This window comes from Citrobacter amalonaticus Y19 (assembly GCF_000981805.1).
Lineage (GTDB): Bacteria > Pseudomonadota > Gammaproteobacteria > Enterobacterales > Enterobacteriaceae > Citrobacter_A > Citrobacter_A amalonaticus_C.
Window position 1 is genome coordinate 2,703,372 of the sequence record NZ_CP011132.1, and the last position, 115,343, is coordinate 2,818,714.

The 115,343-nt window shown below is 52.0% G+C and carries 87 protein-coding genes, 1 tRNA gene and 21 pseudogenes (2 of these 109 cut by a window edge); 56 read left to right on the top strand and 53 right to left on the bottom strand.

Annotated elements, in window-relative coordinates:
* The 3 genes from fadJ to F384_RS12495 form a co-directional block, all read right to left on the bottom strand.
* Positions 1–2,043: the 5' portion of a fatty acid oxidation complex subunit alpha FadJ gene (fadJ, locus tag F384_RS12485; protein ID WP_046483135.1), read on the bottom strand. It extends 102 nt beyond the left edge of the window; the window shows 2,043 of its 2,145 coding nt (coding positions 1–2,043); the start codon lies at positions 2,041–2,043; its stop codon lies beyond the left edge, outside the window.
* Positions 2,043–3,353: an acetyl-CoA C-acyltransferase FadI gene (gene fadI, locus F384_RS12490; protein WP_046483137.1), complete on the bottom strand. Its 1,311-nt coding sequence runs from the start codon at positions 3,351–3,353 to the stop codon at positions 2,043–2,045. The genes fadJ and fadI overlap by 1 nt, the downstream gene beginning before the upstream one ends.
* Positions 3,354–3,533: 180 nt before the next feature.
* Complete coding sequence (locus tag F384_RS12495; RefSeq protein ID WP_046483140.1) at positions 3,534–3,818, bottom strand: YfcZ/YiiS family protein; 285 nt, start codon at positions 3,816–3,818, stop codon at positions 3,534–3,536.
* 373 nt (positions 3,819–4,191) lie between these two features.
* On the opposite strand from F384_RS12495, the gene fadL reads away from it, so the two are divergent.
* Complete coding sequence (gene fadL / locus F384_RS12500) at positions 4,192–5,532, top strand: long-chain fatty acid transporter FadL (RefSeq protein WP_046483143.1); 1,341 nt, start codon at positions 4,192–4,194, stop codon at positions 5,530–5,532.
* A gap of 61 nt (positions 5,533–5,593) precedes the next feature.
* Here fadL and mlaA read toward each other — a convergent pair whose 3' ends face one another.
* A complete protein-coding gene (gene mlaA / locus F384_RS12505) occupies positions 5,594–6,349 on the bottom strand; it encodes a phospholipid-binding lipoprotein MlaA (protein WP_046483145.1) in 756 nt (251 codons plus the stop codon).
* Positions 6,350–6,640: 291 nt separating this feature from the next.
* Between mlaA and F384_RS12510 the strand changes: the two genes are divergently transcribed.
* From F384_RS12510 to F384_RS12520, 3 genes are all read left to right on the top strand, one after another.
* Positions 6,641–7,582: a formate/nitrite transporter family protein gene (locus F384_RS12510; protein WP_046483149.1), complete on the top strand. Its 942-nt coding sequence runs from the start codon at positions 6,641–6,643 to the stop codon at positions 7,580–7,582.
* A gap of 76 nt (positions 7,583–7,658) precedes the next feature.
* A tRNA-Arg gene (locus F384_RS12515) sits at positions 7,659–7,733 on the top strand.
* A 174-nt stretch (positions 7,734–7,907) separates the two neighbouring features.
* On the top strand, positions 7,908–9,098 hold the full coding sequence (locus F384_RS12520; protein ID WP_046483152.1) for a tyrosine-type recombinase/integrase: 1,191 nt from the start codon (positions 7,908–7,910) through the stop codon (positions 9,096–9,098).
* Here F384_RS12520 and F384_RS28865 read toward each other — a convergent pair.
* Entirely contained in the window at positions 9,061–9,306 is a 246-nt protein-coding gene (locus F384_RS28865) for a YdaS family helix-turn-helix protein (protein WP_080949935.1), read from the bottom strand. The genes F384_RS12520 and F384_RS28865 overlap by 38 nt on opposite strands.
* Positions 9,307–9,407: 101 nt before the next feature.
* On the opposite strand from F384_RS28865, the gene F384_RS12525 reads away from it, so the two are divergent.
* The 5 genes from F384_RS12525 to F384_RS12545 all read left to right on the top strand — a co-directional run bounded on the left by F384_RS12525 (position 9,408) and on the right by F384_RS12545 (position 15,134).
* Positions 9,408–9,884, top strand: coding sequence for a hypothetical protein (locus tag F384_RS12525; protein WP_046483155.1), 477 nt, complete (start codon positions 9,408–9,410; stop codon positions 9,882–9,884).
* Positions 9,885–10,050: 166 nt separating this feature from the next.
* Positions 10,051–11,205 (top strand): type I restriction endonuclease, encoded by a 1,155-nt coding sequence (locus tag F384_RS12530; RefSeq protein ID WP_046483158.1) that lies wholly within the window; start codon positions 10,051–10,053, stop codon positions 11,203–11,205.
* Positions 11,206–12,169: 964 nt separating this feature from the next.
* Positions 12,170–13,729: a recombinase family protein gene (locus F384_RS12535; protein WP_226991649.1), complete on the top strand. Its 1,560-nt coding sequence runs from the start codon at positions 12,170–12,172 to the stop codon at positions 13,727–13,729.
* A 7-nt stretch (positions 13,730–13,736) separates the two neighbouring features.
* Complete coding sequence (locus F384_RS12540) at positions 13,737–14,108, top strand: ParB/RepB/Spo0J family partition protein (protein WP_080950068.1); 372 nt, start codon at positions 13,737–13,739, stop codon at positions 14,106–14,108.
* 45 nt (positions 14,109–14,153) lie between these two features.
* On the top strand, positions 14,154–15,134 hold the full coding sequence (locus tag F384_RS12545; protein WP_044723340.1) for an IS5 family transposase: 981 nt from the start codon (positions 14,154–14,156) through the stop codon (positions 15,132–15,134).
* A gap of 1,001 nt (positions 15,135–16,135) precedes the next feature.
* Here F384_RS12545 and F384_RS12550 read toward each other — a convergent pair.
* Together F384_RS12550 and F384_RS12555 are read right to left on the bottom strand one after the other, a co-directional pair.
* Complete coding sequence (locus tag F384_RS12550; RefSeq protein ID WP_046483164.1) at positions 16,136–17,167, bottom strand: IS110 family transposase; 1,032 nt, start codon at positions 17,165–17,167, stop codon at positions 16,136–16,138.
* Positions 17,168–17,257: 90 nt separating this feature from the next.
* Positions 17,258–17,497 carry a transcriptional regulator gene (locus F384_RS12555; RefSeq protein ID WP_046498102.1) on the bottom strand — a complete coding sequence of 80 codons (240 nt, stop codon included), beginning with the start codon at positions 17,495–17,497 and terminating at the stop codon, positions 17,258–17,260.
* A 989-nt stretch (positions 17,498–18,486) separates the two neighbouring features.
* On the opposite strand from F384_RS12555, the gene F384_RS12565 reads away from it, so the two are divergent.
* Both F384_RS12565 and F384_RS28875 read left to right on the top strand, forming a co-directional pair.
* Positions 18,487–19,524 carry an IS630 family transposase gene (locus tag F384_RS12565; RefSeq protein WP_046483168.1) on the top strand — a complete coding sequence of 346 codons (1,038 nt, stop codon included), beginning with the start codon at positions 18,487–18,489 and terminating at the stop codon, positions 19,522–19,524.
* Between the two features lie 442 nt (positions 19,525–19,966).
* Positions 19,967–20,190, top strand: a pseudogene (locus tag F384_RS28875) (4Fe-4S dicluster domain-containing protein); the annotation flags it as partial.
* Here F384_RS28875 and F384_RS29885 read toward each other — a convergent pair.
* From F384_RS29885 to F384_RS12635, 14 genes and pseudogenes are all read right to left on the bottom strand, one after another.
* Positions 20,190–20,381 (bottom strand): annotated as a pseudogene (locus tag F384_RS29885) (DUF1281 domain-containing protein); the annotation flags it as partial. The pseudogenes F384_RS28875 and F384_RS29885 sit on opposite strands and share 1 nt — an antisense overlap.
* Positions 20,382–20,527: 146 nt before the next feature.
* Entirely contained in the window at positions 20,528–20,836 is a 309-nt protein-coding gene (locus tag F384_RS30230; protein WP_193388316.1) for a hypothetical protein, read from the bottom strand.
* A gap of 201 nt (positions 20,837–21,037) precedes the next feature.
* The gene (locus F384_RS12580) at positions 21,038–21,466 is read right to left on the bottom strand and encodes a CopD family protein (protein ID WP_046483175.1); all 429 of its coding nucleotides are present in this window, start codon (positions 21,464–21,466) and stop codon (positions 21,038–21,040) included.
* A gap of 224 nt (positions 21,467–21,690) precedes the next feature.
* Positions 21,691–22,701, bottom strand: a complete 1,011-nt coding sequence (hypE, locus tag F384_RS12585; RefSeq protein ID WP_046483178.1) for a hydrogenase expression/formation protein HypE — start codon at positions 22,699–22,701, stop codon at positions 21,691–21,693.
* Entirely contained in the window at positions 22,698–23,819 is a 1,122-nt protein-coding gene (gene hypD / locus F384_RS12590) for a hydrogenase formation protein HypD (RefSeq protein WP_046483180.1), read from the bottom strand. The genes hypE and hypD overlap by 4 nt, the downstream gene beginning before the upstream one ends.
* 132 nt (positions 23,820–23,951) lie before the next feature.
* Positions 23,952–24,542, bottom strand: coding sequence for a HupE/UreJ family protein (locus F384_RS12595; protein ID WP_046483183.1), 591 nt, complete (start codon positions 24,540–24,542; stop codon positions 23,952–23,954).
* A gap of 307 nt (positions 24,543–24,849) precedes the next feature.
* Positions 24,850–25,614: a hydrogenase nickel incorporation protein HypB gene (hypB, locus tag F384_RS12600; protein WP_046483186.1), complete on the bottom strand. Its 765-nt coding sequence runs from the start codon at positions 25,612–25,614 to the stop codon at positions 24,850–24,852.
* Positions 25,604–25,852, bottom strand: coding sequence for a hypothetical protein (locus F384_RS12605; protein WP_155403995.1), 249 nt, complete (start codon positions 25,850–25,852; stop codon positions 25,604–25,606). The genes hypB and F384_RS12605 overlap by 11 nt, the downstream gene beginning before the upstream one ends.
* Positions 25,853–25,869: 17 nt before the next feature.
* Positions 25,870–26,070, bottom strand: a complete 201-nt coding sequence (locus F384_RS12610) for a CooT family nickel-binding protein (RefSeq protein ID WP_046483191.1) — start codon at positions 26,068–26,070, stop codon at positions 25,870–25,872.
* Positions 26,071–26,085: 15 nt separating this feature from the next.
* Complete coding sequence (locus tag F384_RS12615) at positions 26,086–26,856, bottom strand: AAA family ATPase (RefSeq protein ID WP_046483193.1); 771 nt, start codon at positions 26,854–26,856, stop codon at positions 26,086–26,088.
* A gap of 60 nt (positions 26,857–26,916) precedes the next feature.
* Positions 26,917–28,827, bottom strand: a complete 1,911-nt coding sequence (gene cooS, locus F384_RS12620) for an anaerobic carbon-monoxide dehydrogenase catalytic subunit (protein ID WP_046483195.1) — start codon at positions 28,825–28,827, stop codon at positions 26,917–26,919.
* Positions 28,827–29,405: a 4Fe-4S dicluster domain-containing protein gene (locus F384_RS12625; protein WP_046498107.1), complete on the bottom strand. Its 579-nt coding sequence runs from the start codon at positions 29,403–29,405 to the stop codon at positions 28,827–28,829. Before F384_RS12625 ends, cooS begins: the two co-directional genes overlap by 1 nt.
* Before the next feature lie 16 nt (positions 29,406–29,421).
* The gene (gene hypA, locus F384_RS12630) at positions 29,422–29,760 is read right to left on the bottom strand and encodes a hydrogenase maturation nickel metallochaperone HypA (RefSeq protein WP_046483198.1); all 339 of its coding nucleotides are present in this window, start codon (positions 29,758–29,760) and stop codon (positions 29,422–29,424) included.
* 24 nt (positions 29,761–29,784) lie between these two features.
* On the bottom strand, positions 29,785–30,030 hold the full coding sequence (locus F384_RS12635; RefSeq protein ID WP_046498111.1) for a HypC/HybG/HupF family hydrogenase formation chaperone: 246 nt from the start codon (positions 30,028–30,030) through the stop codon (positions 29,785–29,787).
* Between the two features lie 385 nt (positions 30,031–30,415).
* Between F384_RS12635 and F384_RS12640 the strand changes: the two genes are divergently transcribed.
* Genes F384_RS12640 through F384_RS12665 form a run of 6 tightly spaced genes read left to right on the top strand, consistent with a single transcriptional unit; the run spans position 30,416 to position 37,790 of the window.
* Entirely contained in the window at positions 30,416–34,204 is a 3,789-nt protein-coding gene (locus F384_RS12640; protein ID WP_046483200.1) for a proton-conducting transporter membrane subunit, read from the top strand.
* A gap of 4 nt (positions 34,205–34,208) precedes the next feature.
* Positions 34,209–35,162, top strand: coding sequence for a respiratory chain complex I subunit 1 family protein (locus F384_RS12645; RefSeq protein ID WP_046483202.1), 954 nt, complete (start codon positions 34,209–34,211; stop codon positions 35,160–35,162).
* A 10-nt stretch (positions 35,163–35,172) separates the two neighbouring features.
* The gene (locus F384_RS12650; RefSeq protein ID WP_000173649.1) at positions 35,173–35,601 is read left to right on the top strand and encodes an NADH-quinone oxidoreductase subunit B family protein; all 429 of its coding nucleotides are present in this window, start codon (positions 35,173–35,175) and stop codon (positions 35,599–35,601) included.
* Positions 35,602–35,609: 8 nt separating this feature from the next.
* Complete coding sequence (locus F384_RS12655) at positions 35,610–36,188, top strand: 4Fe-4S ferredoxin (RefSeq protein WP_046483205.1); 579 nt, start codon at positions 35,610–35,612, stop codon at positions 36,186–36,188.
* On the top strand, positions 36,181–36,711 hold the full coding sequence (locus F384_RS12660) for an NADH-quinone oxidoreductase subunit C (RefSeq protein WP_052746923.1): 531 nt from the start codon (positions 36,181–36,183) through the stop codon (positions 36,709–36,711). Before F384_RS12655 ends, F384_RS12660 begins: the two co-directional genes overlap by 8 nt.
* Positions 36,708–37,790 (top strand): nickel-dependent hydrogenase large subunit, encoded by a 1,083-nt coding sequence (locus F384_RS12665; RefSeq protein ID WP_046483209.1) that lies wholly within the window; start codon positions 36,708–36,710, stop codon positions 37,788–37,790. The genes F384_RS12660 and F384_RS12665 overlap by 4 nt, the downstream gene beginning before the upstream one ends.
* A 15-nt stretch (positions 37,791–37,805) precedes the next feature.
* Here the strand turns inward: F384_RS12665 and F384_RS12670 are convergent, their stop codons facing one another.
* Together F384_RS12670 and F384_RS12675 are read right to left on the bottom strand one after the other, a co-directional pair.
* Entirely contained in the window at positions 37,806–38,477 is a 672-nt protein-coding gene (locus tag F384_RS12670) for a Crp/Fnr family transcriptional regulator (protein WP_046483214.1), read from the bottom strand.
* A gap of 66 nt (positions 38,478–38,543) precedes the next feature.
* Positions 38,544–39,083: pseudogene (locus F384_RS12675) on the bottom strand (carbamoyltransferase HypF); the annotation flags it as partial.
* A 173-nt stretch (positions 39,084–39,256) separates the two neighbouring features.
* On the opposite strand from F384_RS12675, the pseudogene F384_RS12680 reads away from it, so the two are divergent.
* From F384_RS12680 to F384_RS12690, 4 genes and pseudogenes are all read left to right on the top strand, one after another.
* Positions 39,257–39,595: pseudogene (locus F384_RS12680) on the top strand (IS630 family transposase); the annotation flags it as partial.
* Between the two features lie 67 nt (positions 39,596–39,662).
* Positions 39,663–39,866: pseudogene (locus F384_RS30690) on the top strand (ATP-binding protein); the annotation flags it as partial.
* Between the two features lie 45 nt (positions 39,867–39,911).
* A pseudogene (locus F384_RS12685) lies at positions 39,912–40,526 on the top strand (zinc-binding dehydrogenase); the annotation flags it as partial.
* 183 nt (positions 40,527–40,709) lie between these two features.
* Positions 40,710–41,801 (top strand): glutathione S-transferase N-terminal domain-containing protein, encoded by a 1,092-nt coding sequence (locus F384_RS12690; RefSeq protein WP_226991650.1) that lies wholly within the window; start codon positions 40,710–40,712, stop codon positions 41,799–41,801.
* 294 nt (positions 41,802–42,095) lie between these two features.
* On the opposite strand, the pseudogene F384_RS30235 reads toward F384_RS12690, so the two are convergent.
* Positions 42,096–42,212 (bottom strand): annotated as a pseudogene (locus tag F384_RS30235) (reverse transcriptase); the annotation flags it as partial.
* Positions 42,213–42,318: 106 nt separating this feature from the next.
* On the opposite strand from F384_RS30235, the pseudogene F384_RS12695 reads away from it, so the two are divergent.
* Together F384_RS12695 and F384_RS12700 are read left to right on the top strand one after the other, a co-directional pair.
* Positions 42,319–42,462 (top strand): annotated as a pseudogene (locus tag F384_RS12695) (IS3 family transposase); the annotation flags it as partial.
* Positions 42,461–42,982, top strand: a pseudogene (locus F384_RS12700) (glycogen/starch/alpha-glucan phosphorylase); the annotation flags it as partial. The pseudogenes F384_RS12695 and F384_RS12700, both read left to right, overlap by 2 nt.
* A gap of 146 nt (positions 42,983–43,128) precedes the next feature.
* Here F384_RS12700 and F384_RS12705 read toward each other — a convergent pair.
* From F384_RS12705 to F384_RS28890, 3 genes and pseudogenes are all read right to left on the bottom strand, one after another.
* Positions 43,129–44,583 carry a DASS family sodium-coupled anion symporter gene (locus F384_RS12705; protein ID WP_046483224.1) on the bottom strand — a complete coding sequence of 485 codons (1,455 nt, stop codon included), beginning with the start codon at positions 44,581–44,583 and terminating at the stop codon, positions 43,129–43,131.
* Between the two features lie 108 nt (positions 44,584–44,691).
* Positions 44,692–44,977 (bottom strand): annotated as a pseudogene (locus F384_RS12710) (IS1 family transposase); the annotation flags it as partial.
* Positions 44,978–45,104: 127 nt separating this feature from the next.
* Positions 45,105–45,416 (bottom strand): annotated as a pseudogene (locus tag F384_RS28890) (transposase); the annotation flags it as partial.
* On the opposite strand from F384_RS28890, the pseudogene F384_RS28895 reads away from it, so the two are divergent.
* Positions 45,410–46,641 (top strand): annotated as a pseudogene (locus tag F384_RS28895) (ISNCY family transposase); the annotation flags it as partial. The pseudogenes F384_RS28890 and F384_RS28895 overlap by 7 nt on opposite strands.
* 163 nt (positions 46,642–46,804) lie before the next feature.
* On the opposite strand, the gene F384_RS12730 reads toward F384_RS28895, so the two are convergent.
* The 3 genes from F384_RS12730 to F384_RS30780 all read right to left on the bottom strand — a co-directional run bounded on the left by F384_RS12730 (position 46,805) and on the right by F384_RS30780 (position 49,535).
* A complete protein-coding gene (locus F384_RS12730; protein WP_046483228.1) occupies positions 46,805–47,143 on the bottom strand; it encodes a hypothetical protein in 339 nt (112 codons plus the stop codon).
* Positions 47,144–47,822: 679 nt separating this feature from the next.
* Positions 47,823–49,052, bottom strand: coding sequence for an alanine racemase (gene alr, locus F384_RS12735; RefSeq protein ID WP_046483230.1), 1,230 nt, complete (start codon positions 49,050–49,052; stop codon positions 47,823–47,825).
* A gap of 306 nt (positions 49,053–49,358) precedes the next feature.
* Positions 49,359–49,535, bottom strand: coding sequence for a helix-turn-helix domain-containing protein (locus tag F384_RS30780; RefSeq protein WP_413541466.1), 177 nt, complete (start codon positions 49,533–49,535; stop codon positions 49,359–49,361).
* A gap of 83 nt (positions 49,536–49,618) precedes the next feature.
* On the opposite strand from F384_RS30780, the gene F384_RS12745 reads away from it, so the two are divergent.
* Positions 49,619–49,876, top strand: a complete 258-nt coding sequence (locus tag F384_RS12745) for a hypothetical protein (RefSeq protein ID WP_046483235.1) — start codon at positions 49,619–49,621, stop codon at positions 49,874–49,876.
* Here the strand turns inward: F384_RS12745 and F384_RS28900 are convergent.
* A complete protein-coding gene (locus F384_RS28900) occupies positions 49,794–50,240 on the bottom strand; it encodes a hypothetical protein (protein WP_080949939.1) in 447 nt (148 codons plus the stop codon). The genes F384_RS12745 and F384_RS28900 overlap by 83 nt on opposite strands.
* Before the next feature lie 315 nt (positions 50,241–50,555).
* Here F384_RS28900 and F384_RS12750 point away from each other — a divergent pair.
* A pseudogene (locus tag F384_RS12750) lies at positions 50,556–51,173 on the top strand (iron-containing alcohol dehydrogenase); the annotation flags it as partial.
* A gap of 261 nt (positions 51,174–51,434) precedes the next feature.
* Here F384_RS12750 and F384_RS12755 read toward each other — a convergent pair.
* The 3 genes from F384_RS12755 to F384_RS12765 form a co-directional block, all read right to left on the bottom strand.
* Entirely contained in the window at positions 51,435–51,680 is a 246-nt protein-coding gene (locus F384_RS12755) for a hypothetical protein (RefSeq protein WP_046483237.1), read from the bottom strand.
* A 195-nt stretch (positions 51,681–51,875) separates the two neighbouring features.
* Positions 51,876–52,478 (bottom strand): DUF2913 family protein, encoded by a 603-nt coding sequence (locus tag F384_RS12760; RefSeq protein WP_046483240.1) that lies wholly within the window; start codon positions 52,476–52,478, stop codon positions 51,876–51,878.
* Between the two features lie 57 nt (positions 52,479–52,535).
* Positions 52,536–52,844, bottom strand: coding sequence for a hypothetical protein (locus F384_RS12765; protein ID WP_052746926.1), 309 nt, complete (start codon positions 52,842–52,844; stop codon positions 52,536–52,538).
* 142 nt (positions 52,845–52,986) lie between these two features.
* On the opposite strand from F384_RS12765, the pseudogene F384_RS12770 reads away from it, so the two are divergent.
* A pseudogene (locus F384_RS12770) lies at positions 52,987–53,280 on the top strand (IS3 family transposase); the annotation flags it as partial.
* A 200-nt stretch (positions 53,281–53,480) separates the two neighbouring features.
* Here the strand turns inward: F384_RS12770 and F384_RS12775 are convergent.
* Both F384_RS12775 and F384_RS28905 read right to left on the bottom strand, forming a co-directional pair.
* Positions 53,481–62,780, bottom strand: coding sequence for an autotransporter outer membrane beta-barrel domain-containing protein (locus tag F384_RS12775; RefSeq protein WP_046483245.1), 9,300 nt, complete (start codon positions 62,778–62,780; stop codon positions 53,481–53,483).
* Between the two features lie 225 nt (positions 62,781–63,005).
* Positions 63,006–63,596, bottom strand: coding sequence for a helix-turn-helix transcriptional regulator (locus F384_RS28905; RefSeq protein ID WP_080949940.1), 591 nt, complete (start codon positions 63,594–63,596; stop codon positions 63,006–63,008).
* A 632-nt stretch (positions 63,597–64,228) separates the two neighbouring features.
* On the opposite strand from F384_RS28905, the pseudogene F384_RS28910 reads away from it, so the two are divergent.
* The 4 genes and pseudogenes from F384_RS28910 to xdhC all read left to right on the top strand — a co-directional run.
* Positions 64,229–65,389: pseudogene (locus F384_RS28910) on the top strand (transposase); the annotation flags it as partial.
* Between the two features lie 318 nt (positions 65,390–65,707).
* Positions 65,708–68,005, top strand: coding sequence for a xanthine dehydrogenase molybdenum-binding subunit XdhA (gene xdhA, locus F384_RS12785; RefSeq protein WP_046483252.1), 2,298 nt, complete (start codon positions 65,708–65,710; stop codon positions 68,003–68,005).
* 10 nt (positions 68,006–68,015) lie between these two features.
* Entirely contained in the window at positions 68,016–68,894 is an 879-nt protein-coding gene (xdhB, locus tag F384_RS12790) for a xanthine dehydrogenase FAD-binding subunit XdhB (protein ID WP_046483254.1), read from the top strand.
* Complete coding sequence (gene xdhC, locus F384_RS12795; protein ID WP_046483257.1) at positions 68,891–69,370, top strand: xanthine dehydrogenase iron sulfur-binding subunit XdhC; 480 nt, start codon at positions 68,891–68,893, stop codon at positions 69,368–69,370. The genes xdhB and xdhC overlap by 4 nt, the downstream gene beginning before the upstream one ends.
* Positions 69,371–69,458: 88 nt before the next feature.
* On the opposite strand, the gene F384_RS12800 is transcribed toward xdhC, so the two are convergent.
* Positions 69,459–71,237: a sigma-54 interaction domain-containing protein gene (locus tag F384_RS12800; RefSeq protein ID WP_046483260.1), complete on the bottom strand. Its 1,779-nt coding sequence runs from the start codon at positions 71,235–71,237 to the stop codon at positions 69,459–69,461.
* Between the two features lie 467 nt (positions 71,238–71,704).
* On the opposite strand from F384_RS12800, the gene ygeW reads away from it, so the two are divergent.
* From ygeW to arcC, 5 genes are read left to right on the top strand one after another with little or no spacing between them, the layout of a single operon-like run.
* Positions 71,705–72,892, top strand: a complete 1,188-nt coding sequence (ygeW, locus tag F384_RS12805) for a knotted carbamoyltransferase YgeW (RefSeq protein ID WP_042999387.1) — start codon at positions 71,705–71,707, stop codon at positions 72,890–72,892.
* Positions 72,893–72,948: 56 nt separating this feature from the next.
* Positions 72,949–74,145, top strand: coding sequence for a diaminopropionate ammonia-lyase (gene dpaL, locus F384_RS12810; protein WP_046483266.1), 1,197 nt, complete (start codon positions 72,949–72,951; stop codon positions 74,143–74,145).
* 55 nt (positions 74,146–74,200) lie between these two features.
* Positions 74,201–75,412, top strand: coding sequence for a YgeY family selenium metabolism-linked hydrolase (locus F384_RS12815; RefSeq protein WP_046483268.1), 1,212 nt, complete (start codon positions 74,201–74,203; stop codon positions 75,410–75,412).
* Between the two features lie 48 nt (positions 75,413–75,460).
* Positions 75,461–76,867 (top strand): dihydropyrimidinase, encoded by a 1,407-nt coding sequence (gene hydA, locus F384_RS12820; protein WP_046483271.1) that lies wholly within the window; start codon positions 75,461–75,463, stop codon positions 76,865–76,867.
* A gap of 13 nt (positions 76,868–76,880) precedes the next feature.
* Positions 76,881–77,813: a carbamate kinase gene (gene arcC, locus F384_RS12825; protein WP_046483274.1), complete on the top strand. Its 933-nt coding sequence runs from the start codon at positions 76,881–76,883 to the stop codon at positions 77,811–77,813.
* 91 nt (positions 77,814–77,904) lie between these two features.
* On the opposite strand, the gene yqeB is transcribed toward arcC, so the two are convergent.
* Together yqeB and yqeC are read right to left on the bottom strand one after the other, a co-directional pair.
* On the bottom strand, positions 77,905–79,530 hold the full coding sequence (gene yqeB, locus F384_RS12830; RefSeq protein ID WP_046483277.1) for a selenium-dependent molybdenum cofactor biosynthesis protein YqeB: 1,626 nt from the start codon (positions 79,528–79,530) through the stop codon (positions 77,905–77,907).
* A gap of 48 nt (positions 79,531–79,578) precedes the next feature.
* A complete protein-coding gene (gene yqeC / locus F384_RS12835; protein WP_046483280.1) occupies positions 79,579–80,346 on the bottom strand; it encodes a selenium cofactor biosynthesis protein YqeC in 768 nt (255 codons plus the stop codon).
* Positions 80,347–80,394: 48 nt separating this feature from the next.
* Between yqeC and mocA the strand changes: the two genes are divergently transcribed.
* The 10 genes from mocA to F384_RS30405 all read left to right on the top strand — a co-directional run bounded on the left by mocA (position 80,395) and on the right by F384_RS30405 (position 95,408).
* Positions 80,395–80,967, top strand: coding sequence for a molybdenum cofactor cytidylyltransferase (mocA, locus tag F384_RS12840; protein ID WP_046483281.1), 573 nt, complete (start codon positions 80,395–80,397; stop codon positions 80,965–80,967).
* Between the two features lie 377 nt (positions 80,968–81,344).
* On the top strand, positions 81,345–84,449 hold the full coding sequence (ygfK, locus tag F384_RS12845) for a putative selenate reductase subunit YgfK (RefSeq protein ID WP_046483284.1): 3,105 nt from the start codon (positions 81,345–81,347) through the stop codon (positions 84,447–84,449).
* Between the two features lie 2 nt (positions 84,450–84,451).
* Positions 84,452–85,780 carry a putative aminohydrolase SsnA gene (gene ssnA, locus F384_RS12850; protein ID WP_046483287.1) on the top strand — a complete coding sequence of 443 codons (1,329 nt, stop codon included), beginning with the start codon at positions 84,452–84,454 and terminating at the stop codon, positions 85,778–85,780.
* Between the two features lie 45 nt (positions 85,781–85,825).
* Positions 85,826–86,605 carry a molybdopterin-dependent oxidoreductase FAD-binding subunit gene (gene ygfM / locus F384_RS12855; RefSeq protein WP_046483290.1) on the top strand — a complete coding sequence of 260 codons (780 nt, stop codon included), beginning with the start codon at positions 85,826–85,828 and terminating at the stop codon, positions 86,603–86,605.
* Positions 86,602–89,472: a molybdopterin-dependent oxidoreductase Mo/Fe-S-binding subunit gene (locus F384_RS12860; protein ID WP_046483293.1), complete on the top strand. Its 2,871-nt coding sequence runs from the start codon at positions 86,602–86,604 to the stop codon at positions 89,470–89,472. The genes ygfM and F384_RS12860 overlap by 4 nt, the downstream gene beginning before the upstream one ends.
* A gap of 162 nt (positions 89,473–89,634) precedes the next feature.
* Positions 89,635–91,035, top strand: a complete 1,401-nt coding sequence (locus tag F384_RS12865) for a nucleobase:cation symporter-2 family protein (RefSeq protein ID WP_046483296.1) — start codon at positions 89,635–89,637, stop codon at positions 91,033–91,035.
* A 17-nt stretch (positions 91,036–91,052) separates the two neighbouring features.
* The gene (gene guaD, locus F384_RS12870; RefSeq protein WP_046483298.1) at positions 91,053–92,369 is read left to right on the top strand and encodes a guanine deaminase; all 1,317 of its coding nucleotides are present in this window, start codon (positions 91,053–91,055) and stop codon (positions 92,367–92,369) included.
* Between the two features lie 32 nt (positions 92,370–92,401).
* Positions 92,402–93,769, top strand: coding sequence for a guanine/hypoxanthine transporter GhxQ (gene ghxQ, locus F384_RS12875; protein ID WP_046483301.1), 1,368 nt, complete (start codon positions 92,402–92,404; stop codon positions 93,767–93,769).
* Positions 93,770–93,832: 63 nt separating this feature from the next.
* Positions 93,833–95,281: a nucleobase:cation symporter-2 family protein gene (locus F384_RS12880; protein WP_046483303.1), complete on the top strand. Its 1,449-nt coding sequence runs from the start codon at positions 93,833–93,835 to the stop codon at positions 95,279–95,281.
* Between the two features lies 1 nt (position 95,282).
* Positions 95,283–95,408, top strand: a complete 126-nt coding sequence (locus tag F384_RS30405) for a hypothetical protein (RefSeq protein WP_226991592.1) — start codon at positions 95,283–95,285, stop codon at positions 95,406–95,408.
* Positions 95,409–95,637: 229 nt separating this feature from the next.
* On the opposite strand, the gene F384_RS12885 is transcribed toward F384_RS30405, so the two are convergent.
* From F384_RS12885 to ehuB, 9 genes are all read right to left on the bottom strand, one after another.
* Positions 95,638–96,219, bottom strand: a complete 582-nt coding sequence (locus F384_RS12885; protein ID WP_046483305.1) for an inovirus-type Gp2 protein — start codon at positions 96,217–96,219, stop codon at positions 95,638–95,640.
* 324 nt (positions 96,220–96,543) lie between these two features.
* Positions 96,544–96,963 (bottom strand): SUMF1/EgtB/PvdO family nonheme iron enzyme, encoded by a 420-nt coding sequence (locus F384_RS12890; RefSeq protein WP_046483308.1) that lies wholly within the window; start codon positions 96,961–96,963, stop codon positions 96,544–96,546.
* Between the two features lie 184 nt (positions 96,964–97,147).
* Positions 97,148–98,092, bottom strand: a complete 945-nt coding sequence (locus F384_RS12895; RefSeq protein WP_046483311.1) for an ectoine utilization protein EutC — start codon at positions 98,090–98,092, stop codon at positions 97,148–97,150.
* Positions 98,089–99,108, bottom strand: coding sequence for a pyridoxal-phosphate dependent enzyme (locus F384_RS12900; RefSeq protein ID WP_046483314.1), 1,020 nt, complete (start codon positions 99,106–99,108; stop codon positions 98,089–98,091). Before F384_RS12900 ends, F384_RS12895 begins: the two co-directional genes overlap by 4 nt.
* Positions 99,109–99,138: 30 nt before the next feature.
* The gene (locus tag F384_RS12905; protein ID WP_155403996.1) at positions 99,139–99,897 is read right to left on the bottom strand and encodes an amino acid ABC transporter ATP-binding protein; all 759 of its coding nucleotides are present in this window, start codon (positions 99,895–99,897) and stop codon (positions 99,139–99,141) included.
* 71 nt (positions 99,898–99,968) lie between these two features.
* On the bottom strand, positions 99,969–100,751 hold the full coding sequence (gene ehuA, locus F384_RS12910) for an ectoine/hydroxyectoine ABC transporter ATP-binding protein EhuA (RefSeq protein ID WP_046483320.1): 783 nt from the start codon (positions 100,749–100,751) through the stop codon (positions 99,969–99,971).
* Between the two features lie 16 nt (positions 100,752–100,767).
* A complete protein-coding gene (gene ehuD / locus F384_RS12915; RefSeq protein WP_046483322.1) occupies positions 100,768–101,424 on the bottom strand; it encodes an ectoine/hydroxyectoine ABC transporter permease subunit EhuD in 657 nt (218 codons plus the stop codon).
* A complete protein-coding gene (gene ehuC / locus F384_RS12920) occupies positions 101,421–102,080 on the bottom strand; it encodes an ectoine/hydroxyectoine ABC transporter permease subunit EhuC (RefSeq protein WP_046483324.1) in 660 nt (219 codons plus the stop codon). Before ehuC ends, ehuD begins: the two co-directional genes overlap by 4 nt.
* A 137-nt stretch (positions 102,081–102,217) precedes the next feature.
* Complete coding sequence (gene ehuB, locus F384_RS12925; RefSeq protein WP_046483326.1) at positions 102,218–103,072, bottom strand: ectoine/hydroxyectoine ABC transporter substrate-binding protein EhuB; 855 nt, start codon at positions 103,070–103,072, stop codon at positions 102,218–102,220.
* Positions 103,073–103,262: 190 nt separating this feature from the next.
* On the opposite strand from ehuB, the gene F384_RS12930 reads away from it, so the two are divergent.
* The 4 genes from F384_RS12930 (at position 103,263) to F384_RS12945 (ending at position 108,698) form a co-directional block, all read left to right on the top strand.
* Entirely contained in the window at positions 103,263–104,672 is a 1,410-nt protein-coding gene (locus F384_RS12930; protein ID WP_046483328.1) for a PLP-dependent aminotransferase family protein, read from the top strand.
* Between the two features lie 594 nt (positions 104,673–105,266).
* On the top strand, positions 105,267–106,454 hold the full coding sequence (gene doeA / locus F384_RS12935) for an ectoine hydrolase DoeA (protein WP_046483330.1): 1,188 nt from the start codon (positions 105,267–105,269) through the stop codon (positions 106,452–106,454).
* A gap of 15 nt (positions 106,455–106,469) precedes the next feature.
* Positions 106,470–107,468 carry a N(2)-acetyl-L-2,4-diaminobutanoate deacetylase DoeB gene (gene doeB, locus F384_RS12940; protein WP_046483333.1) on the top strand — a complete coding sequence of 333 codons (999 nt, stop codon included), beginning with the start codon at positions 106,470–106,472 and terminating at the stop codon, positions 107,466–107,468.
* Positions 107,469–107,519: 51 nt separating this feature from the next.
* Positions 107,520–108,698, top strand: coding sequence for a cystathionine gamma-synthase family protein (locus F384_RS12945; protein WP_046483336.1), 1,179 nt, complete (start codon positions 107,520–107,522; stop codon positions 108,696–108,698).
* 185 nt (positions 108,699–108,883) lie between these two features.
* Here F384_RS12945 and F384_RS12950 read toward each other — a convergent pair.
* Positions 108,884–109,852 (bottom strand): annotated as a pseudogene (locus F384_RS12950) (IS3 family transposase); the annotation flags it as partial.
* Between the two features lie 70 nt (positions 109,853–109,922).
* Here F384_RS12950 and F384_RS29890 point away from each other — a divergent pair.
* The 6 genes and pseudogenes from F384_RS29890 to ydhT all read left to right on the top strand — a co-directional run.
* Positions 109,923–110,465, top strand: a pseudogene (locus F384_RS29890) (IS110 family transposase); the annotation flags it as partial.
* Positions 110,463–111,043: pseudogene (locus F384_RS28915) on the top strand (aldehyde ferredoxin oxidoreductase C-terminal domain-containing protein); the annotation flags it as partial. The pseudogenes F384_RS29890 and F384_RS28915, both read left to right, overlap by 3 nt.
* A 10-nt stretch (positions 111,044–111,053) precedes the next feature.
* Positions 111,054–111,704: a YdhW family putative oxidoreductase system protein gene (locus tag F384_RS12965; protein ID WP_046483341.1), complete on the top strand. Its 651-nt coding sequence runs from the start codon at positions 111,054–111,056 to the stop codon at positions 111,702–111,704.
* Between the two features lie 50 nt (positions 111,705–111,754).
* Positions 111,755–112,424: pseudogene (locus F384_RS12970) on the top strand (4Fe-4S dicluster domain-containing protein).
* Positions 112,421–113,206 (top strand): thiosulfate reductase cytochrome B subunit, encoded by a 786-nt coding sequence (gene phsC / locus F384_RS12975; protein ID WP_046483344.1) that lies wholly within the window; start codon positions 112,421–112,423, stop codon positions 113,204–113,206. Before F384_RS12970 ends, phsC begins: the two are co-directional and overlap by 4 nt.
* Positions 113,207–113,209: 3 nt before the next feature.
* Positions 113,210–114,022: a protein YdhT gene (ydhT, locus tag F384_RS12980; protein WP_046483346.1), complete on the top strand. Its 813-nt coding sequence runs from the start codon at positions 113,210–113,212 to the stop codon at positions 114,020–114,022.
* Positions 114,023–114,255: 233 nt separating this feature from the next.
* Here ydhT and hha read toward each other — a convergent pair whose 3' ends face one another.
* From hha to F384_RS12995, 4 genes and pseudogenes are all read right to left on the bottom strand, one after another.
* Complete coding sequence (hha, locus tag F384_RS12985) at positions 114,256–114,459, bottom strand: hemolysin expression modulator Hha (RefSeq protein WP_046483349.1); 204 nt, start codon at positions 114,457–114,459, stop codon at positions 114,256–114,258.
* 334 nt (positions 114,460–114,793) lie between these two features.
* Positions 114,794–114,874, bottom strand: a pseudogene (locus F384_RS30410) (hypothetical protein); the annotation flags it as partial.
* A gap of 62 nt (positions 114,875–114,936) precedes the next feature.
* A pseudogene (locus F384_RS12990) lies at positions 114,937–115,233 on the bottom strand (IS3 family transposase); the annotation flags it as partial.
* Positions 115,234–115,249: 16 nt separating this feature from the next.
* Positions 115,250–115,343: the 3' portion of an IS110 family transposase gene (locus F384_RS12995; RefSeq protein WP_046483355.1), read on the bottom strand. It continues 989 nt past the right edge of the window; only the last 94 of its 1,083 coding nucleotides appear in the window; the start codon falls outside the window, past its right edge; the stop codon is at positions 115,250–115,252.

A 115,343-nucleotide genomic window follows, 5' to 3' on the forward strand; every position in this document is an offset into this window, starting at 1 on the left:
CAGACGTTGCAATACCGCAACCACTTCACCCGCCCCGAGAGAATCCATATAACGGAACGGGCCACCGAGAAACGGAGGAAAACCAATACCAAACACCGCGCCGATGTCACCATCGCGCGCGCTACGGATCACCTGCTCATCGAAACAGCGCGCCGCCTCATTGAGCATTAACATGACACAGCGCTCCGTAATCTGCTGGGTAGAGAGCCGACTTTGCCACTGTGCGCCAATAAGCGTATAAATTGCAGGGTCGACCTGTTTTTTGCTTTTACGCCCTTTCGCCCCATAAAGATAGAAACCCCGACCATTTTTTCTACCTTTGCGATCGTCATTCAATATTGATGAAACAACATTTGCAGGGGCGCTAAAACGCTCGCCATAAGCGGCTTCCAGTATCGGTATAATTTTAGTGCCTGTGTCGATTCCGACCTCATCCAAAAGTTGGATTGGCCCGACCGGAAAACCAAACTTTACCAGCGCGCTGTCGATCTGTTCGACCCGCTCGCCTTCGGTTAACAGGCGAATCGCTTCATTGATATACGGCGCAAGAATACGGTTTACGTAGAATCCAGCCTTATCACGCACCACAATCGGTGTTTTGCCCTGTTTTTTCGCCAACTTAACCGTGGTGGCGATGGTTTGCTCCGACGTCGTGGCATGCGGAATCACCTCCACCAGCGGCATTTTTTCAACCGGACTAAAGAAGTGCAAACCTATCACCTGCTCGGGTCTGGCCGCTTTTGCCGCAATATCGCCAATAGGTAAAGATGAGGTATTGGATGCAAAAATGGTGTGAGATGCGCAATTTTGCTCAACTTCCGCCACCATCTGTTGTTTTAACGACAGATCTTCAAACACCGCTTCAATGATCAGGTCGCGATGGGAAAAGCCGCGATAGTCCACCGAACCAGAAATTAGCGCCAACTGTTTGTCACGCTCACTGGCTTTGATATGCCGGCGACGCACCTTCGTTTCAAGCTGATCCCAGCTGTATTTCAGTGCGTGATTGATTCCTTTGGGATTAATATCTTTGATGCGTACTGGCAAGCCACCTTTACAGGCCGTGACGTAGGCAATCCCTCCGCCCATCAGCCCACCGCCTAATACGCCGACGCTGCGTAACGGCCCTGGCGGAACCTCGCTGCCCGGGTCCTTTTTCACGTCCGTACTGGCAAAAAAGATATTGCGTAACGCCTGGGATTGCGGCGTCATCGCCAGTTCGCCAAACGCGCGCGCTTCCGCGTCATAACCGCTGCTGCTGCCCTGTGCCAGTCCGGTTTCCATCACCTGCAAAATGCGTTCTGTCGCCGGGTAGTTACCCTGCGTTTTCTGTTCCGTTTTCTTGCTGACCATGCGAAACAACAGCGCTCGCCCGAGAGGGCCCGCCAGAATACGTTCACGAGCCGGAAGGGATCGATGACCGGGGCGCTCTTTTTTCGCCCATTCCACGGCGGCGTCCAGCAGAATCGTCTGCGGAACCACCTCGTCCACCAGTCCCGCTTTCAGCGCCTGCTTCGCGCGAAGTTGCTTACCGGTGAGGATCATATCCAGTGCCGTACTGACGCCCACCAGGCGCGGAAGCCGTTGGGTGCCGCCCGATCCCGGTAACAGCCCCAGTTGAACTTCCGGTAAACCGAGTACCGTTTTCGCATCATCCGTACAGACTCGCGCATGACAGGCCAGCGCCAGCTCAAGCCCGCCGCCCAGACAGGCACCGTGAATGGCGGCCACCACCGGGACGGGTAGCGCGTTGATCTCAGCCATCAGTTGCTGCCCCTGTCGCGCCAGCGTTTCCGCTTCTTGCGCGCTTTTGCAGCGACTAATCATGTTGATATCCGCCCCGGCAATGAAATTGTCCGCTTTCGCGGAAACGATCACGACGCCGCGAATCGCCTTGTTTTCACGGATCTGCTTAAGTATGACCCGAACCTCGGAGGCAAATTCCGCCTTGAGGGTGTTCATCTTTTCTCCTGGGACATCAACGGAGATGACGGCGACGTTATCCAGACGAACGTTAAGCGTAAAAGCCGATGTCGTTTCCATTATTCCGCCTCCAGAACCATTGCCGCACCCAGTCCACCCGCCGCGCAGGCGGTGACCAGGCCAAAGCCGCCACCGCGTCGGCGTAATTCGTGCAGGGTTTGCGTAATCATCCTCGCGCCCGTCGCGGCAAACGGATGTCCAAAGGCAATCGAGCCGCCGAGTACGTTAAATTTGCTGTCATCAACTTCACCGGTGGCATGGGACCGACCAAGCACCTCACGAGCAAAGCGCTCACTACCAAGTAGCTGGAGATTCGCCAGCGTCTGCGCGGCAAACGCTTCGTGCATATCGAAAAGCGTCAGATCGGCCATCGTGATCCCCGCGCGTTCCAGCGCCAGCGGCGTGGACCAGGCCGGTCCCAGCAACATATCCTGCCAGACATCGATCGCGGTAAACGCGTAGCTGCGCAGATAGCCGAGCGGAATCAGCCCCAACTCTTTGGCGCGGGATTCCGTCATCAGGATGACCGCCGCCGCACCATCCGTCAGCGGCGTACTGTTTGCCGCCGTTACGCTGCCATGTTTCCGGTCAAATGCCGGGCGCAGTCTGGCGTAGTCCGCCAGCGTCGAGTTGCCGCGAATGTTGTTATCTTCAGACAGGGGATCTTTAAAAGGCGGCGTGTAGGTGGTCATCACCTCATCGGCCAGCTTTCCTTCTGCCCACGCCTGGGCGGCGCGCTGGTGAGAACGATGCGCCAGCGCATCCTGTTGTTCACGAGTAATGCCGTAGGTTTTCGCCATCTGTTCGGCGGTATCGCCCATTCGCAGGCCGGTAGAGTATTCCGCCACGGCAGGCGGGACGGGCATCAGATCGCGCAGGCGCAGACGTGAAAAGAGTTTCAGACGCTGCCCCATCGTGCGGGCTTTATTGACATCAACCAGTACCCGCGCCAGTTTTTTGCTGACGCCAATGGGCAGCACCGACGAAGAGTCCGCACCACCGGCGATACCCGCGCGAATGGTACCGGCCATCAGGCTTTCCGCGACGTTGGCAACGGCCTGAAAACTGGTCGCACAGGCGCGACTGACGCTGTAGGCATCGGTATGCACATTCATCCCGGTCCCGAGCACGATTTCACGCGCAATGTTCGGCGCTTCCGGCATCTGGACGACCTGCCCAAAAACCAATTGCTCAATGACATCGGCAGGGATTTCACTGCGCGCAAGCAGTTCGCCAACCACCATTTTGCCGAGATCGACGGCGGGGATGCCATGATAGGCGGTCGCCTGACGGGCAAAAGGCGTACGTAATCCGCTCACAATGGCGATGCGATCGCCCTGGCGGGTGACCAGCGGTAAAGCCTGACTCATAACACTCCCCTGTAAAAATAAAATAAGTGGTCTGACCTGATCATAGTCTTAACCAATTTTTTACATTTAGCCAAGCGGAGCGCGAAGAAAGTGAGAGCTATGGCACAGTGAATAATCACTGCCAGAAATGAAAATGCCCCGGGAAAAACTCACCGGGGCATCAAAAACAACAAGGTGGGATTAACGCAGACCCAACTGGAAGATCAGGGTTTCAGCTTCGCAGGCGAAGACAAAATCGATATCCAGGCGCACGCCGTCAGACTCTTCGGTGAAAGTTGAGGTGATTTTGCACGGTTCAGATTCCACGCTACGCGCTTTTTCGGTCAGCGCCGCCAGCGTCTCTTCAGCGTCTGCGCGGTTAGCGAACACGCGGCTGTATGATGCGGTGCAATCGGAGTTGTCCATGATGGTGCCAACATCCATACAGCAGCAAACCGGGGTTTCATCAGCACTGCATTTACTCATTGTAGATTTCCTCTGTATTTTGCACTCAGGGTGCCAGATAAACGATGGGGATATTTTACGCTCCCCACATTCGCCTCTCCAGTTGTTAATTGTGCGAAATGCGATAAGTGACCGAAATCACACTTAAAAATGATCCAGAACAAATTTCACCCAAAAGAATGAGTGTGCAAACCGTCAATTTTGCCAGCTGGATCGCGTTTTTAAGATCACAATTGAAAAAAGTTATAAACATACTTGCAACATTTTATCTGGTCAGACCTATACTCACGCCACTGGTCTGATTTCTAAGTCGTACCACAGACCCTACACTTCGCGCTCCTGTTACACCATGTAACATAGTTTGTATAAAAATAAATCAATTGAGGTTATGGTCATGAGCCAGAAAACCCTGTTAACAAAGTCTGCTCTCGCAGTCGCAGTGGCAATTATCTCCACCCAGGCCTGGTCTGCAGGCTTTCAGTTAAACGAATTTTCTTCCTCTGGCCTCGGCCGGGCCTATTCGGGTGAAGGCGCTATCGCAGACGACGCAGGTAACGTCAGCCGTAACCCAGCGCTGATCACGATGTTCGATCGCCCGACGTTCTCCGCGGGTGCGGTCTATATCGATCCGGACGTCAACATCAGCGGACGCTCGCCGTCTGGCCGTAGCCTTGATGCCGATAACATCGCGCCAACGGCATGGGTGCCAAACGCGCACTTTGTTGCGCCAATTAACGATCAGTTCGGTTGGGGAGCATCCATTACCTCTAACTACGGTCTGGCGACAGAGTTCAACGATACCTACGCGGGCGGTTCTGTCGGCGGTACCACCGACCTTGAAACCATGAACCTCAACTTAAGCGGTGCCTATCGCTTAGACGACGCCTGGAGCTTTGGTCTCGGTCTGAACGCCGTTTATGCCCGTGCGAAAATCGAACGCTTTGCCGGTGACCTGGGTCAACTGGTCGCCGGTCAGGTGATGCAATCTCCAGCCGGACAAACGCCGCAGGGTCAGCAACTGGCTGCCACCGCCAACGGCATCCCAAGTGATACCAAAATTGCCCACCTGAACGGTAACCAATGGGGCTTCGGCTGGAACGCCGGGATCCTGTATGAACTGGATAAAAACAACCGCTACGCATTGACCTACCGTTCTGAAGTCAAAATTGACTTTAAAGGTAACTACAGCAGCGATCTGCCGACGGCGATTAACAACTACAACCTGGGTATTCCGACCGCTACCGGCGGCGCGACCCAGTCAGGTTATCTGACGCTGAACCTGCCAGAAATGTGGGAAGTATCCGGTTATAACCGCGTGGCGCCGCAGTGGGCTATTCATTACAGCCTGGCCTATACCAGCTGGAGTCAGTTCCAGGAGCTGAAAGCGAAATCCACCGGTGGCGAGACGCTGTTCCAGAAAGATGAAGGCTTTAAAGACGCCTACCGCATCGCACTGGGTACCACCTACTACTACGATGATAACTGGACGTTCCGTACCGGTATCGCCTTCGATGATAGCCCGGTTCCGGCACAAAACCGCTCTATCTCGATTCCGGATCAGGACCGCTTCTGGCTGAGCGCCGGTACCACCTACGCCTTCAATAAAGATGCGTCTGTGGACGTTGGCGTCTCTTACATGCACGGCCAGAGCGTTAAAATTAATGAAGGCCCGTACCAGTTTGAGTCTGAAGGTAAAGCCTGGCTGTTCGGTACCAACTTCAACTACGCATTCTGATTTATTGCAGATGTAAAAAAGGTGAGCTTTTTAGCTCACCTTTTTATTTGCCCAATCTGGCTTACTCGGAATCGATCTCTTTCAGTTCGTCCTGAATCGCCTGCGCGTTCGGGTTTTCCTGCGGCTTGAGCTTCCCGCCATCCGCGATAAAGTCATGACGCTGGAAGTAAGCTTCGCGAACCAAAATGTAAGGATCGGAGGACTGGCGCAGCAAACCATCGGAATCCAGCAACTGAGCGCGGGTTTCAATCCCTTCAATCGTCCACTTACCGATAGACATCGGCCAGGTCAGCCAGGAGAGAACCGGATAGAACGTATCCGCCATATCGCCGCCATCATCACGAATAGTCCAGCTACCATAGAACGGTAACTGCACATAAGGACCGTAACCGACGCCATAGTGGCCCAGGGTACTGCCGAAGCGATGTGGCTCAACGCGCTGTAGTTTCGGGTTCGCCATACCGGCGACGTCAATAAAGCCGCCCATCCCCAGAATCGTGTTGAGGAAGAAACGGGTGAAATGCACCATCCCCTGATACGGATCGCCCTGCAGGAAATAGTTCACCATTACCGCCGGTTCTTCCAGGTTTCCGGTAAAGTTGCTCAGACCATTACGGGCAGGCTGCGGGACATAATCACGCCAGGCGACAGCCACCGGTCGAACGATATACGGATCCAACACATTAAAGTTGAAGTTGTACATGGTGCGGTTGAACCCTTCAAACGGGTCTGAACGCCCCTGCTGTTCTGTGCCAGAACTTGCACACCCCACCAGCAGTGTGGTTCCCAGCGCAAGCGCCGACAGGCGAAGCTTCATAAATGTCTCCCTGTTAATTATGGCTATCGCTGATTGCCATCCATGACGGAACGCTATCGTATCCGCCTGTAAAGGTGTGAGCGATTGTAACAGTACGTCAAACGATGTCTATATCACCAAACTCGTTGATGTGATCATAGCCTGGTCGCACCAGAATCGTCGTGCTTCTATTCTAGCGAGATGAAGAAAAACAAACGTTACCATTTTTGCGTTTTCAGAGTATGCCCCGACGGGGTTCAGGCTAAAAACCGCTACGCTTTATTTTGTCTGTGCTCATACCGGGGACGAATGATGGCTGATCATGAAAACGACAAGATAGATAAACATAGCGACGAGCTAGCCGTTGAAAGTGAAGAGAAACAGAGCGGGAGGAAGATAGAAGTGGATGAGGACCGCCTCCCCTCGCGGGCGATGGCGATTCACGAGCATATCCGTCAGGACGGGGAGAAAGAGCTGGAGCGGGACGCGATGGCGCTGTTGTGGTCAGCCATTGCCGCCGGGCTTTCGATGGGAGCCTCACTGCTGGCAAAAGGCATCTTCCACGTCGAACTGGAGGGCGTACCGGGCCGTTTCTTGCTGGAGAATCTCGGTTATACCTTTGGCTTTATCATCGTCATTATGGCTCGTCAGCAGTTATTCACCGAAAACACCGTCACCGCTGTGCTGCCTGTGATGCAAAATCCGACGTTCGGCAACGCGGGCCTGCTGATGCGACTGTGGGGCATCGTACTGCTGGGGAATGTACTGGGCACCGCGATTGCGGCGTGGGCCTTTGAATACATGCCTGTCTTCACCGAAGAGACCCGCGATGCGTTTGTTAAGATAGGCATGGCGGTGATGAAAAACAGCCCCACGGAAATGTTTGCCAACGCCATTATCTCCGGCTGGCTGATTGCCACTATGGTCTGGATGTTCCCGGCGGCTGGCGCAGCGAAGATTGTGGTGATTATCCTGATGACGTGGTTGATTGCGCTGGGCGATACCACTCACATCGTGGTTGGGTCGGTTGAAATTCTCTATCTGGTATTTAACGGTACGCTGCACTGGAGCAACTTCTTCTGGCCGTTTGCCTTACCGACGCTTGCCGGAAACATTTGCGGCGGTACCTTTATCTTTGCCCTGATAAGCCACGCGCAGATCCGCAACGATATGAGCAACAAGCGTAAAGAAGAAGCCAGGATAGCGGCGCAAAAAAGCGACAACGCGCAGAAAAAGGAACAAAAACAGTCCTGAATGGCGACGGTTTGAACAGTCAGGCGGCCCCTCACTTACCGAGACAAACAAAAACCGGTATACTCGGTGCCGCTTCGTCCCCTTAGTTAAATGGATATAACGAGCCCCTCCTAAGGGCTAGTTGCAGGTTCGATTCCTGCAGGGGACACCATATACACATATCCTGAAGTCTACCGAAATCAATAAAACTCCCTTATAATCAGCATTAGACCCCCGATATTGACAGTTCCATGTCAACCGGCATCTACCCATTTCAGCGTAAATCAATACGTATGTGGGGGCCTTATAGGGGGCTTATCCTGTTCAATAAAAAATGAGGCCCCCAATGTCCCTTAATGCACGTCAGGTAGATACATCCAAACCCAGAGAAAAAATCTATAAGCTAGCGGATGGCGGTGGATTGTATCTCCAAGTCAATCCTAACGGTTCAAAGTACTGGCGTATGAAATATCGATTCTCCGGGAAAGAGAAAAAGTTGTCATTTGGGATCTATCCAGACATATCACTTGCAGAAGCTCGCACTAAACGAGATGAAGCTAGAAAGGTATTGGCAAGTGATAAGGATCCCGGTGAGGTCAAAAAAGCCGAGCTGTTAGCTAAAAAGCTCTCGATTACTAACACCTTTGAAGCAATAGCTCTCGAGTGGTACGACGCAAAAGTATCTGGCTGGTCAAAAAATTATGCAGACTACGTTAAGCGAGCTTTTAATAATAATGTCTTCCCCTATCTAGGCCCCCAGCCAGTGAATGAAATTAAGCCGCTGGAGCTTTTGTCTGTATTGCAACGAATGGAAAAGCGAGGAGCAGCAGAGCTTGCTAGCAAAGTGCGCCAGCGTTGTAGTGAGGTTTTTCGCTACGCGATTGTTACTGGTCGTGCCGAATACAACCCAGCGGCTGATCTTGGTAGCGCTTTGCAAAGCCATGAGAAACAGCACTATCCATTTCTTAACGCCGCAGAACTGCCTGATTTTTTGCACAAGCTATCAAATTACTCTGGAAGTCTTATTACACTTCTCGCTACCCGGCTGCTCATGCTGACAGGGTTAAGAACAGTAGAGTTACGTCTGGCTGAATGGAAAGAAATCGACTTCGATAATCGAATCTGGGAAATACCCAAAACCAGAATGAAAATGAAACGTCCTCATGTTGTCCCATTATCAACTCAATCCTTGAGAGCCCTTCGTCAATTGGGAGAACTAACAGGGAACTATCAGCTTATTTTTGCAGGACGAAACGATGTTAACAAAGCGATGAGTGAAGCCAGCATCAATATGGTTATAAAAAGGATTGGTTACGATAAGAGAGCAACCGGGCATGGTTTTCGCCACACCATGAGTACCATTTTGCATGAACAGGGCTTTAATACTGCGTGGATCGAAACTCAACTTGCCCACGTGGATAAGAACAGTATTCGCGGGACTTACAACCATGCGCAATACCTTGATGGCAGGCGTGAAATGATGCAGTGGTATGGAGATTTTATTGATAGCCTAAAAAGTGCAAATACAACAGCATAAAACTTGTATCTTTCCTGGTGCGGTGATTAACGGAACCACCTGTTGTTTTTTCTATCTCTGGGCACCGTTCAGTTGGTATCTGCCGAATACCTGTTGTCCATTGATTAACCGTTGGCGAAGAGACGCCTAAGTTCCGGGACATTGCCGCTTGTCCACCAACCATCCTGTATGCCTCCCGGATTGCATCAAGGCTACTTTTTTGTTTCACGAGTAAAGTTCCTATATTTCTACACAAGCATGAATTAGGCGAAACCTAATGAAAGATAAATAGGAATTGCCTAATTGAATTATTATGAGGATTATTAGGCAATGCTTAGCGGTAAAGATTTGGGCCGAGCCATCGAGCAGGCCATCGATAAGAAGATTGCAATGGGGTCTGCCAAAAGTAAGGCGGAAGTTGCACGTCATTTTAAAATCAAGCCCCCATCAATCCATGACTGGATCAATAAGGGATCGATATCAAAGGAAAAATTGCCAGAGCTATGGAATTACTTTTCTGATGTTGTAGGCTCTGAACATTGGGGATTGAAAGGATATCCTATCAGTTGCGATCACCATCAGATAACAGAGGTATCTGATGAAATTGGCTCCCTTGACAAACTTTACAGTAAAGCTTCTTCGGAAAAGCAGGCTATTGTTGATTTCATCTTACTTGAAGAAGGGAAAGAAGCCCCCGGCTGGGCTGATAGCGACGCACGTGCATATGTTGACTCACTAGAACTGAAGGTAAGGAGATGGTCAGAACAAAGTGATAACGGGAAAAAGCCGAAGAAAGCCAGAGCTTAGACTTGTATGGTCAGATGGGAAACTCTTGTAAGCCATCCCTATGCTGAAGACTAAGCCCCAATTAACTTGCATATCTATACGCGTGGGAATGCGGGTCTCCTTACCTCCGCAACGTTTGGATTTGCTTTGATTTAACAGCAGGTTTTCATTTTTGCATGGAGGATGCATGGAAAACTTTAAAACACGCCTTAAAAACCATATTGAGCATGTTAAAAAGGTTAGAGAGCATTGCACTACTGAAGAGACAACAAAGCAGGCTTTAATTTTACCTTTTTTAGATATATTGGGGTTTAATGCTTACGACCCACAAAAAGTAAAAGCTGAATATGGTGCAGACTTTCCTGGCGTAAAATCTGGAGAGCGTGTTGATTATGCCTTGTTTTGCCAAGGCGTTCCGGTCATGTTCATTGAAGCAAAAAGTTGTAAAGAAAAAATTGACAACCATTGCCCGCAATTATCCCGATATTTTAATTCCACCCCCGAAGTTACAATTTCGGCTATAACCAATGGTGTTGAATGGCGTTTTTTCACGGACCTTAATGAAAAAAACATAATGGATTCAACACCATTCTTGCGGATAATGATGGATGACATTAAAGATTCCGATGCAGAGCAGCTATTTAGATTTCGGCACGATAAGTTTAAGCCTGAAGCTCTAAGAACGCTTGCGGAAGAGAGTGTCTACATATCTGCTTTTGTGAAAGTCGTTAGCACCAGTCTCAGGGAAGTTGACCATGAGTTTGTAAGGTATGTTGCCGGACGTGCAAACATTGGACGTCAATTAAACCAGAGATTTATCGAAACTATTACACCATTAGTCAGGCAGGCCGTTGAACGGTCAGTAAGTGAAATGGTCGTGTCTGGGCTGTCATCAAGAACCCCTTACCCTAGCGTAGCTCCATCTAATAATGATGTTGAAAGCATCACCGTTGATGAACATGCGGACATCGTTGATTCAGAAAACCCCAATATAGTAACAACTTACAATGAACGGATTTTATTAGAGAAAATAACCTCAATCACTGGGCCTGAGTACGATCTGCAAGCTAAGGATACAGAGTCATACTATTCTATTCTTTTCCAAGGTAAAACTAACCGTTGGTTGATTCGTTATTACGATAAGAAGAATCGTTCTTCAATTCAATTACCTATTGATATAAGCGAAATAGCGGGTAATGAAATAAAGAGGGCGGGACTAGAATATGATAACAACAGGATTTTTATAGATAATCCAGAAGATGTGTTAAGAATTTCAGGCTTAATTCTTGATTCCTTGCTGTATGTACAAAACGACGAAAACTTTAGAAAACGACGCACCTAACCTGCATCATTCCCTCTCTTCATCCAAAATATATCCCGCTTAGGCGGGATTTTTTATTTCCCCTTACTGGCAGCCAAAAACAAAATAATAGGCTTTGCCTATTATCGAAAAGTTAGACATAACCTAACATCAATTTGTCACCAGCGAACAGACCGAAACAAATCACCATCCAGACGACCATTCGTTGAACGGCAGAAGTCATGCCGTAGCGCTCTTTAACAATCAGGACTAGGCTATCACATAACTACAATTCGGGGTGCCGTCGAATGCTTCGCAAACCCGTTAGAACCGGAATGCAAGGTCGGGATGTGAAAAATGATTTATTCCAGCCTCTTCACGTGAGGGGGTTGGGCTGAAGCAGGTGCATCTTTGTTATGGTGTACTACATACGCGGCAACCTTACGATGGAAAATATAAAGTAAAAATAATTAACTTCAGCTCTTGACGGTTAAGACGGTTACTCAGTCCATCATGGGCTGAGCTTTACCACTTGCGTTCTTTTTTGTAGATGGTGCCGGTCGTTTGTATACCAGAGTCATTTTATTAATTAATATCTGAAAAACGACCCAAGTGAATGATGCCATAAAGCGATATTGTTTTCTTAATATTCCCCAGATCACAACTCGGCGGAAGAAAACCACACTGTATGCCCCCCAAGGCATCCTCACCCTATCCCCCAGATAATTTGACAGACCAATAACTTGGGCCCCAACTCTCTCGGCTTTACTTGAATTTTGAAACCAATACTCAAATTTCAATACAAACTATAAGAGGCTTCATCTTTACTATAAAAAATGTGAGAACAGCGGCAATATAGACAATTAATATCAGTAAAGGTTTTTATAATGTGGTTATTGATTGATAGCAAACAAACTTTTGACAAAATAATTTAATTAACTATTGCATGAAAAAACAAAACCATGAATGATGCGAAAAATTGTTCATTCGATTACTAACGGAGTTAATGTTGTCTGCTTCAGAAGATAAAGTCATATACGCAGCCGAATATGTCAGGATGTCTACAGAACATCAAAAATATTCTCAGGACAATCAGTCAGCCTACATTCATGAATACGCTGCACGGCATAATATAGTCATTAAACACAGCTATAACGACGCAGGTAAGAGCGGATTAAATTTGTCTGGTAGAGTCGGGCTTCAGTCATTACTGGATGATGTTATCAACCACAGAATCAATATATCTGTTGTTCTTGTTTATGATGTCAGCAGGTTTGGACGATTTCAGGATACAGACGAAGCCGGCCACTACAGCCATTTGATTCAACAAAATGGTGTACGAATCATTTATTGTGCAGAGCCTTTTTCTGATGATAACCAGGAAATGAAAATGCTCGGACTTGCATTTTCAAGATACGGTGCGGCAAGCTACAGCCGTAACTTATCAGAGAAAGTTTTCTTAGGGCAGGCTAATTTAATCAGGAAAGGTTTTCATCAGGGAGGCATGCCAGGTTATGGGTTGCGGCGTATGCTTATTGATGAAAACCGGGTTGAGAAGGGCAAACTCGAGTTTGGTCAGCGTAAGAGTATCCAGACGGATCGTGTTATTCTTGTTCCCGGCCCTGAGAATGAAGTAAATATTGTAAACAAGATATTTGACATGTTTAACCTGGAGGCAAAACCAGAGCGAGTTATTGCATCTGAGCTCAATCGAAATAAAATCATTGCTGATAACGACACTGAATGGACAAGAGGGAAAATCCATCAGATACTCACAAACGAAAAATACATTGGAAATAACGTTTATAATAAAAAATCTTTTAAGCTCAAGAAGAAACACGTCATCAATCCTGAAGATAAATGGATCCGATATGACGGGGCGTATGAGCCTATAGTTAGCGTGGAGAAATTTAATCTTGCCAGAGAAATCATCAAAAACCGCTCGATCGTTTTATCTGAAGACGAATTACTTGAAAAACTTCACTCGCTACTAATAAAAAAAGGCAGACTTTCAGGATTACTGATAGATGAAGAAGAATTATTGCCCTCCAGCAGTGTATACCGTGCCCGCTTTGGCAGTCTGCTGAGAGTCTATCAGTTGGTAGGATACAACCCAAAAGAGGATTACTCATGGCTGGAAACAAAAAAATATTTACAGGGCATCAATAGAAAAATATCTGATAGTTTAATCGAAAATATATATCTCTCTGATGGCTGGGTAAGTGATACCTGCGATAACGGCTTGTTGAATATCAATGACGAATTTACGTTATTTATTCAGGCGATCCGGTGCCAGAAGAAGCAAACTGGGGGTCTAAGATGGAAGATAAACTTTCACCATACACTCACCCCTGATATCAGCATTGCTGCTCGCATGGATAGTTTGAACACTTCGATTATAGATTATTATATATTTCCATCAATAGACTTATTGCTAAATGATAAAGAGTTAAAAGAGCAAAACCATTTCAGTTTTGACATGTACCGTTTTGATGATTTGCACCCACTCTACCGTCTGGTTAAACGAACAAAGCTAAAGGAAATCATTGATGAACCTAAAAGATGAAATAAAAATGATAGAAGTTGACAGTATATACATAGCAAATCCGAGAAAACGTGACAAATTCACTCATGAAGAAATAAAAAAGAACATACACCTGATCGGACTTAAACGGCCTATCTCTGTTAGAAAGATCGCACATGAACACTATCAGTATGCACTGATATGTGGACAAGGCCGCCTGGAAGCATACCAACAATACGGGGAGAAACTCATTCCGGCCATTATTAAAAATGTGGATGAAGAAACAGGCCATTTAATGAGTCTGACAGAAAATATAGCCCGAAGAAATCCGAGATCTGCAGAATCACTGGAAAACATTAAGCAATTAAAAAAAGATGGATTAACCGACAGAGAGATAGGGAAGGTGCGAACAAGTCCCTGATATGAGATCATGTTTGTCATCTGGAGCCATGGAACAGGGTTCATCATGAGTCATCAACTTACCTTCGCCGACAGTGAATTCAGCAGTAAGCGCCGTCAGACCAGAAAAGAGATTTTCTTGTCCCGCATGGAGCAGATTCTGCCATGGCAAAACATGGTGGAAGTCATCGAGCCGTTTTACCCCAAGGCTGGTAATGGCCGGCGACCTTATCCGCTGGAAACCATGCTACGCATTCACTGCATGCAGCATTGGTACAACCTGAGCGATGGCGCGATGGAAGATGCTCTGTACGAAATCGCCTCCATGCGTCTGTTTGCCCGGTTATCCCTGGATAGCGCCTTGCCGGACCGCACCACCATCATGAATTTCCGCCACCTGCTGGAGCAGCATCAACTGGCCCGCCAATTGTTCAAGACCATCAATCGCTGGCTGGCCGAAGCAGGCGTCATGATGACTCAAGGCACCTTGGTCGATGCCACCATCATTGAGGCACCCAGCTCGACCAAGAACAAAGAGCAGCAACGCGATCCGGAGATGCATCAGACCAAGAAAGGCAATCAGTGGCACTTTGGCATGAAGGCCCACATTGGTGTCGATGCCAAGAGTGGCCTGACCCACAGCCTAGTCACCACCGCGGCCAACGAGCATGACCTCAATCAGCTGGGTAATCTGCTGCATGGAGAGGAGCAATTTGTCTCAGCCGATGCCGGCTACCAAGGGGCGCCACAGCGCGAGGAGCTGGCCGAGGTGGATGTGGACTGGCTGATCGCCGAGCGCCCCGGCAAGGTAAGAACCTTGAAACAGCATCCACGCAAGAACAAAACGGCCATCAACATCGAATACATGAAAGCCAGCATCCGGGCCAAGGTGGAGCACCCATTTCGCATCATCAAGCGACAGTTCGGCTTCGTGAAAGCCAGATACAAGGGGTTGCTGAAAAACGATAACCAACTGGCGATGTTATTCACGCTGGCCAACCTGTTTCGGGTGGACCAAATGATACGTCAGTGGGAGAGATCTCACTAAAAACTGGGGATAACGCCTTAAATGGCGAAGAAACGGTCTAAATAGGCTGATTCAAGGCATTTACGGGAGAAAAAATCGGCTCAAACATGAAGAAATGAAATGACTGAGTCAGCCGAGAAGAATTTCCCCGCTTATTCGCACCTTCCCTTGGTTAATAATAGATAAAAGCCAGGGTAACGTAGGGCCGAAAATCAGCTCAGATACTATCCGGCTTGGGCCCCCTCATCAGTTTGTGTGTAGATACAAGAACTGCCGTCGCCATCAATAACATTCAGCACTCTTCGGAAACTCTTCAATTTTTTTTCAAAAAACTGGCTTCAAGTTATACAGTAAGTTCTTTGCCTTACTGGCTCCGCAATCACTGATTTGATACCTTACTGTCTTTTTCACCACTCACATGATGCAGTGCATTCAGGTAAAAAGCATCCATCAGCAACAGTGATCCTTGGCAGATATTTCAATCTTAGTGCATGAAATATTCCGGTATTTATTGTTATCCTTTTTAAGGAATAATTACTCGCATTTTTATTCCGCAGGTATGCAATACGAAGTCAGAACAGGCCGGGTCGGAGCTCTTCGTTCCTTCCCGGCTTTTTCTTGCCTGTTTCGCTCTGTCGGGATTACCGGCATGGACTGATCCCACAACCGTAGATATTTACAGTCCTCACGGCGGGACCTGTTCGGAGCCCTCCGGATTGAAGTCGCCAAGAGGACTATGGTGCCGGGTCCGGTCGTAAGCGATGAGATGGTCTTCCCCCATATTGCAAGACGGCAGTCATAATGACAGTGACAGGTTTGCTTTCGTATATCCGGCCTGTTTTGAAGTGAATAGCTTCTGGCCTCGATGAATCATCCGCACATACCGTCCTTTACGCTTACACGGTTTTGATAGCCTCGTACAGTCGACAGGTTTTCGATATGCAGGTTTGACCTGTTTTTCATCATTTCTGCATTCTTCGCAATTTCAAGTTAGCTTTCATTGCACTAGCACAGACAGTAACTTAATGATTTTTCATTACTACGGGTAAATATAATTCATTGCGGGCGATAATTACCCAGGAGATCCGCAGTAGCTTATTTGCGAGGGCAATCACTGCTCGATTAAATCCACGTTTTTCCCTGAGGCGATTAACCCACACGCTTAGTGGATCAGTTTTCTCAGCAGCCCTGAACAGGACCGCCCTCGCTCCATGTACCAGCATGGATCTGACATACTGTTTGCCGCACTTTGATATGCTCAGCAAAACCTGCTTGCCGCCGGTACTGAACTGCCGGGGGACTAACCCTAAGGCAGCAGAGGCGTCTCTTCCGCGTTTAAACTGTTTGCCATCCCCCATCCAGCTTTTTATTGCCTGGCTGACCAGAGGGCCGAATCCTGGAATGGCTAACAACCGTTTGCATACAGGATCCTGTCGAACGTATTTTTTCTGTTCAGCATTATACCATTCCAGCTCATCATCCAGCGTAATCAGCCGGTTATACTGCCGATACAGCAATGTCCTCATGGTGTCAGTGAGTCCATTTTCAGCATCCTCAAGCAGTGCTGGAAGCACTCGACGCAGTTCTGTTGCACCTTTATTCAGCACAATGCCATATTCGGCGAGAAGTCCACGTACATGATTTATCAGCTGTGTCCTTTCCATCGAAACCAGCTGGCGCATTTTTAAAAAAGTCTGAATATCCTGCTGGTCAAGCGTTTTTATGGGTACAGGCCGGATGGTTCCATGCTGGCAAGCTTCAGCAATTGCCTGTGCATCGTTATAATCATTTTTCTGGCGCCGCTGATAAGCTCTGACATGTTGCGCCGGAAGCAAAATCGCTTTATGACCAAGCTTTTGTATCTCCCGTGCCCAGTGATGCGATGCCCCACATGCTTCCATAGCAAGGGTCATCGGTGGTTGCTGGACCAGCCAGTTGAGCAAGTTGCTGCGAGAAAGTTTTATCTTTCCTGCTGGTCTTCCATAAGCATTGATACTGAAAAGATAAAAGTTCGTTTTAGCCAGATCGATGCCGGTGATTTTCATTTCAGACATGGTATCCCTCTAACTTTTCACTGATTAAAGTACATCCATCATGGCGTAAATGGGTGCTGCCGTGAAGGAGGGGGAAGACCATCTCATCGCTTACGTAAGAACATCCCCTCCGCCAAGGTAGTAGAGCGTAAATTCACGTCCACCATATGAGAGAAAAACACGTAGCCGATCTGAAGAAACGATCAGAACATCATTGCTGCTGGTATCAGGGCTACTGACCATGCTCTTTTTGCAGTGTTTGGTGTAAAATTGCTGCATAACCTCCTGATATTGTGACTTATTCAACAGTTCAATCAGGTTCAGGGCAGATACCTTCATATTTTCTCGCATCGCTTGCTCCACTAGTTATCCAAGCCCTGACTTTCGCTGGTTGTTAATATCAATACTTTTGTAAGTACTTTATCATTATTGCAAAAATAGTTTTAGCATCTAATTAAAATATACATATAGAGCTATATTTTCAATTATAAAATGAGGCAGAGTGGATAAACTGATGAGTAAGTCTCAGTATTTACTTGTGCTATGTTCTTTCTTCCCCCCTCCCCACACACACATTTTATCATCTGCTATCAGTAAAAAATAAAATGTGTCTGATAGGTTAGTATATATTTTCTGGTAAAGGGAGGTATGGATAACATCCATAATCTTCCATTTCATAAGCAGTGGCGGTTTGACACATTCTGATGTATCACCATAGCTTATGGCACCAACCCTGACTAAATAAATACTGCTGTGAAAATAAAAGGTTAGTTGCTATATAGGTCACATATGAAAAATGCCCTGATATGAATATCATCGCTCCCACCACCAAGTGGACTTGACCCTGTGAATAAGTATCCCCCCTGAGTATCTTCTACTGTTAGGTTCATATGAAAGCTAATCTGCGGTCGGGTAACTTGCCCCATATTTTCCTGGTACTGATCAATATGCAGCAATATTTTATGTTCAGAAACCCTTCCACGATATGTAAAGTCAGAGTCTGCCCCATTTATCATATTTTCGCAGGCTATGATTGTGCCTCTGCCAAAGTCATTAGCGCCCATATTGAAAGAAATCTGATATATACCGTCCTTCATAACCCCCCCGATGTGCTTTGCCATAAGCATAAGTCTAAGTGCATCAAAGCATCATATTTTGTCCTGAATCATAAAATGTTCATGTCTTATATGACCTCATAGGCATAATGGGTTATGAACCAAAAGTAAGTTTCAAAAAACTAAATAACTTCGCAAAATAGTAGATCACGTGAAAGGAACTCAGCCCGGATTGTGCGATCTGATCAATCGCCAAATATCCCAAACCACCAACCGGACTGAGCGATGCCAATCATAGCAGCAATTCCTGATGAAGAACGACGACTGATGTGTAAAGAAGCCCAACTGACTCGTGATAAAAACCATGCCAGACGACTCATTGCCATACTGATGCTGCATCAGGGAATGACCGTTACCGACGTCGCCAGACTACTTTGTGCTGCTCGCTCATCCGTCGGAAGATGGATAAATTGGTTTACTTTACATGGTGTTGACGGACTAAAAAGCCTCAAACCCGGACGCGCGCCTCGCTGGCCGGTCGCAGATATCCTGCACATCCTGCCGTTTCTGGTGCAACGTTCTCCACAGGATTTTGGCTGGCTTCGCTCCCGCTGGAGCACCGAGCTGCTGGCGCTCATCGTCAACCGACTTTTTAATGTGACGCTTCATCCCGCCACCTTGCACAGATACCTGAAACAGGCAGATATAGTCTGGCGCAGAGCCGCGCCAACGCTGAAAATCAAAGACCCGAACTATGATGAAAAGCGCCTTGCTATTGAGCAGGCGCTGACTCAGGAGCAGACGGAACATCCTGTGTTTTATCAGGATGAAGTCGACATCGACCTGAACCCGAAAATCGGCGCGGACTGGATGCCCAAAGGGCAACAGAAACGTATCGCCACGCCGGGACAGAACCAGAAGCATTATCTGGCTGGCGCACTGCACTCAGGTACGGGGCGGGTTCACTACGTCAGTGGCAGCAGCAAGAGTTCTGGTTTATTTATCAGTCTGTTAGAGGAATTACGGCGTACATATCGGCGGGCGAAAACCATCACACTGGTGGCGGATAACTACATCATTCATAAAAGCCGTAAAGTGGAGCGATGGCTGGAAGAAAACTCAAAGTTCCGGTTGCTGTTCCTGCCAACGTATTCACCGTGGCTGAATCCGATAGAGCGACTGTGGTTATCGTTACACGAAACCATAACGCGAAATCATCAGTGCCGGTATATGTGGCAGTTACTGAAACAGGTAACGCAGTTTATGAACGCTGTTTCACCGTTTCCGGGTAATCAACACGGTCTGGCGAAAGTGGAGCGGTAATATGCGAAGCTATTTAGCTATACCCCATGATGCTGCAAGTCTCCTGAAGCGAAACCGGCACCCACAGATACTTACTATATACGATTTGAAGCCACTAAGCAGGCCTCAACAGCAACTGGATAGCCAGCTGCAGCCGAGAGAATGTAAATACGTTTTGCGACATCAATTAGCTGGTTACTCGTATGCAATAAGCCTACAGATTTTATGAGTACAATATGATTGGTTCCTCCCACTGTTCCTTTTTTAGATATGACCTTAATCACAAATCGAAATCTTGCTCCGACACTAATGCCAAAAGTGATTCACATGAACAAATGACCATCACTTTTATCTCCCTTTCGCCATAAAATAAATATTATTGATTGATTTTATTGAGTTTAAATAGTGGCACTCTTTATGCTTAGCAAAGCTGGACGTTTTGTTTCTTTCTCAAGGAGTTGACATAAACCGCTTTGTGGTTGCCGATCCTCAGTGGTGCATAGAATGTAATACTTGTCTGGCAGTATGCTCAGACGTGCATAAAGTGCATTAACTCTCCATCCTTTCTTGCGTTGGGAAGCGGGTGTAGGTGTGCAGGCCATCGCCGTAAAATGCGATCTCTGCTATTTCCTGCCAGAATGCTCGGCCTGTGTACACGCTTGCGTCACGCAGGCTCTGCAGTTGGTCTGATGCCCTGCTGGGAACTCCATACCAAAAAGCTGCATGTACAGTTCCGACGTCGTGTTGAGTGCACGAAATAGCCCGCTGTTGCCGTTCAGCTCTGTTGCAAGGCGTGGCGGCATCACCACCAGCATATCGCAAGAGCACGTCGTCTCCGGCATTATACTGAGCCAGTCCCAGCGCTCCTCCGGATCAAACGTGCTATCAGTGCGCGTTCAAGCGCTTCACCAATAACTTCAGCGATTGATACAACCTAATTACCTCGTCCGTGCTCAATATCCTTTCATCTGGCTGGAAGCTTACGTGCTGCTTTTATGGTACAAAGCAACCGACCCGGCGAGGATTAACAGGAACAATCTGCTGCTGCGCCAATAATTCCCCAGGTCGCCCGGCTGATGCCATAGCAGGCCGTATTATTGAGAGCAAGCAGAACGGTCGGGCCGGGAGTGACGACCATAAACGGAAAAGAGGCGATAACACCGCTGGCCCCCGCCCCCAGATAAGGCGCAGCCATGGTCACCCCCATAGCCAGCAGGACGATTAACAATATCCTGGGAGGAATATCCCAGCGCGGATGCGCCAGGGAAGATTTAAGTACCAGTGCCAGACACAAAATAGTTGCAACCGAAGCCCATCCTACGAAGAGAACCAATTATCCTGCAAAGCAGCTCACAGCACAAAGCACAGAAAGAAAAGTGAACTCACCATTGTTATAATGAATCAGAATGATTCCCCATATTTGGCCTCAATGTTTGATTTGTACTACTCCTCAATCCCTCTACCTGGATGGAAACGACCAATCAGGTCGCGTTACGGTCAGAAAACTGATAAAAAACACGATTACACTTATTAATTACGGCCTGAGTTCGGCAAGGAAAATAATGATTACCGTCAGGATAATAACCACTTTGTAGCCAGCCATACCCAGTTTGTGACTTGGTTGTTCTCCATTCACCATCTTACGTATGCCGCTTGACAGTATGCCATGCAGAGCTGACATCGCCAATACCGCAATAATTTTGAGCAGCAGCCATGCATGCGGTAACGCACCATGTGACACAAGCATGACCACTCCGCAGCCCCATAGAATGATCATCGCGGGCGTAGTTACCTTACGATTCCAGCGATGGATAAATCCAGCTAACGTCTGTTGCATGTTGCCAGCATAATTACCTGATGAGCTGGAAACACAAGCAGATAAGACAGCCATCGCCAGAACACCACCAGTCCATATAACACCGGCGGCGATATGAAATGCATTAATCCATGGATGAAAATTCATAACGCCCTCCAGCAAAAAAACGATATTTAATTTGCATATGTATCTCCAAGACTCAATTGATGAAAATATTATAATGAAAGTCAGCCAAAGGTAATCCTTTGATAGAATAGGCCATCTGTGGCAGCGGCTCCGGTAATAGCAGGCTATGTCCTTATGAGGTAAACTAATTGAAGGATAAAAACATCCTGGTAGGATGCTTCAGATCTGCGGCAGAAAAGCAGTTATCAGCATATAAGAGGGAATGGTTCGGTATATGGCAAATCCAGGATTCTCTTTACACCGTATGCCCCTTCAAGGCGTACGCCCTTACGTTCAACTACTTCCCCAATCATCGCGGCATCGGTGCCCAGTGGGTGGGTGTGTAAACGGGACAGCGCCTGCTCTGCGGCTTCGCGCTGTACCGCAATCACCAGTTTGCCCTCGTTGGCAAAGTTCAGTACTTCCAGCCCCAGCAGTTCGCACACGCCGCGCACCGCCGGTTTTACTGGCAAACTGGATTCGTTCAGGTCGATGCCATAACCGCAGGCAGCGACAAATTCGTGTACCACAGCATTGACGCCACCGCGGGTTGCATCACGCAGCGCTTTGACACCGGGAAGATCCCGTAGCGTGGCAATCAGCGGTGTCAGCACTGCGCAGTCACTGGACAGCTCGCCGTCCAGCCCCAGCCCTTCACGCAAATTCATAATGGTCGCACCGTGTTCCCCCAGCGTGCCGCTTGCCAGCAGTACATCACCCGGTTGCAGCGACTGCGCCGCCCAGCGAATCGAACACGGAATCGCGCCAATCCCGGCGGTATTGATAAACAGTTTGTCTGCTGCGCCACGCTGCACCACTTTGGTGTCGCCGGTCACAATGGAGATATCAGCCGCGCGGGCAGTCGCAGCCATGCTTTCCACCACGGCTTGCAGCGTCGCCATTGGAAGACCCTCCTCAAGGATAAAGCCACAGGAGAGATAGCGCGGCGTAGCGCCGCTAACGGCGATGTCGTTAGCAGTTCCGCACACCGCCAGCTTGCCGATATTGCCGCCGGGAAAGAACAGCGGATCAACCACATAGCTGTCGGTGGAGAACGCCAGCCGGTCGCCGCCAGCGGCCAGCGCTGCCAGATCCAGCCGCGCCTGATCTTCCTGCTCCGCCAGCCACGGGTTGGCGAAAGCTTCCATAAACAACTGACTGATCAGTTGCTGCATCGCCTGGCCGCCGCTGCCGTGAGCGAGTTGGACTTCATTCATACTTCATACTCCTGAGCGCGATACTGATACCAGGCCGCGCAGGCCCCTTCTGAAGAGACCATCAGCGCGCCAAAGGCGCTTTGTGGATTACAGGTGTTGCCAAACAGCGGGCACTGGTGCGGTTTGCAGCGGCCGGTCAATACATCGCCGCAACGGGCGCGCGGATCGTCATACACCTGCTGTACTGCCGGGCGAAAATACGCTTCGGCATCGAACTGTTGGTAATCCGGGGTTAAATGCACGCCGGATTCACCGATCATGCCCAGCCCGCGCCATTCGCTGTTGCCGCTGACGGCAAACACATCGGCCATCGCCGCCTGCGCCAGCCGGTTGCCTTCATCCGGCACCACGCGGCGATACTGGTTTTCCACCTTGCTGTGGGCGGCGATTTTCTGCTCGACCAGCATCAGCACGCCCTGCAGCAAATCCAGCGGTTCGAATCCGGCGACCACCAGCGGGCGCTGGAACTCGTCGGCAATAAACGTGTAAGCATCGGTGCCGATCACCATACTGACATGACCGGGTGCAAGAAAGGCGTTAATGCCGTTATCCGGCTGCTCCAGCAGGCTGCGCAACGTCGGGAGCAGAGTGATGTGCTGGCATAAGAACCAGAAGTTGTCGATATTGCGGGTTTTCACCAGTTGCAACGTGATGGCCGTTGCGGGCATGGTGGTTTCGAAACCGATACCGAAGAACACGACTTTGCGCTGCGGATTTTTCTCTGCCAACGCCAGCACATCCATCGGTGAGTAGACAATACGTACGTCCGCGCCGCGTGCTTTCGCCTGGAGCAGTGAACCATTTTTCCCCGGTACGCGGATGGCGTCGCCAAAGGTACAGAAGATCACGTCCGGGTGACTGGCTATCTCCACACAGGTGTCGATGCGCCCCATCGGCAGCACGCACACCGGGCAGCCAGGACCGTGGATAAACTCAATGTTCTCCGGCAGCAACTGATCAAGACCGAACTTAAAGATGGCGTGAGTATGACCGCCGCACACTTCCATAATACGCAGTGGGCGCGCAGAGGTATAAGTCAGGTGCACGGCCCGTTCGCGCAGATGGGCAATCAACTGCATCACCTGTTGTGGAGCCCGGTATTCATCAACAAAACGCATGACTTCACCTCATCATATAACAACACGCCCGAATCACGTCGGTCCTTAATCCGTACAGTATCAACGGACTAGCCGATAATCGCAGAATAAAATTTCCGGCTGGTTCAGCCGGGGAATTAACTGCTGGGTTTCTCAGATAACGCCAGCCAGCAAACCAATCCCCAGCAGTGACGAACTCCCACCAATCACACATGACCACTGGTAACGCGTGGACGAAAATGTCACCAGCGATCCAATCCCCAGGCCAATCAGATGGAGCCCGGCCGTGGCGATAACCATACCGGAGAGCGCCACTGCGGAATGAGACAGCTCAGCCCCGTGCGCCAGTCCGTGGAAAATAGCGAAAGCACCAATAATCAGCGCACCGGCCGCTTCGCGCAGCTTCAGTTGCAGAGCCACCATCGCGCCAATACCCAGCAGAGAACTCGCGACAATATACTCCGTACCGGCAATCGTCACGCCCGCCATACCGACTAACGCCCCTATCAATAACAGACCAGAGAACGCCAGCGGCGCCAACCACCACCGACGGATATTCATGGCGCTCCAGACGCCAACCAGCACCATAACTACCATATGATCCATACCGGTCAGAGGGTGAATAAAGCCCTCGGTAAAACTTAATACATGGTGCGTGCCGCCATCAGTGCCCACATGGGCAAAAGCCATGATCGGAAACAGTGCCAGTACGGAAACAGCCGCAGCTCTGATATTAATACACATAGTTATCACCTAATTAGGTTTATCTCCGGCAATCGACAACCGGCTACGCGGAGACATGTTGTTAACGTAAAACTTCATTTTCCCAGTTGATACAATGAGCTATGCTTTAAATCATATATCTGTAAGCGCCACCTTAAAAATCGGTTATTCCAGGCACGCGGCGGAGATCAGCACCAGCCCTCCGACGTCTGCCGGTAGTTACAACGCCACACTAAGATTCCCCACATCTAAAATTTTCAGGGTAGCCAGATATCAATATGTTAGTGTTAGCAGCGACCTGCCTGCTGTCCCTGCCGCCCCGGGTTCTTCAGAATCCCACTCTCTGCTGAGTTTTATCCAGAAGCCACTCCACCCAACGTATCATGCCCTCCTGGATTTTGGTTGAAAGCATCAGTATTTCGGCTCCCGGTGCCAACACCCCGATTTCCTCCCGTACTCGTTCTGCACTGAATTCTGTAAAGTACGGCAGCAGATCAACCTTGGTGACCAGTACGGCTTCCGCCAGGCGGAACATCACCGGGTATTTCTCCGGCTTGTCGTCCCCTTCCGGTACCGAGAGCAGCACCACGTTATGATGCTGACCCAGGTCGAAACTGGCCGGGCAGACCAGATTGCCGACGTTTTCGATAAACAAAATATCCACCGGGTCGGCGCTGAGCGTGTGCCAGGCGTTGTGAATCATCTGTGCGTCCAGATGGCAGGCCATGCCGGTGGTTATCTGCACCACCGGAACCCCTTTACGCCGCAGACGCACGGCGTCGTTTTCGGTCTCCAGATCCCCTTCAATCACTGCCACGCGTAAACCCCGCGCCAGCAGTTGCCCGATGGTGACTTCCAGCAGCGATGTCTTGCCGCTGCCGGGAGAGGACATCAGGTTGAAGACCCGGGTGCCATGGGCATCAAAATGCTGACGGTTGTACTGCGCCTGATGGTCGTTATCCTGCATCAGGTTTTTCAGCACCTGCACCGTATGGGAGGCTTCGCTTTTCACCGGTGAGATGGCATGAATAACCCCGTTGCCCAGGCTGATATGGCTCCGGTGCGGAATATTGCACCCACAGTTATCGCACATCGCGTTTCTCCCGCCCCGGCAGTTTCACCGACTTAAGCTGTTGCGCCATCAGCGCCAGTTTTTCACTCACCAGCGCCATCTGTACCAGCGTTTCCCGGCAGCGGTTCGCCAGCTCGTTCTGCCCTTCGGCCTCGAGCGCGTGCAGGTACTTTTCCATTTCGGCGATATGCTCGTCGTTGTGTTCGCGCCAGTGGGGCACCAGCACGTGCAGTTTCTTTAACAGTGGGACTTCAATCATCAGCATTCTCCCCTTTTTTAACCTGCCGCACGCGGGGTCACCAGCACCCGGCTATGCATGCAGTCAATCTCTTTAATCTCAAAACCGAACAGCTCGCGATCCGCTTCGAACAGGCGCGAAATCGTCACTTTGTCCGCATCACAGGCAATATGAGTGACTTCATCGAGCAGCTCTTCGCGGTTATCCGCCAGCAACACGCGCACACGCAGTTGACACATGTCCGTTCTCCTCGTTTAACACAGGGCCATCAGGCGTTGCCTGATAACCGCCAGTTCCGCCATAAACTCGCCGCCGAGATCGAAAGGCGCGCTTCCGCTTAAATCCGCGCCGCGAATGGTCTCGTTGAGCGACAGGTAGCCCAGAATCTGTTCTTCATTCAACGCCGATTGCAGGAAGGTTTTATCGGAAGGACGGGCAATTTTGCTGCCGACATACGCCAGCTTGCGGATACCGATATCCGCCGCCAGTTGGCCAATTTGCTGGGCAGTCTGGATGCTGCGCTGGCCGGGTTCGACCACCACCACCAGCACATCCACCGCTTCGGCGGTCGAGCGCCCGAGGTGCTCAATTCCCGCTTCCATGTCCATCACCACCACGTCATCGCGCTCGAGCAACAGGTGGCTCATCAGGCGACGCACCAGAGTATGTTCCGGGCAGACGCAACCGGTGCCGCCATGCTCGACGGTCCCCATTTGCAGCAGGCGCACGCCTTCATGCTGTACGCAGAACATCTCCGGCAGATCGTCGACTTTCGGGTTGAGGATAAACAGGCTGCCATAGCCTGCCCCCGCCCCGGTGCGCTCCATTGCCAGCTCTTTCATGCGCGAAAAGGGCTGTAGCCCGGCACAGCGCTCAGCGGGAATGCCCAGCGCCGAGGCCAGATTCGTATCCGGATCGGCGTCTATCGCCAGTACCTGTTTCCCCTCTGCCGCCCATGAACGGGCCAACAGCCCTGCCAGCGTGGTTTTGCCCACGCCGCCTTTGCCTGCAATGGCTATTTTCATTTCAACCTCGTCAACCAAATAGAGTCAGCCCGCATCGCGGTGATGCGGGCTGATAAGGGGTTAAATCCCCAGGGCGCGTCGTTTCTCTTTCATCACCGCCACCAGTTTTTCCGCCGCCAGTGTCGGGTCGGTTTCCACCAGGAAATAGCCGTCGAGCAACTCTTTGGATTGTTCGGTGATGAGATCGGTCACCACTTTCGAACCGGTGACATGCGGCACGATACCCAAATGGGTCGGCAGGCCCAGCGCCACGCTCCAGGAGGCGATGGCGATCGCTTTTTCGGACATCGCTTCCGGGGCGGATGCCACCAGCGGCAGATCGCTGAGATCGACATTCAGCTTGTCCGCCAGCGCGGTGGCCAGCAGCACGGCACGGCTGTTGTCGACGCACGAGCCCATATGCAGTACCAGCGGCAGCGGCCCTTCCAGCCCGGCAGCGGTGCCGATAGCGGTCAGTACCGCTTTAAGTGAATCCCCGGCCCAGGCTTCGGTCGCCTGCTGGTTCATCAGCCCGTTTTTGGCAAACGCCCCTGCGCCACAGCCGGTTGCCAGCATCAGCACGTTATTGCGCGCGAGGACTTTGGCCATCTGCTGGAAGCTGTCATCCTGCTTCACGCGGGTGGTGTTACAGCCGGCAAAAAGCGCCACGCCGAGGATATTGCCGTTGGCAATGTTCTCCACCAGCGGGGCCAGCGGATCGTCCGGGTTCAGTAATGCCAGCGCATCCATCACCGCTTCGGTACTGAAACCGACGATGGCAGTCTGTTTGATATCCGGGATTTTCACGCGGGTGTTGTCACGGCGACCGTACGCGTCGATAGCGTACTGGACGATTTTGCGCGCCGTTTCGCGGGCATGGTCTTCGTGGAAGCTGACGTGGCGCGAGCCCTGGATTTTGTTTTCATCGGCTGTGGTGATGAATTCGGTGTGGTAACACTCGCTGATGGCCGACAATGACGGCATGATGCACTGCACGTCCACCACCATCGCGTCGAGCGCGCCGGTGAAAATCGCCATCTCCTGCGACAGATAGTTGGTCGCCAGCGGAATGCCGTGGCGCATCATCACTTCGTTACCGGTACAGCAGATGCCGACGATGTTAATCCCGTCGACCGCTCCGGCATCACGCGCGATGCTCTGCATTTCGCCTGCCACGTCGCAAATCACTTCGCTGAGCAGCGGGTTATGGCCGTTCACCGCGATGTTAACGGCGGTCTTCTTGATCACGCCGATGTTGGCCTGGGTGACCACCGGTTTTGGCGTGCCGAACATGGCATCCGACAGTTCGGTTGCCAGCACCATGCCGTCAAAATCCGACAGCGCGCCACGCAAACCGCCAAGCACTAGGTTGGTCGGATCCGCGTCGCAGCCGATATGGGTACGCGACATGATCTGCGCCACGGTGGCATCAATGTTGTGCGGCAGCACGCCGAGTTTGCCCAGCAGCGACAGGCGGCGCGGTGGCAGAGAAGCACTCAGCCAGTGGCACGGTTTTTTGCTGTCCTGGTTCTGGTAATCTTCCAGCGTTTTAGTCGCCACGTCGTACGCGATGTCCCGCGTGGAGCGCCCTTCCACTTCGATGGACAGACGTTTCGCCACGCCGCGCAGTTTTTCCGGGTCGCGAATCTGGTAATCCGGCAGTTCGCCTTTGCCCACGCGCTGCATGGCGAGCGCAATATGGCGACCGTGCTCGGAGTGGCCCGCTGCCCCTGCCGCCATCATACGGATCAGGTTACGTGCCACGATGGTGTCTTTGTTGGCACCGCAAATACCGTACTGCGGCCCCTCGCCAAACGGGTCGACGCGGCATGGCCCCTTCCAGCAAATACGGCAGCACAGCCCAAGGCTACCAAAACCGCACTGGGGTTGTTGCATCTGATGACGATCGAATACGGTTGCAATGCCCTCTTGTTCCGCTACCGGGCACAAGGCGATGGTGGCGGGATCGCTCGTTCTGGTTTTGATATCCATTACATTCCCCTTAAGACCAAATCGATATTTTTCTGGGATTGGGCCAGCTCTTTGGCTCTGGCCTTAATGAGTGCCTGACGATAGGTCTGCATATCCACCAGGCTTATCGCTTTCGTCGGGCAGGCCTCGACGCACGCGGTATGTTCTTTGCCATTTTCTTTACGCCAGGAGACGCACAGGTCGCATTTTTGCGCCACGCCCTGGTTGGTCACGCTCCAGGCGCTTTGCTGCTCGGTGCGCCGTACGGTGATAGAGCCAAACGGACAGACCATCACGCACAGCTTGCAGCCGACGCAGTTGGCCTCATTGATAAACACCTGTCCGTCCGTTTGACGGCAGGCTCCGGTGGGGCAGACCATCGCGCAGGGGGCGTTATCACACTGGCGGCACTGCATCGGAATATTGGCCTCGCCCGTTGCCACCACCTTCATGCGTGGATGGAGCGGAAGCTGGTCCCGAACCGCATCAAACAACCCGTTATCCCCGCCGTGACTGACCGCGCAGGCCATTTCACAGCTATGGCAGCCAAGGCATTTCTGCGCATTGGCGTAAATCATGACATTTTCCTTTTTTTTCATGTCGTTACCCTCTACCTCACGCATCAAAACTTTCAATGTAGAGTTCGTCACCCTGGATAAGCTGGACATCCCGGCTGTGACAAAGGGCACATTGAAAATGGAATTTGATCACTTCAAAATCGTTACCACAGGCCTGACACCGCGCAACGGCGGGCAGCGCTTCGATAACCAGCTCCGCATCTTCCGCCAGGGTTCCGGCGGCAAACGCAGCAAAACAGAAGGTCATCGACTGCGGCTCTACCGCGCGCATTTTTCCGATTTTCAGCCGCACCCGGGTGATACGTTCCACCTGATGGCGCTCGGCCTCGGCAATCAGAATCTTCACCAGTCCCTGGGTTAATGCCGCTTCATGCATCTGTTGGATCTCCTGCTCAGGTCGTTACTCGAGCTCATCGAGTTCGCTCAACGCGATAAGCATCTCGGCCGCTTCCTGCTCATCAATTCGCGCCATGGCGAACCCCACATGCACCAGCACCCAAAAGCCCACGCAGTCCTCGGGCGTCTGCTGCGGGCCAACCAGACAGGCAATATTGACCTCCCGCTTGACCCCGGCCACCGACACCACAGCCAGCAGGTTGTCGACATCTTTTATTTCCAGAATTTGCCCTGGGATACCCAAACACATACGCGACACTCTCCGACTTCTGTCTGCGGGGACACCCCCGGACGTGATGAGATCATCACGTCCGGGGGTAAATAATTCCCTGGTAAAAAAGTGGTTTTTTCTTGATTAAGATCATCAATATTGCGATGAAATAATCCTGGAAAACCTCAACGGCATTAATTTATTCACTGCCCCTAAAGGCGTATTAATATTCATTCTCATTAATACAGTGATACCGCTCATACTTTATCCGGGTAGTTGTTAATATTTTATTAATAACTGCATGACTGGTAATCATATTCCCAGTTTTGCTGCGAAATATCTGTCAGCTGGCTGACAGACAAGAATGCCGTCATTTAATAAATTTACTCTCGCCTATCCGCTCTCTACGTATCGTGAGGAATAAATGGGAGTATCATTGTTCGGCATTCCATTACTCGCATGGTCAGGAACATTAATATTATTAGCCGGTGAAGTAATGGCGTTATTACATATCCGCAATCTGTCCAGGCTACTGCTTTTTTCCACGCTGGCAGAGCTGGGCTATGTATTGTTGGGTTTTGGTCTTGATAGCGCATCGGGTGAAACCGGCGCGTTGATGCATTTGGGGTTACAGGTGGTTATGCGCCTGTTGACCATCCTCAGTGCGGCGTATCTTATTAAGCGTAACTGCTCAAGTGAGCTGGATAAGCTGGCAGGCAGCGGTTCACGCTGGCCACTGGCGTCATTGCTGTTTGGCTTCGGTCTGTTTTCCGTAATGGGACTGTCCCCCTTTAAAGGCTCATTCAGCAAGTTTCTGATTTTATATGGCGCAATGGAACAAGGGGAATGGGCCATTGCCGCAATCGCGACGCTGGCGACTATTCTGGCGTCAATTTATTATATTATTGTTATTCAGCGCGTGTGCCTTGAGCCTGATAATAATGCCGCACCTGTGACGTCGTTCACAGCGGAATTATTATCAGCGCGCTGGATCCTGCTGTTTATATTAACCGGTGCTACGGTGTATCTCAGCCTGATGCCGGAACCGTTATTGCACCTTGCCGAACACTATGCGACTGCCTCGGTAAAAACTCCGGTACCGAATTTCGAAACCCCGTGGCATTACTGGGTAATATTGCCTTATGCTGGCGGCTTTGTGCTGTACGTGGTAGGCAAAATAAATGCGACATTGCGCGACTGTTGCGCAGTGATTATTGCCCTGGCCACGCTGGTGTTGGTCTGGCAGCATAATAACGGCGACAGCCTGTCCCATTTATTCTCGGTACTGTCTGCTGGTCTGATTACGGTGGCAGCCATCTATTCTCAGGCGTATATGCGCCATGATGAACACGCAAACCGCTATTATTTCTTCCTGTTCTTAATGGCCGGATCCTTGATTGGCGTTGCTTCCGCCGAGGACTTTGGCAATTTCTACCTGTTCTGGGAATTAATGACCTGGAGTTCGTATTTCCTTGTTGTTCACGAGCGCACGCCGGAGGCATTAAAAGCCGGGCGCAAATACTTCCTGATGTGCTGCACCGGCGCGTACATCATGCACTTCGGCATTCTGGTCTGCCATACCCGTTTCGGCAGCTTCGATATGTCGATTATCGCCGCGCAGGCTACCCAGTTGACCCCGACGTTTGCTGCCGTTATCGGTATTTGCTTCCTGATTGGCCTGGGCGTTAAAGCAGGCCTGTGGCCGATGCACGGCTGGCTGCCGGATGCCCACCCGGTTGCCCCGTCGTCTATCTCGGCGTTGATGTCCGGTATTTTGACCAAAGCCGGTGTGTTCGGGCTGGTAAAAATCTTTCTTATTGTCCTCGGCACCAGTCTCACCGGGCACCTGCTGGCGTTGGGCACCCATCCGGCGTTTGGCATGGTGGTCACCGGGCTTGGCTGCATGACGGTGATTTACGGGGAAGTGATGGCCCTGCGCGAGCAGAACCTTAAGCGCATTCTGGCTTATTCCACGCTGGCGCAGGTGGGTGAGATCCTCGCCATGCTGGGGCTGCTGACCAGCCTGAGCGTCGCCAGTGCGCTACTGCACGTGATGAACCACGCGATCTTCAAAAACCTGCTGTTCCTAGCCGCAGGCGGCCTGATTGCCCACGCCGCCGGGAAGAAGTTGCCGGATATCGCAGGCCTGGGTCGCGTGATGCCGTTCACCGCCCTATGTTTCGCCATTGGCGTGCTGGCGGTGATGGGCTTACCGCCCTTTAGCGGCTTCTTTAGCAAGTTCATGATGATCTATGCAGCGGTAAAAGCCGACGCGCTGGCCGTTGCCGCCTTGTTCCTGGCCGGCAGCGTATTAGGCGCGATTTACTACCTGCGCATTGTCCGCGTGCTGTTCTTCTCCCCGTGGAAAGGTGGCGTGGTGGAAGACGCGCCGCTGGCGATGCGGGTTGCCACCGGCATGCTCGCCGCGCTGGTGATTCTGGGCGGTCTGTTCCCGGATTACGGTTTGCAGCAGTGGGTTAGCCCGGTTATCGCGCAGATTGCCGAACATCAACAGTGGGCCATCCCTGCCCTGCCAACGCTCAATCTTGACTGGTCTCCGGCGGCGCTGATAGCGATTGTTGGCGCGATTGCGACCTTTATGCTTGGCAAGCGAGCGCCACGCCGCGCCGGAACGTTCGCCGTGGTGGTGATGGCGCTGACGCTGGCCACCGTGCTGACCGACGCCGGGCGCTACGACCTGCTTTCCTGGTGGTTTGCCGCGCTGATTGCAGGCGTTGGGGTGATCAACCTCTGCTATGCCATCGGCTATATGGATCACGCCCACAGCCAGCACCGCTTTTTCTTCTTCTTCGTCTTTATGATTGGCGGTCTGCTTGGCGTAACCGCCAGCAAAGACCTGTTCAACTTCTTCGCCTTCTGGGAAATCATGAGTAGCTGGACGCTCTACTTCGTGATCATCCACGACGAAAGCAAAGCGGCGCTGCGCGAAGGCTTTAAGTACTTCATCTTCAACTTTGTTGGTGCCACCTGCATGTTCCTCGGCGTGGCGATGCTCTGCGCCCGCAGTGACGGGTTCAGCTTCGATGCCATCGCACACGCCGCCAGCACCATGTCGCTGCCGTGGCTGGGTGCGGGATTAGTGCTCGTCCTCACCGGGATGTTGATGAAAGCGGCACAGCTGCCGTGGCGCATCGATTACCAGATGCACCCGCCAACAGCGCCGACGCCGGTCAGTGGATACATCTCTGCCGTGCTGCTGAAAAGTGGGATCTACGGGGTGCTTAAGCTGTTCGCTCTCGGCGGCGCGGGCATGCTGTTTGTTCGCTTCGGCGAGCTGGGCAGCACCAATACACTGATGTACGCCATTGCCATTATCGCCACCCTCACGCTGCTGTACGCCGGGGCGCTGGCGCTGATTCAGAACGGCATCAAACGTCTGCTGATTTACAGCACCGTGAGCCAGCTTGGCTACATCCTGCTGGGGCTGGCGCTGACCACGCCGGAAGGGATTGCCGGGGGGCTGATGCATCTGGTGAACCATATGCTGCTCAAAGACATTCTGTTCCTCGCCGCGGGTTGCATCCTGGCGCAGGTGCACGTGTCGAGTCTGGATGAGCTGGGCGGTCTGGGGCGCAAAATGCCGCTGACCTTCGGGATGTTCCTGTTTGCCGGGCTGTCGCTTTCGGGCATTCCTCCGTTAAACGGCTTCGCCTCGAAATGGTTGATTTACCAGGCAGCGTTCCAGAGTGGGCACTATCTGCTGGGGTTGGGCGCGATGATGTCGAGCCTGTTCACCCTGGCGGCGGTGTTGAAATTCGCCCATGCGGCCTTTATGGGCACGCCTGAGCCACAGCTGGAAAAAGTCAAAGAGGCACCGCTGAGCATGCTGCTGCCGATGGGGCTACTTAGCCTGGTCGCACTGGTTGTCAGCCTGCTGCCTGGAGTGCTGCTGGTGCCGATTAGCCATCTGATGGCGGTCAGCGGTCTTGGGCAGATCAGCGTCACCTGGACCGGGCCGCTGCCGGGCACCAACGGCTGGCACCCGCTGACCATGTGGATGCTGGTAGCGGTGGTTTGCGTTGTGGGCTGGCTGTTTTATCGCCTCAGCAACCGTCAGTCGCAGTCGATTCATTTACACCAGGGCGGCGTTTGTGACCTGACCCCGGTGCAGGCGCATGTTCCGGCTTCAGCGTTGTATCAGACGCCTGAACGGTTAATCCGCCAGGTGCTGCATCCCCGGGAGAAGGAATAACACCATGATGACGTCACTTTTCGCGCCGCTGATAATTTTTCCGCTGGGCGCGGCGGCCCTGATTTTTGGCCTGTTGCTCAAAGGGGTGGATCGTATCGTTGTGGCGCGTCTGCAGCGCCGCATCGGCCCCCCGCTACTGCAACCGTTTTTCGACATTATCAAACTGATGCGCAAGCAGACGTTAGTACCGGATGGCGCACCGCGCCGTCTGTTCCTGGCGCTGCCAGCCATTGGCGTGGGCAGCATGTTGATCGCCATCGCCCTGCTCCCTGTCGCCAATGTGTATCAGCCGGCGGCAGAACTCGGCGATCTGATCGTGCTGTTGTACCTGATCACGGTCCCGGCCGTGGTGCTGATACTGGCGGGTTCCTGCTCGGGTTCGGTTTACGGCGCAGTGGGCTTCTCCCGCGAAATGGTGCTGATCCTCGCCTATGAGGGGCCGTTATTGCTGGCACTGGCAAGCGTGGCGATGAAAGTCGGGCTGGCACAGGGCGGCTGGGTCACCTTCTCCCTGGGCGAGATCGTGGCTTACCAGCAAGAACACGGCGCATTCCTGTTCGACCCGTGGATGTGGCCTGCGCTGGCGGCCTATGTGCTGTTTATGCCTGCCAATCTTGGGATCGCCCCGTTCGATATTCCCGAGGCGGAATCCGAAGTGCTGGAAGGGCCGATTCTGGAATACACCGGGCCAGGGCTGGCGCTGTTTCATCTGATGTCGGCGCTGAAAACGCTGGTGGTGGTGGGACTGGGCATCACGCTCTTTTTCCCCAACGGACCTGCGGGCATCGCGGGCGTGCTGGTGCTGCTGGTGAAATGCCTTGTTGTGGCCTGTGTGTGTAAAACGCTGCTGCGCGCCATGGTGGGCAGGATGCGTATCGATCAGGCCTTTTGGTTCTATCTGAAGTGGCCTGAACTGCTGGGCATTATTGGTCTTATCAGCGTGCTGGCTCAGGCATAGGGAAAACATTATGACGTTATTGAACTCCATCGCCACCCGCTCCCCCTGGCTGTACCGCATCAATGCGGGCTCCTGCAACGGCTGTGATGTGGAACTGGCGACCACCGCCTGTATTCCGCGCTATGACGTGGAGCGTCTTGGCTGTCAGTACTGCGGCAGCCCGAAACATGCGGATATCGTGCTGATTACCGGCCCGCTGACCATGAAGGTCAAAGAGAAGGTTCTGCGCGTGTATCAGGAGATCCCCGAACCGAAAGTGACGGTGGCGATTGGCATCTGCCCGATATCCGGCGGCGTGTTCCGCGACAGCTATGCCGTCGCCGGGCCCATGGACTGTTACCTGCCGATTGATGTCAACGTGCCGGGCTGCCCGCCCCGCCCGCAGGCCATCATCGAAGGGATCGCCATGGCTATCGACATCTGGCGTCAACGCATTTAGGAGCTGGCATGAACTTTCTTAAAGTCCTGATTCGCAACCTGCGCCAGGGGCCATCCACCGACCCCTTCCCCTTTGGCGAAACTTTTACGCCAGAGGCCCTGCGTGGGCGCATCGCCTTTGATGCCTCGCGCTGTTCGGTGTGTCGCATGTGCGAACACGTCTGTGCCGGTGGCGCCATTCATTTTGAAGAGACGCCGCAAGGAGTGGAGTTTGTGCTCTGGCACAACACCTGCACCTTCTGCGGCCTGTGCGAGCACTACTGCGTGCCGAAAGCGATTCACCTGACCAACGACTGGCATCTGGCGCATAAGCAGGAGGACAAATACCGCATGATCGAAGAGGGCACCATGCTCTTTCAGACCTGTATGTCCTGTAGCACCGCGTTTCTGCCCGCCAGCCCGGCACTGATGGACAAGGTCTATCAGACGCCGGATAGCGTTGATGCCGCCATGCGCCAGCTGTGCCCGAATTGCCGTCAGGCCCGCGCCGCCGCGCAGCAAAATACGCCGGGCATCGACCTGATTAGCGATCTCGGGATTACTCAACGAGATCCGCACCTTAACCACCGCGAGAAGCGCCATGATTGACGATATCAAGCAGGCAGAAGCCCTGTTTAACCAACACCTGACGCCGGGTTTTAGCTTTAAAACCCAGGTCAGCAAATGGGGGGTGGCAACCGCCTGGGTGAAACTGACCAGCCCGGTGCAACTGCTGCCTGCCGCCCAGAGCATCAAACAGCTGGGTGGACGCCTGCATACCATCAGCGCCTGGCAGCGCGTGGAAGGCAAGCCTACGGAGATCCACGAGATTGCCTACCACTTTGATCTCGACGGCTCGGCGCTGACCCTGACGGTGTTCCTCGCCGAAGGCCAGCGCGACATCCCGTCGCTGACCCCGGTGTTTCACAATGCCGACTGGAACGAGCGCGAGTTTATGGAGCTCTACGACCTGAACGCGGCGGGACACCCCAACCCCACCCGCCTGTTTATTGACGAGAACATTGATGCGGCAGTGCTGCAAAAATTCATCCCGTTCTCGGACATGGTGAACGCCGCCAGCACCAAAGCGCTGTGGGAAAAAATCATGCAGCAACGTGGAGAGAAACAATGACCCGTTATCAAATGCCGGTTGGCCCGCTGCACGTGGCGCTGGAAGAACCGATGTACTTTAAGCTCGACCTCGAAGGGGAAACCATTAAAGGGCTGCATATCTCTGCCGGGCACGTACACCGTGGTATGGAATATCTGGTGATGAAGCGCAACTTCTACCAGAACATTACCCTGACCGAGCGTATCTGTTCCCTGTGCTCCAACAGTCACCCCACCACTTTTTGCATGGCGCTGGAAGAGATTGCCGGCATCGACGTGCCGCCGCGCGGCCACTATCTGCGCGTGATCGCCGATGAGATCAAGCGCGTGGCGTCAAACCTGTTTAACGTCGGCATCATGGCGCACATTATCGGCTTTACGTCGCTGTTTATGCACGTGCTGGAAACGCGTGAAATCGTGCAGGACATTAAAGAGACCCTGTACGGCAACCGTATGGATCTGGGGGCGAACTGTATTGGCGGCGTGAAATATAACCTCAATGCCGAGAGCATCGCCTACCTGCTCAAGCGGCTGGATGAAGTGGCCCCGGCGGTGGACGAAATCCACCAGATTTACACCACCCACAGCAGTATCCTGACCCGTACCCGTGGTGTCGGTGTGTTGCCCAAAGAGATTGCACTGGAATATGGCCTGATTGGCCCGGTGGCACGCGCATCCAGCGTGGAATATGACGTGCGCGCCAAAACGCCGTACGCCATCTACCCGGAGCTGGATTTTGCCACCATGACCCGTCCTGACGGCGACGTCTGGTCGCGTGCGATGGTGCGTCTTGATGAGGTGAAAATGGCCATCGCGCTGATCCGCCAGTGCCTGGCGCAACTGCCGGAAGGGCCGGTGTCGATTTCAGGTTTGCCGACCATTTCACCGGGCGAAGCGGTGGCGAAAACCGAAGCCCCGCGCGGTGAGTTAATTTACTACCTGCGCACCAACGGGACAGATATGCCGGAGCGGTTGAAATGGCGTGTGCCGAGCTACCCGAACTGGGATGCACTGCCGGTGATGATGCGTGATAACACAGTGGCTGATGTGGCACTGATTGTGAACAGCATCGACCCCTGCATCTCCTGTACCGAGCGATAAGGTATTACTCCCGGCTCAGGCTTTATACTCCGCGAGCCGGATACTCAGTGCTGTAATATCTCCGATGGCGTATTTATTTTTGCCAATCCGCATAATATCGCCATCTTTGATTAAGACATTAAATAAAGAGGAGGTGGTCTGGCGGGTCGAGCCAATAATCAGCGAAATATCTTCCATAGTGAGATCGCATTCAAATTCCGTCCCGTTCTCCGTCACCATACCGCGTTCTTTTCCCAGCGATAAAATGAAGGCAATCAGCCGGGTTTTGGCATCGTGGAAAATAATACTTTCAATAATGTCCCATGAGCTGCCTAACATATCGCCAAGTATTCCTGTCATTTGCATTCCTATTTCAGGATAGGTCATCAGAAGCTGGTGAAATATTTTTGTGGGCAACGTAAGTATGACCGATTCTTTTACTGCTTCAATATATGCCCGAGTATGGGTCGAAAAAATATCGCCGCTCTCAAGATAATACAACGTAAATTCCCGCTCTCCATAAGAGAGAAAAACGCGCAACTGGCCAGAGGAGACGATCAGGATATTATCGTTGCGCATACCCGGACCGCTTACTCGCTCGCCTTTATGGCATTTTTTATTATGGAACTGCCGAAAAATGTGATGATAGGATGGTTGATTAAGCAAATCCATCAAATTCAGCGCCGATACCCTCATTTTTGATCGCATTGCCGACCTCTCTGCTATTCACTTCCGCATACACACGATAAGGACATACAAGTATCATTGCTTTGCTCAATGAGCTTTGCAGCGGGCAGAGGCGACAACTGCCTGCCCAGACGCAATGGATCCATCGCCGGCAGGAAGCTGCTGAGGAAACAGCAACGTGAATCCAGCGAGATAGAATTTCAGTTGAGATACCAGTAGCCGATTATGCAGCACCCTGCCACCAAAGACCAGAGTTTGAATGTCGCGTCTCCCGGCGCAATCGCGCACCATAGCTGCCAGGCCGCAGGCTAACGCATCATGGAAAGCCCAGGCTTTTTCACCTGCCCCACCCTGCCAGCACAACCACTGTCGCCAGAAGATCTCCAGCTCCAGCTTACCGTTGCGCCAGGGTAGCGTAACCGGATGAGTGGCACCAACATAACGGGATGCCAGCGCTTCCAGCTGAGAAGCCGCTTCCCCCTCATAGCGGCTACTCTCCGGAATGCACCTGAGAGCGTACGCGACAGCATCAAACAAACGCCCGCAGGAAGGTGCTTTGGGGGAGTTTATTCCCCTCTCTATGGCCCGTGCCAGCAACGGCCGGTGATGCGGGCGTTCCGCGCACGTCTGCGTGAGCAGGACAGTGAGCAGACGTCGGCGCTGCCGCCTGAGCTGCCATAACGACTTCGCCTAAAAATCACTCAAATGTCTGCCTGCTAAAGCTATCTTTAGTAACTTATTTCTTTGCAGTAAAAAAAATCTATCCAAGAGGTTCCTGATGGGAAAGATGAAGGTATCCGCTACATACTTCAACCATCCGGCGATGGCTACCTGCTGCCGGACTGGTATGGAGGAGAGCAGCGCCGACACTGCGTATCTGTGACCCACACAAAGAAGAAAAAATGGCCGCTATCCATGAAGTACTGGCGAAATGCAGTGCGGAAAACCCCGTGTTTTACGAAGATGAAGTGGATATTCACCTCAATCCCAAAATTGGCGCAGACTGGCAGCTACGTGGACAGCAAAAACGCGTTGTCACGCCGGGCCAGAATGAAAAGTACTATCTTGCGGGTGCGCTGCACAGCGGTACGGGCAAAGTCAGCTACGTTGGTGGAAACAGTAAAGGTTCGTCCTTATTTGAACGAGTAGGTGCTCAGGGGACAGAACCTGCTGATAACCGGCCCCTGTGGTTGCGGTAAAACCTACGTGGGATGTGCCCTGGGCAACAATGCCTGCCAGCAGGGTTACAACGTACAGTACTGGCGTCTGAGCCGGTTGCTGGTTGAACTGACACACAGCCGGGCAGATGGCAGCTACAGGAAGCAGCTTGCACAGCTGTCGAAAACGCAGTTGCTCGTCCTGGATGACTGGGGGCTGGAACCGCTACTGCCGGCGCAGCGCAACGACCTGCTGGAGCTGATGGACAACAGGTACGGAAAGAATGCCACGGTAATGATAAGCCAGCTGGCCGCGGTGGCGCCGCTGCTGTGTGCGGGCATCACCACCTGGTCGCCGCTGCGTCACTGGAAGGTCGGTCCCGGCCAGAAAGTCGGCGTGGTCGGCATCGGTGGACTCGGCCATATGGGTATCAAGCTGGCCCACGCCCTAGGCACCCATACCGTAGCCTTCACCACCTCAGAAAGCAAGCGTTCCGCGGCTCTGGCGCTGGGCGCTGATGACGTCGTCATATCTCGTAATGCCGATGAGCTGACCGCCCACGCCAACAGTTTCTATTTCATCCTTGACACCGTAGCCGCCAGCCATAATCTGGATGTCTTTACCGGCCTGCTGAAGCTCAATGGGACCATGACGCTGGTCGGCGTGCCTGAGCATCCACATCCATCACCGAGCATCGCCAACCTGCTCTTCAGGTGCAGATCTATTGCCGGGTCGATCATCGGCAGTATCGTCGAGGCTCAGGAAATGCTCGATCTCTGCGCCGAGAAGGGGATCGTCGCCGACATCAAATTGATCCCGATCCAGAAGATCAACGATGCCTACGAGCGCATGCTCAAAAGCGATGTCAAATACCGCTTCGTGATCGATAGTGCCACGCTGGCGGCGGTCTGACGGCGTTTGAGAAACCGGGGAATGCGGCCAGACGACATATTTCTTGTTCAGCCGCATTTTCAGTATACAAGCAATGCGTCAGGGATTGTATCGTACAAAAATCGGGTACCGCCGCTACTGATTCGGACCTGTTTTGGCTCCGGCCACGGAGCACGTTCAATCAACTTCATGGAGGGGACTATTTTGTCTGAACCACTGCTGCTCATAGAGCATCCGCTTTCACCCTATGCCCAGAAAATCCGCATAATGATGCGTGAAAAGGGCATTGTGTTTTCAACCTATCACCCGGTCGTCGGCGATAAAAATGATGTATTACGCCGGCAAAATCCGCGCATGGAAGTCCCGGTGCTCAAGATCGACGACACGACAATGCTGTATGACTCGACGGTAATCCTCGAATATCTAGAAGAGGCTTTCCCTGAGACGTCCATGTTGCCCCCCTCCCCACTGGAACGCGCCATGGTGCGAACCATTGAAGACGTTTGCGATACGCACTTTGAAGCGATCAACTGGGGGCTGCTTGAATTGAAATATTTCCGCCGGGGGACGGACATCTCTCACGATCTCTATGCCGCGGCAAAACACGACGTCCCCGGGCATGTCCAGGCGAGCCTCCCCCGGGCACTGGAAACCGATGAGATTCCTCGTATTACGCAGGATTTTGTTGATGCCGGAAATCGAGCGATAGAGGCCGGCTTTGATGGTGTTGAAGTACACGGAGCTCATGGACACATATTTGAACAATTTATCAATGGTGAGCTGAATACCCGGCAGGACCGTTACGGTGGTTCGATTGAGAATCGGCTACGTTTCCTGCTTGAGACTCTGGACGCTCTCACTGACGCAATTGGCGGACAGCATGTCGGCGTGCGCCTGTCTCCTTTTGGACGGCTCCTTGGGATGCGACCCTTCGCGGATGAGGCTGAAACCTGGCTGACGGCTGCGCGTGAACTGGGACAACGCAATCTGGCCTACGTGAATTTAAGTAACCAGCATACGATGGGCACAGAGCATGATACTGAGTTTTTCAACGAATTCCGAAACGCCTACGAAGGCACACTAATCATAGCAGGTGGTTACAGCCGTGAAAGTGCAGAAGACGCACTGAAAAAAAATAAACTGGATTTAGTCGGCTTTGCTCACCATTTTGTGTCTAATCCAGACTTAGTGGATCGCCTGAAGAATGACTATCCGCTGGCTGGGATCGATGGAACCACGCTTTATGGACTCTATGGCTCAAGAGGATATACGGATTACCCTCGTTATTCAGAATAATAGATGCATACGCGATTTATTTTAAGGTTTTTCCCGGTAATACAGGCATGAAGGCTGTTGAAAGAGTCAGGAGAATTTGCCATGAAGCATGGTAATCAGAGACAAAATATCCACGGCTCATTTCTGACAGGCTTCAGCCTATAACCCTGCGGGAAAAAAGATCCATGATGACCACCAGATAGCACCAGCGATTTCCTGCCCAGAGTAGAGTAAGAGGCAGTACGTAGTCGGACTATTTCCCTGCCTCTCCTCCCCGAACCGGGCGTGCACCTTTCAGCACATCCGGCTCTCCATTTAAATACTGGCGAACGCCATTACCACTTCAGCAAAACGCGATGTATACGTATTTCTGGCTTCTGTCCTCAGATAAGGGTTACCTTCGGGCAAACGCCAGCGGAACCGCTTCTTGCCTTACAGATGATCCTGTGATGTAGCCCCCTGAAACACCAGACAGTAGCTGTATCTCCAGATAAGAGATGGGCTTAAATATATGTCTAACACTGTTGCTAATTTTGAGATGACCGGGATCCTGTTAGGGCAAGAAGTCCGTAAACATAAGACTCCTCAGGAGAAAATCGCCATTATACAGCAGACAATGGAGCCGGGCATGAACGTCTTCCACGTCGCACTCCTGCACGGTATTCAGCCCAGCCTGCTGTTTACAGGACATTCTGAGCCGCCACTACCAGCTGCATAAAACCTATGACAACCTAGCGAATAAAACCGCCATTCACCTCAATGATACCTACCCGGTACTGTCGATCCCGGAACTGATGCGCTTGTTGATTGATGAACACAAATTCAGCTGGGAAGATGCGTTTGAGGTGTGCTGCCAGGTCTTCTCCTACACCAACCACACGCTGATGAGCGAAGCGCTGGAAACCTGGTCGGTGGATATGCTGGGTAAAATCCTGCCGCGTCATTTGCAGATCATCTTTGAGATTAACGACTACTTCCTGAAAACGTTGCAGGAGCAGTATCCCAACGATACCGCTCTGCTGGAACGGGCGTCGATTAGCTATGTCGATTGCCAGGATAAGGTGGATGAATTGTATCGTCATCCCGAAAAGTGGATCGCGGGAGCGATGCTCAATATCGCCAATATGGGGTATTTCTCTTCTGACAGGACGATCAAGGAGTATGCCGAAAATATCTGGCACATTGATTCGGTAAGGTTGTAATTAAATAAATATCCTCTGGCTATGCCGGAGGATATTTATTGTTGGCGATCATCAAGTAATTTGCAAATGGGGAGTCAAGTCCAATGCAGTTACGTAATATTCCCCACACTGACGCGGCCTCAATGGTTTCAGACTGAAGTTAGAAGCTACCAATATCCGATAACCTTCATCCATGCTCCACCGAGTAAAAGCCATATCAGAATGGATATGATCGAAACCACAAAACTCACCCCCCACCATTGCCCGGTTGAGTTGTAACCTGAGCCAAATAGTGCTGGGCCCGGCCCACCAGAATACTGAGTTAACCCCATAGAGAGGTTAGAGGTATAACCGAGCACTAATGCTGCAAAGAGCGGCGGCGTACCGACGGAAATGGCGACGGCAAGAAATGCCAGATACATGGCAGAAATATGAGCCATTGCCGATGCGAAAAAATAACGGGTATAGAAGTAAATTAATACCAACACCAAGAATACGGTTAACCATTCAAAATGGCTGACATAGCCTACGATCCCTTTTGATATCCATGATATCATTCCATACTTATTCAGGGCGTTAGCCATCATCACAAGTACGGCAAACCAGAACATCGTATCCCATGCTGTCTTCTCTTCTATAATATTTTTCCATGACATAATATTTGACAGAAGAAGAATTGCCAAACCAATAAAGGCAGAAAGCGTCGCTGAAATCGAAAAGAAAATATCACCTACAGTCCATAGAAGAATTAACAGCATGAAATCAAAGGCCAGTATTTTTTCAGCCAAAGACATCGGTCCCATTCTCTTTAATTCTTCACGGGCAATATCGGGAATTTCTGGCGTTTTTTTCAATTCAGGAGGATAAATAAAGTAAAGGGCTAACGGGAGGAGAACGAGTGAAGCTATTCCGGGAACGATCGCACCAACAAACCAGGTAGTCCAGCTAATTTCTATGCCCTGGTTTCTGGCCAGTTCAGCAATTAACGGGTTTCCCGCCATCGCGGTCAGGAACATCGTGCAGACGATCGCATCTATTTGTGACACGCAGATCATCAAAAAAGCCCCGGCTCTTCTTGCAGTCGCGCCTGGTTCTGAATTATATGCAGCGGCAATAGACTGCGTTATGGGATACATAATGCCACCCCCGCGCGCTGATGCCGAGGGTATACCAGGCCCAAGTACGAGATCGGAGAGCGCAAGGCCATAGGCCACACCGAGCATGTTCGAACCACATTTAGAGATAAACCATAGAGCAACTCGCCTTCCAAGTCCGGTTTTAATAACCGCACGCGAAATAAACATTGCTATCCCAATCAACCAGATCGTCGCATTAGCAAAGCCAGAAAGCGCGCCTACCGCATCTCCTTTTGCTGAGAGCGGAGTAACTCCGGTGAGTGCAGAAAAAATAAGCGCGATCATAGTGACTGCGCCCATGGGCATGACTTTAAGGATAATCGCAAAGATGGTGGTCGCAAATATTGCAAACATATGCCATGCATTGGCATAAAGACCTGAAGGTGGCGGAATAAACCAGAGTATTATTCCAAATAATAAAGTGATTAGTCCTTTCCACAGAGGAAACGCTAATTTAATGTCAATGGTATTATTAGAATTATTCATATTCTGCCCTCTTTTTCTTCCATATTTAGACCTGATTTAATTATCCGTATTAATGTAAATCAATTATTGTTCTGTGGCAAAAAATAGATTCTGGGTTGTAGCTCAAATTCATTGATGATGGTTTACCGTCAGATAATGCCCAATGACCTTGTCATGCCGTTCGACCGATGTTGAAAACAACAGAGACTTCCTGCCCAGCCCTTGCTCGATGCAGACTCAGATCGAGGTCATGTCTGTGTATATCTCTGCTGATAACATGTAATTTTCCCTTCAGTCGTGATTCATACAGCGGCCAACCATCTGTCATCCAGACCACCACTTCAAATGCCGAAAGCAGCACCAGAAGACGCTCCAGCGCTTCCATTATCCTTTCCCCCAGAACATGTGCCATGACCGGTTTCCAGAGCATATTGAATTATGGCCCGCTACGGCATTTACCATAAAATCCGTAGCGAACATATTCTGATGTAGTGGCTCAATGCTAATGTCTATTTGGGGGCTGCGGATGTTTTCCTAGACTGTTATGTTGTGCTCCCAAGATGCTGCCGGTACTTCACCGGACTCATTGCACCTAATGATAGCTTGATACGCTTCTCGTTATACCAATGTATGTACCTGTCGAGGAAGCAGATAAATTTTTCCAGCGTTATACCTGCCCAGTTTCTGCCATAGAACATTTCATTTTTTACCCGCCCGAAGAAGCCTTCACACGCCGCATTATCCGACGAGCATCCTTTGCGCGACATGGACCTTATAAGTCCGGATGCGTTGATACGATCAAGGCAGCCCGGCCATCGATAATGGCCACCCCGGTCGCTGTATATCACCGGTTGGCATGAATAACCAGAGTCGCAGTCGCACTGGCAATCGTCTGTTGCCAGCGTCACTGACAGATCAGGCACTCAGTATCATCCGGGAGCGCTATCGTGATTTTGGCCCCGCGCTGGCGCGGAAAAAGCTGGTGGAAGTTCACTGACTGGTTCTTGGCAAGGAAACCATCAGACGCCTCATGATAAAAGCCGGACTCTGGATCCCGCGCAGACAACGCCCGCCGAAAATTTATCAGCCCTGTTACCAGCGCCCCTGTACTGGCGAGCTGATACAAATTGATGGCTGTGACCAGCACTGGTTTGAAAACCGGGGTCTGCCCTGTACAGCACTGGTCTATGTTGACGATGCGACCAGTCGACTGATGCACTTGTTGTTTGTAAAATCAGAATCCACAATTACTTATTTTGAAGCGACGCGGGGGCTATATTGAAAATATACGGTAAACCGATGATCCCCTACGGCGATAAAGCCAGCGTATTCAGGGTTAATAATAAACATGCCACCACCGGTCCCGGTGAAACCCAGTTTGCCAGGGTCATGCGCTGCCTCAATATCACCCCACTCTGTGCGGAAACCAGCCAGGCAAAGGGTCACGTTACACGAGCTTATCTGACACTTCAGGACCGACTGGTTAAGGAGCTCAGGCTTAAGGGGCTCTGTGATAGAAGCAGCGAATGCATTTGCGGAAGAATACATGGCGGATTATAATCGGCGCTTTGCCAAAGCCCCCCAGCATGATTTTAACGCGCATCGGCCGCTGGCATCAGACGATGATCTTGATGCTGAATTTACCTAGCGGGAGCCACGTCGTGTGTCAAAAAGCCTGACCGTACAGTATGACAAGATGCTTTATCTGATTGAGGACAGTGAATACAGTCGAAGGGCCATCGGCAAGTATATCGATGTCTGGCATTATCCTGGCGGGCATAAGGAACTGAGACTGAATGGCGTGCTACTTCCCTACTCCACCTATGGCCGGTTTTCTGAAGTTGATCCCGTTGCGATTGTTGATAACAAAAGACTGGGCCATGTTCTGGACGTTGCCCGCCAGGTCCAGACTAACCGGGACAATAACCGTTCACAGTCAGTGCCTTCTGGCGATATCCTTCCCGAAGACGGCATGCTCACAGCGCCAACAAATCTCAACGCTTGCTGAACGAAGATGACCTGCTTGAAGCTATGATAACGCTTCAGGGGATCTCGGAGGCCATTTTTGGTAAAAGATGAATTTGGGCTGCGAAAACAATCCAAAAACTCTCCTGATGCAGTATAATCCTTTATAAATCAGAGTGCATTGAATGATACATTCTTCCCAGCTGAGGGCCGCTGACACTGGGACTATTTCACACCTTCTAGGGGGGATGAGAGCTCTGGGGACTATGTTTTGAAATTAGTTACATATTCCCATTGATACGGCTTTATCCGCATTTACATTTGACGCATACACATAAATTAATTTCCCTTCATGTTTAGTCATTGATACATAATCATTGCCTACTTTGTTTTTGAAAACATCAATAGACGTATCAATTTTTACTTCATCACTTGCGAATTTAACCTTTTTTGTGTCGTATTTTTCCATTTCAACAGCATCATATTTCAAAGAATTTCCGATAAGTGTGATGTTGTGAGTTTGCTTAGACTCTAAATCCGTACATTTATAATTTGCGGGGATTTTGGATGAACAACCAGTTAAAGTTATTGCTAGTGCGAAAATGATTTTTTTCATTATGTGCTCTGTGAAAACGAAACTGTGCCATCTTGCACTTCAACTGCTTTACTGCCAGATTTTTTGGTGCCGGGAGACTCAAACCGATTCTGAAAATCGAGGACTTATTTCCCGTAAGGGTATTATATTCGCCACCCTCCCGACCTTACCTGTGTTGCGACGCCGGGTGCCTCCCGATAGACCAGCCCCAGTCAGCAAGGTCTGCAAAAGGATGTGTATTTGACTGGTTGCCCCTCCGCACAGGGGGATTCATCGCATGGATAATTTACTAACATTCCGGCATAAAAATGTCAATATAAGCCTGATAAATAAAGGAATATTTCTCCTGAATTCAAATGCGGTGGCACATTTATGCAGAAGTTTAGTGTCCCTTTCCCCGTTCAGGACTGGGCTGTCTTCAAAGACCCGAACCCTTTCTTCACTCAGTTTTGGAAACCGGCGCTCGCCCTGTGTTGTGGCTGTAAAACGACAACCCCCACCGAAGCAGGGTGCCTGAAAATTTATGTGAAGATGAGTTCCCCGTAACCATACGATTAGTAGACAAACACTGTCCTTTAAATGCCATTCTTCGATTAAAAGAACACTCTTCTATGCCAATTATGTTTTATATATCATGCAGTTACCTCAAGGACATGCGTTTCCGTTCCATTGGGTTTCAGACCCCTAATCCAGCAGAACGTTAATCCACCAAAACGCGCTTATTCGTCGCGCCCCAGAGAATCGACATTTCCGTAAACAGGGCACCGCTAATGTCCTCGACCTCCGTGGCGGTAATTTCGGCACTACCTTGCTTACCAAAGAACACCACCTCATCGCCAGGGGTGACGTTTTTCAGGTCCGTTACATCGACCATCACGGTATTCATCGAGGTTTTACCGACGACCGGGACGCGCTGCCCCGCAATAAGGACGTGACCTGCATTGCTAAATACGCGGCGATAACCGTCGGCATAACCTACCGGGATATTCGCCAGCACTGAATCACGTTTCAGCGTATAAGTGCGATCGTAACCTACGGTATTTCCTTTCGGATAATGGTTGAGCGCTGCAATGGATGACTTGAATGTCATGACGCGCAAGTAGTCCGTGCTGGCGATGGTATCGCCATAAAATACACCGCCGACTCGTACCATATCGAGCCAGGATTCTGGCACGGTCAGGGTCGCGAAAGTATTGGCGACGTGTAGTGTGACGTCACTGCGTTTGATCCCAGTGATATCAAGAACCTGCTGGGACTGCACCTTGAAACGAGCCAAATCCTTGCGCACTGCGTTCGCATCTTCTTCAGGGTAGTGCGACATGATGCCAACGATTTTCAGATGGGGTAATTCAGAGATAGCCTTCACCTCGTTCACCCCGGCAGCATTACTGACCTCCAGGCCGTTACGTGACATGCCACCCGAGTTGAGCGCTAAATGGAAACGCAACGTTTTCCCTTGTTGAGCGGCGATGTTGTCCAGACGTTTGGCCATATCCAGATTGCCGATCAGCTCTTCAACATCATATTCCGTCGCCTGCCGCATCTCTTGCTCCGTGGCGTTTCTTACGCGCATCAGGCGACCTTTGAAACCCAGTTCGCGTACGGTTTGCAACTCCTGATTACTGGCAACACCAATACACTGAACATTGTTTTTCAACATGATCGGTGTGACGAGGGAGAGATCGTGCCCATAGGCATCTCCTTTCAAAATGGCGCAAAGGGAGGATTTATTGCCCAGAAGTTTTTGAATTTTTTGCGTGTTGTATTCCAGTGCACTGGCCGAAATCTCAAGTCTGGCATTATTCACTACTGCCGTTTGGTGCCTGGCCGCGACGGGGAGTGAGCTTGAAGGCGCTGTGGTGGCTGACTGATTACAGGCAGCGAGAGTTAAAAGTGGGATGAGGACTAAATGGTGTAAACGAAACTGCATGCTAACTCCTTAGCAAAGAGAAGAGCCAGACCAATGGGTCTGAATCCGGTGTTTTCCCCATTTCACGGGTAATGGGATCTTTTGCCGACTAAGGCTGTGATGGCGCGTTTGAGTGTCGACAGCAATCAATAAATGACAGAAGGTCAGTTATGTCAATACGTTATGTAAAAATTATCGACTAAAGTCTGCTTTCTTCAACGCAGAATAACAACACGAATTTATGCCTCTATACGGCTTTGTTAATGGAATACGCACAAAATTATCGGTAATATGTTTCTGGGTATTTACAACAATGATAAGAACATGTTAAATCTTAGCGTCATCAATGGTGCTGAACATGACAGTGAAATAACGTACGGGAACCCACTGGCTAACTGTATCGCGGTTAACACCAAACTTACTGCCGGTCCTTCGGGCTCCATTTCCAGCAAGATAAAACTTGACGACCGAATGACGAAACTCAAGTGAATACTTTGGCTTCATAGACTGCACCTTACTCCGTTGGGTATCCAACTTTTGGGGTGCAGTTCAAATCGGCGGGTTTTTTGCTTTTCTGGAGGTCAATATTGCAAGACGAAAAGCATCAACCGTACTTTTTTAATCCAGATATGACCGCCGAACAACCTGAAGACTGGCTGGAGCAGAAAAAACTTCACCTTACTCACTTCAACCGTCTGGTGAAAGAAAAAACCGCCCTTGAGGAACGGCTAACTGAGATTTCATCAGAAATTGAGTGGCTGTCTACTGGGGGCTTTGAAGAAAAACTGAGTTTTCTTTGGGATCCCAGTCCGCTCCTGAGAAATCGTCAACAGGATAATGACTGACCGGAAGTTTTTGCGAACGGAGAAATTCCGCAGCTTCTTCTGACATGTAATCAGATTTTAGCCTGTCTGAAATAATAAACAGACTGTCATTAAGAGATAGCCTTCTGATGTCCTCCAGATTCCACTTTGTTATTTGAAAAATAAGGTGATGAAGTGCCTTTTTGTTGTCCAGCAGATAATAATTTGATGAGTGGCATTTTCTGTATTCAGAAAGGACGCATTCAAGGGTGAATATCTGTCCGATTCGATACCATACCTGGCTGGCCCGGTAGTTATTCTCTTCCATCAGTGAATACGCCGGAAAATCATTATTCTGGCAAACTCTGTTCTTGATGATTTGGAAAAGGTCTGAGTAATTACTCATTTTTACTCCACTTAGCGTTGTGGTTTTGGCGAATCAACAATATCAAATCGGGAAAAACGCCGCCAGTCAGCGGTAACCGTTTCCAAGTTGCGCATTTGCGTGGCCTTTTTATTAGGCGACAATTACCACGCTGGTGGAGACATTGACCATTTAATGTCAGCGTCGGAATGCCGCCAGTGCACGTCAGTTGTGTGAAAAAACCGACCGGGTGGACAGCGGGAAAACGTCCTGCTGTCCAGTGCCGGGGGCTGAGCAGAAGACATCCTGCGGCTGCGATAGTGGATGGTGTGGTGAGCCTGGGCTGCCCGGTTATTTGCGCCTGTGCGCCTGTTTGCCTCAGGTATTGCTGACGGCCCGGCTACTTTTGTCGAAGCGAAAGCGATGAAGCTTTCTCACAGTAAATCGATGGTCAATGGCGATCCGACCATTGCCGGCATGGCTATCGCTGAAGCTTGCGAAAAAAATCTATTAACATTTGGTTCTAGCGCCTATCAGACGGTGGAGAATAAAGTGGTCACGCCGGCGATAGAGGCAGTCGTCGAAGCAAATACGCTTCTTTCAGGACTTGGCTTTGAAAATGCGAGACTGGCCGCGGCGAATGCTATCCATAATGGTTTTACCGCGATTGATGGCGATATCCATCATTTGACTCATAGCGAAAAGGTCGCTTATGGCACGCTGCCCCAGATGGTGCTGGAGCAGCGCCCGGATGAAGAGATAGCTCGTTATATCCGTTTTTATCGTTCAATCAAAATGCCAACCATCCTGAAAGAGGTACATCTGGAGAATGAGAGCCGGGAAAACCTGGTGAAGCTAGGCGCGCTGGCAAACAGCGAAAGCGACACGCTGAAAAACCTGAATCCTGACCTGTCAGCAGAGGATATCACTTATGCCATCCTGGCGGTGGATGCCTTCAGCAAAACCGTTAACTGACGGATCCGCGACTGTGTCGGTCCTGTCTTCATGCTGACAAATCCTGGGCTCCCAGGGGTTTCATCTTACAGTGACCGGATCGCCACATGCTTAAACATATCAATGCAGGGGGCTGTAGATCGGGGCTACATACCTGCAGGCACACCTATAGAAACATTTATCTCCAGTATCTCCTTCCAGACTCTCTTGCTTATGTACAAGCCCGTGACGCCGCACAGGATGGTTACCTGGCTTTTTCACTGAGTCATCGGTCGAAAACACTTACTTTTTTTGAGGACATGCTGACTCATACTGTCCAGTGGTTTTATTGTGCTGTTCATGCACTTTCGTGCGCTCCTCCTGAATACAGTAATATCTGTAACGTTCCTCAAACCACGATTTTTGCTCTGCATTCATATTGCCGGTAATCGCACTGATATTTACAGGGACTCCAAGGGCGTGCCTGTGAGCAAAACTGCGGGCCAGAAAATCAAAGTTGCTCAGTGTGTGTAGGTCTTGCCTCTTCATTCGCATACCCCTCTGCCAGTTAACTTCCTGTTCATGGTCATATGCTTTTATGCTCCCAGTATTTACCTGGATGGTATGAATTTATAGGCATTACGTGCGAATTGTTCTGGCTAAAAAGGCATACGTCAGCAACGAGTAATGAGTAGATCTCCCACAATCGGGTTTATGTCCCGACAGCGAGTGTTTAATTTACTGTCAGGGCTGTAATGCTATCCGGTCAGGCTTACGCATGACGGCAGGGAGTGCATGGGACAGGAAAACAGCCACACAGGCTGACAAGTCACCCGCCACAAGAAATTCAACCGGTGCAATCAGTTTGCCCTCCCCCGAAAATCCACAGGTCAGTGCCGACTTTCTGGTAAGCAGCGCATCAGTTCCGCTGTATTCTTCGGCCAGACCTTCACAGCCCCATTCCTCGTCACTGACCACAGCATTAACCCAGCCCTGCGATTTAAGCTGTTCAATAGCGTAAGCCAGCCGGTACAAATCCGACTGGGCGGGTACCTGCCCCGTGCAGGATGCCCACAGATATTCCAGTCGATGAAGTAAGCTGGCGACAGGGCCTTTGCTTCGACCCAGTGTCAGCAATTCCTCAATATTGGATGCAATCGCACGCGGGAACCGTTTTTGCTTTTGTGCCGTCGCGAGCCAGCGAAGCAAAAAGGCATGAGCACTGAGTGGGGACAATGCCTGACCATCCTGCTGTGCAGTGCGTAATGCGACAAGGGCGCACCAGGCAAAATGCGCAAGTGCTGTAACGGTTTGTTCCGGAGGTAAAGTTTCGTGAGTTTTTTTCATACAGGAAGTATACCGGCGCTGCCGACATCAGGGAAGACCAGGACAAGTCTGGTATTTTCAGGCCAGAATAACTGACATCCCCCCTGATTGCAGCAGGAACGACATCCCCGGACAAATAACACTCGTTCTGGCCGTCATAACGGGATATGTCATCCCATTCACCCGGGTCTGTAACTGACTGAATGGCTGTGTAAATGAATGCTTATCTGAGCGACTGATAATGAAAGAAGAAATGCTGGAGACGTTGTTATCCGTTTTCGTCACTGTGCGCCATGCTTCGCCAGTAATGGCATACATCTCCTGCAACACGCTATCCATAGGTGGCGATTTTCTCACTGCCACCAGCGTATTGAGGTTCATCAGCATAATTATCCACATCCTGGCGCACTCACGGCCTCCCACAGCCAGCGCAGAACCGTGTGGGGGGGAATGACGGCGAGCCTGCTGACGCTTACGCGACTAATCAACAGTACTCAAATAACAACTTGACTCTTAGAAGGGCGTCCTGGGTAGTCAGTACACAAGCCATGAGTGGCAGTCGTTCCTGAAATCACATGGACTAAAGGGCAGTATGAGCTGTCGTGGTAACTGTCACGACAACGCAGTTGCAGAAAGTTTTTTCCAGCTACTGAAGCGTGAACGGATAAAGAAAAAGATCTACGGAACACGGGAAGAAGCCCACAGTGATATTTTTGATTACACCGAAATGTTTTATAACAGTAAGCGTCGGTATGGTTCGAGTGATCAGATGCCACTGACGGAATATGAAAATCAATATTATCAACGGCTCAGAAGTGTCTAGATTAGCGATTCACTTCTGCTTTGCCACGGATCTGCCTTTGTTGTCAGGACGATAGGTGCTCTGATCCTGCAAGTCGGCAAAAGTTTGATTTATTCAACAGAGTCTGTTTTACCATAAAAAACTGCACCTTACTCAGTTAGTAGCCTACTTTTAGGGTGCAGTACATTAGCCACAGAGAGCCTACTTACATTTCATGCGTGTTAAAACATTGTCTTAAAACCAAAGGAGGCATTAACCGGCGCTTCGATCTGAGACTTATTACTCCCATTGCTGAATTGGGTGCCCAATTCGCCATAAACCTGCAGATCTCTGTCGATATTCCATGTCATACCCGCTGCGAGCTCAGTGCTGGAATACTGCTGTGAGGATTCCAGCGTGGTAGTGGCAACCGTATTACTGAAATGGGTTTTGTCTTTCGACCCCAGCCCCTGCCACAGGTTGACACGGGCATAAGGCTGAATCTTTCCGGCGTTCGTATCATAATCGCCCTTCAGGCGCAGACCCACGCGAGCAGTAAACGAATCGGCAGTATCGAGTCTGACTTTTGTCTTCGTCGCGCCCCCCAGCGTGCTGTCATCAAAATCGCTGTACTGATAAATCAACTGCGCCTGCGGTTCCAGACTCCATACACTCGCCCCTAAACTGAACGCCTTTCCGACTTCCGTGGAGGCGGTCAGCGTGTGCCCTTTCACTGTGTGGGAGCCATTGTTCCCGGATACAGACAGGCGAGCATCATGACTACCGTATTGCAGAACGTTATCGATGTATATGCCATGCCCGGAGAACCATGTGGCATATCCGCCAAGGTAAAATGCGTTATCATCGATATTACCGCCTTTACCCGCGCTGCCCGCTTTGCTGCCTTTGACGCTGCTGTCGATATCCAGAATGCTGGTGTAGACACCGGCTTTCCAGTTGCTATCAGCGTACAGATCAACCCCCATCTGGATCCCCATGGTATGGCTGTCGGTTTGTGTCCCAGTCGCGTCATCCAGCTTAGTTTTTCCGGAGTAACCAAGCATTCTTGCCCATGCACGATTATCTTCATCAATACCCGGTTTGATGTCATCCCCCATACGCTGGTGCATATTACCTAACAGGCTGATGTCGCCCTGACGAACAATGCTGGCGAGACCGGAGAACAGCATCGTTTCCGGACGGTATTCGCTTCTCAGATACCAGTTTTCGCCCTGCCCCTGCGCATTCCCGGCATGGAGCTGGTACTCAAAGGCACCCGCAGCCATACGTTCGGCGACAAGATGGAAGGCATCCCGCGAGGTTTGCGCCGTGGTTGTTGCGCCATTGAGCGCCGTCACTACTTCGATACCATCACCCATAGTCGGCGCGCCGAGACCGGAACCATCGACATCCAGCAACGTACTCCCGCTGACCTTACCACTATCGATGATCAGGCGGTCGGCAATACCCGAGCCGTTAGCACCCTGCGCGGCTGCCATGTTGATAGTGCCTTTTTCACCGCTGTAGTCCCCCTTGATGGTTAATGTTGTCCCAACTTGTTGACCGATGAGTGACACATCACCGCCGTTGTTCAGTCCTGCTACGGTCTGGTTATAACCCTGGGTGTTCAGAGTCGTGCCCGCGACAATATAGTGGTGCGATGATGCACTCAGGGTGTTGGTATTACCTGCCTGTAAAACCCCGCTGGTGACAAGCGTTGCGCCTTTGTAGCTGTTTTCACCTTGCAGTTCAGTCGTGCCGCCACCGGTCTGATGCAACTGACCTTCGCCGCTGATATTACCGGTTAACGTCAGCATACCGGCGCGGTTAACACTGAGCACGCCGTTATCAACGATGTCACCCTGAACACTGCCGGTATTGCCGCCAGTGCCGAGTTGCAATATGCCCTGCTCAATAGTGGTACCGCCAGTGTAGATGTTATCCAGCGTCAACGTCAGTGAGCCATTACCGGTTTTGGTCAGTTGACCATCCCCTCCCACTTCCGTTAACAGGGAAACATCATGTCCGTTGGTGTCGAAGGTCCCGCCGCCGGATTCCAGCGTCACCTTGCGGGCGGTATTAAACGCATCACCATACTTCAGCGTGCCGCCGTTAAAGGTGATCCCGGTATTGGCTGCGCCGAGGTTTTTATCGCCGGAAACCTGCAGTGTCCCTGCCGTAATCGTTGTACCGCCGCTGTAGCTGTTCTCGCCGGTCAGGATCAGCGTACCGAGGTCGCTCTTATTGACGCCGCCGGTGCCGCGGATCTCACTGTCGATGGTGGCGATATAGCCTGCGCCATCGACGGTGCCGTCGCCGACGCGAATCAGCGTATTGGCGGTGTCGGTGGTGATGGCATCGCCTGCCACGCGGTAGCCATCGGTGGCAAACTGCGCGCCGCTGATGATCACATCACCCAGACTGTTATCCACGGTGACATTGCCTGCCACCCCCTGGAAGACGGCGAAAGCGGCATCGGTGAACGGAGCGTTCAGCGCGCCTTCCGGTGTGGATTCATCGGTGGTCCAGTTATCGTTGCCGTGGCTGGATTGCCAGATACCGTCGCCGCCGTTGATCACGCCGTTGTTTTTCAGTTCGCCATTTTCACCGCCGGTGCCGTCCCAGAAGCGCAGCGTCAGACCGCCGTGGTTCACCAGGTTGACCTGATTGTTAACCGATGTCTGCACGTACAGACTGTCTGCCGCCGTCGGGGCGTTGGCAATGTCCATCACGTTGTTGGTCAGCGTGCCGGAGTAGTTAATGACGCGATAGACGCCGACATCAAAATTGCCGCCGGGTGAGGTTTCAATGTTGAGCTTGCCGTCGAGTACCAGATCGCCGTTGACGTTAATCAGGTCGTTGAAGGCTCCGCCCGGGGTATACGCCTGGCCAAACTGATAATCCAGCTGCGACAGCTCATTCAGCGTCAGAGCACCGGTGGTCAGTTTGCCGACGCTGTTAAGTGTGGAACCGGCGGTAATATGGCCGTTATCCGCAACATTCACCGCGCCGCCAATAATGCCGTTGCCGCCCAGCGTTGCGCCCGCCTTGACCGTTACGTCACCGGTCGCTGCCGCCTGATTACCGTTGACCAGCAGTACGCCCTCATCGACCGATGTGGTGCCGGTCCAGGTGTTGTCGCCGGTTAAGGTCAGCGTTCCGTCGCCGATTTTCACCAGATTGCCGCTGTCACCGCTGATGATGCCGCTGATGGTGTCATCCAGCGCCAGATTACCGAGGGAAAGGGTTTTATCGCCCAGTACAACGTTGCCCGCGCCGGACAGCGAACCGATAGACGTCGCGCTGTCGACGTTGCTGACATCCACGTTGCCGCCGGAGAGGTTTTTCACGGTAGTCATTTCCGCCAGCGCCCGATCGGCAAAGGACATCAGTCCACTGTTGGTCACCGTTGCGCTGCCGCCGCTGGCATCCTCTTCCAGCGCCAGCGTACTCGCTTCTGACACGTTAATGGTCGACTGTCCTGCGGTTGCATTGCCTGCAATCAGCGCCTTTGCTGTGCCGTTCAGATTCAGCGTCGCGTCGGCGGCAGTGACCGTGTCTTTTAGCGTTAACAGGCTGTCGGCAATGTCCAGCGTCAGGGATTGCAGACCGGTTGCTGCGCCGCTGATGTTCAGCGTCGCGCCTTTCGTTACGCTCACCGTGCTGCTGGCGTTACTACCAAATGTTCCCGTCTGGCTGGCATTTACCGTGACGTTGTGAGCTTGTCCGGTACCTTCAATCAGCGTCGTGCCCTGATAGCTGTTAGCCCGATCGAGCGACAGCGTGCTGGCCGCATCATGGGTACTACTGGTGACTTTCAGGTTGCCCGCGCCCGCGATATCGCCAACAGGGGAGAAGTGGTGCGAATTCAGATCAAACACGGCATTCGCACCAGACGTGCCCAGGGTGAGAGTGCGCTGAGTGGTGAAATCTGCGCCCAGCTGTAGCGTTGAACCGTTGTTGATAGTGACGCCGGTTCCCGCCTGGCCCAGATTGTTATCCGTCGAGATTTGTAGCGTGCCGCCATCGATACGCGTGCCGCCATGATACGTGTTGTCGCCACTGAGGATTAGACGTCCCTGGTCGGTTTTGACCAGCGTCAGGCTATCCGCACTGTCACCTTCGCGGATCGTCGATTCGATCGTTGCGGTGAAGTTATCGCCTGCGCCACCGGCACCGACGCGCAGCATCAGCTCATTGCTGCCCGCGGTGGTTTCCCATGCGTTTAGCGCATCGCCTTTGATGACATAGCCGTCCGCGTCAAACTGCGCGCCAGAGAACTGAACGTTGCCCGCGCTCTGATCGACCTCGACCGTACCGGCGTTGCCGGTAAAGACCGCGAAGGCTTTTTGCGCCCACGGCGCGTTACCGATACCGTCCTGCTGTGTCCAGTTGTTATCGCCCAGGCTGCCGATCGCCATCCATTTGCCATCGCCACCGTCGATTTTGCCGTTGCCTTCAATCCCGGTTTTACCGTGGTTTTCGCCCGTCTGTGCGCCATCCCAGAACTGCAGCGTGACGCCATTGGCGTTGACCAGGTTGACCTGTTTATCCAGCACCGTCTGGACGAAAATGTTGCTCTTATCCTGGCCCACCGGAATGTCGCCTAACGCCAGCGTCTGGTTGTCGAGCGTACCGCCGTAGTTATAGAGACGGTAGACGCCTGGGCCAAACGTGCCGCCTGCGCTTTGGCTGACGTTCAGCGTGCCGTCGAGCAGCAGATTGCCGGCGACATCAACCAGATCGTTTTGTGCGCCGCCGGGCACGAAGGCTTGTCCCAGTTCAAACGCGGAGGTGGTTTTGCTACCCAGTTGCAGGCTACCGTTGATCTTCAGCGTCCCCGCGCCGCCGTCGCCTGCGCTAAGGGTGGTGGCGTCATTCATCACGACGTCGCCGCCGAGGGTGCCGGTGCCGCCCAGGGTTGCAATGCCGTTCACGGTGGTCATGCCCGTCGCGGCAGACTGATCGCCATTGACCAGCAGTGTGCCGTTGTCGACGGTGGTCTCCCCTTTATAGCTGTTGGCGCCGGTTAAACGGGTGATACCTTTACCGATTTGCTCCAGCGCGCCGATACCAGAAATCACTCCGTTAAGCAGGACGTTGTTGCTGCGATTCACGGTCAGAATACCGTCATCAATGATCTGCGAAACCGGGTTGATTCCGCCCGTCGTACCGCCCTGACCGAGATGTAAAATCCCGCCCTGATTGATCGTAGTGGAACCGCTGTAGCTATTGTCGGTGGTGAACACCGTCGTGCCACCCGTTGCGCGGACAAAGTTGCCGCTACCGCTGATGGTGCCCTGATAAATCTGGCTGTCAGCGTCATTGCCCTGCGTATCAAAGATGATATTGCTGGCCTTACCGCTGGTGGTAATGCTGTAGTTGCCAATGGTCGCGCCGGTATTACTGGCATCGCGATGGTCGCCCGTGCGCAGCGTCGCGCCGTCGTTAACGGCCAGGGTGCCGTCAGTCAGCGTCAGGCTATTCACGATGCGCATATCCGCCTGTGCGCCCGTCAGCGTTAAGGTATTCCAGCCGCTGCCAATGTGGGTTCCCAGACTGAGGTCATCCGCCAGCAGCGTACCGATATTACCCCTGGTGTTTGTGAAGGTGAGGGCGTTACCCGTACCGGCGAGCGTGGTGATGTGGCGCGTGTTCGCCAGCGATACGTTGCCGATGTTGGCCTTGTTGTTGGTTGTCCCCGCGAAGTTCACCTCCCCGGCGAACGTTCCGCTGTTCCAGATAAAACGATCGCTACCGGCGCCGGTATTGATGACGCCACGCGTATTGCCGCCGCTGATGTTGATGGTGTCATTGCCTTTACCGGACTGAATCGCGACATCCTGATCGGTGGCGGCGAGGATCGTGCCGCTGTTGGTGATGGTTTTGCTGCTGTCGCCACTGGCATCCACTACCGGACCCTTCACGCTGTTGGAGGTGATGTTGCCGCTGTTAGTGATGGCGGAAACGTCTTTTGCCAGAATGGCTGAACCGCCCGTCGCGTCCTGAATGGTAATATCGGCGCGGGTGGTCAGTCTGCCGTTGGTGCGGGCATCGATCCCGTTCCCCGTGGCGTTTCCGGTATCGTTGTGTACCAGCACGGTGTAACCGGTGCCGATAACCAAATCGCCGGTCGCGTTGTCGCCGTTCTCTTTCATGAAGGCAAAGCCTGATCCAGAGCCAGTGACGTTGAGCATATTATTGGCGCCGTCTTTCACGTTCAGCGCCACGCTGGTGCGGATCCCCGGACCGTCGTTGGCGTTAATCGTGACGTCGTTCAGCGTGATATCCGAACTTTCGGCATGGTTCTGAATGCCTGCGCCGCTGCCCAATGCGCTGATGGTGACGCCTTTGGCGGTCAGCGACCCCGCACCGGCTTCAAGGCGAATCCCATCCGCCGTGCCGTTGGTCGTAATGGTATCGGCTAATCCACCGGTTCCCGCAGTGATATTCAGCGTTGCGCCATTGGTCAGCAGCACGCCTGCGGTACCGTCATCGACCTCAATCGCGCCCAGCTTTTTGATCTGCGCATCTTTGCCAGAGGCGCGAACGCCAATCCCGTTGCTGACATGCAATGCCTGGGATGCGTTGTTGGTTAACCGTCCTCCTTCTTGCACGTCAACACCGATACTGTCTTTACTGGCGAGATCGATAACCGCGTCCTGTTGCAGAACGATGTTGCCGAGATTCTTCGCCACATAGGCGATGACGTTCAGCCCAGTATCCAGGGATTTAATGATGGCGCTGGAGTTAAGAATGGTTTCGACAGGGGTACCCTGTTTGTTACCGTTCAACTGATGCGCCTGACCATCGACAATCCCGGCAGTGGTATTTGAGCCGGTCAGTTCAATAAGGGTCTTATCGCTGATGGTGCCTTCTGCGCCCCCTTCGAGCAGCAGTGCCGCCGCACCGTTGCCGCTTACCGTAAATGTTGCTTCACCCGTATCCACGGTGCTGCCTTTACCGGTCGCGAAGACGCCAATTGATTTTTCGCCCGTTAAGGTCATCTCGAGTTTAGATAGCTGGTGCGTCAGCGGGTCGAACGTATTGCCGGCAAAGTTTGCGCCATTCGCAATGCGGAATAACGTGGTGCGCGCCTGACCGTTATCGTTCATAACGGCTTCGCCGATATTGGCGGTCGCGCCTTTGCCGTACAGGTAGTAGCCTATTTGATCGCTATTGTTGAACAGCGGACTGCTGGTACTGTTAATGTTAGCCACCGCGTTATCGCGGACATGAACGCCAATGTTGCCGACTTCATCCAGCGTGATTGTGGAATACACGTCGACGGTGGCCTGGGATGTGGTACTTCCCTCAGCCCAGATCGCATAGTTACGGTTTGATGTGCCGCCGTCGCCCGCGACCGTGATCGCCCCTGTATCGCTGGATGTTACATGCGCGTTCTTCGAACTGGCGGTCAGATGGATACCGATGTTGTTGTGGCCGTTGACGGTAATCTCGCCGTCGTTGCGGATCTGCTGGCCGTTTTCGCTGCCGCTGTCGCGCACGGAAATACCGAAGTTCTGGCTGGTGCCGGACGACGAGTCGCCATTGAGGGTGATTTTACCCGTGTTGATCACGTTCCCGGTGGCGTTGCCGACCAGGATCCCCGCCGCGTTACGTACGCCTTTTCCGAGGGTGATCGTTCCGTCATTGGTGACATCGCCTGAGCTTCGGGTCAGGATCCCGGCGCTGGGGCTGGCACCGCCGCCCATCGCAACATCGTCAGCGGGGGTGACGGCATCACGCCCAAGGTAAAGGGTACCGCCAGCAGCGTTTGTGAAGGTGGCATAACCGGACACTTCAACGGCGTAAGCCGTTCCCTTGCCAAATGAGACGCCGTTAGCGCGTCCGTCCACGACGTTAATCTCACCCCTGTTGGTCCCGTTGGTTTGATCGGACAACTGCATACCGATAGCAAGCGTCAGAGAACTGTTGGGTTTATCGGTTGACCATGGGTCGGCTGCAGCTGCGGTTCCGTAGTTGTTCGTTGTGATGGCCTGGTTAATGGTCCCTTCGTTCACCACGGTGCTGTTTCCCAGCCCCTGCATACCGTAGGCACCGTAACTGCTGACGTTCTGATTACCATCTTTGTCGATAAACAAACCGGAGTTAATCGTGCCGTGGTTAGTGGCACTGGCATCACTGGCCAGCATGCCAATCGCCAACCCTTGTCCGGTAGCGGTTCGCAGCACGTTCAGGGCGCCTTCATTGACGATAGAACCCTCGCCATCGGCCTTCATTGCCCCATTGATACTACCATCGACAGCCAGAGTTGTGCCCGCAACCAATGTGCCTGTGGTGCCCTGGCCATTAGCGTAGATGGCATGCAGTTCCCCTGTGGCCGCCGTGGTGTTATTGGTGTGTGCCTGTCCGTCAGTCCAGACATCGTAATCCCAGGTCAGCAGGTCGGCATTGGTACCGGAGGTCAGCAGTTGATTGATCAGGCTCGCGTAGTAGGTCTGTGCGTCAGAAACTTTACTGATAGCGCCAAAATCCAGCCAGAGCTGGATCTGGCTGATATCTTGCCCGTCGGGGGTTTTGGCGCTCTCACTGCCGGCGCCAACCAGCCAGTTGTTGAAGTTCGCCAGGTCCGCCGTGCTTTTGATGGAAAAGGTGCGGTTACCCGTTTCAACGACATTGCCCTCTTCGTCGTAGCCGTAGGTCATTAAGGTAATGTCTTTGCCAAACACGGTGGTCTGTTTCGAACCGGCAAAGGTTTTGTTCGGAACGACCGGCGCAGCACCAAACTGAATGTAGTTATCGGATTGCCAGTTGACCTTGCTGTTCAGGTCTTGCGCTTTGAGCAGAGAAGAGTCTTTTGCCAGCAGACGGATAGCATTTTCTCTTACTTTCAGTGAATTATCGCCAATATTGAGATTGGCGGTTGCGCCATCTTTGGCAAGGGCAAAGCCAAACTGCTTATAGATTTGCGACACATTGGCATCAAACGTGTTAAGCACGGCATCGCCAATTTGCGAAACGCTAATAAAGTTTGCCAGGCTTGCGGTATCAAACACCTTCAGGGTGGAGGTTGTCTCGGGATCGGCCGGGTCAATCACTTGAAATTCCACGCTTTGCTGCGGGGTAGACGACTGTGTATGACTCAGGTATTCCGCCAGCTCTTCAATTGTGGTGATGGATTTTTGCTCGTGGGCGAGGTTGGTGGCGGTAATAATAATTTTGCCGCTTTCCAGCAGATCCCGGATGGTCGATGATTCCACAATGCCGGTCTGTCCGTAGACTATCGTGGGGATCGCCCCGGTGATATTCAGTTCATTGGCGTTGTTTTGGTTTTCATATAAAAAACCGTAGTTGAATACGTTCTGATGGACGCCAGCCGAAATACCATCCTTGTAATCCACGGCGATATCGCGTGTGTCATCGGCCACGGCAGTGAGAGAAACGCCAGCGAATATACCGGAAACGATAAGCAATCCCGTTTTACGCGAGCTGCTTTTTTTCTTCCCTTTTGATAATTCGGAGGCGACAATCCAAAGCCCGAGCGCCGCATTCCATATGATGTTGTAAATCTTATTCATATATAAACCTCGTCTGACGAATATTTAGATACATTTAGTATCTAAATATGATAAATATTGAGTTGTAGTCATATTTGATATGCAGCAGGTACGGGGCTACTCTGCTCATGAATTTCGAACGATAGAAAGCCTTCCACTTTCGCAGAATTTATTTTTTTCAAAAATCTATTTCTGGAATTTTCCAGAAAATACGATCAGTAGCCAGGAAAAATATTATCAATATTTTTAAAACAGGTAATTTAAAAAGTCTTCCCTGGCAAGAAATGCTTTTAGCTGTTGGCTATTAAGTCCCAGCTTTTGAGAAATGTTAGTTTTGTGTGTACTGATTGTTTTTACACTTCTATTCATAGACAACGCTATCCGGGTAAGCGACCATCCCATTGATATCATTATCATAATCCTGAATTCAATTTCCGTTATTGCTCTTTTAGGTACAGGAAAAGCTCCTTTAACAAAGTTCCTGTAAGTGATAAAAAAAGAAAGTTTCTCACTAAACACTCTTAAAGAAGAATTGGACTCAATTAAAAAACAACCTCTGCCACACACAATCTCAATCAGCTTATACACTTTTTTTTCAGAAAAGATAATAACGGGTTGCTTCATGTTTCTTACTAATCCTGAATATCTTAATAAGTTTTTTTCATCAGGAGAAACTATAACCACATCAGAATTACGAACAGATACAGAATCATGCAAAAGACCATCACTGGTCAAAGGGACATGAATAACATCAACGGACAAAAAACAACGAAGTAACACTTCTTTTATTCCCGTAAAGATAAGCACTGACTCCCCTAAAAAAAATACCCTGTACATTACTATCCTTCTTAGTACATGAAAGCAGTAAATTAATTTACAGTACTCAATTGAAAGTATGTGAACGCATTTTTATCTTTTGTGACTTCAATATAACATTACAGGTAAATAGCTTTTTTGGGTAAATCGTTTATATCTTTAATTTAATACTAATTTGATAGTTTTTAACTATCAAATATGAGGAAACGATCGTTAAAACAATTAACCAATAAGATAAATCCTAACGCGTAATAAAAGTAAACAATTAAAATCAATTAGTTATAAGTTTATCTCATGATAATTATAAAAAATAAGAAAAATCTTAACTCTGTGCCTTCCATAGCCGTATGCTAAATTTATTAATCTTGCTGAAATAACTGACGAATTAAAATCACAAAAAAAACATAAAAAAACATAAAAAAAACATAAAAAACAAAATAAAGTTAAAAATTGGAACAAAATTCCAAAATTTGCATTTCGTGCTTTTTTTTGTTAAGTAAAGAGAACTTATTTCAGATTACTGGATACCAGACGGTCTAGTGTTCCTCGCCACCGTTCAGCTATAGATTTACCAGAGCCTGCAATTTCAGGGCTGCGTCATTTCGGAGCACAACGTTCATCACTAGCTACACCAGCATGACCGTTAAGTGGTTTCCCGGCAGCAGTCTTCGCATGCGCTGCAAAATTTACAGTGCCAGCTGGGATTAATCGCCGGTGGAGAGGCTGGAAGACGGGCTGCAACGGCAGCCGGTCTCCGGACCAGCGCAGATACTCTTCTTCGCAGGGTGGTCAATACACCAGAGACGAAGCCGCCTTGCACGCCCCATGTTGGTATCGACGAGTGGGCCTAGCACCGGGGTCATCGCTACGGCACGTTAATAGTCAATCTTGATACTCACCGTCCCCTGGTTCTGCTTCCCAGACGCGGCCGGCGTGCATTGGCATCCTGGTTCAGAAAATATCATGAGATACAGGTAGTATCACGGGATCGCGGTGGCATCTATGCTATGGCTACTAGGGAAGGCGTACCCCAGGCAAGGCAAGTGGCAGATCGCTAGCATCTGCTGAAAAATATAGGTGATGCGCTCGAACGGATGATGTACAGACATATGCCTCTGATACGCATTGTTGCCAGTGAGTTGTCACCAAAGAAATAACCTGAGCCGGAACCATCTGTGCCTGTACCCTCGTTCCGTCGTCCGGAACGCCTTAAACAGCAGACCCGCAATAAACGGTATCAGCGCTGGACGGAAGTGATGGCCCTGCATAATAAGGGATGTGTGTTCAGGGAAATATCCCGCATCACCGGCTTATCACGAGTGACAGTCAGTCGCGGGGTACAGTCAGGTGCATTCCCTGAAATGTCGATCCGGCTTCCAAAGCGAGGCCTTCTTGACCCATGGAGAGAGTGGTTAGAAGAGCAACGTGAAAGGGGTAATTATAATGCAAGCCGGATATGGCGTGAAATGGTGGCGAGGGGATTTACAGGCAGTGAAACCATCGTCAGGGACGCCATTGCCAGATGGCGTCAAGGCTGGATACCTCCGGTTACTGCCACCGCCCGACTTCCTTCCGCTTCCCGTGTAAGCCAATGGTTGATGCCATGGCGAATAATAGGGGCTGAAGAAAATTATGCATCCCGCTTTATCAGTCTGATGTGTGAAAAATAGCCACAACTGAAAATAGCGCAGCAACTGGCTCTGGACTTCTACCGGATCCTGAAAACCAAAAACAAGCCACAGCTAAGCAACTGGTTCACCCGTGTCAGCGAAAGTGGTTCAACGGAACTTCAGCGTGTAGCTGCGGGGATGGAACCCGTAAATACGGGTGATAGTCTCCTTACCTCCAGCAAGCTGAGTTTGTTATGCCATACAATTCTCTCAGGGACTGGCTGCTCTCGTTGTCTAAAATCCCCAGTCACAGAACCTCACCGTGTATCACAATGAGTTGATTAAACTCATAATGATACGCAGAGTGCTCATCGCTAAAGGTCGGATCCCTCTCCCAACAGGCAATATTATTATCTCCGTCACACTTCCCTTTTCTCACGGCTCAACTTTGCGCTTCTGGCGTAATTCTTGCCTGATTTAACGGTTGTTCAGGAACCGAAAAGTCAAATCAAGGGGATCTTTATGGATGCACGGGAAGCAACCGCTACCGGTGAGTCATGTATGCGCGTGGATGCCATTGCTAAAGTGACCGGGCGGGCTCGATATACTGATGATTACATGATGGCTGGCATGTGTTATGCCAAATACGTTCGCAGCCCGATTGCCCATGGTTACGCCACCAGCATCAACTGTGACGAGGCGAAAAGCCTGCCCGGGGTACTGGCTGTGTTTACCTGGGAAGATGTGCCGGATATTCCCTTCGCCACGGCAGGACACGCCTGGACGCTGGATGAGAACAAACGCGACACCGCCGACCGTTTTCTGTTGACCCGTCACGTACGCCATCATGGCGATGCGGTCGCGATTGTCGTGGCAAGAGATGAGTTAACCGCAGAGAAAGCAGCCCTGCTGGTAAATGTGGAATGGGAAAAACTCCCGGTGATTACCACGCCAGAAGCAGCCCTGACGCAGGACGCCGTCTCCATTCACCCTGGCGGCAATCTGCTCAATCGCAGTGAAATGTCCACGGGGAATGTCCAGCAGGCCATTGATGCTGCGGATTATCAACTCCAGGGGCATTACCAGACGCCGGTGATTCAACATTGCCATATGGAAAGCGTCACCTCATTTGCCTGGATGGAAGATGACTCGCGAATATCCATCGTCTCCAGCACGCAGATCCCACATATCGTACGACGGGTCGTGGGCCAGGCGCTGGACATTCCGTGGTCATGCGTGCGGGTTATCAAACCGTACGTCGGCGGCGGATTTGGCAACAAACAGGATGTGCTGGAAGAACCGATGGCCGCCTTCCTGACCCGTAAACTGGGCGGAATACCGGTAAAAGTCTCTCTCAGCCGTGAAGAGTGTTTTCTCGCGTCCCGTACCCGTCATGCGTTCACGATTGATGGACTGATGGGGCTCAATCGCGACGGTACGTTGAAAGGCTATCGTCTGGATGTTCTGTCCAATACCGGCGCTTATGCCTCACACGGGCACTCGATCGCCTCGGCGGGCGGCAACAAAGTGGCCTATCTCTATCCCCGTAGCGCATACGCTTACCGTTCCACAACCTGCTATACCAATCTTCCTTCTGCTGGCGCGATGCGTGGCTACGGCGCGCCGCAGGTGATCTTTGCTGTGGAATCGATGCTGGATGACGCCGCGACGGCGCTGGGTCTCGACCCGCTTGAGGTTCGACTGCGTAATGCGGCCTGCGAAGGCGACACGAATCCGATTACCGGCAAACAGATCTACAGCGCGGGGCTCCCGGAATGTCTGCAAAAAGGCCGCGCGCTGTTTGAGTGGGACGCCCGTCACGCTGAATGTCTGCACCAGCAAGGCAACATCCGCCGGGGCATTGGCGTCGCCTGCTTTAGCTATACCTCCAACACCTGGCCGGTCGGCGTGGAGATCGCCGGTGCCCGCCTGCTTATGAATCAGGATGGGACAATCAACGTTCAGAGCGGAGCCACGGAAATCGGTCAGGGGGCAGATACCGTCTTCTCACAGATGGTGGCGGAGACACTCGGCGTGCCGGTCAGCGATGTGCACGTCATTTCAACCCAGGATACCGATATTACCCCGTTCGACCCTGGCGCATTTGCCTCTCGCCAGAGCTATGTCGCCGCGCCAGCGCTGCGTAAGGCGGCAATACAACTGCGCGATAAGATCCTCCATCACGCTGCCGACATGCTGCATCAGTCCGTCATGAGTCTGACGTTGACGGCAGGCCACATCGTCCTTACCGATCGACCAGACTCTCCGTTGCTGTCATTAAAAGAGCTGGCGATGGATGCGTTTTACCATCCGGAACGCGGCGGCCAACTGTCAGCGGAATGCTCGGTGAAAACCACCACTAACCCACCGGCGTTTGGCTGCACGTTTGTCGATCTGAGCGTCGATATCGCACTGTGCAAGGTCACGATCAACCGTATCCTCAATGTCCACGATTCAGGCCATATTCTGAACCCACAACTGGCGGAAGGTCAGGTGCACGGCGGGATGGGAATGGGCATTGGCTGGTCACTGTTTGAAGAGATGATCATCGATGCGGAAAGTGGTCTGGTGCGTAACCCGAATCTCCTTGATTACAAAATGCCGACCATGCCTGACCTGCCGCAACTGGAGAGCGCATTCGTTGAAACGCAGGAGCCGCAATCGGCGTATGGGCATAAATCCCTCGGCGAGCCGCCCATTATTCCTGTTGCTGCAGCCATTCGTAACGCGGTGAAAATGGCCACAGGCGTTGCGATTGATACGCTGCCACTGACGCCAAAACGGTTGTATGCGGAGTTCCACCAGGCTGGCTTGATTTGAGGATATGACCATGTTTGACTTTGCTTCTTATCATCGCGCTTCAGACATTGCCGAGGCGATCAGCCTGCTGGCGCGCTATCCGCAGGCGAAACTGCTCGCTGGCGGAACCGACGTATTGATCCAGCTCCATCATCATAATGCGCGTTACCATCATATCGTTGATATTCATGATCTGCCCGAATTACAAGGCATTACCCTGACGAAGGAAGAGGGGCTGCGTATCGGTTCCGCCACCACCTTTAGCGAGATTATTGAGCATCCCGTCGCGCAACGACATCTGCCAGCCCTGTGTGCGGCAGCCACCTCCATCGCCGGACCGCAAATCCGTAATGTCGCCACCTACGGCGGGAATATCTGCAATGGCGCAACCAGCGCAGACTCGGCGACGCCAACGCTGATTTATGACGCCACGCTTGAGATCACCTCGCCAGAGGGGGTGCGTTTTACCAGCATCAACGGTTTTCACACCGGTCCCGGAAAAGTCGCTCTTGAGCAAGATGAAATCCTTGTTGCCTTTCATTTCCCAGCGCAGCCCAGGACGGATACCGGCAGCGCGCATTTTAAATATGCCATGCGCGATGCGATGGATATCTCGACCATTGGTTGTGCAGCACGATGCCAGTTGGATAACGGCAGCGTCAGAGAACTTCGCCTGGCGTTCGGCGTTGCGGCTCCCACACCCGTCCGCTGTCAGCATGCGGAGAGCGCGGCGCAAAATGCGCCATTGACCCACCAGACGCTGGACGCGATCGCCGAATCCGTTCTGCAGGATGTCGCCCCACGCTCTTCCTGGCGGGCAAGTAAGGAATTTCGTCTGCATCTCATCCAGACGATGACCCGGAAGGTTGTTACTGAGGCCGTTGTCGCGGCCGGAGGAAAACTGCAATGAATGACACGAACCGAATCACGCTGGAATGCGTCATTAATGATCACCCTTTTCAGCTCAGCATCATGCCGGGGATGCCGCTCTCTGAACTCCTGCGTGAACAAGGATTGCTGAGTGTCAAACAGGGATGCGGTGTCGGTGAATGCGGGGCCTGTACGGTGCTGGTTGATGGCACGGCCATCGACAGTTGCCTGTACCTTGCCGCGTGGGCAACAGGAAAACAGATCCGTACACTGGAAGGTGAATCGGCTGGCAGTCAGCTCTCGCGTGTTCAGATGGCGTATGCGACATCCGGCGCCGTGCAGTGTGGCTTCTGCACGCCGGGTCTGATTATGGCGACCACCGCATTGCTGGCAAAGCCGCGGGAAAAACCATTAACCATTCTGGAGATCCGTCGCGGCCTGGCGGGAAATCTGTGCCGTTGCACCGGTTATCAGATGATTGTCGATACCGTCCAGCGCTGCACAGAGCCTGAATAATTAACGCCTCATCCTTCAGGTTGCCTCCGGGTCAGTAGCGTTCACACACTAGCCCCCTGATGCAACCTGAACGCGCCTGCATGAATAGTTACGCGTTCAACAGCTCATACTTTTTGATCTTGCGATAAAGCGTAGCAATGCCGATGCCTAACTCATCCGCCACCTGTTTTTTGTTGGAGTGGCGGGATAGCGCTTCGCGAATCATCTGCTTTTCCATCTCTTCCAGCGCGGTTCCGCCGGTGTCCTCAGACAGCAACTGCGCCGCATGAGCGACCGCGCCAACGGATTCTGGCGCTTTACCGTTGTTGATCAGGTTTGGCGGTAAAAGCGTACTGTCGATCACCTCGCCAGAAGGAACCACGTTGACCAGGTATTCCATCAGGTTGCTTAATTCACGCAGATTTCCTGGCCATTGATGGTGTCTGAGCAGGGTCACCACATCCGGTGCAATTCCCGGATAGACCAGCCCTAAACGGCGAGTATGCAGATGCAGGAAATAGTGCACCAGTAGTTCAATATCGTCCTGTCGTTCACGTAGCGGTGGCAGGGTCAGTGGGATGACGTTCAGTCGATAGAACAGATCTTCGCGGAATTTGCCTTCGGCGATAAACTGCCCAAGGTTCTGATTGGTGGCGGAAATAATGCGGATATCGACCTGAACCGGACTGCTCGCGCCAAGCGGCAACACCTCTCTCGCCTCAATTGCCCTGAGCAGTTTAGCCTGTAGCATCAGGGGCATATCGCCAATTTCATCGAGAAATAGCGTTCCACTGTTTGCCGCCTGAATCAGGCCCGTTTTCCCATTGGCGGAAGCGCCGGTAAATGCGCCTTTGACATAGCCAAACAGTTCACTTTCCAGCAACGGTTCCGGTATCGCCGCGCAGTTGATGGCGATAAACGGTTTATTGCGTCGTTCACTCAGTTTGTGAATGGCGCGCGCGACCACCTCTTTTCCGGTACCGCTTTCCCCCACAATCATGACGCTGGACGGACTGGGGGCAATACGACCGATCAGCCGCTTAAGCTGGCGCATGACCCGGCATTCACCCACCAGTTGTTCAATATGCGGTTCATCGGTGGCAATCGATACAGAGGAACTGGTATGCGACTGATGGAAGGCCATCAGGAATAATTGCCGTCCCTGCACATGATGCAACTGACCAATGATCAGTTCACTTTTATCATCCCAGGAGACGATATGCTGCATATGTCCGTGAGTGAAATTACTTTCAAACGTTAATGGCCGAAACCTGACCGACTTTCCCACCATATTATTCTGCGCCGCGCCAAAAATTTTTAACGCGGTTTGATTCGCGAACTGTACACGGTTATCTTCATCAATGACCAATACACCTTGATCCATATTCTCGATCATTGTCGAAAATATTTTACTGATGTTGTCGCTGCTACTCTGGTCTTCAAGAAGTTTTGAAACAAAAATGGTGGATATATGGCGAACATAATCTGAAAACTCACGCAGGTTGTCATTGATATGTTCCTGCTGTTCATGCGTTACGGCAATCAAACTGATCACGCCTACACAGCGGTCCTGCAGAATGACCGGTGTTCCCAGAAAAGCCTTCTCGCGACAATTATCTTTGCTATCACAGCCTTCGCACAACGGGTCAAAGCGGGAATGCGTCACGACTTTTTCTTTTTTACTTTCCAGTACATAGCGCAACAGTCTGGAGTTACCGCTCAACGGGCGTCCGAGGTATTTCCCGTAAGCGCCGGTTCCCGCAACGCGGCAGAGGTTATCATCGACGATCTCAACTTCGAGTTGCAAAACGCTGGCAAGCATTCTGGCGAAACGCTGAATTGTAGGTTGAATCTGCATCAAAACGGACTGCGTTGTTGCAAGCACCATAGTCTTACCTTCCGGAATCACTTAAATGATTGATCATTGAAGACATTGATGGTTCGTAGAATATAAGGATACTAACTCAGACAAAATTTGCTTTGATAAAAACACAGGCTCTTTATCATTTTATAATGAAAATATGCAAGAGAAATCACATTTCTATATCAATATGAGAATCAGCGGGGTGAGTTTATCAAACTGACGGTATTTACTCTTCTTTCGGGTATTATTCTGTCAGTCGGTTCATTGACAAATTGCGCTATTTATTAAGCCAAACGTTTTCGTATATTCATGGCGAATTACAGATAGCCTTATTCTGTGATCCGTACCACATATTGCCTGATGAATTCCCATTTATCCGCCGCCGGATTCATTTTGGCACGCTTATTGTTAGTCCCTGGTATATCGGTGATGCCGCTTGTCATTACCGCGAATAAGCCACCTTGCCGTCATTCCACTACCAGGACCTTACAATGAAAACTGTTAATGAGCTGATAAAGGATATCAATTCGCTGACCTCACACCTTCACGAGAAGGATTTTTTGCTAACGTGGGAACAGACGCCGGATGAACTGAAACAAGTCCTGGACGTCGCTGCTGCGCTGAAGATGCTGCGTGCCGAAAACATCGCGACCAAAGTCTTCAATAGTGGATTAGGGATTTCCGTTTTCCGCGATAACTCCACCCGTACCCGCTTCTCTTATGCGTCCGCCCTTAATCTGCTCGGCCTGGCTCAGCAGGATCTGGACGAAGGAAAATCACAAATCGCGCACGGCGAAACCGTCCGCGAAACGGCCAATATGATCTCCTTCTGCGCCGACGCCATTGGTATTCGCGACGACATGTATCTTGGTGCGGGCAACGCCTATATGCGTGAAGTTGGTGCCGCGCTGGATGACGGCTACAAACAGGGCGTGCTGCCGCAGCGTCCGGCGTTAGTTAACCTGCAATGCGATATCGACCACCCGACGCAGGCGATGGCGGATCTGGCCTGGCTGCGTGAACATTTTGGTTCGCTGGAAAACCTTAAGGGTAAAAAAATCGCCATGACCTGGGCCTACTCACCCAGCTACGGCAAACCCCTCTCCGTGCCACAAGGTATTATCGGTCTGATGACCCGCTTCGGTATGGACGTCACCCTGGCACATCCGGAAGGATATGACCTGATTCCGGACGTGATTGAAGTGGCGAAAAACAACGCGAACGCGTCCGGCGGCAGCTTCCGCCAGGTCACCAGCATGGAAGAAGCCTTCAAAGATGCCGACATCGTCTATCCGAAATCATGGGCACCTTACAAAGTGATGGAAGAGCGTACCGAACTTCTGCGCGCCAATGACCACGCAGCCCTGAAAGAGCTGGAAAGACAGTGCCTTGAGCAGAACGCGAAGCATAAAAACTGGCACTGCACTGAAGAAATGATGCAACTCACCCGCGACGGCGAAGCGCTGTATATGCACTGTCTGCCAGCGGATATCAGCGGCGTCTCCTGCAAAGAAGGGGAAGTCACCGACGCCGTATTCGAAAAATACCGCATCGCGACGTACAAAGAAGCCAGCTGGAAGCCCTACATCATCGCCGCGATGATCCTCTCCCGCAAATATCCGAAGCCTGGCGTGCTGCTGGAGCAGTTGTTGAAAGAAGCGCAACCGCGCGTGAAATAACCCCCAGAGCCGACCTGTCGGTCGGCTCTCCTTTCCGGAGGCCAAAAGGATAGGATATGTCCGTTTTCTCATTGAAGATCGATATTGCCGACAATCGCTTTTATAACGGTGAAACGTCGCCCCTTTTTTCGCAAAAACAGGCCAAAGCCGCTCGTCAGTTTCATCAAAAGATCGCTGGCTACCACCCAACGCCGCTCTGTGCGCTGGATGACCTTGCCTGCCTGTTCGGCGTGAAGAAAATTCTCGTCAAAGATGAATCAAAACGCTTCGGACTGAACGCGTTCAAGATGCTCGGCGGAGCCTGGGCCATCGCCTGCCTGCTGTGCGAGAAATATCATCTTGATATTGAGACGCTCTCTTTCGAGCAACTCAAAAACGCCATCGGCGAAAAAATGACGTTTGCCACCACCACCGACGGTAATCACGGTCGCGGTATTGCCTGGGCGGCACAACAGCTCGGACAACATGCGGTGATTTACATGCCGAAAGGCTCGGCGCAAGAGCGCGTGGACGCCATTCTCAACCTCGGCGCAGAGTGCATCGTCACCGACATGAACTATGACGATACCGTCCGTCTGACCATGCAGCACGCCCAACAAAACGGCTGGGAAGTGGTGCAGGACACCGCCTGGGAAGGTTACACCAAAATCCCTACCTGGATTATGCAGGGCTACGCCACGCTGGCCGATGAGGCCGTTGAGCAAATGCGTGCCCTGGGCGTCACGCCGACCCACGTGCTGTTACAGGCTGGCGTGGGTGCCATGGCGGGCGGCGTGCTGGGCTACCTGGTCGACGTCTATGGCCCGCAAAACCTGCACAGCATTATCGTCGAACCCGACAAAGCGGACTGCATTTATCGTTCCGGCGTGAAAGGCGACATCGTCAACGTCGGGGGCGATATGGCGACCATCATGGCCGGTCTGGCCTGTGGTGAACCTAACCCGCTCGGCTGGGAAATTCTGCGCAACTGCGCCACCCAATTTATCTCCTGCCAGGACAGCGTCGCCGCGCTGGGCATGCGCGTGCTGGGTAATCCTTTTGGCAGCGACCCACGCGTGATCTCCGGAGAGTCCGGCGCCGTAGGGTTGGGCGTTCTGGCTGCCGTCCATCATCACCCGCAGCGCCAGGCCCTAATGGACAAACTGGCGTTAGATAAAGATGCCGTTGTGCTGGTCATCAGTACTGAAGGCGATACCGATGTGAAGCACTACCGAGAAGTGGTCTGGGAAGGCAAACATCCGGTCGCACTGTAACCCCTATTGAAAAACGCTCCCCAGGAGATTCGGGAGCGAACACTGGAGAAAAGTCATGGCTAAGCACATTCCTTTTAAACTGATTCTTGAAAAAGCAAACGACTACAAAGAAGACATGACGCGTTTCCTGCGCGACATGGTCGCCATTCCCAGCGAAAGCTGCGATGAAAAACGTGTTATCCATCGCATCAAACAAGAAATGGAGAAAGTCGGTTTCGATAAAGTCGAGATCGATCCGATGGGTAATATTCTGGGGTACATCGGCCATGGTCCGCGCCTGGTCGCAATGGACGCGCATATCGACACGGTCGGTATCGGCAACATCAACAACTGGAATTTCGATCCCTATGAAGGGATGGAGACCGACGAACTGATCGGCGGACGCGGCACGTCTGACCAGGAAGGCGGCATGGCGTCCATGGTTTACGCCGGGAAGATCATAAAAGATCTCGGCCTGGAAGATGAGTACACGCTGCTGGTCACCGGTACGGTACAGGAAGAGGACTGCGATGGTCTGTGCTGGCAGTACATCATCGAGCAATCCGGTATCCGTCCGGAATTTGTCGTCAGCACCGAACCGACCGATTGCCAGGTTTATCGTGGACAGCGCGGACGCATGGAAATACGCATTGATGTGCAGGGAGTTAGCTGCCACGGTTCCGCCCCGGAACGCGGTGATAATGCCATCTTCAAAATGGGCCCAATCCTCAACGAGTTGCAGGAATTGTCACAACATCTGGCCTGGGATGATTTCCTCGGTAAAGGGACCTTAACCGTTTCCGAAATCTTCTTCACCTCACCCAGCCGCTGCGCCGTGGCGGACAGTTGCGCTGTCTCTATCGACCGTCGTCTGACCTGGGGTGAAACCTGGGAAGGCGCGCTGGAAGAGATCCGCGCCCTGCCGGCAGTGAAAAAAGCCAATGCGGTGGTCTCGATGTACAACTATGACCGCCCCTCCTGGACCGGGCTGGTTTACCCGACTGAATGCTACTTCCCAACCTGGAAAGTGGAAGAAGATCACTTCACCGTCAAAGCGCTGGTCAATGCCTATGAAGGCCTGTTCGGCAAAGCGCCGGTGGTCGACAAGTGGACGTTCTCCACCAACGGCGTATCGATTATGGGACGTCACGGTATTCCGGTGATCGGTTTTGGTCCGGGTAAAGAACCCGAAGCCCACGCGCCAAACGAAAAAACCTGGAAATCACATCTGGTGACCTGCGCCGCGATGTACGCTGCCATTCCACTGTCCTGGCTGGCAACGAAATAACGATCCATCTGTCTCCCCCGGTTTACCGGGGGATTTCTGGAGTGTGCTATGCGTGTATTGATTAAAAATGGCATTGTCGTTAACGCCGACGGACAGGCAAAACAGGACCTGCTGATTGAGAGCGGCATTGTTCGTCAACTGGACGCGGAGATTACGCCGCCCCCCTCGTGCGAAGTGATTGACGCTGCGGGATGCTATGTTTTTCCCGGCGGCGTTGATGTACATACGCATTTCAATATCGACACCGGACTCGCCCGTAGCTGTGATGATTTTTTTACCGGTACCCGCGCCGCTGCGTGTGGCGGTACAACAACCATTATCGACCATATGGGATTTGGTCCGACGGGCTGTCGCTTGCGTCATCAACTGGAGGTCTACCAGGGGTACGCCGCGCACAAAGCGGCGATCGACTACAGCTTCCACGGCGTCATTCAGCACGTCAATCATGCCATCCTCGACGAGATCCCGATGATGGTGGAAGAAGGCATCAGCAGCTTTAAGCTCTATCTGACCTACCAGTACAAACTCAACGATGATGAAACCTTGCAGGTGCTGCGTCGTTTGCACAAGTCCGGCGCGCTGACCACCGTCCACCCGGAAAACGACGCCGCCATCGCCAGTAAACGGGCCGAATTCATTGCCGCTGGCTTAACGTCGCCACGCTATCACGCCCTGAGCAGACCGCTGGAATGTGAAGCCGAAGCCATCGCCCGGATGATTAACCTTGCGCAGATCGCGGGGAACGCGCCGTTGTACATCGTCCACTTATCCAACGGTCTGGGGCTGGACTATTTACGCCTGGCGAAAGCGAATCACCAGCCCGTGTGGATAGAGACCTGTCCACAATATCTGCTGCTGGATGAACGTCGTTATGACGGGGAAGACGGCCTGAACTTCATTCTCAGCCCGCCGTTACGCAATGTACGTGAGCAGGACAAGCTCTGGTGCGGTATCAGTGACGGCGCCATTGACGTCGTGGCGACTGACCACTGCACCTTCTCAATGGCGCAGCGCCAGCAGATCTCAGGCGGCGATTTCAGCCGCTGCCCGAATGGTTTGCCCGGCGTCGAAAACCGCCTGCAACTGCTCTTTTCCGAAGGCGTGATGAGCGGGCGAATTACCCCTGAGCGCTTTGTTGCGTTAACCAGTGCGATGCCTGCCAGGCTGTTCGGTTTGTGGCCTCAGAAGGGGCTACTGGCACCAGGCTCTGATGGCGATGTGGTGATTATCGATCCTCGCCAGAGCCAGACGATCCATCATGCCCACCTGCACGATAACGCCGATTATTCGCCCTGGGAGGGGTTCCGCTGTCAGGGTGCGATTGTCAGAACGCTGTCGCGTGGCGAAACGATCTTCTGCGATGGCGTCTTTACAGGGAAAGCAGGCCGGGGCCGCTTCTTACGACGTAAGCCGTTTACCCCACCCGGCGCTTGTGAAACAGACAACTGTGTATGATAAGTGAGGAAAAATGAGGAAGAAAATTGTTCTCGCACTGGGTGGTAACGCGCTGGGTGAGGATCTGGCCGGACAGATGCAAGCCGTCAAAATCACCGCGCAGGCCATTGTGGATCTCATTGCGCAGGGTCATGAGGTTATCGTGACTCACGGTAATGGGCCGCAGGTGGGTATGATTAACCAGGCATTCGAAGCCGCGGCAAAAACAGAGGCGCACTCGCCAATGCTGCCGATGTCCGTCTGCGTGGCATTGAGCCAGGGCTATATCGGTTACGATCTGCAAAACGCACTACGCGAAGAATTGCTCTCACGCGGGATGCACAAACCGGTCGCCACGCTGGTGACGCAGGTAGAAGTCGATGCCCACGATCCTGCGTTCCTGAATCCCACCAAACCCATCGGTTCATTCTTCACGCAGCAGGAAGCTGAACAGCTGGAGAAACAAGGTTATACACTCAAAGAAGATGCCGGTCGCGGTTATCGTCGTGTTGTGGCTTCGCCTAAGCCGGTGGACATCATTGAGAAAGAGACCGTCAACGCGCTGGTTGAGGCCGGACAGGTGGTCATTACCGTAGGCGGAGGCGGAATCCCGGTGATTCGTGAGGGTAACCATCTGCGTGGTGCCAGCGCGGTGATCGACAAGGACTGGGCCAGCGCCCGCCTGGCAGAAATGATCGATGCGGATATGCTCATCATCCTGACGGCTGTCGAAAAAGTCGCGATTAACTTTGGCAAAGAAAATGAGCAATGGCTGGATCGTCTGTCGTTGAGTGACGCGGAACGCTTTATCAGCGAGGGGCATTTTGCCAAAGGTTCTATGCTGCCAAAAGTCGAGGCCGCGGCGTCGTTTGCCCGCTCCCGTCCCGGCCGGGAAGCCCTGATTACGGTGCTGAGTAAAGCGAAAGAAGGGATTGAAGGAAAAACCGGAACCGTAATCTGCCAGTAGTCTGATGCGTTTGCCGGGCGCGCGTCGTTCGCCCGGCCTACCATTGACTCCCCGTAGGCCGGATAAACGCAGTGCCATCCGGCAAACCGTTCTACGCCACTTCAAGTACCTCATTCGTTGACGTCACACCCTGATGCATCAGCATCATTAGCGCTTCCAGTACACCGCCGCCTATCGCTCTTGCCTTATCGGAGACGCTGGTAAAATCGGCTGTCTCGCCACGGGGATCGATATCGCCGATCTTAAATCCTCCCACCACCGCCAGACCGTCGCTCAGCAGGCCGCGCACCATCCCCGACAGCGGCGCTTTGATTTCATGCTCCCCAATCCAGGCAATGACGTCCCCCTCTTCCACCAGATCGCCTAGTTTCACCCTGGCGCGCATGATGCCTGCGGCGGGCGCACGGATCACACGCCGTGCGGTATGCCCCATGATATTGCCGGGTATCCCGGTATTTTCCTGCGCGCAACCGGCGTAAATCACCTGCCCCAGCCAGTGTCCACGATTCGTTTCAATCACCGCATGGCAGTCTTCGCCCGCAGTAAACCCAGGCCCCAACGCAATGGTCACGGGAGCCATCTCTTTTCGCGTACCCAGATTTTGTTTCGCCAGAATCGCATCCACTACGCAGACGGGTTTCAGCGCATCGATCAACGAACCTGCGGGATCGACCAGAATCGGGATAAAACCGCGTTCGGCTAACGCCGCCGCTTCTGCCGACGAGGTGGCCAGCCGTGCCGTCACGCCTTCCACGATCATCTCACCATCAAAGACGGCTTGCGCAAAGGCGACACTACGGCGAATGACGGTCGGTTTTTCCACTTCCAGCATGATCACTTTGAAACCGGCATGGAACAATCGCAGCGCTACGCCACTGGCAATATCCCCTGCACCGCGAATCACCACGCGCTGATGGCCGGACGGATGCGCGGCGCGCATCATCAGTCCGCCAGGCGCATTATTTTTGACCTGTAAGATCTCCGCCAGCACGCTGACCGCAATTTCCTGCGGCGTTTCGGCGCCAATGTTGTAACCCACAGGCGCATGCAGGCGGGCAATGTGCTCTTCACCGACACCCTTTTCCCGCAACTGACGCATGAATAACTGCACTTTGCGGCGGCTTGCCAGCAAACCCAACCACGCGACGGGTTGCTCGATCAATTTGTCCAGCGCTTCCCGATCCTGATTATTCGTTGCGATAAGCACAAAGTTGTCCGGACGGATCTCCAGCGCATCCACTGCTGCGGTAAAAGAATCGGCATGTAACAACTGTACCGATGGAGGGAAAGCCTCCGGATTAACACTCTCGCGATAAACATCCGCCACGGCAATATCAAACCCTAACAGCGCCGCCCCCTGGGCAATCGCCCGGTTCACATGCCCGCCGCCGATTAACACCAGTCGCGGGCGCAGGCCGTGTACGCTAATAAAGACCGACATTGCGCCGCCGCAGTCCGAGCCGACGGCATCAGCGCCGTTGCGGGCCATCCGGCCATGAAACATACGCGGCTTTCTCTCCTGTAACGCCAGCAGCGCCTCGGCGATCACCTTGCGCTCCACCATGCCACCGCCGATAGTCCCGACGATAGACCCATCCTGATGTACCAGCATCTGTGCCGAATGGCGGGGCGTGGAACCCCGGCTATCGACAATCTGCGCCAGCGCAAATGGGCGGTTTTGCTCTTCAAGTTTTGCAGCCTCTGTGAAAATATTCATACGAACCTCAATGGATATCCTTTCAGTCACCCGGTGTTCCCGGCGTCGCTATCTCACAAATCTGCGCGCGATTGCAGGCGTTTCCAGTGCATTCCCCAGCCAGATAGCCTGCACATCACCGTCTGATAACGGCTGGATGAGCTCGCGTTCATCAATGGCATTCTCAGATTGAGAAAAACGATTGAGAAACCAGACGCGTCGACTGGCTGGCGGGGCATTTTTGAAAGCCCCCTGTGGGTGCTGAACCAGGCGGATAAGCGCCTTCAGCGATAAGGGGGATCCCTCCGTCAGGCCTGTTATCCCGGCGAACTGCGGCCAGCGATGTACCTGCTCTGCCCCCACACTTTTCCCCAGAAGGTGTCCACCCATAACGGCAATCACGCAGCAACTGCTTTCAGGTATGCAAGGTTCGTGCTCATCTGGCGCTTTAAGCGGCATTCCACGGGCGCCATCTGCCTCGACGAGAACCACGTCACATTCCGAACGCCTGGCCAGAGCATCGATGGCGTCGGGTGAGAAACCACGCGCTTTTCCCAATGGCGCTTTCCACGACCGAAAGCAGGTTATGATGGGTTGCATTAACACCTGATACGGCAGCCCGGCGGGCTCCCGACAGAAAAGGGTCGGCCAGGCCTGGTCAGGCAGAAACATATGCGTCGTCGTGGTGATAAATACCCGTCGACCTGATAATTGAAAGAGATGAGCAAGCCAGAAAAGAGTACTGGTTTTCCCACCAGCACCGACAATTGAAATAACCGTTGGCCGTTTCTGTGCACCTAAATCAAAGAATAAAGAAGCATGCCCCGATATACTCATAAGCCTCTCTGAAGTGACACAACGTCTAATAGACATTATGGAATCGCCATGCCTGTCGTCGACTGTATAATTACTGCAGCTGGGTTATCATCCAGAATGGGAAAATGGAAAATGATGTTACCCTGGCACGAAGGAACAATTCTTGATGCAAGTATCAAAAACGCGCTGCAATTTTGTAACAGGGTAATATTAGTTTCTGGTTACCGCGCAACTGAGATACATAATCGCTATGCGAATCAGCCCAATATCATTATTACGTACAATCCGGATTATGCTCAGGGCTTATTTACGTCAATTAAGGTGGGCGCTGTCGCCGTGCACAGCGAGCACTGCTTCATCACGCACGGTGACATGCCTGAACTGAACAGCGATATTTTTCGTAAAATCTGGGCTTTACGCAACGATAACGCACTTATCCCTTGCTATCAGAGCCAGCCTGGTCATCCTATATTACTTTCCCAAAAATGCCTGTTGCAGGCTATCTCACAACCGGATGTCAGCAGTATGCGTCAGGCATTGCTGCGCGGAAAACATAATATCATTGAAATAAACGATGCCCGAATCACTCTGGATATTGATACTCCAGAGGATTTTATCAATGCGCAACGTCGACACAGATAAATAGTAAATACGGAGTTAAACGATTGCGTTCAAATATTCCCCTCCTCATTTTTCACTTATCATAATGATAAGCGACCGCCATTTTTGAGAAAATAGAATGCGATGATGAAATACCTTATCGCAATACCTCTCCCGGCTGATTTTCATTCTCATTTAGCGTTTGTGAGATATTTCACAAAGCGGACTTAAGATTAGAAGCGCCTCACAAAATTATATTTTTATGGCTCCGCTTTGTCAGAGTGGTGCGAATGTTGCTCTATTTCTCCAAACCGCCGGCTTTGTCAGTCCCGGTCAACCAATGACAACTATGAACACGCGCGCCTTCCGGCTGTCTTGCCACAACCGAAAGTAAGCCGAGTAAAGCTAAGGAGAGGGGTATGGGGGATATAATGCGTCCGATTCCGTTTGAGGAACTTTTGACGCGCCTATTTGATGAATATCAGCAGCAGCGCTCGATCTTTGGTATTCCTGAGCAGCAGTTCTATTCACCGGATAAAGGCAAATCGATAAGCGTATTCGGTGAAACCTGTGCCACCCCCGTCGGCCCCGCCGCCGGCCCGCACACTCAGCTTGCACAAAATATCATCACCTCCTGGCTAACTGGTGGTCGGTTTATTGAACTCAAAACGGTCCAGATTCTTGATCGGCTGGAGCTGGCAAAACCCTGTATTGATGCGGAAGATGAGTGCTTCAATACCGAATGGTCGACTGAATTTACGCTGCTGAAAGCGTGGGATGAGTACCTTAAAGCCTGGTTCGCCCTGCATTTACTGGAGCAACTGCTGCAACCTTCGGGAGCCGATACCGGTAAGTCGTTCATTTTTAATATGAGCGTCGGCTATAACCTTGACGGCATCAAGCAACCGCCTATGCAGCAGTTCATCGACAACATGATGGACGCGTCAGCGCATCCTAAGTTCGCACAGTATCGTGACACGCTACAGCAGTGGCTACACGATGAGACGTTCCTGGCGCGCCACGGGTTGAACGAACATCGGGAACGTCTACAGGCGTTGCCGGCGCGCATTCCCGCAAAACTGGTGCAGGGCGTCACGCTGTCCACCATGCACGGCTGCCCGCCGCACGAAATCGAAGCCATCTGCCGCTACATGCTGGAAGAAAAAGGGCTGAATACCTTTGTGAAGCTGAATCCGACACTGCTGGGCTATCCTCGGGTGCGTGAAATTCTGGACAACTGCGGCTTCGGTTATGTCGGCTTAAAAGAAGAGTCATTTGAGCACGATCTTAAGCTTACCCAAGCGCTGGAAATGTTGCAGCGCCTGATGGCGCTGGCAAAAGAAAAGTCGCTGGGTTTTGGCGTCAAACTCACTAACACCCTTGGCACCATTAATAACAAAGGTGCGCTTCCCGGCGAAGAGATGTATATGTCCGGCCGGGCGCTGTTCCCGCTCTCAATCAACGTGGCGGCCGTGCTTTCCCGGACGTTCGACGGCCAATTGCCCATCTCCTATTCCGGCGGCGCCAGCCAGTTAACCATCCGCGATATCTTTGACACCGGCATTCGTCCGATCACCATGGCGACTGACCTGTTAAAACCAGGCGGTTACCTGCGACTCAGCGCCTGTATGCGTGAACTGGAGTCCTCGGATGCGTGGGGAATGGAGCATGTCGATGTCGAACGTCTGAATCGACTGGCGGAAGAGGCCGTCACGATGGCCTACACCCAGAAACACTGGAAACCTGAAGAGCGCATTGAAGTGGCCGACGGCTTGCCGCTGACCGACTGCTACGTCGCCCCTTGTATTACGGCCTGCGCCATCAAACAGGACATTCCGGAGTATATTCGCCTGCTGGGCGAGCAGCGTTATGCCGACGCGCTGGAGCTGATTTATCAGCGAAACGCCCTCCCCGCAATCACCGGTCATATCTGCGATCATCAGTGCCAGTACAACTGTACCCGTCTGGACTATGACAGCGCCCTGAACATCCGTGAACTGAAAAAAGTGGCGCTGGAAAAAGGGTGGGATGAATACAAACAGCGCTGGCACAAACCCGCAGGCTCGGGCTCACGTCATCCGGTTGCGATCATCGGCGCGGGTCCTGCCGGGCTTGCTGCCGGTTATTTCCTTGCCCGGGCAGGACACCCGGTGACGCTATTTGAACGCGAAGCCAACGCGGGCGGCGTAGTGAAAAATATCATTCCCCAGTTCCGTATTCCGGCAGAGCTCATCCAGCACGATATCGATTTTGTCGCCGATCATGGCGTGAAGTTCGAATATAGCTGTGCGCCAGATCTGACCGTACAGGGCCTGAAAGATCAGGGGTTCCACTATGTTCTGATCGCAACCGGTACGGATAAAAACAGCGGCGTGAAACTCGATGGCGACAACCCCAACATCTGGAAATCGCTTCCCTTCCTGCGTGAATACAACCAGGGAACTGCATTGACGCTCGGTAAGCATGTGGCGATCGTCGGCGCGGGTAACACGGCGATGGACTGCGCCCGTGCGGCATTGCGCGTACCGGGTGTGGAAAAAGTCACCGTGGTCTACCGTCGTTCGCTGCAGGAGATGCCCGCCTGGCGTGAAGAGTATGAAGAGGCCCTGCACGATGGGGTTGAGTTCCGTTTCCTCAACAATCCAGAACGCTTTGATGCGGATGGCACACTCACCCTGCGCGTCATGATGCTCGGGGAGCCGGATGAGAAAGGACGTCGCCGTCCGGTGGAAACCGACGAAACGCTGACTCTGCACATCGATAGTCTGATTACCGCCATTGGTGAACAGCAGGATACCGAAGCGCTGAACGCAATGGGTGTTCCGCTGGACAGCAAAGGCTGGCCAGAGGTGAACAACAATGGCGAAACCCGCCTCACTGACGTGTTCATGATTGGCGACGTCCAGCGTGGTCCGTCATCCATTGTTGCCGCCATCGGCTCTGCGCGTCGGGCCACGGATACCATCCTCTGGCGGGAAAATATCCGCTCCCACCATGGTGATAAGCGCTGGAATAACGTTAGCCCCGCTGAAATCTATCAGCGTAAAGGCGAGATTGCGGTCGCGAGGGTCGATAAAGACGACCGTGACGCCTTTGTCGCCCAGGAAGCGGCCCGCTGCCTTGAATGCAACTATGTCTGCAGCAAATGCGTGGATGTCTGTCCGAACCGCGCCAATGTGTCAATTCCCGTGCCGGGATTCCAGAACCGCTTCCAGACGCTGCACCTGGACGCTTACTGCAACGAATGCGGTAACTGCGCTCAATTCTGTCCGTGGCAGGGCAAGCCATATAAAGACAAAGTCACGCTCTTTAGCCTGCCGCAGGATTTCGACAACAGCAGCAACCCGGGTTTCCTGGTGGAAGACGATCGGGTCAGAGTCCGGCTGAATGACCAAAGCTGGGTGTTAAACATCAGCCATGATGGGCAGTTCGCCAGCATCCCGCCGGAACTGGATGATATGTGCCGCGTCATCAGCTATGTCCACCAGCATCACCATTACCTGTTAGGCCGCGTGGAGGTGTAATCATGTTGATTCTGAAAAATGTCACCGCTGTACAACTTCATCCGGCCAGCGTGCGTGAAGGGGTGGATATTGCGATCGACAAAGACGTTATTGTTGAGGTGGGTGACGCCCTGACGCAGCGCTACCCGCAGGCGCAATGGAAAGAGATGCATGGACGAATCGTGATGCCGGGGCTGGTCTGCGCGCATAACCACTTTTACTCCGGTTTATCGCGCGGGATCCAGGCCAATATCGCCCCCAGTCCGGACTTTATCTCAACGTTGAAAAACCTGTGGTGGCGCCTGGACCGGGCTCTGGACGAAGAGTCGCTCTACTACAGCGGACTGATTTGCTCACTGGAGGCGATTAAGAGCGGATGTTCTGCAGTTATCGATCACCATGCTTCACCTGGCTACATACAGAGTTCGCTCTCTACGCTGCGTTCAGCCTTTTTAAAAGTCGGCCTGCGGGCAATGACCTGCTTTGAAACCACCGACCGTAACGAGGGAATCAAAGAGCTACAGGCAGGCGTCGAAGAGAATATCCGCTTCGCTCGTCAGATAGACCATGCACGGGAGAGCGGTAGCGAGCCGTATCTGGTGGAAGCGCACATTGGCGCGCATGCCCCCTTTACCGTGCCTGACGCCGGTCTGGAGATGCTACGCGAGGCCATCAACGCTACCGGGCGTGGGCTGCATATCCATGCGGCGGAAGACAGTTACGATGTCTCCCACAGTCATCATCTGTACGGTAAAGACCTGCTGGTCAGGTTGGCGGAACATGGGCTCATCGACCGTAAAACGCTGGTCGCACACGGCCTGTACCTGTCTGCGGAAGATATCGCGCTGCTGAATCAGCAAGATGCCTTCCTGGTACACAATGCCCGCTCCAACATGAATAACCATGTGGGCTATAACCACCACCTTACCCATATTCGCAATCTGGCGCTGGGGACGGACGGCATCGGCTCCGACATGCTTGAAGAGATGAAATTTGCCTTCTTCAAACATCGCGACGCGGGCGGTCCTCTGTGGCCTGACAGCTTTGCGAAAGCACTGGCGAACGGCAACGAACTGTTGCACCGCAACTTCGGAGAAAACTTTGGCCAACTGCAAGCCGGTTATAAAGCCGATTTAACCCTCCTCGACTATTCGTCGCCGACGCCGCTGATCGCTGAAAACGTTGCCGGGCATATCGCTTTCGGTCTCGGTTCAGGCAGCGTGCACAGCGTGATGGTGAATGGCGTGATGGTGTATGAAGACCGTCAGTTCACTTTCGATACCGATTCCATTTATGCGCAGGCCCGAAAAGCCGCCGCCAACATGTGGCGGCGAATGGATGCGCTGGCATAGCCCGTACCCTCTCCTGAACGGGAGAGGGAGTGATGAGGAATGATGATGATTGAACAATTTTTCAGGCCCGACTCCGTTGACCAGGCGCTGGAACTCAAGCGCCGCTATCAGGAGGACGCCGTCTGGTTTGCCGGGGGCAGCAAACTCAACGCGACGCCAACGCGTACCCACAAGCAGATTGCCATTTCACTGCAGGATCTGGAGCTGGAGTGGATCGACTGGGACAATGGCGCATTGCGTATTGGGGCGATGACTCGCCTGCAACCGTTGCACGACGCCCGCTATCTTCCGGCGGCACTGCGGGAGGCGATCGGCTTTATCTACTCCCGCCATCTACGCAACCAGTCTACCCTCGGCGGCGAGATTGCCGCACAACAGCAAGAGTCCGTGTTACTCCCCGTCCTGCTGGCGCTGGACGCTCAGTTGGTGTTTGGTGATGGCGAAACCCTGTCACTGGAAAGCTATCTCGCCGATCCACGCGATCGCCTGCTCACCGAAATTATCATTAAAGATCCCTTCCGCCCTTGCGCCACCCGCAAAGTGAGCCGTTCACAGGCCGGATTAACCGTCGTGACCGCAGCGGTCGCGTTAACAGAACACGGTGGCATTTGCATCGCGCTGGACGGCGTGGCGGACAAAGCACTGCGCCTGCATGATGTGGAAACACAAACGCGCGAAGGGACGGAACTGGAACAGGCGGTCTCAAACGCCATATTCCCACAGGATGATATTCGGGGCAGCGCGGCCTATAAGCGCTATATCACCGGCGTGGTCGTAGCCGATCTGTATGCCGACTGTCTGATGGCCGGGGAGGACGTTGTATGATGATTCACTTCACATTGAACGGCATGGTCCGTGAAATGAAGATTAACCCGGGCGAAAACGTACAGACGCTGCTGTTTAACCTGGGCATGCACTCCGTGCGCAACAGTGACGACGGATTCGGTTTCGCCGGTTCGGACGCGATTCTCTACAACGGTCGCATCGTCAATGCCTCATTACTGATTGCCGCACAGTTGGATCACGCGGAGATCCGCACCAGCGAATCACTCGGTAAATGGAATGCGTTGAGCCTGGTACAACAGGCGATGGTGGATGTCGGTGTTGTGCAGTCCGGTTATAACGATCCGGCTGCCGCATTGATCATCACCGATCTGCTGGAACGTATCGCGATTCCTGACCGTGAAGAGATTGACGATGCGTTGTCCGGTCTGTTCAGTCGTGATGCCGGCTGGCAGCAATATTATCAGGTGATCGAACTGGCGGTGGCGCGCAAAAACGATCCGCAAGCCCGTATGACTGTCGCTCCCACGTTCCGCGACGATCTCGCGGTGATTGGTAAACCCTGGCCAAAAACCGATGCCGCCAAAATGGTCCAGGCCAAACCCTGCTATGTGGAAGACCGTATCACCCCTGACGCCTGCGTCATTAAAATGCTGCGCAGTCCGCACGCCCATGCGTTGATAACTCATCTTGACGTCAGCAAAGCCGAAGCGTTGCCCGGCGTGGTTCACGTGATCACCCACCGCAACTGTCCCGACATCTACTATACGCCCGGCGGACAAAGTGCGCCGGAACCCTCCCCGCTCGACCGTCGCATGTTCGGTAAGAAACTGCGTCACGTCGGCGATCGTGTTGCCGCCGTGGTTGCAGAGAGCGAAGAGATTGCGCTGGCCGCGCTCGAACTCATCGATGTGAAATATGATGTGCTTAAGCCGGTATTGTCGATTGACGAAGCCATGGCGGACGATGCGCCCGTCGTACACGATGAACCGGTGGTGTACGTCGCTGGCGCGCCGGAGACGCTGGAAGAAGACAACCGCCATGCCGCTCAACGTGGCGAACACATGATCATCAACTTCCCGATTGGTTCACGCCCGCGAAAAAATATCGCCGCCAGCATTCATGGTCATATCGGCGATATGGAGAAAGGGTTTGCCGAAGCGGATGTGATCATCGAGCGTACTTATCACTCCACACAGGCGCAGCAGTGCCCGGCAGAGCCTCATATCTGCTTTACCCGCATGGACGGCGATCGCCTGATCATTCACGCCTCAACGCAGGTACCGTGGCACTTGCGCCGCCAGGTTGCCCGCCTCGTTGGCATGAAGCAGCATAAGGTCCACGTCATTAAGGAGCGCGTCGGCGGCGGCTTTGGTTCTAAACAGGACATCCTGCTGGAAGAAGTCTGCGCATGGGCGACCTGCGTGACCGGACGCCCGGTCTATTTCCGCTATACCCGTGAAGAGGAGTTTATTGCCAATACCTCCCGTCACGTGGCAAAAGTCACGGTCAAACTTGGCGCGAAGAAAGATGGTCGCCTGACAGCGGTCAAAATGGACTTCCGCGCCAATACTGGCCCTTACGGTAATCATTCATTAACCGTGCCGAGCAACGGCCCGGCGCTCTCGCTACCGCTATACCCTTGCGACAATGTCGATTTCCAGGTCACAACGTACTACAGCAATATCTGCCCGACAGGGGCATATCAGGGCTATGGCGCGCCGAAAGGCACCTTTGCGATGACAATGGCGTTAGCCGAGCTTGCCGAACAGCTGCAAATTGACCAACTGGAGATCATCGAACGCAATCGGGTTCACGAAGGACAGGAACTGAAAATACTCGGCGCGATCGGTGAAGGGAAAGCGCCAACCTCCGTTCCCTCCGCGGCCAGTTGCGCACTGGAAGAGATCCTGCGTCAGGGGCGGAAGATGATCGACTGGTCGTCGCCCAAACCACAGGACGGTGACTGGCGTACCGGTCGTGGGGTCGCCATTATTATGCAGAAATCAGGGATCCCGGACATCGATCAGGCGAACTGTATGATCAAACTGGAGTCCGATGGCACCTTCATCGTCCACTCCGGCGGCGCAGATATCGGTACTGGGCTGGATACGGTTGTCACTAAACTGACGGCGGAAGTACTGCACTGTGCGCCAGAAGAGGTGCATGTCATCTCCGGCGATACTGACCATGCGCTCTTCGACAAAGGCGCTTACGCCTCATCCGGCACCTGCTTCTCGGGGAACGCGGCGCGTAAAGCAGCAGAAAACCTGCGTGAAAAAATCCTCTTTCACGGTGCGCAGATGCTGGGCGAACCCGTTGCTGACGTTCAACTGGCGTCACCTGGCGTTGTACGCGGCAAGCAGGGCGAAGTGAGTTACGCTGAGATCGCGCACAAAGCGGAGACGGGAACCGGTTTTGGCACGCTGGTCGCCACGGCCAGTTACATCACCGCAGACTTCGCATTCCCGTATGGGGCGAACTTCGCCGAGGTCGCGGTGAACACCCGAACCGGTGAAATCCGTCTCGACAAGTTCTACGCGCTGCTGGACTGCGGCACACCGGTCAACCCGGAACTCGCACTGGGGCAAATTTACGGTGCGTCGATGCGGGCCATCGGCCATAGCCTGAGCGAAGAGATCCTCTATGATGCCGAAGGCCATCCGCTGACCCGCGATCTGCGCAGTTACGGTGCGCCCAAAATTGGCGACATCCCCCGGGATTTTCGTGCCGTGCTGGTGCCTAGCGACGATAAGGTTGGCCCCTTTGGCGCTAAATCGATCTCTGAAATTGGCGTTAACGGCGCGGCGCCTGCCATTGCCACCGCCATTCATGATGCCTGTGGCGTATGGTTACGCGAATGGCATTTCACACCGGAGAAAATACTGACCGCGCTGGAAAAAATGTAACGACGTGGGCCGCTCAGGCGGCCCGCTCTCATGACTCAATAATGATTAAATGCCGTCTGCGGAAATGAGATAAGCCGTTCTCAGGGCAACCTGTGCCTCAAATTCGCAGAATTTAATTCTGCTGATTCAGATGATCAAATTTACTTATTAAGGAGTGAAGGGATGTCTGATATATCACGTGCAGGCTCAGATCTGATTTACGAACTGGAGGATCGCCCTCCCTTTCATCAGTCTATTATCGGCGCGATCACCCACCTGCTGGCCATCTTTGTCCCCATGGTCACGCCCGCATTAATTGTCGGCACCGCGCTACAGCTGTCAGCGGAAACCACCGCCTATCTGGTCTCAATGGCGATGATTGCCTCTGGCATCGGCACCTGGCTGCAGGTCAATCGCTATGGCATGGTCGGTTCCGGCTTACTCTCGATTCAGTCGGTCAATTTTTCGTTTGTCACGGTGATGATTGCCCTGGGCAGCGGGATGAAAAACGACGGATTCCATGAAGAGTTGATCATGTCATCGCTGCTCGGCGTTTCATTTGTCGGGGCATTTCTGGTGGTGGGATCGTCTTTCATTTTGCCTTACTTGCGCAGAGTCATCACTCCGACCGTCAGCGGCATTGTGGTGCTAATGATTGGCCTGAGCCTGATTAAAGTCGGGATCATCGATTTTGGCGGCGGCTTTGCGGCGAAAAGCAGCGGCACCTACGGAAACTACGAGAACATCGGCGTCGGGTTGCTGGTGCTGATCGTGGTGATCGGTTTTAACTGCTGCCGCAGTCCGTTACTGAGAATGGGCGGCATCGCGATCGGGCTGTGTGTGGGCTATATCGTCTCTCTGTGCCTTGGCATGGTGGATTTCAGCAGTATGCGCAATCTGCCGTGGGTCACCATCCCGACCCCTTTTAAGTACGGTTTCCAGTTCAACTTTCATCACTTTCTGGTGGTTGGGACCATTTATCTGCTCAGCGTGCTGGAAGCCGTCGGCGACATTACCGCGACCGCGATGGTGTCCAGACGCCCCATTCAGGGGGATGAATACCAGTCACGCCTGAAGGGCGGCGTACTGGCCGATGGGCTGGTCTCCGTCATTGCCTCTGCAGTGGGTTCACTGCCATTGACGACCTTTGCGCAAAACAACGGCGTTATCCAGATGACCGGCGTCGCCTCTCGCTATATCGGCCGCACCATCGCCGTCATGCTGGTGCTGCTTGGACTGTTTCCAATGATTGGCGGCTTCTTTACCACCATTCCTTCGGCGGTGCTGGGGGGCGCGATGACGCTAATGTTCTCAATGATCGCAATCGCCGGGATCCGCATCATCATCACCAACGGGCTTAAGCGCCGTGAAACGTTGATTGTCGCCACCTCGTTGGGACTGGGCCTGGGCGTCTCCTATGACCCGGAAATTTTCAAAATCCTGCCTGCCTCAATTTATGTGTTGGTGGAAAACCCCATCTGCGCGGGCGGTCTGACCGCCATTCTACTGAATATCATTCTCCCTGGAGGCTACCGGCCTGAAGAAGTGCTGCCGGGCATCATCTCCCCGGAGGAAACGGATTAACGATAAAGGAGTTTACGATGTCTGGAGAACACACGTTGAAAGCGGTGCGCGGCAGCTTTATTGATGTCACCCGCACCGTCGAAAACCCGGAAGAGATCGCCTCAGCGCTGCGATTTTTGGAAGACGGATTGCTGCTGATTCGCCAGGGAAAAGTCGAATGGTTTGGTGAGTGGGAAGCGGGAAAACACCGGATCCCTGACGCCATCCGTGTCCGTGACTATCGCGGAAAACTGGTCGTGCCGGGATTCGTTGATACGCATATCCACTACCCCCAGAGCGAAATGGTCGGTGCCTATGGCGAGCAGTTGCTGGAATGGCTGAATAAGCACACCTTCCCGACCGAAAGACGCTATGAGGATCTGGAATACGCGCGCGAGATGTCGGCTTTTTTCATCAAGCAACTGTTGCGTAACGGCACCACCAGCGCGCTGGTTTTTGGCACGGTGCATCCGCAGTCCGTGGATGCGCTATTTGAAGCCGCCAGCCATATCAATATGCGCATGATCGCCGGCAAAGTGATGATGGACCGTAACGCGCCGGATTACCTTCTGGACGACGCCGAGAGCAGCTACCTGCAAAGTAAGGCATTGATTGAGCGCTGGCATAAAAATGGGCGCCTGCTGTATGCCATTACGCCGCGCTTTGCCCCGACCTCCTCTCCGCAGCAGATGGCGATGGCGCAGCGTCTGCGAGAAGAATATCCCGATACCTGGGTCCATACCCATCTCTGTGAAAACAAAGATGAAATTGCCTGGGTTAAGGCGCTCTATCCGGAACATGACGGTTATCTGGATGTGTATCACCAGTACGGACTGACCGGAAAAAACTGCGTCTTCGCCCACTGTGTACATCTGGAAGAGAAAGAGTGGGATCGCCTGAGCGAAACCCACTCCAGCATCGCCTTTTGTCCGACCTCAAACCTCTACCTCGGCAGCGGTTTGTTCAATCTGCAAAAAGCCTGGAGGAAGAAGATCAGCGTCGGTATGGGGACCGATATCGGCGCCGGTACCACCTTCAACATGCTGCAAACGCTGAACGAAGCCTACAAAGTGGTGCAACTACAGGGTTACCGACTCTCGGCATACGAAGCCTTTTACCTGGCGACGCTCGGCGGTGCGAAGGCGCTGGGCCTCGACAATCTGATTGGTAACTTTATGCCGGGCAAAGAGGCGGATTTTGTGGTGCTGGAACCGACAGCGACGCCGCTGCAACAACTGCGCTATGACAACTCAACATCCCTGGTCGACAAATTGTTCGTGATGATGACGCTGGGCGACGATCGCTCTATTTACCGCACTTACGTCGACGGGCGTCTGGTGTACGAACGGACCTGACAGAACGCTAACATCCTGCTGAGGACATCATTATGTCTGGAGATATTCTGCAAACCCCCGGCGCGTCGAAACCACGCAGCGCGCTGGATAATTACTTCAAGATTACGGCGCGTGGCAGTACCGTGCGTCAGGAAATACTGGCCGGGTTGACCACCTTTCTGGCGATGGTCTATTCAGTCATTGTTGTGCCCGGAATGTTGGGAAAAGCGGGATTCCCGCCCGCCGCCGTCTTTGTCGCCACCTGTCTCGTCGCAGGCTTCGGCTCGCTGTTGATGGGGCTGTGGGCCAACCTGCCGATGGCGATCGGCTGCGCCATTTCGCTGACCGCCTTCACCGCATTCAGCCTGGTGCTAGGGCAACACATTTCGATTCCTGTCGCCCTCGGCGCGGTATTTCTGATGGGGGTGATCTTTACCGCCATCTCGGTTACCGGGGTCCGGACCTGGATCCTGCGAAACTTACCCATGGGCATCGCGCATGGCACAGGGATTGGCATTGGGTTGTTCCTGTTACTGATCGCGGCAAACGGCGTCGGTATGGTGATTAAAAACCCGCTGGAAGGGCTTCCGGTGGCACTCGGCGCATTTACCTCTTTTCCGGTTCTGATGAGTCTGCTGGGGCTGGCGGTCATCTTCGGGCTGGAGAAATGCCGGGTTCCCGGCGGGATCCTGCTGGTGATTATCGCCATCTCGATTATCGGTTTGATATTTGACCCTGCCGTCAAATATCACGGTCTGGTCGCCATGCCCAGCCTGAGCGGTGAAGATGGTAAGTCTCTGATTTTTAGCCTTGATATCATGGGAGCCTTACAGCCTGTGGTGCTGCCCAGCGTACTGGCGCTGGTGATGACGGCGGTATTTGATGCCACCGGTACTATCCGCGCCGTCGCCGGACAAGCGAATCTGCTGGATAAAGACAACCAGATCATCAACGGTGGTAAAGCGTTGACCAGCGACTCCATCAGCTCCGTATTCTCCGGACTGGTGGGCGCAGCGCCGGCCGCCGTCTATATTGAATCCGCTGCGGGTACCGCCGCCGGAGGAAAAACAGGACTGACCGCCACCATCGTCGGCTGTTTGTTCCTGCTTATCCTGTTCCTGTCTCCTCTCTCCTACCTGATTCCAGGCTATGCAACGGCGCCTGCGCTGATGTACGTCGGTTTACTGATGCTCAGTAACGTCTCAAAACTGGATTTCGATGACTTCATCGATGCGATGGCCGGTCTGGTGTGCGCGGTCTTTATCGTCCTGACCTGCAATATTGTCACCGGCATTATGCTCGGTTTTGTGACGCTGGTTGTTGGTCGCGTTTTTGCCCGGGAATGGCAGAAGCTGAACATCGGTACCGTCATCATTACCGTCGCGCTGGTGGCGTTCTACGCCGGCGGATGGGCTATTTAAGCGATGCTCCGCGCAAACGCGCGCGGAGCTGTTCTATCGGCCTCGCCATTCAGGAGAAAACGCATGAGCGCCATAGATTCCCAACTTCCCTCACCGTCGGGGCAAGGCCGCGCCACCGATGAGGTCGACCGTATATTATCGCCTGGCAAGCTGGTCGTACTCGGTCTGCAACATGTGCTGGTCATGTACGCGGGCGCGGTCGCTGTACCGCTGATGATTGGCGACAGACTCGGCCTCAGCAAAGAAGCCATTGCGCTGTTAATCAGCTCGGATCTATTCTGCTGCGGGATCGTTACCCTGCTGCAATGTATTGGCATCGGCCGCTTTATGGGGATTCGCCTGCCCGTGATTATGTCGGTGACGTTTGCCGCGGTGACGCCGATGATTGCGATTGGCATCAATCCGGATATCGGTCTGTTGGGCATTTTTGGCTCAACCATTGCCGCTGGCGTGATCACCACACTCTTAGCACCGCTTGTCGGTCGCCTGATGCCCTTATTTCCACCGCTGGTAACGGGTGTGGTAATCACTTCGATTGGTCTGAGCATTATTCAGGTGGGCGTTGACTGGGCTGCTGGCGGGAAAGGCAATCCTGAGTATGGAAATCCGGTCTATTTAGGGATTTCATTTGCGGTCTTAATCTTTATTTTATTAATCACCCGATTTGCCAAAGGCTTCATGTCCAACGTCGCGGTCCTGCTGGGGATCATCTTTGGCTTTGCGTTGTCATGGATGATGAATGAAGTGAATTTGTCAGGCCTGCACGATGCCTCGTGGTTCGCGATTGTCACACCAATGGCCTTCGGCACCCCCGTCTTTGATCCAGTGTCGATTCTGACAATGACGGCCGTGCTAATCATTGTGTTTATTGAATCGATGGGCATGTTTCTGGCACTCGGCGAAATCGTCGGTCGCAAACTCTCATCGCAAGATATCATTCGCGGCCTGCGCGTGGATGGCGTCGGGACAATGATTGGCGGGCTGTTCAACAGCTTTCCCCATACCTCATTTTCCCAAAACGTTGGCCTGGTCAGCGTCACGCGCGTGCACAGTCGATGGGTCTGCATTGCCTCAGGCGTCATCTTAATTTTGTTTGGGATGGTGCCGAAAATGGCGGTTCTGGTCGCCTCCATTCCTCAATTCGTCCTCGGCGGCGCAGGTCTGGTGATGTTTGGCATGGTACTGGCAACCGGGATTCGCATTCTCTCGCGCTGCAATTACACCACGAACCGCAACAACCTCTACATTGTGGCCATCAGCCTGGGGGTCGGGATGACGCCGACGTTATCGCATGACTTTTTCTCTCGCCTGCCAGCCGTTCTCCAGCCGTTACTACACAGCGGCATCATGCTGGCCACCTTCAGCGCTGTTGTACTGAATCTGTTTTTCAATGGCTACCACCATCATACCGGGCTGGTACAGGAATCCATCTCCGATAAAAACCTGAAGGTCAGAACGGTGAGAATGTGGTTGCTGATGCGCAAGCTGAAAAAAAATCAGCAGGATGAATAGCATGAATCTCTTTTGGCGCTGCCTGACCGCCCTGCTGCTGCTCATGCTGATGTCGATACCCGCCATTTCTGACGGCATTGCGCTAGGTATCGAAAGTCGATTCCATTTTCTGTTCCTGCTCTTCTGAGTATCCCGACAGTTGCCACGCCGGCTCATACTCGTAGCCAGGACAGAAGTGCTGACATTCGTCACTCTGGATAAATCGAATCGCCAGTGGCTGGGCGTTGAAGTTGAATATAACGGTGAGACTATCCATGGCTGGATATCCCGCCATTATACCTTACTCTTACATCAGCATTAGCATCGATACGAATTAAGCTGGCTGCTTTATGATTCAGGGACAACCCATGACTGGATTAGATTATAGGCTGTTGACGCGGACGTCCGGATGCTGGACGAGGGGGCACTTCGTTACAACTGTATTCACATAATTCCTTTTTTTGTTCTTCTTTCGCCAGATAGCCAAGCACGCGACGGATATTTAAAATACTGGCAGAGTCATCATAACGAACGGGGATATTGATATCCGCAGGGTAATGTTCCTGATATTCACATCGGTGCACACCGCCGTTACTGTTCGTTATTTCCCGCCATCGTTTTGATATCCATTCAAAACCTGGATACGTGGTCTGCGTTTTCTGACGATCCAGCCAGAACACGACATGAGCATGATATCCGTGTTTCTCCGTCCATTCGATAACCCAGAAATAACCCACAGAAGCTTTTAACGCCCCGAACTCGTTCATAAGGCTTCTTATATCATATTCAAGTCTGCAGTGATCCAGTTGCATAAAACTGTCAGTATCCCGTTGGTAAAATAAATCCATTCGCAATGCCAGTAAGCAGGAATAGCGATTAACCATTTCGTCGATATGCTGGTTGAGTAATGAAGAGAGAAACCAGTCCTCTGTGAAGAAAGGTGAATGAGTATTGCACATGATTATTCTCCATAGATACCTAAAACAATTCAGGAATGAGGTTGTGTAAACGGAATTAAGCTTCTGTTGCTACCAGAAATACTGTTCAGGATGATGAGTAAACAAAATGTGAAGAAAGGATTTAATATTTATCGACAGGAAAATGGTAAGATTATTGTTCCTCTTAAAAGACAAGGAAAGGTCAGGGTGAATACATGATGAAGAGAGTAAGAGTAAATAATATCAGAACAGAGCAGGTAAGCAAGTATAATTACAGGCTCACATCACACCTATTTCTGCAGGGGATATCCTGCGATATCCCCTGTCCGACCTGGCGCACGTATATTACTTATTGATTAAGTCGATAATACGATCGCCTTCAGCATCTTCCTGTGCTACCCGGCTAGCCCAATTTTTCTCCAGCTGTTTCACGCGGCCTGTTGATGTAATGGTCGGAGAGACCAGCACCAGACGCAGGCCGGTGGTTTTGCTGGTGAAAGGATGGGCTTCATCGTAGTAGTTAATTTCTTTACGGGTCGCGCTACGGATCTCTGATTCATTCGAGATGACGCTGCCTCCGCGAACCACAAAACCACCAGCCTGGCCGTGAAGTCTGTTGATTTTGTTGAGATAGAACGGGGTGAACATCATCTCAGAGATGTTGCCCAGCATATCGTGTAGGCCGAGGGGGTTACCCGTACGCTGAAAGGGAAACGCGCGGTGATTATCTGCAATATGAACACCGACGAGGCGCAATATCAGCAAGAAGGGCTCCTGCTCGATCACCGCAATTTGCGGTTGAACAACTACCCGGTACTCCCTCACGAGCCAACCAGCCAGTTCTTGCTGAATCCTTACGAAGCACGGGTTTATCTGGTGAATTAACCGTCGACGCGCGCAGCCAAGCCATGCCGCATGGCAGGCCCGGCCGCAACGACGTCACCAGTGCTCAAAGTCGTGAAAGCGCATATTCCGCAATAGCGCTATCTAATACGCCAGTGCCGGATAAGCAGCACAATGATATATCCGTTGGTTTTCTCTGGCAGGCGATTTCCCCGGCAATGATTTTGCCAATTTCGTATACCGGCCAGGGTGTTTCCTGATGTCTGTTTTTGAAATATTTCAGTTCGCCATGGCTTTCGCTTTGCGACTGCAGGTCGCAGCAAAAGATATCCACCATAGTGAGCAACTCGCTACTAATTTCCCGTTTGAATTCATTATCCGATCCGATCGCCGTAATATGGCTGCCGCGACTCACGTGCTCCGCCAGTAACACCGGCTCGATCGCCGGCGTGGTCGTGACAATAATATCAACATCGCGACAGGCATCTTCTATCTTCTCGTATGCCCGTACCTGAGGGGCCGCATCCTGCATCTCCTGCGCATATTCCACAGCATGGTCATCGTTGCGCGACCAGACATTAACCTGTTCAAGCGGAAATAGCAGTTTTAATGCTCTGACCTGCAGCCGGGCCTGTTCCCCGGAACCGATGACGGCAACCCGTGTGCTGTCGGCACGGGCCAGATATTTCGCGGCGATAAGGCCGGATAACGCCGTTCTGACGGCCGTCAGATAGCCATTATCAGCCAGAATAGCCTCCGCACGGCCCGTTTCAGCGTCGAACACGATCATTATCCCACTCAGGCTAGGCAGACCATACGTATGATTATTAAAAAACCCGGTGCTGATTTTAACGGCAAAATTTTTACTGCCATGGATCCAGGCGGTTTTAATATCGACTTCACCATTTTGCTGCGGAAAATTCATTGAAAGAATGCCCGGCTGAATGACGGAGCCAGTGCCTAACGCCGCCAGCGCATATTCGATACTCTCGGTTGCAGCATGATCGATCTTCACGGCATGGGCGATTTCAGGGAGTTCAAATAACTTCATGGCAATACCTCATGCAGGCTCGCTGCCCGTTGTCTTAATGCGGGCAACGCGCAAGTTGATATACTGTTGCCGCTTAAAATCAGGACAATTCTCCGGCCTCTAATGTCCGGATGATGTTGTAAGAGCGCCGCCAGCCCCACCGCTGCGGCTCCCTCGACGAGTATTTTCTCTTTTTCAAAAAGCAACAGCAGCGCAGCGGCGATATCACTTTCGCTCACCTGAAAATGCTGATCCATCACGCGTTTTACCGCCGGCAGCGTCCAGCGATTATCCGTGCCAATGCCGCCTCCCAGCGAATCCGCCACGCTGGGGGTTTCTTCAACCCTCACCGGTTTGCCGGCCTGCAGGCTTTCCCACATGGCGGCACCATGAGACAGGCTGACGCCGACGATTTTCGTTTGCCCGGCAAGATATTTCATTGCCAGACCAATACCGCTGAGCAACCCGCCGCCGGAAAGACCGCAAAAAATATCATCGATATCTTTCAGTTGCTCATTAAGCTCAAACGCGATCGTTCCCTGACCGGCAATAATCGCCGGATGATCAAAAGGCGGGATTTCTATCATCCCTGATTCCGCCACTGCGCTTTTGACTCCCTGCATGGCATCATCCTGGCTGTTGCCGATGCGGACCACCCGGCTGCCCTCCTGCTCAATACTACGGACCTTGTTTTCCGGCACCAGCGAGGAAAGATAGACCGTCGCCGGGATCCCCAGTTTTTTCGCCACATAAGAAACTGCCCGCCCGTGATTACCGGTAGAGGCGGTCACCACGCCATACTTTCTGAGCTTATCCTCATCTTTTTTCAAAGCGGAAATGATCATGTTGGCGGCGCCGCGAATTTTGAATGACCCCGTAGCCTGGAATTGCTCGCATTTTAAATAAATATCCGCAGAAAACAGTTCGGATAAACTGCGGGAATAAATCAATGGGCTCACCGTTGCCAACGGATAGATGCGCGCTCTGGCAGAATAAAATTCAGCAATATTCATAGCTGAAGGAATATTATTTGACATATCGACTCCGGCCCCTAAGAGCCCAACAGATTAAAACACCGTCGACAGGAAACGTTGTAGTTCAACCGTCGCCGGACGATTGAATAACCCTTCCGGACTTCCCATCTCATGCACTTTGCCGTTATGCATAAAAACAATTTTATGACTAATTTTTCTGGCAAAAGCCATCTCATGGGTGACCATAATAATCGTCATTCCCTCTTTAGCTAATTCCTCAATCACTGACAAAACCTCGCCGACCAGTTCAGGGTCGAGGGCGGAAGTAATTTCATCGCACAATAGAATTTCAGGATTCATCGCTAATGCTCTGGCAATCGCCACGCGCTGTTTCTGCCCTCCCGAGAGTTGCTCGGGATAGTCATCGAATTTGTCTACGAGACTCATTCGTTGTAATAGCCGTGAGGCCTGTTGTTGCGCTTTTTCTTTAGTCAAAAAGTTAGCCAACCGCGGCGCCAGCATAATATTTTCCGCCACAGTGAGATGGGGAAAGAGATTAAAATTCTGGAAAATCATACCGACGTTACTACGCAATTGTTGCAGAGATCGTTTGTTGGTACAATCCACCAGTTCGCTTTCCACCCGCAGTTCGCCGGATTGATAACTCTCCAGTCCATTGATACAGCGCAATAAAGTACTTTTCCCTGAACCACTCTGTCCAATGATGGTGACAATTTCGCCACGCGAGATCTGCAAATCCACGCCGTTGAGCACGCTATTGTCCGCAAAACGTTTATGTAAGTTGCGAATATCAACAATAGAGAATTTATTTTCCTGATTATCCACCAACATCTGTATCATATCCTCATATTGAAAATAATTAACCTACAACAGCCTCGTCGATATCACGATGCTGCCAGCAATTAACCATTTAAAAATTGCTGCAAGCGCTCAGTTTGTGGATGATTTAATATGTCAGCGGGAGCGCCCTGTTCCAGAATATTGCCATGACAGAAAAAACACACCCGGTCGGCAAACTCTTTAATAAACCCCATCTGGTGCGTCACCATAATCATCGTCAACTTATGCTGTTCGCCTAACTGGCGAATCACCTGCAACACTTCATTGCATAATGAAGGATCAAGCGCCGAAGTCACCTCATCAAACAACATGATCTTCGGCCGCATGACCAGCGCCCTGGCAATCGCCACCCGCTGTTGTTGACCGCCGGAAAGCTGTGACGGATATAAGTCTGATTTATCCATCAATCCCACCATTTGCAACAGGCTGACGGCGCGTTCCTCAGCCTCTGCTTTCGATAACCCCAACGCTTTGATCGGTGCTTCGATAACATTTTTCATGACCGTCATATGCGGAAACAAATTAAAATTCTGAAAAACCATACCAATCTTTTTTCTTATCTGACGAATATGCTTGTCCGGCGCAGCAATAAGATGACCGTTGCGATGAACATGACTCAATAATTCTCCCTCGACCTCAATGGTGCCGGAGTCTATTTGCTCCAGAGTCATTAGCGTACGTAATACCGTCGACTTCCCGGAACCACTCGGCCCAATAATCGCCAGTTTTTCGAACGCCGGGATGTCCAGATTAAGATCATGCAATACCCTTAGTTTGCCATAGTACTTATCAACATGATTAAAGCGAACTAACGGCTGGCCGTTGGTCTGTTGTTGAACATTCATCGTTACGCTCCATTATTCATGGTAAGGCAATCTTTTTTTCTATTTTATTAAACAGAATTGCCAGAACAATACTAATAGTCAGGAAGAAACAGCCCACCAGGGTGATCGGTTCGAGGTAGCGAAAATGCTCTGAACCGATATTTTTAGCTTCCTGCATAATTTCCACTACTGTTATCGCAGATAACACCGGGGTATCTTTAAACATAGCAATAAAATAGTTTCCCAATGCCGGCACCATCGGCCTGATAACCTGTGGGAAAATAATATCGAAATATGCCGCGCGGCCAGGTATATTCAACGCTTTGATCGCCTCCCACTGACCTTGCGGGATACTATTAAATCCTGAACGGTAAACTTCTGCGGTATAACAGGCATAATGCAGAGCGATACCAAAAATCCCGGCCTGGGTCGCGGATATATTAAAACCATAGTTCGGCAGCACATAGAATATAAAATAGACCTGGATTAATAACGGTGTGCTGCGAATAAATTCAATCAACCATGTTGCCGGGTGAGCCAGCCAGCGGGAGGGACTACGCCGGGCCATCGCCAGCAATAAGCCGATCACTAAAGCGATTGCATAACCAACCACAGTGATAAAGATCGTCTTGATCGACGACTGCATCAGGAGGGGGAAAATTTCGCCAGCGTAGTGCCAGTCAAATAAACTCATGCCGCGCTCCTCTTTTGACGTCCACGATGAAACCGGCGCTCAATCAATCGCATCACCGCCACCAGCATTTGCGCCATCACAAAATAGAACAGGAGGGTCAAGCCCATAATCTCCAGAGTATTGCCGGTAAATTGATCGAGCTGCCCGGCGCGAAAAGTGAGATCTGACAGCGTAATTAATGAAACCAGAGATGTATTTTTTAATAACTCAATCAACAGATTGGTACCGGGCGGGATCGCATGGACGATCGCCTGCGGTAAGATGACATGGGTAAAGCACTTTAGCGGGGAAATATTCAGCGATAATGCCGCCTCTGTCTGACCTTTGGGGACAGAAAGGATCGCCCCGCGGAGAATTTCCGCACCGTACGCGCCAATATGCAAACCGAGACCAATCACAGCTACCACATACGGCGTCAAGGTGATATTAAACGGCGGCAGCGGTAAAACATAAAACAGCCAGAACAACTGGACCAACAAAGACGTCCCGCGAAACAGCTCGATAAACCCAATAGCAATCCACTTCACTCCAGTCCAGCGGGAGAGTTTGCCTAATGCCGCAACCAGCGCCACCACCATCGCCAGTAGCGATCCCAGCACGGTGATTTGCAAAGTGACTAACGTGCCATCCCATAGCAAAGGCAATAATTCACGCATAAATACCCCCGCTCATTTCCCGAAAATCATGATGCAATAAATTGATTTACATAATGATTAGATCAAGACGATAAGGAAGAGGCGACTCCGTCCTCCTCCTTACCACACACGCCCCTAAATAGCGGCCATTCGCGCCGTTATGCACCTCTACAAATTTCAGCGGCAGTTTTATGGGTAATGTTGCTTTTATCAAAACCAAATGGCGCAATCGTACGCAGATGCTCTTCTGAACCCAGCCACTTTTTCAGTTCGGCATTCACTTTATCCCTTAACCCTTTGTCCTGCGGACGGAACGCCAGCGCGCCATAGCCGGTATGAGACGGGTCATCGACGAAATCGCTAATTGCCTCAACACCACCCCCCCCTTTTTTCGCCAGATCTCGCATGGTCAATGCTGTCCCGACCGCCGCATCCGCCCTGCCGGCTCTGACCGCCTGTAATTGCGCGATGGTATTAGGTACCTGGATAATCTGATCGTCGGGAATGCCGCTATCGCGGGCATATTTCAGTTCAACCGTGCCGGAGGTCACAGCAAGACGTAAGGCGGAATTTTTCGCAAAATCGGCGTAGCTGTGCAATTTTTGGGGATTGCCGGCCTTAACCAATAAACTGTCGCTGAGCTGATATTGCGGATCGGTAAACAATACCTGTTTACAGCGTTCCGGGGTGATGTACATCCCGGCGGCAATTACATCGAAACGGCCGGCCTGCAAGCCCGGGATCAGCGCACCCCATTCCGTCAGCACGGCATTGACTTTTTTGACGCCCAGTTTTTTGAAAATGATCCTCGCGATTTCCGGCGACTCTCCGGTAACCTTCCCTGAGGCGTCCGCATAGGCAAATGGCTCCTCATTGGAATAACCAATCGAAATTTCACCTGTTTTATTTAGCTTCTCCAGCGCCGTATCCGCGTGACAGGAAAAGTTGACCAATAAGGCCAGCGCCCCAATCCCCCAGGCGGTCCGTTGTGTCATATTACGCCATTTTTTCATTTACCCGAGCCTCCGAAATAATGAATGATCCCTGTTCTGATAAATCATGGTCTGACAAAACCGATTGTCATCGTCAACGTTGTTAATGGGATAGGTTGTTATCCTTATCACACAGGATAAAGTATACTATGTCAAAAAAATTTCCATATTGTACTAGTGCATTTAAATTAATCAGGCAGGAGGATTGACGATGAAATCATGGGGTACGGCACTCAACAAAATTCGTCCGGGCGAGTTCAAATTCAAGGTGCTTGTCGACACGATTATTCATGAGATTGAGACGGGGAAACTGGTCGACGGACAACGTCTTCCCCCGCAAAGAAAAGTGGCAGATGATCTGAATATCGGTATTCAGACAGTGACGAATGTCTATAAGGAATTGAAAAGAAAAGGATTAATAAGAGGGGAAACAGGAAGAGGCAGTTTTGTGACCCGGCGAGCTACCGATAATGTCAATTACGATATTTTGGATCAACAACAGCAAACCATGCTGGACTTCTCGAATGCCTGTCTTATCCGCAACGCGGAACAGGAAAAAGCCTGGCAGGAGACCTGTCTGAAACTCAGTCAGGAACCGTCTCAACCCTGGATCCACGCGTTTAGACCGATAGCTGGTCTTGAATCCCATCGCCAGGCCGCCGCCCACTGGTTAAAAGAGAAAACGGGCCTTGACGCAGAAACCAAATCCATTCTCATCACCAACGGCTGCGCCGAAGCTATCAATCTGGCGCTGTCATCGCTGGCGGGACCGAACGATCTCGTCCTGTGCGAAAAGCTGACCGATCATGGCGTGATCGGCCTGTCACAAGTGTTGGGGTTTAAATTAAAAGGTCTGGAGATCGATCAACACGGCATTATTCCCGACCATTTTGAAGAATTGTGCGACGATCAAAAGGTCACCGCTCTGGTATGCACTCCCAACCTGAACAACCCTACCGGGGCGATAATGCCGGAGCACCGCAGGCGACAGATTGCCGAAATCGCTGCGCGTTACCATGTTTATATTATCGAAGACGACGTCTACGGCGCGCTATTAAGCCAACAGCAACGTCCCCGACCGATCGCTTCCTGGGCGCCCGATCTGACCTTCTACTGCACCAGTTTTACCAAAACCGTGCTCACCGGTTTACGCATTGGCTACCTCATAATGCCACCGAGACTGGCATTACGTACCGAGAGCATACTGCGGGTAACCAGCTGGATGGCCTCGCCGATACTCGCCGAAATCGCTTCGCGCTGGGTCATGGACGGTACAGCCAGCCATCTGATTGAAATACAAAAAAAACTCATCAGAAAACGGCAAGAACTGGTGAAAAAATATTTTGATAACTACTTATCCGGCGGCAACCGTCAGGCATTAAGTTGCTGGCTCAACATTCCTGAACACTGGCAGCCCGACAATCTCACAACGGAGCTAAGAAAAAGGCACATTGCCGTCTCTTCTTCATCGCCTTTTTCTACCGATAAGACAGCCATAACCCATGCCATCCGGGTTTGCATCGGCGCAGATTGCAACGACGCGCAATTTGAGCAGGGGCTGTTGACGATTTATGACCTGTTAAACCAGTACCCACAGATACAACCTACCGATGTTGTATAATGACAATTATATTTTTTTCGTATATTTAAATCATTACAAAAACAAAATGCACTAGTACAAGAAAAATTTTAAATCATAGTAATATTATCTTGTCATGCTCACAGAGACGCCGGGCAGTGATAAAAAGTTGCCCGAACCGTCGCAAACCCCCTCTCCGTCCAGAGCAGGCTGTTTTGTACCGTGAGAGTTCGCCCCACCAGGCTCGCTGTGAAACAACGCCCTGGTTAGTCAGATATAAGCATCTATCGTGCCAAAAAAAACGGCGGTGTCCTGCGACACCTGCCTGCCCGTTACGTCGATAAAAAGGTATTTATAAACATAAGATTATAAATTCCCCGAGTCGTAACAGGCAGCGATGTCGGGGAAACGGATAGCGGCTTTGCGATAAAAAAGAGTGCAACGCACCTTAATGGTGCGATGCAGTCCGATGTCATCGGGGTATCAGAAAATTGAATTCGGAGGATGTATTCAACGGCAGAAGATACGGCGAATTGGTGTGAATTATGACGTTTTTCAGGCGGGAAACTATTTCGTCGCATAAACAGGATAGATCCCCGTTCCCTCAATAATTCGTTATTTATACGAGAGATGACTATGGCGGCAGCGAATACCCATCTTCCTTTTACCAGTGAAGAATATCAATTGCGCTTATCCAAAACCCGTACGGCGATGCAGGAGAAAGGCATTGAACTCCTGCTGGTGACCGACCCATCGAATATGGCCTGGCTCACCGGCTATGACGGATGGAGTTTCTACGTCCACCAGTGCGTCATTCTGCCGATGGATGGAGATCCCTATTGGTTCGGACGCGCCCAGGATGTTAATGGGGCAAAACGTACCGTCTTCATGCAGGAAGAAAACCTGATTGGCTATCCCGATTTCTATGTCCAGTCGCCGATTCGCCACCCGATGGATTACCTGGCTAAAGACGTTATCCAGGCCCATGGCTGGGAAAACATGGCTATCGGCGTGGAAATGGATAACTACTATTTCAGCGCTAAAGCCTTCTCCTCCCTGCAGACGCATTTGCCGACTGCCCGCTTTATTGATGCGACGGTGCTGGTCAACTGGCAGCGAGCCATTAAATCAGCACAGGAAATAGAATACATGCGGATCGCCGCCCGTATTGTCGAGAATATACATAACCGGATTTATGAGCGCATCGAGCCAGGTATGCGTAAATGCGACCTTGTCGCGGAAATCTATGACAGCGGGATCCGCGGCGTTGACAATTTCGGCGGCGACTATCCGGCTATCGTCCCGCTATTACCATCGGGAAAAGATGCCGCTGCCCCGCATCTGACCTGGGATGACTCGCCGTTACAGAATAATACCAGCACCTTTTTTGAGATTGCCGGCTGTTATAAGCGTTACCACTGTCCGATGTCGCGAACGATCTATCTAGGTAAGCCGCCGCAGTTTTTCCTTGATGCCGAAAAAGCGATTCTGGAAGGAACCGAACGCGCGCTTGATGTCGCCCGGCCAGGCAATACCACCGGCGATATTGCGCGAACCTTCTTCGCCATCTTAGAGAAATATGGCATCCATAAAGATAACCGTTGTGGTTATCCCATCGGGATTAGCTACCCCCCGGACTGGGGCGAGAGAACCATGAGTCTGCGCACCGATGATCATACCGAACTGCAGGCGGGAATGACTTTTCATTTTATGACCGGGCTGTGGATGGATAGCTGGGGATTAGAAATTACCGAAAGTATCTTAATTACCAATACCGGCGTCGAGACTTTTTGTCATTATCCCAGAAAATTATTTGTTAAATAATGGACGAGTTTACCAATGTTAGCGAAAAATCCAATCTCTTCGACCATCGATTTTGCTGCTGATGGGGTTCATCATGGTTACTTAAAGCTGCCCTACTCCTGTGATTCATCAGCCTGGGGGGCGATTATGATCCCTGTCACCGTTATCAAAAACGGCAACGGCAGAACGGCATTATTGACCGGGGCGAATCATGGCGATGAATATGAAGGCCCGGTAGCCTTGAGCAAGTTGACCAGTACAATTAACGTTGCTGATGTTCATGGTCGGATCATTATTGTGCCATTTATGAATACTCCGGCGTTTATGGCTGGCACCCGCACATCGCCGATTGACCATGGCAATATGAACCGCAGTTTCCCCGGCGCCCCTGACGGGACGGTAACGCAAAAAATTGCCGACTATTTCCAGCGTACGTTATTACCGCTGTCGGATATTGTCGTTGATATCCACTCCGGTGGGAAAACGCTCGATTTTCTGCCGTTCGCTGCCAGCCATATTCTGCAGAATAAAGTGCTGCAGCAAGAAACCGAGCAATTGGTTGCGGCTTTTTCCGCTCCTTATTCGGTACAGATGCTGGAACTGGACTCTGTGGGGATGTTTGACACCGCAGTTGAAGCCGCCGGGAAACTCTTTGTCACCACCGAACTGGGCGGCGGCGGTTCCAGTTCCGCGAAAAGCATCGCCATCGCCGAACGCGGCGTGACTAATGTTCTGATTCGCGCCGGTATTCTCGATGGCGAATTACAGTTATCTACCAGCATATGTTTAACACAGCAAAATAGTGACTGTTTTATTACCTGTGAGCACGATGGCCTGTTTGAAATTTGTTATGATCTTGGCGCCATGGTCAATAAAGGCGATATCGTTGCCCGCGTCCATGATATGAAACGTACCGGCGTCAAGCCGACAGAATATGCTGCAAAATGTTCAGGAATCGTCACCGCCAGACATTTCCCCGGGGTGATCCATAGTGGCGACAATATGTTAGTGATCAGTGAAGTCGTTAACGCATGAGATATCAATCATCAGCCATCCTATTGATTAGACTGTGATAAGGAGTATATTATGCCAGAAAAATTCCACCAAGGAACCGAGGCCATCTGGGGCGGAGAGCAGGATGCCTTTGCAGAAGGAGCGATTTGCGTTCCGGTTTTTAATTCTGTGACCTTCAATTATGATGATATGGATGAATGGTTCGCGGTCGCCCAGGGAAAAAAAGAAGGCCATATTTATTCCCGAAATACCAACCCGACCGTCAGACCACTGGAGGAAAAAATTGCCCTGCTTGATGGCGGCGAGGATGCAACCAGTTTTTCCACCGGCATGGCGGCGATCAGTAACACCTTATTCGCCCTGTTAAAGTCGCACGATCGTCTCATCGCTATTAAAGACACCTACGGCGGCAGCAATAAAATTTTTATTGAGTTTCTTCCCCGCCAGGATATTGATGTTTGCCTGTGCGATACCACGGACTTTTCTGCTATTGAGGAAGAAATAAAAAAAGGCTGCAAGGTTCTGTATCTCGAATCACCGACTAACCCGACGCTAAAAATTGTTGATATCCAGCGTCTGGCGCAAGTTGCTCATCAGCAAGGGGCGATTGTTATTGTCGACAACACCTTCTCGACGCCGATCAATCAACGTCCGTTGACCCTTGGCGCCGATTTAGTCGTTTACAGCGCCACGAAATATCTGAATGGCCATTCGGATGTCATGGGCGGGCTGGTGGTCGGCAAAAAATCGCTGATCCGCACCATCTTTCATTATCGGGAAATTACCGGTGCCACGCTCCACGCCCATTCGGCCTATATGATCCTGCGCGGCATGAAAACGCTGGAATTACGTATGCAGAGACATAACGAAAACGGCATGAAGATCGCCAGCTGGCTGTCGGCGCATCCGAAAGTCGAACAGGTCTTTTATCCTGGACTGCCGACGCACCCGCATTATGATATCGCGAAAAAGCAGATGCGCGGTTTTGGCGGGATGATGAGCTTCTCTCTTAAAGGGGGATTTCCCGCCGTGATTACCGTTCTGGAAAACATGAAGCTGGCTCATAAAGCCGCCAGTCTTGGCTCGGTTGGCACGCTGGTTGGCCCTCCCTGTACAACCAGTCACGTGGAATTAACGGCCGAGGAACGGGCTAACGCAGGCATTCCCGAGGGATTGATCCGCTATTCCGCCGGGATTGAAAATCTCGAAGACTTGATTGAGGATCTGCGTCAGGCACTGGATCGGGTTTAGTTTCCGGGAAAAACATGCCGAAGGGTAATTTCCTCGGTATCGGTAAAAAAACAAGGCCCATGGATGGGCCGGGCACAGGGCTAACAAGTACGCAACCTGAAGTATGATACAGGTCACTGTAATCAGGAGTCATCTTATGGAACCAGATTGTATAATATCCATTATCACCTCGACTGGATTGGCCCCTATATTTCCATACACTTTTTATCACTTAACCCAGTGCTGGTCCGACGCCGCAGATATTCCCGTGGCGAGCGATAACCAAGCGCACTATGCGGATGCCATTCGTTATAGTGTTCGAACGCTTCCTCAAGGTTTTTTGCTGCCGTTAACCCGTCTGGTTTCGGCATAATACTGATGTAGTCGCGCTTCATCGTTTTCACGAAGATCTCTGCCATCCCGTTGCTTTCCTGACTGCGTACCGCCGTATGTTTAGGCTCCAGTCCTACCATTCTCGCGAACTGACGCGTCTGACGAGAGCGGTACGCTGAACCGTTATCCGTCAACCACTCCACTGGCGACGCAGGAAGGCCGCTGCCGAAGCGACGCTCCACAGCTCCCAGCATAACGTCCTATAACGTCCTGTACGGTTTCGCTGTCGAAGCCGCCCGTGCTGGTCGCCTAGTGCAGTGCTTCACGATCGCAGCAGTCCAGCGCGAACGCGACTCGCAGTTTTTCGCCATTGTCACAGCGGAACTCGAACCCGTCAGAGCACCATCTCTGGTTACTTTCATTAACCGCCACTTTTCCTGTATTCGCCCGTTTCGAGGGCGGTATTGCAGGTTTCCGCTCGAGCAGCAGCGCATTCTGACGCATGATTCGGTACACTCGTTTGGCATTGATCACCGCCATGTCGTCAGTTTCTGATTGTCTACGCAGCAGTGCCCATACCCGACGATAACCATACGTTGGCAGATCGCCGATAACACTATAGATACGGTCCAGCGCTTCAGTATCATCAGACTTGCGCTTGCGTCGACGATCCTGCCAGTTCTTCGACCGACGGGCCATGGCATGCAGTTGCGCACGTGATACCCGAAGGCAACGGCTGACAAGGCTTATTCGCCATCCTCCGGCAATAAGGGCACGTGCGCTATCCACTTTTTTTGTCGACTATATTCAACGGCTTCTTTCAGCAGCTCATTTTCCATGGTTAATGAGATGGTCCCCACCCCCTGTGAGCAGTACCCTTGCAGGGTGTTTTTCTTTCTGGAGAAGGCCATCATGCAAAACATTACGCTTATTGGTATCGATCTCGGCAAGCATTCCTTTCACATCCACTGCCAGGATAAGTCAGGCAAGGCATTGCTGCGTAAAAAGTTTACCCGCACCAAACTTATTGAGTTTCTGGCAGGCTGCGCATCGTCTACTGTTGTGATGGAAGCATGCGCCGGAGCCCATTTTATGGCTCGCCGGATTGCTGATTTAGGCCATGACGCAAAATTGATTTCTCCGCAGTTCGTTCGCCCTTTTGTTAAGAGCAACAAGAACGATTTTGTCGATGCAGAGGCCATATGTGAAGCGGCATCTCGTCCCTCCATGCGATTTGTGCAACCAAGAACAGAAGCTCAGCAGGCCATGCGGGCGCTTCATCGGGTCAGGGAATCACTGGTCAGAGATAAAGTCAAAACGACCAATCAGATGCATGCTTTTTTGCTGGAATTTGGCATCAGTATGCCGACAGGAGTCGTAGTGGTAAAACGACTTTCAACAGTACTTGCAGAGAACGAACTTCCTCCCTATCTGGTGCAGTTACTGATGCGCTTACCACTCCAGCGGGAAGTGGCCGCGGAACTGTTTGGCTCACCAGACGCCTATGATGAAACCAAAAATTACACGCCAATCAACGCGGCAAAAATTAAATATGCCAAATGGACGCTGCTGAAAGTGTGCCTGCATAACGCCGTCACGCTGTGTAACTGGGTCTGGCCGATGACCGTGTCGCCGCTGAAAAGTCGCAACTATGCGGGGATCTCGATCTGGAAGCGAAGTTCTTCCAGGCCGTGACCGGTGATGAAACCACTCAGGCCAGTCTCGATTTAGCCGCAGAACGCATCTTCACGCTACATCGCGCCTACACGGTGAAACTGATGCAGAACAACGATATGCGCAATGCGCACGACCTGATCTGTTCGTGGGTATTTGATAAGGATCCGAAGATTCCGGTCTTTAGCGAAGGTACCGACAAGATGGACCGCGACGACATGCGTGAATCTCTGACGCTGTTTTATGAAGAGATGGGCTGGCACCCTGAGTTGGGCTGCCCGACTCGCGAGACGTTGAATCGACTCGGCCTGGAAGATGTCGCTGACGATCTGGCCGCGCAGAATCTGTTACCGGCTTAAGGAACATCATATGAGCCATCCAGAGGATATGAGTCAACCCGCTATGCCCTACGTCGATCTCGAAAAGCGGCAGTGGCTGCAGGGGCGACATGAGCCGGTAGCCTGCGCGGATGAACAGGCGGTGGCAGAAAGTCCCGCTGAGATTATGGCGGATTTTATCCGCCAGCATTCGGCGAACGGCCAGCTCGTCGCGCGCGAACTGTTCCTGCAGCCGCCTTATTCGGTGGACGAGGCGGAGCTCACACCTCTACTAGAAACGCTCAGAGAGGGGCTTGCCGGGGATGATATCGCCCGGGTGCAGGGCTCTCAGGATGAATATTACTACTCAACCCGGACCATGACCGCCAACTATGCCGACATGTGCGTTCAGGTGGTGGAGAAGGATACCTGTCGGGCAATCGCACAGGCAGTGCGCTTTGACTGCCAGACCTATCCACATCCGTACAAGGTCGCCATGCTCGAACAATCGCCTTACGGTTTCGCGCCTGAGCAGATAGACGCCGCACTGGCCGCGATTGAAACGCATCCCGACTATGCCGATATTCGCCCGGTCTCGTCGTCGACCGACGTGCCCTATTTATTCAGCGAACGCTTTATGAGTTACGGCAAAGCATACGGTTTGTGCGAATGGCTGGAAGTTGAGCAGTTTCAGAATCCCTGAATTCATGGAAAGCGTGGACGAGCGCGACCACAGCATTAGAGGATAACAAGATGTCCTTCACTCGACGAAAATTTGTGCTTGGCATGGGAACGGTCATTTTCTTCAGCGGACCCGGCCAGACGCTGCTGACGAAGACAACAGCCAGCGACCCCGTTCGTTACGTCATGATCCATGATGAATCGCGATGTAATGGCTGTAACATCTGTACCCGTGCCTGTCGCAAAACGAATCATGTTCCCGCGCAGGGAAGTCGCCTGTCGATTGCGCATATTCCCGTTTCAGATAATAACAACGAGACGCTGTATCACTACTTCCGCCAGTCCTGTCAGCACTGCTGATGATGCGCCCTGCATTGAGGTTTGCCCAACCGGTGCGTCGTGGCGCGATGAGAACGGGATCGTCCGCGTCGACAGTTCGCGCTGCATCGGCTGTAGTTACTGTATCGGCGCGTGCCCCTATCAGGTGCGCTACCTGAATCCGATCACCAAAGTGGCGGACAAATGCGATTTTTGCGCCCAGTCCCGGCTGGCAAAAGGTTTTCCGCCCATTTGCGTGACCTCCTGCCCGGAACATGCGCTGCTGTTTGGTCGCGAAGACAGCCCGGACATCCAGCGTTGGCTACAGGAAAATAACTATTACCAGTATCAACTTCCGGGGGCGGGTCAGCCCCATCTGTATCGTCGGTTCGGTCAACATTTGATTAAAAAGGATAATGTATGAACGCGTCGCAGAATGCTGAACAGTTCCAGGCCCAACTGGCAAATTATGTGCCGGTCTTTTCCCCCGAGTATTGGCCCGTCTGGCTGGTGATCGCCGGACTTCTGCTGGTGGCGATGGGGCTGGTGCAGGGGGTACACGCCTGGCTTCGCTTTCGCGCGGCCAACAAGGCCGCCGCCGGGCATGGTGAGAAGGTTTACCTGTATTCTCGTGCGGTACGCCTGTGGCACTGGTCGAATGCCTTGCTGTTTCTGCTCCTGCTCGGCAGCGGGCTTATCAACCATTTCTCGCTGGTCAGCGCAGCGGTGATCAAAAGCCTGCTGACGGTGCACGAAGTCTGCGGATTTTTGCTGCTGGCGTGCTGGGTCGGTTTCGTGCTGATCAATGCGTTGGGCGGGAACGGTCATCATTATATTATCCGTCCCCAGGGCTGGGTGGCGCGAGCGATGAAACAGACCCGTTTCTATCTGTTTGGCATTATGCAGGGGGAAGCGCATCCGTTCCCGGCAATGCCGCGTTCGAAGTTTAATCCGTTACAGCAGGCGGCCTATGTCGGTGTGATGTACGGATTGTTGCCATTGCTGCTGCTGAGCGGATTGTTGGCGCTCTATCCGCAGGTCGTGGGCGACGTATTCCCCGGCGTACGCTACTGGTTGCTGCAGGCACATTTCGCGCTGGCAATCATCAGTCTGTTCTTTATTTTTGGTCACCTCTACCTGTGCACCACGGGCCGCACGCCTGGCGAGACGTTCCGCTGCATGGTCGACGGTTATCACCGGCATTAACGTATGCTGATCACGCGAGAGGATTTACGCAACTGGCGGGTTGGTGCGGTGATGTACCGCTGGTTTCTGCGCCGTTTTCCTGAGGGCGGCAACTACGCCGATGTCCATCGGGCGTTGAGTCGCGAAGGTTATCTCGACTGGGCGAACAGCCTGGTGGAATACGCCTGGTCGCGCTGGCTGAATGAAGAAAATTTCGCCCGCCAGGATATCTCCGCCATGTCGCGACTGGCGCGGCCGGATGCGTCGCTGGGCGATCAGCAGGTGGCGAATGCGGGTGATAACGCGAATCTGGGCTGTGCGGGTGATAACATGAAGATCGCCAGCTCAGGCTATGCGTCACAAATTGCCAGTGCGGGCTACTGCGTGCGCATTGGCAGCGTTGGCTATAACAGCCATATCAGCAGTTCCGGGGATCGCGCGCGACTGGCTGCCGCAGGAAACTCGACGCGAATCAGTAGCGCCGGTAACGGAACGCGGATCGCCAGCTGCGGGATGCGTGTGCGGGTGAGTTCGCTGGGTGAAAGAAACCATGTCGCCAGTAACGGCGACCTGAGCCAGATAGTGAGCTTTGGCGCAAATGCGAAAATCGCCAACAGCGGCGATAATGTGCATATCATCTGCAACGGCGACAACGCGATCGTTGCCAGTACCGGGGTTGTGGATTTCATCGTGCTGGGACCGGGCGGCGGCTGCGCGGCGCTGGCGTATCACGACGGTGAACGCATGCGATTCGCCGTCGCGGTTGAAGGTGAAGCGGGGATCCGCGCCGGCGTGAAATACCGACTCGACGACGCGCACCAGTTTGTTGAGTGCTGACCAGTCAACCAAGCGTAAATCATCAACGGGTAAATTTCGCTACCAGAGATATATTCAGATAAATTTCATTTTTTAAATATATAGGTCTTTATTCTACTACCGCTTAAAATCTATATTCAGACACGAAACACCTTTGACTATTGCCGAATTTTTTTGTACAAAATGAGTAATCAAGCATCAATTAGTATCTAAATAAAACCCATTACCACTAAATATGCTTTATAGTCATAGAGTTAATATACATATTTCCATACACTTGCAGGGACTTTATCGTAAAGCTTTCCCATTGTCAGCTCGGCAAGTCGGTGGTCTGCTGCGGCATAAAATTGCTCAAGATCATCATTGGATAGCGCATACTTATTTTTATCAATAATTTTCTCCAATGTTTCTTTTGAAGAACAACGTCTTAACTGTAAAACCCACTCTTGTTTCGTCATTGATTTACCATTCTTTGTATATATACTATTTAATAATCAAAGCGCCCTGAGGCACCAGCCTACTTCTGATAACAGAAATATAATACTAATTATGCTGCTTCAAATTATCAAATAAAATTACAATAATATAATATCACGAAAAAGCCAATTCTTGATAACGATTTGATTGTGATAATAAAAGTGAACTATATCAATGAAAAAAGGCGGCTTCGGCAACGCACTTCGCGCCGATATGGGTTTCTTTAATCCTTCTCTCCGGCTATGAAGCACCCGGCATGTAAGGAATCAGAGTTGTCCTATCGATGACCTCACAATATGCCTGCGCGTGGATCACCCTGACCCAGCCTGCCAGTTTATCTTTTTGGTGTTCCAGTTTTTGTATGAACACTCTGGCGCACTAGACCAGCAATGTTCTGTGGACTGACCCCATCTGTCCACGAAACCAACGGCAATAAATGTTGAATCGCCACGGATAATCTAGACACTTGCGATCCGTTGATAATACTGGTTTTCATATTCAGCCGGTGACATCTGATCGCTCGAGCCATACCGACGCATACTGTTATAAAACATTTCGATATAATCAAAAATATCGCTACGGGCTTCTTTACGCGTTCCGTAAATCTTTTTCTTTATCCGTTCGCGTTTCAGTAGCTGGAAAAAGCTCCCTGCAACCGCATTATCGTGACAGTTACCGCGACGGCTCATGCTACCTTCCAGACCATGTGACTTCAGGAATGACTGCCACTCATGACTTGTGTATTGGCTGCCCTGGACGCCCTTCTAAGAGTCAAGTTGTTATTTGAGTACTGTTGATTAGTCGGTTTTGATTACGTAGAAGCGTGTAGACTTCACGTGAGATATAACGTTTAAGGCAACGCAGT

Bases quoted from the DNA above. Each gene is read 5' to 3' on its own strand.
- fadI (WP_046483137.1), bottom strand. From the start codon at position 3,353: ATGAGTCAGGCTTTACCGCTGGTCACCCGCCAGGGCGATCGCATCGCC.
- F384_RS12495 (WP_046483140.1), bottom strand. From the start codon at position 3,818: ATGAGTAAATGCAGTGCTGATGAAACCCCGGTTTGCTGCTGTATGGAT.
- fadL (WP_046483143.1), top strand. From the start codon at position 4,192: ATGAGCCAGAAAACCCTGTTAACAAAGTCTGCTCTCGCAGTCGCAGTG.
- mlaA (WP_046483145.1), bottom strand. From the start codon at position 6,349: ATGAAGCTTCGCCTGTCGGCGCTTGCGCTGGGAACCACACTGCTGGTG.
- F384_RS12510 (WP_046483149.1), top strand. From the start codon at position 6,641: ATGGCTGATCATGAAAACGACAAGATAGATAAACATAGCGACGAGCTA.
- F384_RS12520 (WP_046483152.1), top strand. From the start codon at position 7,908: ATGTCCCTTAATGCACGTCAGGTAGATACATCCAAACCCAGAGAAAAA.
- F384_RS12525 (WP_046483155.1), top strand. From the start codon at position 9,408: ATGCTTAGCGGTAAAGATTTGGGCCGAGCCATCGAGCAGGCCATCGAT.
- F384_RS12530 (WP_046483158.1), top strand. From the start codon at position 10,051: ATGGAAAACTTTAAAACACGCCTTAAAAACCATATTGAGCATGTTAAA.
- F384_RS12535 (WP_226991649.1), top strand. From the start codon at position 12,170: ATGTTGTCTGCTTCAGAAGATAAAGTCATATACGCAGCCGAATATGTC.
- F384_RS12540 (WP_080950068.1), top strand. From the start codon at position 13,737: ATGATAGAAGTTGACAGTATATACATAGCAAATCCGAGAAAACGTGAC.
- F384_RS12545 (WP_044723340.1), top strand. From the start codon at position 14,154: ATGAGTCATCAACTTACCTTCGCCGACAGTGAATTCAGCAGTAAGCGC.
- F384_RS12550 (WP_046483164.1), bottom strand. From the start codon at position 17,167: ATGTCTGAAATGAAAATCACCGGCATCGATCTGGCTAAAACGAACTTT.
- F384_RS12555 (WP_046498102.1), bottom strand. From the start codon at position 17,497: ATGCGAGAAAATATGAAGGTATCTGCCCTGAACCTGATTGAACTGTTG.
- F384_RS12565 (WP_046483168.1), top strand. From the start codon at position 18,487: ATGCCAATCATAGCAGCAATTCCTGATGAAGAACGACGACTGATGTGT.
- F384_RS12580 (WP_046483175.1), bottom strand. From the start codon at position 21,466: ATGAATTTTCATCCATGGATTAATGCATTTCATATCGCCGCCGGTGTT.
- hypE (WP_046483178.1), bottom strand. From the start codon at position 22,701: ATGAATGAAGTCCAACTCGCTCACGGCAGCGGCGGCCAGGCGATGCAG.
- hypD (WP_046483180.1), bottom strand. From the start codon at position 23,819: ATGCGTTTTGTTGATGAATACCGGGCTCCACAACAGGTGATGCAGTTG.
- F384_RS12595 (WP_046483183.1), bottom strand. From the start codon at position 24,542: ATGTGTATTAATATCAGAGCTGCGGCTGTTTCCGTACTGGCACTGTTT.
- hypB (WP_046483186.1), bottom strand. From the start codon at position 25,614: ATGTGCGATAACTGTGGGTGCAATATTCCGCACCGGAGCCATATCAGC.
- F384_RS12605 (WP_155403995.1), bottom strand. From the start codon at position 25,852: ATGATTGAAGTCCCACTGTTAAAGAAACTGCACGTGCTGGTGCCCCAC.
- F384_RS12610 (WP_046483191.1), bottom strand. From the start codon at position 26,070: ATGTGTCAACTGCGTGTGCGCGTGTTGCTGGCGGATAACCGCGAAGAG.
- F384_RS12615 (WP_046483193.1), bottom strand. From the start codon at position 26,856: ATGAAAATAGCCATTGCAGGCAAAGGCGGCGTGGGCAAAACCACGCTG.
- cooS (WP_046483195.1), bottom strand. From the start codon at position 28,827: ATGGATATCAAAACCAGAACGAGCGATCCCGCCACCATCGCCTTGTGC.
- F384_RS12625 (WP_046498107.1), bottom strand. From the start codon at position 29,405: ATGAAAAAAAAGGAAAATGTCATGATTTACGCCAATGCGCAGAAATGC.
- hypA (WP_046483198.1), bottom strand. From the start codon at position 29,760: ATGCATGAAGCGGCATTAACCCAGGGACTGGTGAAGATTCTGATTGCC.
- F384_RS12635 (WP_046498111.1), bottom strand. From the start codon at position 30,030: ATGTGTTTGGGTATCCCAGGGCAAATTCTGGAAATAAAAGATGTCGAC.
- F384_RS12640 (WP_046483200.1), top strand. From the start codon at position 30,416: ATGGGAGTATCATTGTTCGGCATTCCATTACTCGCATGGTCAGGAACA.
- F384_RS12645 (WP_046483202.1), top strand. From the start codon at position 34,209: ATGATGACGTCACTTTTCGCGCCGCTGATAATTTTTCCGCTGGGCGCG.
- F384_RS12650 (WP_000173649.1), top strand. From the start codon at position 35,173: ATGACGTTATTGAACTCCATCGCCACCCGCTCCCCCTGGCTGTACCGC.
- F384_RS12655 (WP_046483205.1), top strand. From the start codon at position 35,610: ATGAACTTTCTTAAAGTCCTGATTCGCAACCTGCGCCAGGGGCCATCC.
- F384_RS12660 (WP_052746923.1), top strand. From the start codon at position 36,181: ATGATTGACGATATCAAGCAGGCAGAAGCCCTGTTTAACCAACACCTG.
- F384_RS12665 (WP_046483209.1), top strand. From the start codon at position 36,708: ATGACCCGTTATCAAATGCCGGTTGGCCCGCTGCACGTGGCGCTGGAA.
- F384_RS12670 (WP_046483214.1), bottom strand. From the start codon at position 38,477: ATGCGATCAAAAATGAGGGTATCGGCGCTGAATTTGATGGATTTGCTT.
- F384_RS12705 (WP_046483224.1), bottom strand. From the start codon at position 44,583: ATGAATAATTCTAATAATACCATTGACATTAAATTAGCGTTTCCTCTG.
- F384_RS12730 (WP_046483228.1), bottom strand. From the start codon at position 47,143: ATGAAAAAAATCATTTTCGCACTAGCAATAACTTTAACTGGTTGTTCA.
- alr (WP_046483230.1), bottom strand. From the start codon at position 49,052: ATGCAGTTTCGTTTACACCATTTAGTCCTCATCCCACTTTTAACTCTC.
- F384_RS30780 (WP_413541466.1), bottom strand. From the start codon at position 49,535: ATGAAGCCAAAGTATTCACTTGAGTTTCGTCATTCGGTCGTCAAGTTT.
- F384_RS28900 (WP_080949939.1), bottom strand. From the start codon at position 50,240: ATGAGTAATTACTCAGACCTTTTCCAAATCATCAAGAACAGAGTTTGC.
- F384_RS12755 (WP_046483237.1), bottom strand. From the start codon at position 51,680: ATGAAGAGGCAAGACCTACACACACTGAGCAACTTTGATTTTCTGGCC.
- F384_RS12760 (WP_046483240.1), bottom strand. From the start codon at position 52,478: ATGAAAAAAACTCACGAAACTTTACCTCCGGAACAAACCGTTACAGCA.
- F384_RS12765 (WP_052746926.1), bottom strand. From the start codon at position 52,844: ATGCTGATGAACCTCAATACGCTGGTGGCAGTGAGAAAATCGCCACCT.
- F384_RS12775 (WP_046483245.1), bottom strand. From the start codon at position 62,780: ATGAATAAGATTTACAACATCATATGGAATGCGGCGCTCGGGCTTTGG.
- F384_RS28905 (WP_080949940.1), bottom strand. From the start codon at position 63,596: ATGTACAGGGTATTTTTTTTAGGGGAGTCAGTGCTTATCTTTACGGGA.
- xdhA (WP_046483252.1), top strand. From the start codon at position 65,708: ATGGATGCACGGGAAGCAACCGCTACCGGTGAGTCATGTATGCGCGTG.
- xdhB (WP_046483254.1), top strand. From the start codon at position 68,016: ATGTTTGACTTTGCTTCTTATCATCGCGCTTCAGACATTGCCGAGGCG.
- xdhC (WP_046483257.1), top strand. From the start codon at position 68,891: ATGAATGACACGAACCGAATCACGCTGGAATGCGTCATTAATGATCAC.
- F384_RS12800 (WP_046483260.1), bottom strand. From the start codon at position 71,237: ATGGTGCTTGCAACAACGCAGTCCGTTTTGATGCAGATTCAACCTACA.
- ygeW (WP_042999387.1), top strand. From the start codon at position 71,705: ATGAAAACTGTTAATGAGCTGATAAAGGATATCAATTCGCTGACCTCA.
- dpaL (WP_046483266.1), top strand. From the start codon at position 72,949: ATGTCCGTTTTCTCATTGAAGATCGATATTGCCGACAATCGCTTTTAT.
- F384_RS12815 (WP_046483268.1), top strand. From the start codon at position 74,201: ATGGCTAAGCACATTCCTTTTAAACTGATTCTTGAAAAAGCAAACGAC.
- hydA (WP_046483271.1), top strand. From the start codon at position 75,461: ATGCGTGTATTGATTAAAAATGGCATTGTCGTTAACGCCGACGGACAG.
- arcC (WP_046483274.1), top strand. From the start codon at position 76,881: ATGAGGAAGAAAATTGTTCTCGCACTGGGTGGTAACGCGCTGGGTGAG.
- yqeB (WP_046483277.1), bottom strand. From the start codon at position 79,530: ATGAATATTTTCACAGAGGCTGCAAAACTTGAAGAGCAAAACCGCCCA.
- yqeC (WP_046483280.1), bottom strand. From the start codon at position 80,346: ATGAGTATATCGGGGCATGCTTCTTTATTCTTTGATTTAGGTGCACAG.
- mocA (WP_046483281.1), top strand. From the start codon at position 80,395: ATGCCTGTCGTCGACTGTATAATTACTGCAGCTGGGTTATCATCCAGA.
- ygfK (WP_046483284.1), top strand. From the start codon at position 81,345: ATGGGGGATATAATGCGTCCGATTCCGTTTGAGGAACTTTTGACGCGC.
- ssnA (WP_046483287.1), top strand. From the start codon at position 84,452: ATGTTGATTCTGAAAAATGTCACCGCTGTACAACTTCATCCGGCCAGC.
- ygfM (WP_046483290.1), top strand. From the start codon at position 85,826: ATGATTGAACAATTTTTCAGGCCCGACTCCGTTGACCAGGCGCTGGAA.
- F384_RS12860 (WP_046483293.1), top strand. From the start codon at position 86,602: ATGATGATTCACTTCACATTGAACGGCATGGTCCGTGAAATGAAGATT.
- F384_RS12865 (WP_046483296.1), top strand. From the start codon at position 89,635: ATGTCTGATATATCACGTGCAGGCTCAGATCTGATTTACGAACTGGAG.
- guaD (WP_046483298.1), top strand. From the start codon at position 91,053: ATGTCTGGAGAACACACGTTGAAAGCGGTGCGCGGCAGCTTTATTGAT.
- ghxQ (WP_046483301.1), top strand. From the start codon at position 92,402: ATGTCTGGAGATATTCTGCAAACCCCCGGCGCGTCGAAACCACGCAGC.
- F384_RS12880 (WP_046483303.1), top strand. From the start codon at position 93,833: ATGAGCGCCATAGATTCCCAACTTCCCTCACCGTCGGGGCAAGGCCGC.
- F384_RS30405 (WP_226991592.1), top strand. From the start codon at position 95,283: ATGAATCTCTTTTGGCGCTGCCTGACCGCCCTGCTGCTGCTCATGCTG.
- F384_RS12885 (WP_046483305.1), bottom strand. From the start codon at position 96,219: ATGTGCAATACTCATTCACCTTTCTTCACAGAGGACTGGTTTCTCTCT.
- F384_RS12895 (WP_046483311.1), bottom strand. From the start codon at position 98,092: ATGAAGTTATTTGAACTCCCTGAAATCGCCCATGCCGTGAAGATCGAT.
- F384_RS12900 (WP_046483314.1), bottom strand. From the start codon at position 99,108: ATGTCAAATAATATTCCTTCAGCTATGAATATTGCTGAATTTTATTCT.
- F384_RS12905 (WP_155403996.1), bottom strand. From the start codon at position 99,897: ATGTTGGTGGATAATCAGGAAAATAAATTCTCTATTGTTGATATTCGC.
- ehuA (WP_046483320.1), bottom strand. From the start codon at position 100,751: ATGAATGTTCAACAACAGACCAACGGCCAGCCGTTAGTTCGCTTTAAT.
- ehuD (WP_046483322.1), bottom strand. From the start codon at position 101,424: ATGAGTTTATTTGACTGGCACTACGCTGGCGAAATTTTCCCCCTCCTG.
- ehuC (WP_046483324.1), bottom strand. From the start codon at position 102,080: ATGCGTGAATTATTGCCTTTGCTATGGGATGGCACGTTAGTCACTTTG.
- ehuB (WP_046483326.1), bottom strand. From the start codon at position 103,072: ATGAAAAAATGGCGTAATATGACACAACGGACCGCCTGGGGGATTGGG.
- F384_RS12930 (WP_046483328.1), top strand. From the start codon at position 103,263: ATGAAATCATGGGGTACGGCACTCAACAAAATTCGTCCGGGCGAGTTC.
- doeA (WP_046483330.1), top strand. From the start codon at position 105,267: ATGGCGGCAGCGAATACCCATCTTCCTTTTACCAGTGAAGAATATCAA.
- doeB (WP_046483333.1), top strand. From the start codon at position 106,470: ATGTTAGCGAAAAATCCAATCTCTTCGACCATCGATTTTGCTGCTGAT.
- F384_RS12945 (WP_046483336.1), top strand. From the start codon at position 107,520: ATGCCAGAAAAATTCCACCAAGGAACCGAGGCCATCTGGGGCGGAGAG.
- F384_RS12965 (WP_046483341.1), top strand. From the start codon at position 111,054: ATGAGCCATCCAGAGGATATGAGTCAACCCGCTATGCCCTACGTCGAT.
- phsC (WP_046483344.1), top strand. From the start codon at position 112,421: ATGAACGCGTCGCAGAATGCTGAACAGTTCCAGGCCCAACTGGCAAAT.
- ydhT (WP_046483346.1), top strand. From the start codon at position 113,210: ATGCTGATCACGCGAGAGGATTTACGCAACTGGCGGGTTGGTGCGGTG.
- hha (WP_046483349.1), bottom strand. From the start codon at position 114,459: ATGACGAAACAAGAGTGGGTTTTACAGTTAAGACGTTGTTCTTCAAAA.